The following is a 113794-nucleotide window of genomic DNA, read 5'->3' as shown; positions in this document are numbered from 1 at the left end:
ACCGTTGTGCTCAGATACATCGCATATCCGAAGCCGATCACGGCCATGGTCAGGCCCAGAATGCCGACGATCCGCCATGCCGCGGCCGCCTTCACGTAAGATCCGTAGCGTTCGGTCCATTCCTGCCGCGCGGCAAGATATGGATTCTCGGGGGCGCGGTTCGCTGCCATCGATCCATCACTTTCTGATTGCTGTTAGTCTTTGCGTTCGGGAGGTGGCTTGTGGCCGCTGTAGCCGCCGCGGCTCTCATCGAGCTTGGCGTTGGCAAGCCCGAGGATCGATCCTGCATAGGCGCCGGGAGAGCTGATCGCCTTCTCCTTAGCGGCGGATCCAGCAGCACTACTGGCGGATCCGATCCCCGCGCCGAAACCTCGAAGAGCCGCACCAGCGACCGACGAACCGGCTGCTCGTGCGGACTGACCGGCAGCAAAACCCGCCCTTGCTGCACCCGCGGCCAGAAACCCAGCGCCTGCGGCGAAGGACCCTGCCTGACCGCCGTGGCGGATCGTCTCCATTCCTCCGGAAACCGAGGCTCCCTGGACAACACCTTGGATGATGTTAGGCACATACATAGCAATGATGAACACGACGACAGAGATGCCGGCAATCGCCAAGGTCGTTACAAACTGCTCGGACGATGCGGTCGGAGCATTCGCGAGGCCCAAGAGCACTTGGGACCCAATCTTGGCGATCATCACCAATGCCATCAGCTTCATGCCAACGCCGAAGGCATAGACGAGATAGCGGACAGCGAAGTCTTTCGTGAAGGACGAGCCGCCCAGCCCGAGCATGATCATGCCGGCGAGCAGGCCGACATACATTTCAACCATGACCGACACAAAAATCGCCGCGACCAGAGAAAAGCAAATCACGACAACGCCCATTGCCAGCACGGCGGCGATCGCCAGAGCATTATCCTCGAAGACGCCGAACTGGGCCTGCTGCGACATTTGCGAGGCGACTCGAATGCCAGCGTCGAAGACTTCTGCGGGGGAGGCTGAACCGCCGCCGGCGCCGATCTGGAAAAGGCTATCGACCACGGCCCGCGCGAAGGTCGGACCCTGCGTGAGAACGGAAGCGAAAAAACCGATAAACATGATCCGCCGGACGAGCTCGGCAAACCAGCTGTCGAGCGATGCGGCCTGGAGCGCAAGCCAGGCGGCGGCTATGCCGATCTCGATGGTCGCCAGAATCCAAAACAGCGATTTAGCCGCGTCCATGATGGTGGTTTCCCATCCTTTCGCAGCCGTCGAGACTTGGTTCTCCAGTTCCGTGAGGACCTGTCCTTCCTGCGCGAAAGCGGGTGCCGCGAAGGCGACGCAAACAAGTCCCGCGGTGAGGAAAGAACGTGCAAGAGTGATCTTCACCATCTTGGCCTCATCTCCTGACCGTCCTTGATCGGCGGAAGTTCTTTGCCGGAGCCAAAGAGTTTCTCTCTGGTGGCACCCTCGGTGAGTGCAGGTTGATTGGTGTCTCTTGAGTTGACGATCAGCACTGTCGCTGCAGACGAAACAGCAGCAACGAGTACGAGCAGGGCAATGACGACGGCACGGCTCACCAGCGGGGCTCCATTTTCTGACCTTCCGGAATGGTCTTGACCTCGGCGTTGAAGAACTTCTCCCGCCGTGCCTGAGCGAGGTCCTGGTCGGTCTGCTCGGTCTGAAGCCAGGTTCCGATCATCGTCATCTGCTGTGAGACGAGGCCGCGGAGCTTCTGCATTTGCGCGACCTGCTGCGCGGCGATCTGATGGCCGACCTGCAGGGCCTTCATCTGCCCGTCGGCCGTCTCGGACATCGACCGCAGCGAGGACATTGTGGTTTCCTCGCTGTCGAACTGATCGGCCGTGAGGCTTGCCGCCTTCAGCGTGCTGGCAATCGTGTCTCGGTTGGTGTCCGACCAGGTTTGATAGGTCGAGGAGAATGTTTCGTTGCTTGGCAGGTTGGTCTTGAGGGATGAGTAGCTCTGGAATCGTTGCTGCAGCACGTCGTCGGCGTTGCCCATGGAGAACGCGATGCTCTGGCCCCGATCGACGATGCTGCGAAGCTGATTGAGATCGCTCTCGACCTGGCCCCACATGTGCGACGGGAGCGTGGCCGTGTTTTGCAGCAGGTTCTGGTAGATGTTCAGCTGCGTTTCGAGCTGTTGCGCGAGCTGGTTGATCTGGGTGAGCTGGTTCTGAATCTGCTCACCGGACTTCCCCACCAATGCGACCAGCTCGCCATTGTTGAGCACCTGCGTCCACTCGGTCGCAGCACCCGTGGCGGTGCCCGCTTCGGCCGGCGTGACAGCGCCGATCATCAAGTCGACGGCAGCCAGAGCGGCGAGCAATCTATTTGACGTTGAGCTGCAATGCGGCATCGTGAACCCCTCTCATCTGAAGCCAGTGGATCGGCCAATCGCGGCCGTGTTCTGAATGAAGTGTGCGGATGCGCTTCAAATCTTCCTTGCCGGATGCGCCGACGAAGCTGAGCGCCACGGGACCAAGCGCCATATCGAAGAGCCGCCGGCCTTCAGGTGTGACGACGTAGTATTCGCGCTTGGGAATCGCATTTGAAACGATCTCGATCTGTCGTTCGTTGAAACCGATCCTTTCGTAGAACTCGCGCGTCCCAGGTTCGCGTGCGGCGCCGTTCGGAAGGCAGATCTTCGTCCGGCAGGATTCCTTCAGCACGTCGATGATCCCCGAGCGCTCGGCGTCCGAGATCGACTGGGTAGCCAGCACGACCGCGCAGTTCGCCTTGCGGAGCACCTTCAGCCACTCGCGGATCTTGCTTCCGAACACCGGATGGCCGAGCATCAACCAGGCCTCGTCCAGTACGATCAGGCTCGGCGAGCCGTCGAGGCGTTTCTCGATTCGTCGGAACAGATAGGTAAGCACGGGTACGAGATTGCGCTCGCCCATGTTCATCAGTTGCTCGATCTCGAAGCACTGGAAGGCGCCGAGCGTCAAGCCGTCCTCTTCCGCGTCGAGAAGCTGACCCATAGGCCCGTCGACAGTATAGTGATGTAGCGCGTCCTTGATCTCGCGCATCTGAACGCCGCTCACGAAATCCGACAGCGATCGACCAGGTGCTCTCGCCATCAAACCGACCTGGCGCGAGATGGCGTTGCGATGATCGGGCGTGATGGTGACACCCTGCAGGGCGACCAGCATTTCGATCCATTCGGTCGCCCAGGCGCGATCGGCGTCACTTTCGAGTTCCGACAATGGGCAAAACGCCAGTGCCCTCCCCTCCTCCGCATTGTCGCCGCAGATCTCGTAATGATCACCGCCGGCGGCCAGCGTCAGCGGCAGGAGCGAGCTGCCTTTGTCGAAGGCGAAGATCTGGGCACCGTCATAGCGTCGGAACTGTGCCGCGATCAGTGCGAGGAGTGTCGACTTACCTGAGCCGGTTGGCCCGAAGATCAGCGTGTGGCCGACGTCGTCGACGTGCAAATTCAGCCGGAACGGCGTCGAGCCGCTCGCGACCTGCATTAACGGCGGAGAATTCGGAGGATAGAAGGGGCAAGGTGCGATCGGGTTCCCTGACCAGACCGAATTGAGCGGAACCAGATCCGCGAGATTGCTGGTGTTGATCAGCGGTTCGCGGATATTGCAGTACCAGTTGCCCGGGAGGCTCCCGAGATACGCATCGGTGGCGTTGAGCGTCTCGATCCGCGCCCCAAAACCTTCCGCCTGGATCAGCCGGCGGATCGTTTCTGCCTTCTCCTGTAGTGCCTCTCGATCGCTGTCGAAGAGGATGATCACCGGCGTGTAATAGCCGTAGGCGACAACCTGTGACGATGCTTGCGCGATCGCATCCTCGGTCTCGGCTACCATCGTCATCGCGTCCTGATCAACCGAGCGGCTTTGCGTCTGAAATAGCTGGTCGAAGAACGGCCGGACCTTCTGCTGCCACTTCTTGCGGGTCCGCTCCAGCTTTTGGCGAGCCTCTTCCGCGTCAAGGAAGATGAAGCGCGAGGACCAGCGATAGGTGAGCGGCATCAGGTCGAGGCTGTTCAGGATCCCCGGCCAGCTCTCGGCCGGGAGACCATCGATTGCCACGACTCCGAGAAATCGGTTCTCGACCTTCGGCGTCAGCCCATGCTCGAGTTCAGCCGTCGCGATCCAGTCGAGATACATGGGAGCGTCCGGCAGGCGGATAGGGTGGTTCTCGCCGGTAATGCAGAACCGGACGAACTGCAGCAGTTCATCGTAGCGAGCGACGCGCACCCCTCCCCTCTCGACTGCCCCGCGTGTTTCAATACGCCGGATCGAAAGCGTGTTCGCTAAATATTGCTCGATTTCGCGGATGGCGTTCTTGAAGATGAACAGTACCGTGTCGGCATAGGTCTTCTTTCGGCTCTCTTCGTCTGAATAGATGTATTTGCTGAGGGTCGTCTTCCTGGATTCCAGCGGCCGGTGGGTGAGGATCAGCGCGTGTTTGCTCTCGAAATGTCCCCGCTCACGCGCGAAATGCGCCCGCCGCTCCGCGTCGATCGCGCGCGTGACGGCGTCAGGGAAATGGCAACGATCTTCCGAGGGATAATCGAACGTCGGAATACGCACGGCCTCGACCTGGATCATCCAGCCGCTTCCGAGCCGCGACAGGATCGCGTTGATCTGGCGCGACAACTCGTTGCGTTCGAGGTCTGTGGCGCTTTCGGAATCTGGTCCGGCAAAATACCAACCAGCCATCAGACTTCCGTCTTTCAACAAAAGCACGCCGTTATCAACCAGTCCGGCATAGGGAACGAGATCGGCGAAGGATGGGCCGGTGGCCCGGAAGCGTTTGAGAGCAACCATGCCAGCCCCTCAAAACCGGCGCCACGGTGACGTGGTCGCTTTGTAGTAAGGCTTGTATGAGATGTGGCGGACATAGACCTGGCGCATTAGCGGATCCGACTTTGCCATCATCCGGAGCAGTCCAACGATCACGATCCAGACGGCGACCCCAAAAAGCGCCGAGTAGACAGTCAGCACCACGAAGATCAGGATGACGGCGGCGAGACCCGTGAGCAGCACCAGTTCCCGATCGGCACCCATCAAGAGGTTAGGACGCGAAAGAGCACGGTGAATGCGGCTGCGCTGGAGGGCGGACAGGGGCTCAGCCATGAGCCCCCTCCCCTTCTGCATTTTGCCCGGTCGATGTGATCTGCTCGTCCGGCAGTCCGATCGAGGCACCGGTCGCGCCGAACAGGCCGACGATGTTGGTGGCGCCCAGCAGGATGCCGGCGACGAGGACGATATACATGAGCCGCCGCGCGAAATCGTTGAGCTCACCCCCGAAGATCAGCATGCCGCCGGCGATAGCCACCGCGGCCAGCGCGATGGCGCCAGCGACCGGACCGGTGATCGACTCCTGAATCTGCTGCAGCGGTCCTTCCCATGGAAGGCCGCCGCCGGAGCTGGCGACAGCCGGCACGACAGAGGCAAAAACCAGGGGAGCTGCAAGCAGCGCAATGGCGACAACTGCATTCTTACGCGACATGGCGCGTCTCCTGTTCTTCGGTGAGCTGCTCGGATTCGACTTCGTATCGGCCGTTGACGTACCGCTCGACCTGGATGATGTCGCGGACGCGCCGTCCGCGCGGGGTCCGTTCAATCGAGATGACGAGATCGACCGCTTCGCCGATCACCTCGTGCATGGGCTGATGGCTGGCCTCGGCGGTAAGTTGCTCAAGGCGGCGGAATGCCGACATGGCGGTGTTCGAGTGGATAGTAGCGACGCCACCCGGATGGCCGGTGTTCCACGCTTTGAGCAGTGTCAGCGCAGCCCCGTCGCGGACCTCGCCCACGACGATCCGATCTGGGCGCAGGCGCATTGTGCTCTTGAGGAGCCGGGCCATATCGACCGTATCGCTGGTATGAAGAAGTACGGCATTTTCGGCCGCGCACTGGATTTCGGCGGTGTCTTCCAGAATGACGAGCCGGTCTTCTGGAGCGCTTTTCACGATCTCGTCGATCACAGCATTCGCGAGCGTCGTTTTGCCGGAACCCGTTCCCCCGGAAATGATGATGTTGAGCCTGGAGGAGATCGCGCTGCGTATCGTCGACGCCTCGTACTCCGTCATCACGCCTGAACGCACATACTCATCGAGCGGGATAAGACGCGACGCACGACGGCGAATGGTGAAAGCAGGTTTGGCGACCACTGGCGGCAAAAGACCTTCAAAGCGGTGGCCACCGATCGGCAGCTCTCCGGAGATGATCGGCTGTTCCGTGTCGACCTCCGACTGAAGCGCATGCGCAACGGTACCGATCACCATTTCGGCCGCGGCCGACGACATCTCGCCCGCCGGGGCTACCCCGTGCCCGAGACGCTCGATGAATAACCTTCCGTCCGGATTGAGCATGATCTCGACCACGGTCGCGTCGTCTAGGGCAACACAGAGCTGGTCGCCGAGCGCCTCCTGAAGTTTGCGCACAAGACGAGGGTGAGAGCGAAGCTGGTTCACGGATTTCTCCTTATGCTGCCTTGCTGACAGGGCTGAAATCAGAGCGGTAGGTGGAAGGGCGAAGCTTCTGGAAAGTGCCGGCGTCGGCGGACAGGATCCCCGCCACGGCCACAGTCACGCCGATCTTCTTGGGTTCGGCCAGCCGCTGAAGCGGCCAGCCGACACGCGCGAGGATCCGCTCGAAGCGGAGGTCAGTGACCGTCACGATTTCGGTTAAGCACTTCGACATGCACCATTCGATGATGCCCGCGAACATGGTCAGAGTTGCCTCGTGAATGGAACCGTCCCCCCTACCCTCGGAAAGGGAGGTATCCACGCAAAAGCGCGAGCTCTCGACCATGGATGAATGAGCGCTGAACTGCCCGGCAGAAAGGAGCGAGGGGAAAACGCTCGCCACCATCGTTGGGCCCAGTGCAGGAAGAAGGCGGGCACATCCAGCCAATCGGCCCATCTTGGCGACGGCTAAAATGTAAGTCGGTTGGATGTCGTCGAAAGCATCCGACTCACAGCCTCCTGCAACATTGACTTCCCAACCCAACCGATCGGAAAAGACGCGGGCGCGCAGCTGATGATGGCTGTGGAGAAGCCGAGCTTCCACGGTATTCCGGGGCTTTGAGATCGCGAGAACCTGCATGAATTTCTCCGTCGTTGAACATCGTCGCGGAGATGAGCACGGATCCGAATCGCTGGGCAGTTGTAGAATTCAACAGGGTTGTGCAGGCGGTGATTCGGGCGTTAGTTTGGGTGAAAGACGTGGCGTGGCCCTCCCAATTGCAGGATTCACAGGAGACCAGTTGGGAATGGATCCACAAAGGCTGAGTCGGGTGAGTCGCTGGGAGAATATGACCGCTATTTCGAAGTGGCGTTTCGTGGTCAGGGAAACGGCCGTGGTTCTCCCCTGGAAAACTCGCTGGCGCTTAGCGGAGCGCAAGCGGCCTTCTAAGTGCATAGGAATAAAGGAGAAACACGTGTGTATTGCCCCCGAGCGGGGCCCGCTCGGGACGGGGTATTAACCCTTTGTTAACTCTATATTCCTTGTCAGCCGGCTAGAATCGCACATAATAACGATTATGTTGGTTCTCGGACCGAAAAACCGTTATTCGAGAGTTCCCTTGCAATGAACGCTAATTCGCCGTCCATCGCTCCCGCACAGCCGATGCATTTCGAGGAGCTCATCCTCGAACAGGGCGATCTGATTTCTAAGAAGCTGCATCTCTTGAGCATGCAGCAGTTCCCGCCGAATGCTAAGAAACTGCTTCGCCAGTTCTCGCTTTCGGAAGTGGCGCAGTTCCTGGGCGTCTCGCAAAGCACGCTGAAGAAACTCCATCTTGAGGGAAAGGGCCCCCTCCCCCAGACATCGTCGTCGGGTCGCCGTTCTTATAGTGCCGAACAGATGGCGGAACTACGTAAGTATCTCGATCAGCATGGACGATCGGAAGCCAGGAACTACGTGCCGCACCGTCGGGCGGGCGAAAAGCTCCAGGTCATTGCCGTTGTCAATTTCAAGGGCGGTTCGGGCAAGACGACGACGGCCGCCCATCTCGCGCAGTACATGGCGTTGACCGGGCACCGTGTCTTGGCGGTGGATCTCGACCCGCAGGCATCACTTTCGTCACTTCACGGTTTTCAGCCCGAGCTCGACATGTCGCCCTCGCTCTATGAGGCGCTCAGATATGACGATCAACGCCGATCGATCAGCGAGATCATCCAGCCTACCAACTTCCCGGGCCTCGATATTGTGCCTGCGAACCTCGAACTTCAGGAGTACGAGTACGACACGCCGCTTGCGATGTCGAACAAGAGCTCGAATGATGGCAAGACCTTCTTCACGCGGATTTCGCGCGCGCTGGCGGAAGTCGACGACCGCTACGACATTGTCGTCATCGACTGCCCTCCCCAGCTCGGCTATCTCACGATCACGGCGCTGACTGCGGCGACGAGCGTCCTAATCACGATCCATCCGCAGATGCTCGACGTCATGTCGATGGGCCAGTTCCTTTTGATGCTGGGCGGGATCCTGAAGCCTATCCGGGACGCGGGTGCTGCGGTCAATCTCGAATGGTATCGCTACCTGATCACCCGGTACGAGCCAACGGACGGGCCGCAGGCGCAGATGGTGGGCTTCATGCAGACCTTGTTCCACCAGTTCGTGCTGAAGAACCAGATGCTGAAATCGACAGCGGTTTCAGACGCCGGCATCACCAAGCAGACACTTTACGAAGTCGACAAGAGCCAGATGACGCGGTCCACCTATGAGCGCGCGATGGACTCCTTGAACGCGGTCAACGCCGAGATCGCCGAACTCGTCCATGCCTCCTGGAGCAGGAAGGTTGTCAGTTGAGAAGCGTAAACTTCCCCGGGACGGTCCGGTAGATCGTAGGCAAACGGAGCAGGCAGATGGCGAGAAAGAACCTACTGGCGGGACTGGTAGATGCAGCGGAAATGCCGCACGCAGACGTTGCGACCACCTATCCGATGCGCGGCGCCTCGAAGAGCATGGTGCGCTCGCTCGACGAGTTGTCGCGCCAGGCCGATAAATTTCTCGAAGGAGAAACGGTCGTCGAGCTCGAACCTGAGACACTCGATAGTTCGTTCGTCTCTGATCGCATGGACGATAATCCCGAGCAGTTCGAGGAATTGAAGCAGGCGATCGCCGAGCGCGGGCAGGATACGCCTATCCTTGTGCGCCCTCACCCGTCGGCAGCCGGCCGTTACCAGATCGTCTTTGGACATCGCCGCGCGCGCGTTGCCCGTGAGCTCGGCCGCAAGGTCAAGGCGGTCGTAAAGGCGCTAGATGACCGTACGCACGTTATCGCCCAGGGACAAGAAAACTCGGCGCGCGCCAACCTCTCCTTCATCGAACGCGCGAACTTCGCCTCGCACCTCGAGAAGCTTGGCTATGACCGGGCAATCATAGGATTGGCGCTTGCTGCCAATGCGGCCGCCATCTCGAAAATGATCGCCGTAACAGATCGTATTCCTGAAGAGACAATCGCAAGGATCGGGCCCTGCCCGACAGTCGGCCGAGAACGCTGGGTCGAGCTGTCATTGCTTGTGGGCAAAACTGCCAACCAAGAGAAGGTGAAGGCGATCGTCTCCGATCCCTCCTTCGACGAACTGAGCACCGACGAACGCTTCAATGCCCTGTTTTCTAGTCTGAACAGCGCGGCGAAGCCTGTCCGAAAGGCAGCCCCCAAGATCATGGAGAACTGGCAACCGACGGACAAGACCGTCTCCGCTAAGTATTCGAACTCCGGCAAGGCTTTTGCCTTGTCCATGAAATCAAGGAATGCCGGCCCCTTTGGGCGGTATCTCGCAGACAACCTGGACCGGCTCTATGCCGAGTTCCTGGCGCAGGGTAATCGGAAGGAAGACTGAGCACGCAAAAGAAAAAGGCCCCCAGACGGTAACCATCGTGGAAGCCTCTCTCATCGTTTAGCAGCCTGAGAATCGCATTTCCACGAATCGCAGTCAAGAGTCTTTGGCACCGGAACGGGTGAGCGGACGTCTTTTGCCTGAAGATAGGTGAAAGAAGATGCAAGATGGAAGTGTGACGACGCCCTTCGGGCGGCGATCGATGACGCTTGGCATGTTGGCAAGCCAATACATGTCACGCGAAATCGAACCTGAGACATCGGCCGACAAGTGGAAGCTGTTTCGAGCGCTCTGCGCAGCTAAGCCGAAGCTCGGCATCAGCGAGCGAGCGCTCTCGGTTATGAGCGCACTTTTGAGCTTTTATCCCGAGACGACTTTGTCCGAGGAAAACGGGCTCATCGTGTTTCCCTCTAACATGCAGTTGTCGCTGCGCGCGCATGGCATGGCCGAAGCGACGTTGCGGCGCCACATCGCAGCGCTCGTCGACGCTGGCCTTCTGGCACGCCGCGATAGCCCAAATGGCAAGCGCTACGCCCGCAAGGACGGCGACGGCGCGATCGATGAGGCCTATGGCTTTTCGTTAGCTCCGTTGCTGTCACGCGCACGCGAGATCGAGCAAATAGCTGCCAATGTCGAGATGGAGCGACTGCAGTTGCGTAGACTTCGAGAGCGCCTGACGATCTGCCGGCGCGATATCGGCAAGCTGATTGAAGTCGCCCTCGGGGAGGGAGTGGACGGCAATTGGGACGCGATACACCAGCACTACCGCAGCCTGGTGGTGACCATTCCTCGAGTGGCAACCGCCGCGACTGTTACCCCTATCCTCGAAGAGATGGAGATGTTGCGCGAGGAAATCTCCAACCTTCTGGAAATTAGGGTAAAAATCGAAAATTTGAGCGCCAATCCTGATCAAACTGAGCGGCACAAACAGAATTCAACTCCAGAATCCATTAAAGAACTTGAACTTCGCTCTCGACAAGAGCAGGGGGAGAAGCCGAGCCAAGCCATCGAGCCGCAGCGCGAGCCGATGAAGGCGTTTCCGTTAGGGATGGTGTTGCAGGCTTGCCCAACCATTTCAGATTATGGCCCCGGAGGCGCTGTGGCGAACTGGCGCGACCTGATGCAGGCCGCGGTGGTCGTCCGCTCAACGCTCCGCGTCAGTCCGTCGGCCTACCAGGATGCCTGCGAGGTCATGGGGCCCCAAAATGCATCCGCCATCATGGCCTGCATTCTGGAGCGAGCAGGGCACATCAACTCGGCCGGCGGATATCTGCGGGATCTGACATCTCGGGCAAAGCGCGGCGAGTTTTCGCTGGGGCGGGTGTTGATGGCACTACTCAGGGCGCGTGGCGGACGTGATCGATTGGCCTCCTGATCCAAGAACCTAGTTTGATCGACGGGAATCGATGCCTTCAGTTCTTGGGCGACAGCTTGTTGTCGGCTGACAAAATCGACAGATCAGTACGTTGAATCAACCGACTAGCGGACCTTATGTCTGACGCTGTCGCTTGCGGTGGTCTCGGCAGGGGAGCAACTCAGGTGATGCAAGTCGGTACGAATAGGGACTTCACAATGCATGCAGGAACTTTCGTCGGCGACATGGAGGACCCCAAAGGCAGGGACAAGCCCGAACCAGTTCGCAGCTCCCTCAGCATGTGCTCCAGAGGTTGGCGGCGACATTCGAGCACCGAACCAGAGATGGTTCCGCATGAAGTGGCTTGATCATTGATGCGCAGCGATGATCCTTTCGCGAGTCTGAGGTGCCAGGACGCTGCTGTGAAAAGCCGAATGCTACACCAGATCTTGCTTTTTTGGCCGTTTGCGAAGAATGGGGGCGACGTATTGCGTCCTCAAAACAGACTGCAAAAGTTGTCAGCTGACAAAAACGGACTTTTTTACAAATGAATCAACGTGTTAGTCCTAAGTTCTTTCCGTTTGCGGTTGAAGGAAGGTTTTCGGTCTCGAGGCGGGATCGCCTGTTTGTCGGACGCGAGGCGTAAAGTTGTTGGTAATGCACTTTGCAGCCAGTCAGACGATCGCGATTCAGGGCTTGCGACGTGGGTGACCTCCGAGCCGAACCAGGAGGACGCGTTTCGTCATTCTGCCAGAAGACCGTCGAACACTTCCAAGCATTAGTGATCGCTTGGCCCAGCGCATTTCCTGCGGCGGCGATCACAGCGTCGTCCATGTCGCGTGTTGCAAGTGCAAGGTCACCACCCTGATCGACAACGATTGATCGAGCGCGCTCTATCGCCCATTGGGCAAAATCTGCTCGGGATCCGATTGTTACCGTTTCCATATGAAACCCATACTCCTGGACCGGTCGCCAGTTGAAAGTTGTGTACCGCTACAGTTGTGGCCGCGGACAATCAACAGTGCGGTTCGACAAAGTGTGGCGCTGGGCTGTCTACGCCGCGTTATCTCGTGACGCAGGACGCGATGGTCTGGCTCGTCCTTCTGAGAATCCGATTGACCGACTGCGGCGATAGTCGCCCGCCGACCGAACACCAGCGCTTCAACGCGGTCACCGCCGGCCGATCAAGAGCACAGGTTCGTCATCGTCGCTCCTCGTCTTGGCGCGGCCGAGGTGGATACTGAGACAGGGGAGGGGAGGGGAGTTCCTGTCGGCCGGATCGGCACGTACCGGCTCCTCGTCGACGAAATTCTCGACACGCAATGCCGCCACTTCGGAGCGGCGCCGGCCGCCGGAGGCAAACGCGGTCAAAAGCAGCGCCCTATCACGCACGTCCACGAGCCGATCGCTGGCGCATGCCTCGAGAAGCCGCGCGAGTACGTCGCCAGTGACTGCCTTCCTGCTCTTGCGCTGCCGCGGCCGATCGCTGGCGCGAACAGCAAGCCGCAGGGCGGATCTCAGCGACGGCGCGCCAAAAGCGCCGGTCAGGCCACGCCAACGGGTGAGGATCAACCGGCTCGTTAGCCGTCTTGCACCGTGCGGGGCGTGCGGTCCCGTAGCCTTGAGCAGGCGCTCGGCACGCAATCCGGCCTCGACGGCCGCCGGAATGCCATGGGCGCCGGATCCTCGGCGCGCTTGCCCGGATCCCAGAGGTGGTAGGCAAAGAATTTCAGTGCTTCCGGCGCCGGCCAGGGGAGGGGGAGCCGGTCGCGAGCCGACGCCAGGCCTCGAGATAGCCGAGGTCGGAGGCGAGCGCCCGCAGTGTATTCTCGCCCATGCCCTCCTGCGCCAGGTGTTTGAGTGTGGCGACGTCGTCGTCGGCCAGCAGCGCGGCGAGCTGGTCGCGCTCGTCGAACGGCAGGATGGCGTAGCGTGCATCAAGCTCTTGGCGCGCCGGGCCCTCGAGGCGGCAGGCGCAGGCACGAGAAGACGAATATTCATGACGACCGCCTCAAAAGGGGCGTGCCCTGAGCCACCCTACCACGGGGCAGACCCGGTGACGGCTTCCCGCGCGTTCCCGCGCCCATGACGATCATGAGAGCGTAGGATTCTCGCCCCTCAGCAACGCCATCGCCGTCGCCCGCGACTAATAATTCTATTAGTCGCGCACAACGGGCGAACAGGACATGTTGGGTCGGCAGGCCGAGACGGCAGTTTACCGCCTCCGGGAATTTCGACGATTCGCTGGCATGAGCACTCCCCATGAAATCCACCCTCGAGCATTTGCCGGAAGACAAGCAGCGGGAGCTCGCCCGCGTCGTCGAGATCATTCACGAGGAGTTTTCCGATGCGCTCGAGGGCAGCTCCACTGCTTTCAAGAAGCGCGGGCGGATCCTGAAGATCATTCTGTTCGGCTCCTATGCCCGCGACACCTTCGTCGACGATCCGCACACGATGAAGGGCTATACCTCGGACTTCGACATTCTCGTCCTCGTCAGCAACCGCAAGCTCGCCGAGCCGCAATACTGGAACAGGGCCAGCGACCGGTTGAAGTGGGACAAGGCCATATCGCCGCTGGTCGGGCTGATCGTGCACGGTGCGAGAGAGGTCAACAACTACCTCGCGGAGGGACGGTTTTTCTTCGTCGATATCCTGCGCGAGGGGATTGTGCTATACGAACTCGACGAGCGGCCGCTCGCGGAACCGAAGGCGCTTGGTCCGGGCGATGCTCTCAAGATGGCAAGGGAGCATTTCGACAGGCAACACAGCAGCGCCCAACGGTTCCTTGAGCTTAGCCGTGTGGCAATCTCCCGCAACTGGGATATTCACGCGGCGTTCCTGCTCCACCAAGCCGTTGAGGCCGCTTATCCCGCTCTGCTGCTGACCCTGACGAACCACAGCCCTCCCTCGCATAACCTGACGTTCCTGCGCGGTCTGGCCGAAGACCGAGACCGGCGGCTCGTGGAGGCTTGGCCGCGCGAACAGCACCTCCACACCGTCTGGTTCAAAGTTCTCAATGAGGCCTATGTAAAGGCTCGCTATTCCCACCATTTTGAGATCTCGGAGGAGGCGCTGTGCTGGCTGATGGAGCGCGCCAACGTCCTGCTTCGCCTTGTCGAAAGCATTTGCCGCCAGCGGCTAGCGATACTCGAACGGGCAGCGGGTCGGGCAGACTGATCTGTACGTGGGACAGATTAGAGCGTTTCATGTTTTGACGGAAGCGTAGCCTGCGTTGGCCAGATAGTTTGAGCATTCGTCTGGGTGGATTGTTTGGACGAGCGCTCCGATGTGTCGCCAGGTATCTTCAACGGTTCGCTTCTGGGCTTGCCGCATCCAGTGCTTGATCTTGGAGAAAGCCTGCTCGATCGGATTGAGATCCGGCGAATAGGGCGGCAGGAACCAGAGCCGTGCACCGGCCGCCTTTATGATCTGCCGGATAGCTGCCGATTTGTGGCTGCCGAGATTGTCCATGATGACGATATCGCCGGGTTTGAGCGCGGGCACGAGCTGTTGCTCGACATAGGCGCGGAAGCACTGGCCGTTGATCGGTCCGTCGAAGACACAGGGAGCAGTCAGCCGATCGCTGCGCAAGGCACCGAGGAAGGTCAGCGTCCGCCAGTGGCCGTGCGGAGCAAAGGCACGCAGGCGCTTGCCCTTTGGTCCCCAGCCTCGAAGCGGCGTCATGTTGGTCTTGATCCAGGTCTCGTCGATAAACACCAGCCGCTCAGGATCGAGATTGCGCTGAAAGGTCTTCCATCGCTCCCGCCTGCGAGCGATGTCGGCGCGGGCTTGCTCAAGGGCGAACAGCGTTTTTTTTGAAGCGCAGTCCCTCGCGCCGGATGAATTCCCAGATCGTATTGTGGGAGACCGTGACGTCGCGTCTTGCCAGTTCATCCTTCAAGCCATGCAGCGTCAGATGCGGGTTCTGATTGAGCCGCTCGGCAATGAAGGCGCGATGCGGTTCCAGAACACGCTTGCGATGGCCGCCCATCTTGCCCGGTGCGCCAGAACCGGTCGCGCGATAGCGCTGCGACCATTTCACCACGGAAGAGACGGCAACTCCGAAGCGCGCCGCCACCACACGGCTGGTCTCGCCGCTCAAAACCGCTGCCAAAACGCGGTCGCGAAGGTCGTTCGATAAGGGTCGCGTCATCCGATGCTGGCCTCCTTCCAGCCAGCATCTTGAATCACAGGAACGACGATTCGGGAATCGGCAACGATTCAATCAAACCCGGAAACGCTCTAGGTGGCGCGGTGAGCATGATCCTCGAACGAGTTCCTCGCCCAAGCGAGCACGTTCAGGACGAGCGCATCGAGGTCGGCCTGCGCGGGCGTGGGGGCGATCACCCATGCCTCGGGGAAGGCAGGCAGCGAGAGCATCGCCGTGTCGCGCGTCGGCTTCGAGAGCGACTCTGGCACGTAGCCCACGCCCTGCGACGACGAGTTCAGCCACCAGAGCGAACCCTTTGCGGCGCTCTGCGGAAAGCGCGCCTTTGCAAGCTCGGTCGCCTTATGAACCAGGCTCTCAGGAGCGAACCAGCCCGAGGCGGCGGGCCCCGTCCAGCAGTGACCTGACCGAAGAAGGTTGCCATTTGCGCCCACCGCGTGGCGGGCGCTCATGCATCTGGTCCAATTGGGCGGCAATGTCGCGGAGCGACAAATCGGGATCGGCGATGGCGATCCCCGCAACCAGCCGCATCAGGTGATCCTCAGGCGGCCGGCGCGGCGATCGGGCAACCAGTGCTGGTTCCGCGAGCTTTTCGCGCACCAATCGATGCACCGCCCGACGCAAGCGTTCGACCGTCCAATCGTGGCCCCTCCGATTGAGGATCCGCACAACATTGTCCCAACTGTGCTGCGGTCGGAGCCGACGTACGGTAGGCAGCCATGTCTGCGCCGACGAAATCAGCTCATCCAGGTAGGCCCGCTCGCGTGCTACAGAGACCGCACGGACCGCCTCTGGTCGGCGTTCCCGAAGCCCGGGATTGCCGGCAAGCCGGCCGCGCGCCTTGGCGGCTTTCATGCCGGCCTTCGTGCGCTCCGCGATCAGCGCGCGCTCAAGCTGGGCAACGGCGCCGAGCACCTGCAACGAAAACATTCCCTGCGGCGTGGAGGTATCGATCGGATCGCGCAGAGAGCGAAAATGCACGCCGCGCTTCTCCAAATCCTCGATGACGTCAAGCAGGTGGCTGACGGAGCGGGCGAGGCGGTCGAGGCGGACGACAACAAGGACGTCACCGGCGGTGAGATCCTTCAGCAGCTTTATTAGAACCGGCCTTGCGCGGGATGCGCCGGATCCGTGTTCCTGATGGATGCGATGGCAGCCGGCCGCGCGCAACTCATCGACCTGGGCGTCGTTGAGCTGATCGTCCGTCGAAACGCGGGCATATCCGATCAGCCTTTGCGGCAGGGGAGGGGGACTGAGGGTCGCAGCTTTCGCCATCGGATTTTATTGGCCGTCCAAAGTGTTTTGTACAGATAAGAAATGCGTCAGAAAACGTTCCTTTGCGAGCGTGTTTTAAGCTCAAAACAGAAGGCCGTACAGCACGAAATCGGGTCTGCAGCGAGCACCGGGCCGTCGAAGGTCGGAAAACTGCGCCAGCGGCCTTCTGTGGCCGAAACGCCGCAAAACCAGCCGTTTTGAAGGAGGCCGAGCTCCGCCCTGTCGCTTCAGGCGAGCTTTGACACTGAAAAACTGTCCGGTGGCGCGCCGCGTCGGCCGCTCGGGAGAGGTCCAGTCCACCCCATCAGGCAAATGAGTCCGCTGAACAAGGGCTGAGGAAGGGGCTGAAAATGCCCGGATTTCCAGGCGAATCCGCCGATCCAGGGCGACCGACACTAGGCGATTTGCGCCTCTGTGGCTTTTACTTCCCGATTTCAATTGAAGCGCTAGGCTGAAATCCCTGGACGCAGATTTGACCTAACGGTTTCATACCGGGGAGGGGAGGGGCCTTTACAGCCCCGAGGCCTTGGTGAGATTGACCCGAAAGCGGTCGCGGCGGCGCTGGTACTTGCGGGTCATTTCCGCGCTGGCATGGCCGAGCTGCTTCTGGACGTAACGCTCGTCGACTTCGGCCGAGGACGCGAGGCCGGCACGTAGCGAATGCCCCGAGAATTTCTCGGCCCGATCGCCCTCGCTCAGATCCCCGCGAACACCGGCGGCAAGTGCCGCCTTCTTGACGAGACGTGCCACCTCCCGGTCATTCAATCGGTCCGGCCCGACGTCCTTGCCCTGGCCCCGGACCCGGCGGAAGAGGGGACCTTTGGCGATCCGGGCGAACTTGATCCAGGTCTCGATGGCGACGACGGGGCAAGTCGTGTCCGACGAGCCGCGGCCGATCTCGACCTCGCGCCAACCGGTCTTGCCGCGCAGGATGACCAGCAGGCCCTTGTCGAGGATCTCGATCCAGCCCCGGCCGTCTTCCGTCTGATCGCGGCCGAGGTCAAGTCCGACGATCTCGGAGCGGCGCAGGCCGCCCGCAAAGCCGACGAGCAGCATCGCGCGGTCGCGCAGACCCCTCAATGTGCCGCGATCGAGAGTCTCGAGCATGGCGATCAAGTCTTCTGGAAGCACGGCTTCCTTCTGTCGGGGAGGGGCAGCGTGGGTGTTGCGGATGCCGGCGAGCACTGTGGCGACGTGCCGATCTTTGCGGTCCAGCGGCGTGCCGCGCTGCGCGTAGTTCCAGGATAGCGAAGAGAGACGGCGTTCGATTGTCGTGACCGAGTTGGGCTTGCGGTCGGCCGTTGCGGCGCCTGACGCGCAGGCGGTTATATAGAGGCCGACGACCTGGGGATCCGGGGGGAGGGGAGTGAGGTTCTGCCGGCGGCACCAGGCGGTAAAATGCTTCCAGTCGGAGGCGTAGGCCTTGCGGGTGTTGGCGGAGCTGGCAGCCTCGACATAACCGCGGGCCCGATCGGCGAGGCGATCGAGGTGCGCCGGCAGGGCGGCGTTCGCTTCCGGAACAGGGGAGGGGAGTGCAGTGCCACCAGGGTTCGTGTCGACCGTTACACCACCCGGCTGGGAGGGATCGACTTTTTGCGGTTCCGAGCTCGTCGCTGAGCCGCTCACGCCGGTGTCTCCCACGGATTGATCACAGATGCGTCCGTATCTTCAAAATCCTTGACGTTGCGCGTGACGAGGATCAGGTCGTGGACGATCGCAGTCGCAGCGAGGAGCCCGTCAATATCGCCACGCGGCCGGATCGCGGCGATGCGGCCCCATTCGACGGCGATCTGGTCGGTCACCGGCAGGATGCGGTCGCCGTGGTCGTGGCGCAGCTTGCGCAGCCATTCGGTGAGGTGAGCGGCGGCCTTCGGATCCGACTTCTGTTTCAGCGCAATGCCGCGCATGATTTCGCCGAGGGTCAGCGCGCTTAGATGGATGCTGAGCGGGTCGACCGAGCGCAGCCAGGCAACCGCCTGCGGCGTGCCGCGTCGCGCCTCCGAAACGATGTTGGTGTCAACCAGATACATCAGAAGGCCGCGTCGCGGCTTGGCGTCTTGGCGCGCGCCTCGACCGCATCGGCGAGCTCATCGTCCCAAGGGGGACCGCCGAGCAGATCGTCGACCAGCGTCGGTCGGCCGGCGCGCAGAGCGTCATAGTCGTGGGCGGACAGCACCACGGCCGTGCGCTCGCCACGCAGCGTGACAATCTGCGGCCCCTCGTGTCGCGCCTTCTGCACCACTTTCGAGAAGTGGTTCTTGGCGTCCTGCAGCTGCCATTCCATTGCTTTGTTCCAATCTAGCTAGACTGTCTAGCTATATACACCTGCTTCCCAACCGGTGAAAGCGCAAATTTCCACCGATCGAGGGCGATTTCGGCCTGATTCGGTGGACCTTTCTATAGAAGAAGAAAAACGTCCGATAAGGCAAGATTATCGGACATTATTGTTTGTTGACGGGCTGTGCGGTTTGCGTCGAAATCGATGGTGGAAACCGCACGACTTCGGTAAGCTTGTTGACATGGATTCGCTCGCGCTCCCGCCGATATCGTCGTCCGTACCACCCGCTCAGCTGCCGGGCTGGGCCATGCCGCGCGGCCGCGATCTCACGGAAGCGGACGCCGCCTTTGCCGCCGGCATCGCCTTGAAATCCCTCGATGATCTCGTTCGGACAGAACCGCACTGGGCCGGCTGCTGGCGATCCCGTCAGGCGCTGAAATGCGCCGCGGCCGCTGTTCGCCTGATGGGCCGAAACGAGCACGAACCGGCTTTGCGCGATGCCGTGCTGCTGACCGCTGCGGGCGACGATCCTGGCCCGGCCGGAAGGGTGTTTTTGGCCTACAGAAGGCTGAGCGGCCGAAAACCCGGCATTTCTTCGAAGGGCGTCGCCGAATTGGCTGATCTGCTCGGTCTGTCCTGGGATGACCGGCTGGCGGCGGCCGTCGATCATGCCGACAATGCCCGGCAGTCCGGTCGCGCCGCGCCCTTTGCCGCGGCGGACCTGGTGAGCGCCATCCACGCCGCCCGTCCGGATGCCGAGCCGCTCGCCTGGGCACTCGCCGATGCCCTGGTCGCCTCCATGCTGAAATGGCCGGCTCCCGTACCGCTGCTGATGGGAGAACGCTACGGGCCGGCCTTCCGAACGATCGGGGCCCGGGGACGTGTCCATCCCGGCGAGGTCGCTTTCCCGCGCACTGTCTGTCTGGCTCTGGTCGAAGGCACTGGTGCTGCGCTGCGGTCGGCCGGCGAGATTGCCCGGCGCGCGGAAAAGCTTCTTGTCGTCGCGCCGAAGGTCCGCACCAAGGGTGCCGAGAACGTCGTCCGCAAGTTGCTCGACGAGGATGCCGTGCCAGTCTCCGCGCCCGGCTCCAACCTCTCGCGCTGGGCGAGCACGCGTCTGTTTGAGCGGCTGGAGGGGGCTGGCGCCGTGTGTGAACTGTCCGGCCGGCCATCGTTCCGGATATACGGGTTGTGACGATGACCGGAGCGACTGCAGCAAAGTCATCGCGTAGCAAGACGAAGTCAGTGGGAGAGGTCCTGTTCGATCGCGAGCTGGAGGACCTGCCGCCGGAGCTTCGCTGGCGCGAATGGATGCTGCGCGTCGAGGCCGTGATCTTCGCCTCGGCCGAACCGGTCACCCGCGAGGCCTTGGTACGTGTGGTCGGCCGGGCCTGCAGCATCGATCTCGTGATCGACGACTTGCGGGAGGAACTGCGCACACGACCCTATGACATCGTCGCGGTTGCCGGCGGCTGGCAGCATCGCACCCGCGCGGCATATGGACCGGTAATCCGAGCTTCCGCCGCCCCGACCCGCTCTGGGGCGGCAAGCCTCTCCGAACACGAAGCGGCCGTGCTGATGGCAGTCGCCTATCTGCAGCCGGTCACGCGCGGGGAGTTGTCGAAAATCTTCGGTAAGGAAGTAAGCCGCGACACGATAGGGTCGCTTCGCGACGCCGGGTTCCTCGGCTCCGGACCACGTAGCCCCACACCTGGCGCGCCCTACACGTATGTGACGACCAAGCATTTTTTGTCGGTATTCGGCCTCGAGACGCTGCGCGACCTACCCGATCTCGAGCGGTTGGAGGACGCGGGGCTGCTCAGCCGGCAGGCGCTTGAGCAGGACGCGACCGCTGAGCCTGAGAGCCAAGCGTTGGAGGGTGAATGAGTTTCTAGTGGTGAAAACCTGACGCTTGATACCCGGGTCGATTCCGACCCGAAGTGGGCGTTCCCGACGGTCGGTCGGAAGATCCGGATTGCCCGCCATCACCCACCTTTCCGGGGTCAGAACAAGAACCGCACCGTTCCAGTTTGAGTCTGTAATCCTCGCCGATCATCTGCGTGAATGTCCTGATCTTGCCAACGACCTCCATTCGCGCCACTCTCGGCCGCGATTAGCCGGTCATCTTCTGGATGTCGGATGAAGGTCGAAACTCACAACCTTAACGAAGGCTAAGCGATGGGCAGCATAAAGGACCGGCAGGAAGGCTTCGAAAAGAAGTTTGCGATGGACGAGGAGCTGAAGTTCAAGGCGATGGCGCGGCGTAACAAGCTGCTTGGCCTGTGGGCCGCTGAAAAGCTCGGTAAAACCGGCGCGGACGCCGACGCCTATGCGAAGGAGGTGGTCCGCGCGGACTTCGAAGAAGCAGGGGACAACGATGTGCTCCGCAAGGTGCGCGCCGATTTCGACGCGGCTGGCGTCGCCCAGTCCGATCAACAGATACGCGTCATCATGGACGAACTGCTGGCGACCGCTGTCGACCAGATCAGGGACACCTGACTACCAGTGAGTTCTGACAGAAAAACCACCGACTGCGATCTCGGACTGGGATGTCCAATCCGCCGGCTTGGTGCTTCTAATAACCGCGGGCCGTGAAGAGGACGCTCGCGAGCGGGCTCGCAAGGGTATCACCAATCCCGGCAATTCCGGACCTTCGGTGGGATCGCCACGAAGATCGTCGAGCGTCGGTCCGCGTTCTCCGCGCAGGCTGTTGAAGCTTCTCCCAACCCTCTTGTCGATATCTCTAAGCGCCATACCTCTCAAAGAATACTCTAATATGAGAGGCAACGATGAAATACGAACCACGCGAACGATTGCAAACAGTTGCCGACGTCCACGCAGACATGCAGGGCCGGGCGATGACGCGACGTGAACGCCTTGCGCACTGGGCAGAGCTTTTGGAGAAAGCACCTGATCAGCGTCTCAGCACACTTTCGGAAACCGAGTATCAGCCGGCATGGGCGCGTGACGCGATGAGAAGCGCAGGTTCGCCGATCACGGTCGCATTTGAGGATCCGCTGCTTCGTGCGGAGGGCCTTCAGGATGATACCTATGCCGAGGCGAAGCGTTTCTTCGAATTGACCGATTGGGAGTTGCACCAGCTTGTTTGCAGCTGCCATTCCGGTGGGACGGTGCGGGCCGAGGCGGCTGCCCGATGTGTCCGCGAGATACTAGAACCCCGCCCCAGTCTGTTCGCCATGCTATTGAATGCGCTGCTGATTGTTGGATCCTCGAGATCCCATGCCGCTTGAGTCCGATCAGGGACTTTCTGGCAGGCGGTACCGGGCACCACGGTGACAGTCGAAAGCGGCATCGACCACTTTTCCGAGCATCCACGCATGACGGGAGCTGGCTCTGTGATCCCTGGCAGTCTCATCTGGAACGCACCGGTCCTTCGAAGAGCCCCAGATCATCGCGGCTGAAGGTCGCCAAGTGCCAGCAGACGACAGCGGTCGCTGCATCGAGCGTCTGATAAGTCAGCCTGTCCGGGCTGTCGATCCTGCGCAGAGCCTCATGATCGATGACGCCGGACCTGATAACTCGAGCTGCTCTGTCGCGGTCGCCACCGAATGCATCCTCGACGAGCTCGTGCGTGAGAATAATACCTTTGCGGGGGCCGCCACCGCCTTCGTTACGGGCCAATAGGATCATGGCGGCGCCGAGCTTATCGGTGGTTTCCTGGTCAGCCAGGATTTTCGAACGATGACATGGTATTTCTCCGACGAGGTGTACATACCCCCAGCAACCTTCTCGACGCATGGCAGGTGGATGACCTAACCCACCCTTTGGCCGGTCTATTGACGCTGGGTCGGGTCTGGCCAAAGTGCCCGTACATCCTGGGGCAGACTTTCACGGATCTTGCGGACTTCGCCGGGATCAAGGTGGTGCGACAGCACGTGAAATACCGTTTGCACCGCCTCCTTGGCATCGACCGGCCGGCTGAACGCGAGTTCCTCTTTCACCCGGCCAAGGAACTCGTCCAGGGTCCGCGACTGTACCGGCTGTTTGGAGGGCTCGTATTGATCGTAATAGGTCCCCCGCACGAGCAGCGGCAGTTGCGCGGAAAGATGAGCCGATAGGTCGGCGGACAAGCGATCGCGCAGGGTGTGAAGAACAGCGCTCAGGATATGCCATGCGCGCTGACGATCCGGCCCCTGGTGTTCCATGATTTCATCGAGCCAGATATGCGTGGTCTGGAGCGTCTTGTCGAAGACGGCGACACCGGAATCACTCATGATGCTCTCCTGAATTTGATGTGATGACGGCCGAACCGCAAGGAAGCGCCGATTTTCCAGTGTCCGGACCTTTCTCGAGGCCGTCGTGTTGGCCCGTCTAAAAGATCTAAGCGGCCTTCACCATTGAGCGCAGAGCGGCTGCACGTCGGACTTCTCGCAGCACTCCAGCAAAGTGGCCAATTCCGAACTTCGACTGGGCGACTACGCGGGACTGGCGAGCCAGCTATCGCCGGCGGCGATCGCCATGACCTGTGCCTTGGAGACCATCGGCACGGCGTCGAAGTCAAAGCTGTCGAGCGTCTTTCCCGGTGGCAATCACGCCTCGGCGAGATGGCGTTCGATGCGGCGGCGATCGCATTCGGCCAGTTCGTGCTCGGCGATCACCGACAGGAACCGGGCCGCTGGCCACCCTTCCTTGTCGGCCCGCTCGGCGAAGTCCGGCCAAAGGACCTTGATGGCCGGCAGGCGGAGTTCGTTGAGCAGCGTGCTGAGCGTGGCGGCGTCGATGGCAGGGGCGTTTCTCATGCGGCGTCCTCCAGATGACGAGCGTCGATCAGGGCCTCATAGCCCTGGAGGGAGGCGAGACGAACGTTGACGGTGGGCAACTGTGCCGGATCGGGCGCGAAGAAAGTCCTCAGCGCGACGATGTCCGGCAGTTCGCCCGCATCGAGTGTTTTAGCGAGCCGCTCTGCCAGTTCCCGCTCGCAGCCCCGATCGTGGGCCAAGGCCAGGAGCTCGACGGTGATCTTGCAGGCCTGCTTGTCGGAAAGCCGCTCGAGCAGGGTCTCGAAGGCCCTTCGGTATTCCTGCCGCGGAAACAGCTTGTCGCGATAGACAAGCTGAAGCAGCGCCATCGGCTTTTTGCGCAGCGAATGGAGACATGCCGATGATCGACCACCTGGTCGTGCTTGCCGCTGGCATGCGCACGCCCTCTTTGGAGAGTCATCAGATGCGTGCCGCCGATAAAGAGGTCAAGGCGCTCGTCGTAAAGGCGCACGCGCAGCCGGTGCCCGATGAGCCGTGACGGCACGGTGTAAAAGACCTTGCGCAAGGTGAAGCCGCCGCTGCGCGAGACCCGCACGACAACCTCCTCAAAATCGCTGGTGCGCGTTCCCGGCAACGGCTGCAGCGCCGCCCGCTCGGCGTCGATGCGCTTGCCATAGCGGGCATTACGACGGCTGACGATCTCATCGATGAAGCCGCGATAGGCAGCGAGATCGTCGAAGTCCCGGGTGCCGCGCAGCAACAGGGCATCGCGGATCGCATTCTTGAGGTAGCCATGCGGGCTCTCAATCGCACCGTTCTCGTGGGCAATGCCCTTGTTGTTGCGGGTCGGCGTCATCCGGTAGTGCGCGCAAAGCTCTGCGTAGCGCCGCGTCTGGTCCTCCTTGGCATCGGCATCGAGATTGCGGAAGGCCGCCGACAGGCTGTCGCTGCGATGGTAAAGCGGCGCGCCGCCAAGGAACCAGAGAGCGTTCTGTAGCCCTACGGCCAGCGCCACGAAGCTTTCGCCACCGAGGACGACGTGGGCGTGTTCGACGGAATAGGCGAGCCGGAAGTGATAAAGCAGGTGATCGAGCCGCTGGCCTGCCGATCGTGATCCCCAGTTCGTTCATGTTGGTGAAGTCGGAAAGCCCCAGTCGGCCGGGCTCATGAACCTGGCGAAAGATGACTTCCTGCTCGTCGCCATTGATGGCCCGCCAGGCACGGATCCGCCGTTCCATTGTCCGGCGAATGCCTTCGCTGAGGTCGGGATGGCGGCGCAACATCTCCTCGAAGACGGCGACCGGACGAATGCCATCCGCCTTCAGCAGCGGCACGACCTCGGCATCGAAGATGTCGGCGAGGGGGTCGGGACGCCGACGGCCGCGCGGCTTCTTCACTTGATGGCAGTTGCGCGTTCTTCTCGATGCGATAGGCCGTTGCTCTGCTGAGCGACGCCTTCGCGGCGGCGACCTCAACCCTGTGCTCTTGTCGTAACTTCATGAAAAGCCTCATCTGGTGATCGGTTATGTGACGACCTGGCACAAGGTGGTTCCCCGTTCTTCGAAGAACCCAACGTACCGGTCGAACCGCAATCACCAGATGAATCGGCGCGGCAGCAGCGGTAGAACTCCGTTCGGGCTACGCCCTCTCTGCGTTCCACCGCTGCTGCCGAGTCTCATCTTGATTGACGCTTCGTCTCATCTTGGTTGTCGCGCTGCAAAGGTCTTCGTTCGACCTCTGGATCGCCAATGCACAACCACGTACGTATACAACTCCCCCAGCCTTGCTCAACCAAGCTTTGGTCGGAGTCGTCCTTATCAGCGTCTTGGGCGACGGCTGGAGCTGGAGCGGTCATTACAATGGCCAACGCCGTGGCGGCAAGTATCGCTCGTGGCCAGTGAGACCGCAATTTTATCAGGAGCCTCGAGCGCCCCGCAGCGTCTTTTTCTGAGGTAGGCATTTTTCGTTTTCCCTTTGGATCATCACGGATTTGAAGAGGATCTGGTGTTATGTGCCATTGGGAGAGCCGGCGAATCGGCCGATATTCATGTGGTCGAGTCATAAGTTCTCCTGAATGTTTGTTTTACGAGAACCCTTATGGCGGCCTTAGCTGACCTGAAAGCTGCAGGCGGTCTGCAGGATGGCGATCCTGTCTGCCGATCGCAGCGAGATCCAACGGAGCTGGGGCGTCCCACGGGATGCGCAGCCTGTATTGCGTTCGGGCGAATGTCATGTGAACTCCTGGGCTAAAGACCGCGCGACGGGCCACGTCGGAACACGTATCATGGCTATGAATATGCAATTTGCATGCCACCAAACGGGTTGCGAGCAGCGACCGCAAATCGGCGGAGTCGCCCCCTGGCCGGCTTGATCCTAACCCCTAGGATGTCTGGATCTGAACACAGATTGTCGTCAATCGGACTCGGACAAAATGCTGTGACCAGCTTTGGCACCGGCTGACGCCAGAGTCCTCCAAGGCCGGCTCGGTAGCGCTTGCCATAGTTTACGATCGCACCGCGGTTCAGACGGACGTAGGTCAGGAGCTGCAACCCGAGATTATGAAGCCGTGCGATCGAGAACTCGCCTTTCAGTTCCCCTGTTTTGTATATTAAAGTTCCACTGTGGCGAGAGCGGCCTCGGCCTCCGCGAACAGCCGCGCCTCGTCGAGCCCGATGAATTCACCCCTGGCCCAGACAATGCGGCCGTTGATCATGGTCATGTCGGTCGGCATGCCGATGCCCACTTTGGCAATCAGGCTCAGCCGATCATGCCGTGTGCCGACGAAGTCCATCCGCCGTGTGTCGATTGCAAATAGGTCGGCGGCCATGCCGCGGGCGAGCCGACCGATGTCGCGGCGGCCTAGGAGGGCGGCACCACCGGCCGTGGCATAGTCGAGGAAATCGACCGGGGGCGGGACGGCATGCGCGCGCGTCGACGCTTTCAGGCACTGCAGCATGTAGGCGGAGTGCACGCAGTGCATCAGGTTTGAATTGTCGTTCGAGGCAGCTCCGTCACAGCCGAGACCCACCCGGAGACCGAAGGCCGACATGGCCGGAATATCCGTCACCTCGGCGCCGACCAGATAGACTGGCTCGGGGCAGTGAGCGACACCGGTTCCACTCGCAGCCATCGTTCGCAGTTCGTCATGGGTCAGTTCCCAGCAATGGGCATAGAAGGTATCGGGGCCGGCAAATCCGAGCTCCGCGCAGTAATCCACCGTCCGCATGCCGTGCCGGGCCTCGATGACCGGGCTCTCGCCTTCGCCCACATGCGTGTGCAGTTGCACGCCGATCGCGCGCCAGCGCCGCCGACTCCACGAAAGTCTCACGGTAGCAGTTGACCGGTTGGCACGGCGCGACGACGACCTGCCGCATGCTGAAGGGGTCGGCATCATGATAGGTGTCGATCAGGCGCGCGCAGTCGGCGATGAACTCGTCCGTCGTTTCCAGCATGGCGTCCGGAATGGTCGAGCCTTCGGATTTCGGCAGCGTGTTGCCGCCACGCCCCGCATGGAAGCGCATGCCCAAAAGGTCAGCGGCCTCGAACTGCCGGTCAATCAGCCGTTTGCCGGCGTGCTGCGGGAAGCAGTACTGGTGGTCGAACGCCGTGGTGCAGCCGTGCTTGACCAACTCGGCCATTGCCGTGAGCGAGGCATGGTAGAAGCAGTCCTCGGTCAGCCGCGAGAAGATCGGATAGATAAGCCTTTCCGGCCGCGCCACTGGACGAGCATTGCTGCCGGATAAAAGAATCGGGAGCGCAGGAACGGCCTGGGTCTGCTTCATGATCTCGGTTTCGCCGCGTCGCTTGGCGCGCTTCTGCAGGTCGATGTCTTCGAGACGGGCTTTGATCGTTCGGCGATGGGGCGGTTTGAGGCCGACCGACATAAAGTTCGTTTGCACATCCCGGACCAACTGCGAAAGTGCCGGACGGTTTCGCGTCAGGTAGTACCTGTTGATCGTCGTGCGGATGATCTCTTCCCGCCTGTCATCCAGCGCCCGGTGGCCCTCTGGTCCCCGCTTGCGGTCCACCAGCGACATGACCGTCCCACCGGTCCGAAACAGCTTGATAAGGCGGTACGCGGTTGCCCGACTGGTTTCGAGCTCGGTCGCAAGCAGTGTCACATCTGCGGTTGTCATTTTGCCAGGCCGATGCTTCAGGAATTCCCGAACCGCTTCTGCGCGCCGGCACGCTTCATCCCAAAGCGCTTCGTCGACCTCGTCAGGAAATGGGCCAGTCATCGCAGAAACACCGTCGATTATCTCGACCGCCTGATTCTCATGTGTGGAGCGGCCGTTTGTTGCAAGAGAGAAAATCTGTGATGCCGCTCTGGTCGGGTGCAAGCCATGTGTCCGGCCTTCGCAAGGCGGCGCATATGGCCGCAGGCCCTGATGAAGTCCGCGGATCGGGTTCCAAGCAAATTAGCGCGCTCGATGCGCCTTGAGAATCTCGGATTTATCCAATCCCCGGTTCGACCGGTTTGCCATCACATCTCATCAGCCCTCGCTACCTGCCGTCCAGCGTTCCTATTCGAGTTTGCTAAACGGAAGTTTCGATTATGCAGCACCAACGTGAGCGGTATAGGCTTGGTTGCGCGCCAGCAATGCCCAGGCAATACGCGCTGTCTTGTTGGCCAGGGCCACCGAGACCAACCGGGCCGGCTTGCGGGTGAGCAGCTTGGCCGCCCAATTTTTGCTGGCACTGTCCTGCCGTGCTCGACGGATCACCGCCGTGGCGCCGATAACAAGCAGGCGCCGAATATAGCTATCGCCCTGTTTGCTGATGCCGATAAGTTCTCGCGTGCCGACTTCAATTGGGATGGCGAGGGAGATCGCTACATCTGCCCGGCGGGCAAGGAGCTGGTTCAGTTCCGCCGCAACTACGCGACACCCCGATCCGGCATTACCAGTGCGGGCACCCGGCTCCATCGGGCCAGCAAGAAAGACTGCGACGGTTGCGACCTCAAACAGCGCTGCTGCCCGAATGCAGTTGCTCGCAAAGTCCCTCGTGATCTCAATGAGGATGCCCGTGACGTCGCCAGAGCCATTGCCGGCACGCCCGATTAAGAGCGTTCACGGCATCGTCGCAAGAAGGTCGAGATGCTCTTCGCTCACCTCAAGCGCATCCTGCGGATGGCCAGGTTGAGACTGCGCGGTCCATGTGGTGCACGCGACGAATTCCTGCTCGCCGCCACAGCCCAAAACCTCAGGAGGCTGGCAAAGCTGAGATCTCCACGCCTGCCAACCGCCGCCATGGCTACCTAATGGCCTGCGGCTTGGAGCCTCCGGCCGTATCCGGGGCAGAGCCTTCTTCCCACCCACCCTGAAAACCTCGCGCAGAGCGTCGCGGATGCTCAAACTCCGAGTTTTTCAACGATATCCGCCGTGATTGTTGCAAATATCGAGAGGAGCGTTCCGGCATTGTCCGAGGCGAGAGCTTTGCTCGACCGGTTCCAGACGATGACCCGTACGAGAAATGTGTCTGAGTTGGCCCCGTGGATCGGCGATGCCAGATCGAGTTTGGTCGCCTCATTCGGGAACGGCGTTGTCAAAGACATCGATGCCGTTCGCAACGCCATCGAATTGTCATGGTCAAGCGGCCAGGTCGAGGGTCAGATCAACAAGTTGAAGCTTGTGAAAAGGCAAATGTACGGACGGGCGAAAATTGATCTCCTCGAAGCCCGCCTTATCGGACTGTCGTGATCAAACGTCACCGAAAATACGTCTGACCCAAAGTTCGACGCCGATTAACAGCCAAACCGGCTCCAGCGCCGACGGTCAAGACATCAGCTTCCATCCCCGGCCTGTTGCCGAGCCAGCATGAGGAAGTTTCGGGCTGTTGCCGAGCGATTGTCCTTCCGGATCGCAAGGCTGATCGGCGCCCGCGGCGCCTCGCCCTCGATGGGAAGGTAGACGATGCCGTCGGCCCGAATCTGCTCAAGAGATTGTGGCACAACCGACACGCCGAAGCCCGCCGCGACGAGATGGACGATAGAGGAGATCTGCGGCGCCTCCTGTCCGAGCGTCGGGCTAAAGCCGGCACGCTGGCAACTCGCGATAATGTTGTCATAGAGACCGGGGCCGATGGTGCGGGGAAATAGGATGAATATCTCTTGTGCGAGCGTGACGAGCGATTGGGCGCCACTGCCAGCCTGGCGATGATCGGCGGGCAGCACTATTCGCATCGGCTCTTCGATAAGCGGCAGCAGCGTTATTCCTTCGCCATCGCTCAGGGGCGGCCGGACGAAGGCGATGTCAAGAGAGCCATTCCGCAATGCTTCGATGAGGTTCGGTGTGTTACTCTGCTCCGGCGTCAGCAGCACCTCCGGATAGAGTTTCCGATAAGCTTGGATAAGACCGGGAATGAGAGGTTGGAAATAGGTTGCGCCCGCAAAACCGACGCGTACGCGACCCGTTTCGCCGCGCGCCCGGCTTTGGACGTTCGCCTTCATCCGTTCGACTTGTTCCAGGATGCCGCGCGCTTCATCGAGCAATAGCGCCCCGGCCTCCGTGAGCTCCGCTCCGCGCGTCAGACGGCGAAAGAGCGGGATCCCCAGCTCCCGCTCGAGCTGGCGGATTTGCAGGCTCAGCGGCGGCTGCTTGATGCCCAGCCGGTCGGCCGCTCGGGTGAAATGCCGTTCCTCAGCGACGGCGACGAAATAGCGAAGGTGCCTCAGATCCATTTTCGCCTCATACCGGAAAAGTATCAAAGTTGACCAATCCATATATTGGACCAACGATCATCCAACGTCTAGATTCCTCTCATGGAAGAACAGCCACCCCGTCGTCACGGAAAAGGAGCAAACATCATGCGGACCGTTGCAGAACAATTCGCCGAGACCCTCGCGACATCAGGCGTGAAGCGGATTTACGGAATCGTCGGCGATAGCCTGAACGGCTTGACGGATGCCATCCGCCGGCAGGGCAAGATCGATTGGATCCACGTCCGGCATGAAGAAGTCGCCGCCTTCGCGGCGGGCGCCGAGGCTCACCTCACGGGCACTCTCGCCGTCTGCGCCGGAAGCTGCGGACCCGGAAACCTGCATCTCATCAATGGCCTTTTCGATTGCCATCGTTCGCGTGTGCCGGTGCTGGCGATCGCCGCACATATTCCCTCCGCGGAAATTGGATCGGGTTACTTCCAGGAGACGCATCCGGAAAACCTTTTCCGCGAATGCAGCCACTATTGCGAACTGGTCTCCAGCCCGCGCCAGATGCCCCGCACGCTCGAAACAGCAATTCGCGAGGCGGCGACCAAGCGCGGGGTGTCGGTCGTGGTGATCCCCGGCGACGTTGCCCTGCAGGCAGCGGAACCGGCTCCCCAACCGAAACCGGCGGCGCTGCTGCCGCCTCCGCCGGTCGTCACGCCTGCGCGCAGCACGATCGAAGACCTAGCCTCGTTGCTGAACTCCGTCCAGCGGGTGACGATCCTGTGCGGCTCCGGCTGCGAAGGGGCGCACGAGCCGCTGATTGCGCTCGGCGAACGTCTCAAGGCCCCCATGGTGCACAGCATGCGCGGCAAGGAACACGTCGAGTGGGACAACCCTTATGACGTCGGAATGACCGGGCTGATCGGCTTTTCGTCGGGCTACTACGCCATGCTGGATTGCGACGTCCTGCTGATGCTCGGCACGGATTTTCCATACCGTCAGTTCTATCCCAAGGATGCGGGCGTACGCATCGCGCAGATCGATATCCGGGGGGAACAGATCGGGAGGCGCTGCGCCGTGGACCTGGCCGTTGTTGGCGACGTCGGCGCAACGCTTAATGAACTGCTCCCGCTGCTAGATGAGAAGGATGACGGCGGCCGTCTTGCAAAGGCTCAGCGACACTATGCGCAGGCACGGGCAGAGCTTGACCGCCTGGCGGCGGAGGGCAAGCCGGGCAGGGGCCTTATCCACCCGCAGCAGATCACCAAGGCGATCAGCGACCAGGCGGCAAGTGACGCCGTCTTCACCTGCGATGTCGGCCTGCCCACGGTATGGGGCGCGCGCTATCTGGCGATGAATGGCCGGCGGCGGCTGCTCGGATCGTTCTGGCATGGCTCGATGGCCAACGCGATGGCGCAGGCAATCGGCGCCCAGGCGAGCCATCCCGGCCGGCAGATCGTTTCGCTGTCAGGCGATGGCGGTTTCACCATGCTGATGGGCGACCTTATTAGCCTCAAGCAGCTCGACTTGCCGGTGAAGGTGGTCGTCTTCAACAACGGTGCGCTCGGCTTCATCGAGTTGGAGCAAAAGTCCACAGGCTTCCTCGATTTCGGCACCGAACTGAAGAACCCGGATTTCGCGGCAATGGCCGAGGCAATCGGCATCCGCGGCATCCGGCTCGAGGATCCGGCCGAGGTAAACGACGGCATTGCCGCCGCCTTCGCCCATGACGGCCCCGTTCTCATCGACGCCGTCGTCAACCGGACAGAGCTCGCAATGCCGCCCTCCATCACGACGGAAATGGCCAAAGGCTTTTCGCTCTACATGGTGAAGGCGATCATGAATGGGCGCGCCGACGAGGTCATCGATCTCGCCCGCACCAATCTTTGGCGCTGAATGCAGCAGAAGCTGAACGATAAGGCATGACGTCATGGAACAAAAAATCGTACGCGCGCTCGCTTTTATCGCCCGCTGTTCCGCAGCCGCGACAGCCGCTTACGAACTGGCGTCGTTTCTGGGGCTGACCGAGTCGGTACGGGCGGCAATGTCGGCGGTGATCGTTTCCCAGGAGCGATTGCACGAAACGCATTCGTCTCTCAGGGGGGCGCATCTTCGGCACGCTGCTCGCGCGTGACTTCCCGGCACTTCGGGTCGCCATGTGGACCTGTCCGATTATCCTGCTTGCGGTCCAGCCGTCCGTCCCGATCGTCGTCGTCGCACTGCACCGTGGCAGCGAGGTCATACTCGGCGCCCTCGTGGGCTGGGTATTCCACTGGGTGGCCGAAACACTTGTCGATGCGGTCGTTGGCGACGAGCCCGGCCATCAGGAAGCCCGCCGCGCCTATGGCTGGCCCAAGAGACGCATTGGAACGCGCCGGATCGAAGGATGATCGTCATGACCGCTATAGTCGAAGCAGCATCACAACCCACCCTCCTGACGCGAGCCGCGGCGCTGGACACCGTCGCGTTGGCCGCCAAGCTTCTCTTCAAGAACGGGCAGACCAGCGAACGTGTTGTCCTCGCCGTCGAGCGGCTTGGCCACGCTCTCGGCCTGCCACTGACACTGCACCTCTACTGGGGTGAGCTCGTGCTCCAGGTCGAGGGCACGCCCTTTTCCGAAATGGTAGCGGCGATGCCGCTCGGCGTCGACATGGGCAAGGTCCTGGCCGTCATGACGGTCGTGGATGGGGTCTGCGACGGGACGCTGTCTGCCGAAGCTGCACATTCCGCGCTCGAAGCGGCTGGACGACGACCGCCCGCATCGACGTTGCGCTTCGCGCTGTTCGCGGCCGTTGGCGCCGCTTCGCTTGGCGTGATCTTCGGGGCGCTGAGCGCGGCGAGCTTGCTACTGATCGCGGCGAGCGCTGGCATCGGTGCGCTTGCCCGTCGAGAGCTTGCTGGCCTCGGTGACAACCCTCTTATCCAGCCGTTTTGCGCGGCAGTCATCGCCGGCGTCGGAGGCGCTGCTGCTGTGCAATTCCAGCTATCGGAGACGCAGGTGCTGGTCGCCTTTTGTCCCTGCATGGTGCTGGTGCCTGGCCCACATATCCTCAACGGTGCGATCGACCTCGCCCGCGTTCGCATCGCGCTTGGAATCGCACGCCTCGCTTATGCAGCGCTGATCGTCCTGATGATCAGCGCCGGCCTGCTGGCTGGGCTCGCAGCCTGCGACGCAACCCTTCCGGCTGCCGGGCCATCCGTGGCCGTACCGCTCGCCGCCGACGTGATCGCCGCCGGCGTGGCCGTCGCTGGCTTCGGGACCTTCTTGTCAATGCCGTGGCGCCTGCTGCCGTTCCCGATTGCGGTCGGCATGCTGGCGCACGCGGCGCGCTGGGCGCTGATTTCCCTCGCGGGCGCGCACGTCGCGAGCGGAACACTCGTCGCCTGCATACTGGTCGGCATCATCGTCACGCCCGTCGCCGATCGTCTGCACCTGCCCTTTGCCGCGCTCGCCTTCTCAGCGGTCGTCTCGATGATGCCGGGCTTCTTCCTGTTCAGCGCCGCAAGTTCCCTCGTCGAGTTGGTCTCGATCGGGCCGCACGCGCCGGTGGATCTGCTGATAGGGATCGTCACCAACGGGGCCACAGCCTTCCTGATCATTCTGGCAATGACCTTCGGCCTAATCCTGCCGCGCATGCTGTTCGCGCGCTTCCGGTCACTGGCGAGAGGCTCGTCCCACCCCTGACCCAATTCCCCTCCCAACTGACCCAAGGAGATTGCATGCCCACCCCTTCTGATACCGACGGCAAGTTGCTGCGCAATCCGCGAGTGAACAGGGGCTCCGCCTTCAGCAGTACCGAGCGCCGGAGAAGGCCCGCTGCCGCCGGCCTCGCACTCCCTTGAACTGCAATTTGCTCGCCTGCATCAAGAACTCGATGAAGTGGGCAGCGACCTCCAGCGCCACCTGTTGCTAACCGATCTGCAGGTGCAGGAACGAGACGGCCGATCATCGGCTTCAGCACGGTCCCGAAATCGTTCAACCACCCTGTGAAGCAATGACAGAGATTAACGAACGGCCGATCATCTTCCCGTACTCGGATCCAACGTCACGGTCGGAACGCACGGCGGAGGAAGCCTTGGAAATGGTCTGATTGCCCCGCGATCTTCGCAAGCGGCGGCCCGCCATTCCCCAGATCAGCAGAGGGTAGCGCGCCGAATCCGTGAGGTTCATGATCGCCTGCGAGATCAGTCAAGAGATCTGAACCCGGCGGCGGTAGCCCGAGCGCGTCAAGAAGTCTCGAGATATAGGGGCTTACCGTGGCTTAGTGCCCAGAGGCTATGTCACCTGCCGCCAATATCTCCTAGAGCGCTCAGTCTTGTTGGTGACGGCCGCCTGCGAGAACGTCGCCATTCCGGAATGGCAGGCCGCAGCCGCCTTCACGATGCCGGCCGCAAGTGCCGCACCCGTGCCTTCGCCAAGCCGCATGCCGAGCGCCAGAAGCGGCGTCTTGCCAAGCTTCTCGATCGCCTTGAGATGCCCCGGCTCGCCGGAGACATGGCCGATCAGGCAGTGGTCGAGCGCCGAAGGATTGGCCGCCTGCAGGATCGCGCCTGCGGCCGTCGCCACATAGCCGATCAAGACCGGGATCTTCTCGACGCGCGCGGCAAGGATGGCGCCCGCCATCGCGGCAATCTCGCGGCCGCCGAGACGGCGCATGATTGTCCAGATGATCGCGGTGCAGCTCCACGGCGCGCTCGACCGCAGCCACCTTGCGTTCCAGCATCTCGCCCTCGGAACCGGTTCCCGGCCCCACCCAGTCGCGCGCCGAGCCGCCGTAGAGCGCATAGTTGATCGCCGCCGCGATCGTCGTGTTGCCGATCCCCATCTCGCCGATGCACAGCAGGTCCGTACTACCGCCGGCAATCGCCTCCATGCCGAAGGCCATGGTCGCCGCGCAGTCGCGCTCGGAAAGGGCGGCCTCTTCTGTGATGTCGCCCGTCGGATAGTCGAGCGCCAGGTCGAAGACCTTCAAGCCGAGATCGTAGGCGACACAGATCTGGTTGATCGCCGCGCCGCCGGCGGCAAAGTTCTCGACCATCTGCTGGGTGACTGCTGGCGGAAAAGGCGTAACTCCCTGTTTCGCCACACCGTGATTGCCCGCGAAGATCGCGACCAACGGCCGATTGACAGCGGGCACCCTGCCCGTCCAGGCGGCCAGCCAGAAGGCGATTTCCTCGATGCGCCCGAGCGCGCCCGGCGGCTTCGTCAGCTGCGCGTCACGCTCGCGTGCGGCCACCAGCGCCCGGGCATCCGGCCCCGGCAGATCGCGCAGCAGCGCACGGAAATCGTCGAACGGCAGGCCTGAAACGCTCATGAATGCAGATTCCTTGTAATCCTGGGATAGTGCGGGCATTGCCCCTCACGAGCCGTGTCGGTGGCCGGTCGAGGCCGGTCCGCCGGGAGGGGCATCGGGCCGCAGGACGCCTTCGTAGTCACAGTCGCCCCCGCGGGACCGGACACAATACCGAGGAGCTGGCACTGCCCAATTTCTCGGTATGACTTCCGGGAACAAGCGAAATAGGCGAGATGCTTTCCCGCGGCTGGAGAGGGACGCGGGAATCTTTCAAAAGACCGATTTCAGTCTCAGCCTGTCTCAACTCCTGTTCCGCTTCCGCGAGATAATCGCGTGTGAGGGGTACGGCAGTTTGGTCCAGCGAAAGCTGTAACTGAAAGACCATCAGGCCCTGATACGAAACGCCGTTTCGGAAGCGGCGAGATAGAACTCCCACATGCGCGCGAACCGCTCGTCATAGATTTCTGACCGCGTCCTCACGGCGCTGCAGGAAACGCTGTCGCCAAGCCTTCAAAGTTTCTGCGTAGTGCAAGCGCAGTATTTCCACATCGCACACCACAAATCCCTGGCGCTCAAGCGCAGGGAAGACTTCCGACAGCGAGGGAATGTATCCGCCGGGGAAAATGTACTTCTGGATCCATGGATTGGTATGCGAAGGACCGTCGAACTGGCCGATCGAATGAAGGACAAAAGACCCCACCTGGCTTCAACAGGCGCCGCGCCTTGGCAAAAAACGCATCGAAATGACCAACGCCGACATGCTCGAACATGCCGACGGAAACGATGCGATCAAAGCTTTCATCGACTTCCCTGTAGTCCCTGAGCAAGAATTTTACATTATCGGCGCTGTTCGTCTCGGCTGCCCGCGCATTCGAGACGGCATGCTGCTCCTCGGAAAGCGTGACACCGGTCACATCGCTGCCAATGACTGAATTGAAGTAGAGACCAAGGCCGCCCCATCCTGAGCCGATATCCAGCACACGATGGTCGGGGGATAGCTGGAGCTTAGCGGCGATGTGGCGCTTCTTGGCGAGCTGCGCTTCCTCCAGGCTGGCAGCCGGATGTTCGAAATAGGCGCACGAATACTGGCTGTCTTCGTCGAGAAACAGGCGATACAGATCACCATTCAGGTTGTAGTGATGGGACACATTCTGGCGGGACTTTCTCAAAGTGTTGAGTTGATGGACGCGTCTCAAGGCGAAATTCAGTTTCCGCAGTGCGCCCGGCCAACCACCGAGATCGGAAACCCGCGTGTTTTTGAACAAGAGTTCCAGAAGTTCGTAAATAGACCCTTGGGTAACTTCCAGTTCGCCGTTCATGAATGTCTCACCAACGGCCAACTCCGGATTCAGGAATAGGGAGCGTTCGGCAGCACGCGTTTTGATATGAATGAACACGATGCTCTCGGCGCTGCCGTAGGTCCGCCTTCTACCGGATGCATAGACCACGTGCAGTTCGCCAATTCTGATGATCCGGCGCAGGACGGAATGCAGCAAGAGTTCCATTGTTGGCTCCAATGATTAAGGCTGAGACTGTTGAATGAGATGCAGCCTGCCTAACGTGGCTCCACGTTGAGTTGTGGTTACCTGTTGAAATGCCGAGCCTCGTCTCGAGAGGCAGCAGCAGGCAGTGCTAGTCCACTGTCCTCGGCGGCTCGGAAATCAGGCGCGAACTGCGTTGACCGGTGAAGTAGGACCAGAGCGATTGGAATTCGACCCGCAGTCGATTCTGCAGCTGGGGAAGCGAGGCCACGTGAATGAATGCCCATATCAGCCACGTCAGGAATCCACTCATGCGAAAAGGACCGGCCTCGAGGATCGCAAAATTCCTGCCCACGACGGCCATATTGCCCTTGTTGGAATATCGGAACGGACGCTTCGGCTCTCGCCCTTCAAGCCGGGCGCAGATCAACCGCCCCACGTAACGTCCTTGCTGGATCGCTGCCTGGGCGACGCCAGGCTCCGGCCGTCCGTTCTGCACGACGGATGCCGTATCTCCCACGAAGAAGACATCCGGCACACCCGGGACATCCAGACACGGACCAACGATGACGCGACCGGCTCGATCGGTGTCTGCGCCGAACATTTTCACGATCGGCGATGCAGCTACCCCGGCGGTCCATAGGACGGTCGCGCTCGGGATCCGTTTGCCGCCGGCGACCACGCCTTGCTCATCCTTGCTCATCGACCTTTTCGACCTTGACTCCCGTCATAACCTTGACGCCGAGCTTTTCGAGCCGTGCGGTTGTCTTCCTCGACAAGGTCTCGGCGAAGGTCGGAAGCACCCGGTTGCCGCCTTCAAGTAGAATGATGGTGCTGTCCGCCGGATCAATACGGCGGAAATTATTACGCAGCGTAACGGCAGCCATGCGCGCCATCGATGCCGCCAACTCCACTCCGGTAGGACCGGCGCCGACCAAGACGAAGGTCATCTGGCGTGCGCGCTCGCTTGCATCATCGGTCGTCTCGGCGAGTTCAAAGGCGCTAAGGATTTTTGTTCGGATCGCCTCTGCATCATTCAGGCTCTTGAGAGCTGGCGCATACCGAGCAAACTCGTCATGGCCGAAATAGCTCGGGGGCATCCCGGTAGCGACACTTAGATGGTCGAACGGGACCTTGCGAGCGCCGAGGCCAGGGCAGCTGGCATCGATCGTTCGCGAACTCAGGTCAACTCCGGTCACTTCCGCGAGCATCACGGTCAGATTTCTCTGCTTGACGGCGAGCGGCCGGATCGGCGCGGCGATTTCCCAGGGTGCAAGCACCGCGGTGGCCGCTTGATAGAGCAGCGGCTGAAAGATGTGGTGATTGCGCCGGTCGATCAGCACGACCTCGGCATCGGCGCGCTCTGAAGCGCGCGCCGCGGCGATCCCCGCGAAACCACCTCCAATAATCACGATACGCTTCTGCGCTCTCGTTTGCTCCGTTTGAATCGCGTCTGCGCCAGCAAGTTTGTTCGTGGGATCTGCCAATATGGCGTTCATGGGTCACCTTTTCGCAAATGCTGTGACGGAGGCGGCCAACGATCGCACGCCCGTGGATTTAAATTGCAGACGCAACCAGGCAAAGCGTCGGCTCGACAGCCGATGCCCGCCCGCGTCCCATGACCTCGACGGTCATCACAATCCCGCCTCAGACCGAATAACTGGGGGTGTAGAGGCGCGCCTGAATGAGTGCCGCAATGTCCTTGGGACGTTCGACCCCCGCCAGGCTCTTATCAAAGATGCACTCCGCGATGCGGGTCGCGACATGGAGCGAGGTGGCGAGGATCTTTCTCTGCGGCGGATAAATCAGGCCGGTAGCAAGGTTTTCCTCCGTCACCTGTTCGGCGACGGCTTTGGCGGCGACGATGAACATGTCGTCGGTTATCCGCTCGGCCTCGGTCGCAAACACAGCCATGCCCATGGGTGGGAAGATGTAGACGTTGTTGCCCTGGCCCGGCACGAAGGTCTTGCCATTCACCTCGAGCGGGGAAAACGGGCTGCCACTGGCGAAGATCGCCCGGCCCTGCGACCATTGATAGGCCTCCTCGGCTGTGCATTCGGACCGCGAGGTCGGGTTGGAATACGGGAAGATGATCGGCCGGTCGTTGATTTCCGCCATGGCTTCGATCACCTGCTGATTGAACAGTTTCGGGATGGTGCTGACGCCGATGATCGCCGTCGGCCGGAGCGTCTTCACCGCCTCCACGAAGCTTGTGATTTGCGCACGCTTGAGGGCAAAGGGCTTCTGGAATTCCTGAAGATCGGTGCGCGAAGCCACCAGCAGACCGTTGACGTCGAACAGCGCAGTGCGGGCGCGGGCCTCGGCCATGCTCGTGCCCTCGAGCGTCATCGCCCGGCTGATCAGTCCGGCAATGCCGGTCGCCGCCGACCCGCCGCCGAGAAACAGGAAACGCTGGTCGGCAAGCGGCTGCCCGGAGATGCGCAATGCGCCGTAGATGCCGGCCAATGCAACCGCCGCCGTGCCCTGGATGTCGTCGTTGAAGGTGCAGATCTTGTCGCGGTGATTGGCGAGGATCGGCACGGCGTTGAAGTTCGCGAAGTCTTCCCACTGGATGCAGCACTTCGGGTAGAGCGCCTGAACGGCCTCGACGAACTCATCGATGAAGGCCGTGTATGCCTCGCCGCGCACGCGCTCCTGGCGCAGGCCGAGATAAAGCGGGTCTTCGAGGAGTTGGTGATTGTTGGTCCCGACGTCGAGGGTCACCGGCAGGCAATACTGCGGCGGCACGCCAGCGCAGGCGGTGTAGAGGGCAAGCTTGCCAACCGGAATGCCCATGCCGCCAAGCCCGAGGTCGCCCAAGCCAAGGATGCGCTCGCCGTCGGTGACGACGATGAACCGCACGTCCTTTTGCGGCCAGTTGGCAAGCAGTTCGCGCAGCCGCCCGCGTGCGCTAATTGGCAGGTACATGCCGTGCGGATTGCGGTAGATCTGGTCGAATTTCTGGCAGGCTTCGCCGACCGTCGGCGTGTACACGATCGGCATGAAGCGGGCCGGATCCGACATCAGCAGGGCATAGAACAGCGTTTGGTTGCGCACCTGCAGGTCGGACAGCAGCAGGTAGCGTTGCAGGTCGCTGTCGAGCTCAGCGAGTTCGTTGTTTAGACGCGCCACCTGCAACTCGAGAGAAAGCGGCACCGGTGGCAGCAGGCCCTCGAGGGCAAATTCGCGGCGTTCGGAGACGGTGAATGCAGTGCCCTTGTTCAGCCGAGAGTCACGCAACAGCGCATGGCCGGTCGGGATGTGAGTGGACATGTGGCTTTCCTTCCTATTGATGTTCAATCTGATTGGTGGTGGATGGCTGCGGCAGTTCGAGGGTGCCAACCAGCGGGAGCAGGTCCGTCGGCGGGGGTTCGCCGTTCGCGACCAAAGCGACAGGGGAACTCGCCAGCCTGGGACGGTAGTGCGGGATCTGGTCGCCCACGGTCAGGTGGAGGCGACGTAGGGTTTCACCATCTTGGCCGGATCGACGACGTGATCGAAGGTCTGCTCGTCGACGAAGCCGAGCTCAAGCGCGGGCTGTTTCAGTGTCAGATCGTGGTCGGCAGCATGATGAGCGATTTTCGAAGCCTTATCATAGCCGATCACCGGCGTGAGCGCCGTGACCAGCATCAACGAACGCTCCACATATTCCGCGATCTTCTTCCGGTTGGGTTGCGTGCCCTCGACCAGGAAGACGCGGAAGTTTGTGCATCCGTCTGCGAGAATGGTGATCGACTGCGCGATGTTGGCAATCATCAGAGGCTTGTAGACATTCATTTCAAGATAACCGCCGGCTCCGCCGAAGCCGAAGCCGACGTCGTTCGCCATGACCCGCACAGCGATCATCGCCAGCGCCTCGACCTGCGTCGGATTGACTTTTCCGGGCATGATCGACGAGCCCGGCTCGTTTTCCGGGATCAGCAGTTCCGCAAAACCGGCGCGCGGGCCGCACGACAACAGCCGGATATCGTTGCCGATCTTATAGAGTGAGACAGCAAGGGTGCGCAGTGTGCCGGAGAGATGAACCAGCGCGTCATGGGCGCCCTGGACCGTGAACTTGTTCGGCGCACTGACAAAAGGCAGATCGGTGCGCCTGGCAATTTCGGCCACAACGGCTTCCGCAAATCCCGGGGCGGCATTGATTCCAGTACCGACAGCGGTGCCACCGAGGGCCAGCCGATAGACGCCCTTGAGGGCGTTCTCGATCCGCTCGAGATCGTCGGACAGCATGCCTGCATAGCCCGACCATTCCTGGCCGAGCGTCAGCGGTGTCGCGTCCTGCATGTGAGTCCGGCCGATCTTGACGATGTCGGCCCATTCTTCGGCCTTGCCAGCGATGGCGTCCCGAAGCGCGGTCACGGCCGGGAGCAAACGGATCGCGACTCCCGCGGCGGCGGCAATGTTCATCGCCGACGGGAAGCTGTCGTTGGATGATTGAGACATGTTGGCGTGGTCGTTCGGATGGACCGGTGTCTTGCTGGCGAGCGGGGTGTTCATAAGCTGGCAACAGCGGTTGGAGATGACTTCGTTGACGTTCATGTTGAACTGGGGGCCGCTGCCAGTCATCCAGACGTGCAGCGGGAACATATCATGGAGCTTTCCCTCCAGGATTTCCTCGCAAACACGCGTGATCAGTTCATAGGCGTGGACCTCGAGGCGACCGCCTTCGTAGTTCGCGGTGGCAGCGGCCAGCTTCAAGATCGAATAGGACGTGATCATTTCCCGCGGGATCAGGTCGTGGCCTATGCTGAAGTGCTTGAGCGAACGCTGAGTCTGGGCGCCCCAGAGCTTGTCGGCGGGAACGTTGACCGAGCCCAGGCCGTCGGCCTCGCTGCGAAAGCTTGCGCCGCCGGTTAGGTTTTCCACGTGCTGCTTGTTGCTGATGCTGTTCATGGAAGTCTCACTTCTTTGGATGACTTAAGAAAAGAGTCTATGACTCACCTCGGCTCAGTATGCGGCTTGTAAGGCCGGTTCTCGGGCCAGTTTCCGATGTCACCTGGCCCACACTTCGAAAATTGGGCTGTCTCAGCCGCGGCTACCAAACCGCTCTAGGAAGGCGTTCAGCGTGCTTGCGTGGCGGCCGCAAACCGTGGCCACGTGCTCACGTGGGGGAACAGGTTGGCTTGAGAGATGCGGAAGAGTTCTCGGCTCATGAGGCTGCCTCCTTTTCTTTGGCAAAGACTCTGACCAGTCCGCGACGTTGGGCTCGTGTGCATTCAAAATAGTCGCCCACCCGATGAGCGTCCAATATATGGATCGAGTGAGTGCGATACAGGAAAGATATGAGGCCCGGCGAATTGCGAAGCGATACGGCCAGGCTGTTCGGACGCGACAAACCTCGCGTGGCGGGCGGCTACATCCTTCAGCGGCGAGGAGGACCAAACGCAATGTAGGTCCCGATTCCCAACAGACAGATCGGCCGGTCAGGTTCTTTTCAGCCTGAAGTCTGACAGCTTCCGGATCGCGCTCGACGGCGCAAAGGCGCAGCTCGGCGCCAGCGCAACCAGATCGAAAACCTGAAGGGCAGCTATCAGCAGTCGCTCGCGGAAATCACCCAGGCGCGGCCGATATCCCGTATTTCCAGGCGCAGTTCGATCGTCAGCAGAGCCTTGTCAACAGGTCCGCCGCGACACGCTCCGCCTATGACCAAGCCAAGCATGACCTCGACGCCGCGCTACAGAAGGTTGCCGTCGCCAAGGCGCAGGCTGCGACCACGCTCGCTCAGCTCGGCGGCGACGCCAACCAGCCGGTCGACCAGAACCCGCTCTACCTTCAGGCCAAATCGAATGTCGATAACGCGTAGCGCGAACTCGACCACAGCGTCGTCAGGGCGCCGTTCGACGGCGTCGTGACCAATGTGAACGCGCTGCAGGTCGGCTCGTACCTGCAGGCCTCGCAGCAGGCTTTCTCGCTGGTCGCCACCAACGATCTCTGGATCGCAGCAAGCCCGAAGGAAACCGAGCTCACCTATGTGAAGCCCGGCCAGGAGGCGACCATCTCTGTCGATACCTATCCGGGCGTCACCTGGAAGGGCAAGGTAGAGAGCATCAGCCCGGCATCGGGCTCCAGCTTCTCGCTGCTGCCGGCTCAGAACACCACCGGCAACTGGGGTGAAGGTCGTCCAGCGCATCCCGATGCGCGTCAGCATCGATGACGCCCAAGGCAAGCCGCCGCTTCGCGTCGGCATGAGCGCGGTCGTCGAGATCGATACGGTTCATGCCCGTGGACTGCCCGACTTCATCAACAACCTGTTGGGCCGGCCCGTCGGTAATGACTATGAGTGATGTCCCAGCATCTCCCGCCGCGCCCGTTGCCAATCGCGGCGCAATCACGGCCTGCGTCATTCTTGCCGTCATCATGCAGGCGCTGGACACCACCATCGCCAACGTGGCGCTGCCCTATATGCAGGGCAGCGTTGCAGCGAGCGCCGACCAGATCAATTGGGTGCTGACCTCCTATATCGTCGCGGCTGCCATCATGACGCCGCCCTCGGGCTTCCTTGCCGCGCGGTTCGGCCGAAAGCGCGTTCTTTTGGTTGCCATCGCCGGATTCGTCATAGCTTCCATTCTTTGCGGCTTGTCGCAGTCGCTCGTTCAAATCGTCGCCTTCCGACTCCTGCAGGGACTGTTCGGCGCCTCACTGGTGCCGCTGTCGCAGGGCATTCTTCTTGATATCTACACGCCTGAGGAACGCGGTTCGGCTATGGCTCTGTACGGCATCTCCGTGATGGTCGTTCTCGGCCCGGTCATCGGCGGATGGCTGACGGACAATCTGAGTTGGCGTTGGGTTTTCTACATCAACATTCCGATCGGAGCCCCGGCGTTTGGCGGCATGGTCATGTTCGTGACTGACACGAAGATCGACGCCTTGGCGAAACTCGACTGGTTTGGTTTCGCGATGCTGAGCTTGACGATCGCCGCCCTGCAATTGTTCCTCGACCGCGGCGAGCAATTGAACTGGTTCGCCTCGGGCGAAATCCTCATTGAATCGGTGGTCTGCGCGGCGGCGTTCTACCTGCTTATGGTTCATACACTGACGGCCAAGAAGTCCTTTATAAATCCTAGCCTTTTCTCGATCTCAACTTCGCCGTGAGCTTCGTGTTCATCTTCGCCGTCGGGATCACCTATCTCGCTTCGCTGGCCCTCATGACTCCCTATCTCCAGACGCTGATGGGATTATCCCGTAATGACCGCTGGCATTGTCATGGGCCCGCGCGGAGTAGGCACCATGGTCTGCATGTTTGTCGTCGGCAGGCTTATCGGAAAGGTCGACACCCGCTGGCTGCTTCTTCTGGGCCTGGGCCTCACCGCGTTCGCAATGGACGAGATGGCAGGTTGGACGCCAAACGTATCCCAGTGGACGATCGTCTGGGTGGGATTCATCCAGGGCGTTGGTCTCGGTTCCTGTTTGTTCCTTTGACCACGGTCGCCTTCTCGACGCTGCCTGCTGAACTCCGGGGGGATGGCACGGGACTGTACAACCTGTCCCGCAATATCGGCTCCTGTGTCGGGATCTCCATAGTCTCGGCGTTGCTGGTCGAGAATGGCCAGATCAACCATGAAACGATTGCCGCCTATGTCACACCGTTCAACCATGCTTTCCACGCGACCGCTGCGGCTGGGCTCAGTCCCCTTACTGCGGCTGGTCGTGCGTCGCTGAACGAGGTGATTACGTTGCAGTCGACCATCATTGCCTACCTGGACGACTTCAAACTTCTGATGCTGATGTCACTGGCGGCAATGCCGCTCGTGTTGTTGCTCCGAAAGCCGAAAATCGCGCCGGTACTCGATCATAGCGCCGTCATGGAATAGCGAGCGAGCAGGTGGAGATCAGTGTTCCGGCGTGATGCTACCGCCGGAATTGAAGACGAGTGAGGGATCGGCGCGTCTGATCCGATCCGTCGGCAGCCTCGGAATAGATAGACCCTGGCCATCACATGCACCTATGACAAATTCTGCGCTTTCCCCTGCCCTGACCCTGATCAGTTCCGCCAACCACCATGCTTGCCCGACGCCTGGGGCGGGAAGCGGCTCTGACGGCAGGGCGGATACCCGCGGACGGCATTCGATGCCGATCGTCAGCTCGGACCTTCCAGCGTGGCAACTTGCCGCCAGGCGAACGTCGGCTCATGAGTCATCCGAGGTTTCTCAGCATTTGACTGCTTTCCTGAAGGTTTTTCGATGCGGGCCGCAGCGCGACATTTGCCGCTGGCGTTGGGCGGCCCGCGTTGACAAACCTTGGAAGGAGGAAGCCGCGGAGGCTGGGTGGGACCTATGGGGAAAGCGCGGGGCCACGGGCGTGTGTTGTGGACTTCGGCGCTGCCGACAGGAGCAAAAGCGCCGACCCGAGGGTGTGGGATGCGTTGATCGGAAGCAGGTTTGACGGTCTCGTCCCTGTCGAGTTTGACGGTTTTGCGGTGCTCAGTGTTATTGAGCGCAAAGGGGTCCATCCCGGAATGCAGGGTGTTTTCGGGTCGGCTTTTGCCAATGTGACGGGCGTATTGTCATGCGGCCTGCTTTCTCGGTGGCGCCCGGGCTCTGGGTTTCTGGCCGCGTCGGAAGATCTCGATGATGCGCATCGGGCCACCGCAGTCGGGGCATGGCTCTCTCAGAGTGAGCGGGATCGCCTCAGCGCTTGGCGGACCATCTTGTTTGGCCGTTTCCGCTCCAAGCAGAGCGCGGATCTTTGCGACCTTGGTCTTGCGGCCCCCACTGGCGAGCAGGCCGTAATGGCGGATGCGGTGGAAACCGTCGGGCAGCACATGGAGCAGGAAGCGGCGAATGAACTCGTCGGTGGCCAGCCGCATGACCTTTTGTCGGTCGCCGGTTTTGATCCGGTAGTCCTTCCAGCAGAAGGCGACCGTCTCGGCATCGGCGCTGATCAGGCGGCTGTTGGAGATCGCCACCCGGTGGGTGTAGCGGCTGAGGTAAGCCAAGACCGCTTCGGGGCCGCCGAACGGCGGCTTGGCATAGACGACCCATTCTGATTTGCGGACGGGGGCCAGCCAGGCGGCGAACACGTCAGCCTCTGCGAGAGCTGCCAGATCAGCGTAGAACCTCAGATCGCCGGCGCAATGGAGTGCCAGCAGCCCTGCGATAAACAATCGTCGGAACAGACGCGACAGAACCCGCACCGGCAGGAAGAACCCGGGGCGGCATGAGATCCAGCGCGTGCCATCCGGCGACAGCCCACCGCCGGGCACGCTGATGTGCACATGCGGGTGATGGGTCAGTGCTGATCCCCAGGTGTGCAGCACGCTGGTCAGGCCGATCCGTGCGCCGAGGCGCTTGGGATCGGCGGCGATCGTCGCCAGCGTGTCGGCCGATGCGCGAAAGAGCAGGTCATAGACGACCTTCTTGTTCCAGTAGGCGACCTGCGCGATCGCCGCGGGGACGGTGAAGACAACGTGGAAATACTCGACCGGCAGCAGGTCTTCGGCACCGGCGGCCATCCAGTCCCGCGCCGCGGGTCCCTGGCACTTCGGGCAGTGCCGGTTTTTGCAGGAATTATAGTGTGGTTATGCCGCACTTGGTGCAAGCCGCCACATGGCCGCCGAGCGCCTCGGTTCGGCAGGCTTCGATCGCCGCCATGACCTTGAGCTGGGTCAGGCTGACATGCCCGGCATTGGCTCGCCGCCACGCAGGACCATAGGCTCGGAAGATGTCAGCGACCTCCAGCTTCTGCCGGGACACCCCGGCGCGCGCTTCATTCCAGCCGACGCCTTAGATCCTCCAACTGCTTCAGGCGCTCGAACGGGCTGATGGTGTCGCGGATCAACTTGGTGGCGACGTGGGTGTAGCGGGCGGTGCTGCTCAGCTTGGCATGGCCGAGCAGAACCTGGATCACCCGCACGTCGGTGTTCGCCTCCAGCAGATGCGTGGCGAAGCTGTGGCGCAAGGTATGCAGCGTTGCGGGCTTGGCGATGCCCGCCATGTGCTTGGCCGAGGTGAAGGCCCGGTTGAGCTGGCGCGGCGAGATCGGGTTGTTCTTCGGCTTGCCGGGAAACAACCATCCCCGCGGACGCGCCTCCCGCCAGTAATCGCGCAGCAGATCCAGCAAGCCCGGCGATAGCATGGCCTTGCGATCCTTGCCGCCCTTGCCTTCTTCGACGTGGATCAGCATGCCCTCGCTGTCGATGTCAGTGACCTTCAGGTGGCACACCTCCGAAGCCCGCAGCCCGGCGCCACAGCTGAGCCCGGGCCCGGGAGCGGCGGCGAGCAGGTCGGCGACCTCCTCGACGCTCAAGACGACCGGCAGCTTCTGCGGCTTGCGTTGGAACTGCATGTACCGCTTCATCTCCTCGCGCCCGCAGGTGATCCCGAAAAAGAACCTGAGCGCGATGATCCGGACATTGAATGTCGAGGGCGTCACTCCGGCATTGGTCATGTGTAGCTGGTAGGCCCGCAACTCCTCCGGCGTTGCCGTGTCGGGTGAGCGCCCCAGAAAGGCCGCGAAATCCTTGATCGCCCGGATGTGCCCTTTCTGCGACTTGTCGCCCATCCCGCGGATGCGCATGTCCTCGATCATCCGCTCACGCAGCCGGGTGGTCTTCTCCTCTGTCATGGGACCCTCCTGTCCATCAGATTGAGAAGCCTCAATCGTCAGGCCAGGAACCCGAGACACAAAGAACCGCCGTCGAACAGGAAACGCACCGCGAGCCACAAGCGCCATTGCCGCGCGAGCGGCTTAGTCCTTCCACCGAAAGGCGACCAGAACATATGGGCGTCACAGCGCGACAGTCCTGACCAAACGGTACTTTCAACTCGCTTACCGTTCGCCTTGAACACTATCTCACGCTCCGGCGCAGTCTTGGCGCCGATTTGTCTTTCTCCGAACGCGTGCTGCGCCGCTTCAACGGTACCTGGGGCTGCCCGAATCGGGCATGGTGCGTGGCTTTGCAAGTTGGCTCCAAAGGCGTCGGTCCGCGCACCGAAGTTCCAGCCGCGGGCTTGATCTGCGGCAAGAAGTGTCGATCGCGGCCCTACATCTACACTCCTGATCAGATCGCCGCGATCGTGGCTGAAGCCGCGCGGCTTCCCTCCTCCTACGGATTGCGGGTGACCTCTTCGACGCTGTTTGCGTTGATCGCGGTCACGGGGTTACGCGTCAGCGAGGCGATCGGGCTCGACGAGGGACGTCGAGTCGATGCGGCGGTGCTCACCGTCCGCGGCGGAAAGAACGCCAAGTCACGCTTTTGTCCTGATAGCGAGATGCGCCGCCGGCCGGCTACGCACTTACAGCTTCGAGTGGGACCGCATCCTTGGCACCGGCTCCGCAGCATTCTTCCGCTTTGAAGCGGTGAACGGCCGTCCGATTGCGGCGTCCACTACAACTTCGCCCAGGTCTCGCAGCGTATTGGCGTTCGCGAGCCACAGGACTTTACCCGCCACGGGCGCGCGGTCCGCGCATTTACGATCTTCGGCACACCTTTGCTGTCCACTCGCTCATGGACTGGTACCGAAAGGATCTCGATCCCGACAGCGAGATGATCAAGCTCAGCACCCTTTGGGAGGAGCACACCTACTGGTACATTGAGGCAGTTGGTACATTGAGGCAGTGGGGGAGCTCCTACAACTGCCTGCCGACCGGGCAGGACAGTTCATTTTGGAGCGGGGTGGTGCACAATGAAGACCTAACCGCTCCTCATCTACGTGCAGCGCTTCCTCGCGGAACACCTTGCGACCAGCTTCACGCCAACCCGGACACGATCGCAAGCTACCATGACACATTCCGTCTGCTCCTCAAGTATGCCGCCAGCCAGCTCGGGCGGGAGCCGACGAACCTCCAGGTTTTGCGTCTGGAAGAGGAGCGATCCGTCTCTATCGGCCTCAGCACCCTCGACGTCTGGCTGCGCAAGCGCGGCTTCACATTCAAAAAAAGACCGCACATGCATTGTAGCAGGAGCGGTCAGACCTCCTGAAGCGGCGTCAGGACTGGTTCGATGCACAGCTTGATCTCGATCCAGCCCGCCTCGTCTTCATAGACGAGACGGGTCTTTCCACGAAGATGTCCCGGCTTCGCGGTCGCGCGCCGCGCGGAGAGCGTTGCCGATCGGGCGTTCCGCACGGTCATTGGAAAACTACGACGTTCACCGGGGCGCTCAGGCTCTCCGGCATGACCGCGCCGATGGTCCTTGGCGGGGCGATGAATGGAGTGGCTTTCCGGGCCTATGTCGAGCAGGTTCTCGTGCCGACCCTCACGCCCGGCGACATCGTCGTCATGGACAACCTGCCGGCCCACAAGGCAGATGGCATCCGACAGGCCATAGAAACCGCCGGCTGCACGCTGCTCTATCTCCCGCCCTACAGCCCCGACTTCAACCCGATCGAAAACGCCTTCTCAAAGCTCAAGGCGCTTCTGCGGGCAAGGGCCGAACGCTCCGTCGACGCCCTGTGGAACACCGTTGGCGACATCGTCAAACTCTTCGAGTCGCAAGAGTGTGCGAACTACTTCGCAGCAGCAGGATATGACCCGGTTTAAAGTGGACGTGCTCTAGCCGCACCGTGCGACCTTGCCTTGCGCTATGATGGATCCAGAAGCTTGCAAACCGCAATCTTTATGCCGATGCGCCCCTTGACGACAAACGTTAGGCACAAGGATAGTCATTACCGATTGCCGTTCAGCCTCAAAGAAAAGAAATGGTACTGCGACCTGAATGAGACTGCGCCTGTCAGGCTTAACATTCTGGATCTCGCCACACTGAGATCCGACGGCCAGGTCAAGGTGGAAGGAGCGCAGGAGAAGCCCCACGCGCTGATGGACGGTCAATCTTCGATCTAGGAACAGCGCACGCGCCTTTGGCAACAATTGGCGGCTCTGGATCGGGAGGCGAAAACCGACCTGTCCACGATCCATCAGGAAGGCCTGCGGCTTGTATTCGCGGCACCTGACGGGTTCAACGTAATCAAATCTGGAACGTTCGTGCACAATCGTAATGAGCAGTCGGTGGACTGGTCTTTGAAGCGGGTCGGACGAATCCGCATGCCCTATGCCTCGGCCCTCCTCAACAGCTCGAGATCGACTACATTGATGATTCCGACCATACGGCAGTAGGGGCATCAGCCGAGGCGGAAGAACCTGCGAAGCAGAATTCGGTCGTGCCGGCATAGTAAGTCATCGCAATGGACAATGATGTTGATGTGCTGAGGACCCCCCTTCCATCACGAGCCATCGCGGTGGGTTCAGCGAATATGTGAAGGCCGAGAGACAACCGGTTTCGACGCGCTTCGGTTGGAATAAGACCTCCTCGAAACCAATGCTGCCGAGGGCTCCGGTTTTGGCCGCCCCGGCGACATCGCTAGCCACATTTGCGGTCACTCACCCCGAATTTCGGACACAGAGCTCCGCTTCGGTAATGCTCGGCAGCGCGAACAACGATTGAAGTTGTGAGCTATGGCCACGGTGCCTGTATCAGGGCCTTTGCAAAGAACACGTCAGCGGATCAAACCTGGCTGTCGCAGGATCAAATCCCGCCCTCGCAACCGACCTGCCAGAGAAAATGGCGTCATTACAGTTGGTTAGGCGCATTGGATCTGACGTACAAGGCGGCGCCCAGTAAAACCAACCACTTACAGGCGTAGGAATCGGAAGTGTTTACTCCGCAACGAATGCGACAGAGTAGAAGAGTGTAGAGAGGCCGGCACCAGAGCATCCGCGCGAAGGAAAACGAACGAATGGTGCCTTCGATCTCGCTGACTTTGCGTCTGGGGGACGCGAGATACTGGCCGTTCAAACGCATGTGGATCCCGCTCGTGGCGCCTGATGATCGCGGTCAGGAATGTTTCAAAAGCCCATTGAGTGCAAGGTCGACATGGGCCTCGATGAAGCCGGTCCCATCGATCGGCTTTCGATCGGCAAACATAAGGCGCATCACGGCGATGTGCAGGACTGAACTGGTGACCACTTCGGGTACGCTTGCCGCCGCGCCGTCGCGGAATTCGCCGGACGACACGCCCTGATCGACGAGGGCACCAACGGCGCCGAGTAAGGGTGCGATGAATTCGTCGTAGTGTCGGTCGACGATGTGAGGAAAACGCGCTCCCTCGGCCAGGGTCAGTCGCAGCAGCTCTCTGGTCTTTCTGTCGTCGGCGATCTTCTCGTGGGCCAGCAGCAGCAAGACCCTCAGGCGCTCGGAATAGGAGCCTTGCAGAGTTTCGACGGAAGCCAGGATTTCCGTAAACGGCGTCGACATGTGGCGGATCATCGCCTCGAAGAGCGCGTCCTTGGTCGGGAAATAGAGATACACCGTGCCCTTGGTAATGCCGAGGCGCGCGGCCACGTCCTCGACGCGCGTCGCCGCATATCCGTTCGCGGTGAATTCTTCGAACGCCGATTCGAGAATCTCGCGAGGGCGCCTTGCCTTCTGTTCTGCTCTCGTCGGTTTTTTCGCGGTTTTTCCCATCATCGTGCTGCCTTTACCAGAGGCGCGAAGGTGCGCCAAGTTCCTGCACAGCCAATTGACTGACGCGTTAGTCAGTGATAATACCCCGGCACTTTCCTCATTGCAAATGGTGGCGGAGCAAATGCAGCCGTTTCGATTGATCCTATTTTGCCTTGCCTGTGCGTCTCTCGGCGGTTGCCAAGACAAGGCGGAAACCGCGGTGTCGCCGCAACAGGTCCGCGCCGTGCGCGTGACGCCGGCTGACTACCAGCCGGAAGCCGCCATCACCGGCGAGGTGAAGGCCCGTGTCCAGACGGACCTTTCCTTCCGCGTGAGCGGACGGGTCGTCGAGCGCCGCGCGGACATAGGGACGCATGTCCGCGCCGGCGATGTTCTCGCAAGCCTCGACGATACCGAACAGCGCGCCGATGTGGATGTCGCCGAGGCGGCCCTCCAGTCCGCGCAGGCAATGGTCAGGCAGAAGACGCTCACCTTCGAACGCTACAAAACGCTGCTGCAATCGCGAGCCATCGCGCAGGCGGCTTACGACCAGGCGCGACAGGAACTCGTAGCGGCCCAATCGGCGCTCGAGTCCGCGGAGGCAACGCTTGCGACAGCGCAGGATTCCTTGTCCTATACCGAACTCAAGGCCGATGCGGACGGGATCATCACGGCGCGCACAGTAGAGGTCGGCCAGGTCGTTTCGGTGGCCCAGTCCGCCTTTACACTCGCTCGCAACGGTCCGCGCGACGCCGTGTTCGACGTGTACGAGGCTTTCTTCCTGGAAGGTCGACCGCTTTCCACGGTGGATGTCGCTCTGGTCACCGATCCGGAGCGGAAAGCGAAGGCGAGCATCCGGGAAGTCTCTCCGGCGATAAACACGAAGGCGGGGACGATCCGCGTCAAGGTGGCGCTCCCGAAGGGCGCGTCATGGCCACTCGGCACGCCAGTCGTCGGTGAATTCCGCTCGTCCCCCCGAGGGGGGCTCATAATCCCCTCGAGCGCGATCGCTTCCGCCATGGGCGCACCGGCCGTGTGGGTCGTGGACACGGCAGCACGTTCGGTCTCGCTCCGCGAAGTCTCAGTCGCCCGTTATCGCACAAGCGATTTCATCGTCACCGGCGGGATCGCGCCGCAGGATCTGATCGTCACCGAGGGCGGAAAGTTTCTCAAGGAAGGCCAAGCGGTGGCCTGGGAGGTCAAGTGAGATGGCTCGTTCGATCCTGCATGTCTCGCTTCAACTCATTGTGGCGCTCACGCTGCTGACGGGCTGCGACGAAAGCTCGGCGGTCGAGGAGCCGAAGCTGCGGCCGGCCGAGACCATGGCTGCCAAGGCAGAGCAGTCTGCACGGATGAGCTTTCCCGGTGTGGTGCAGGCGAAGCTCGAAACCGATCTCGCATTCCGCACATTGGGGCGACTGGTGTCGCGCAAAGTCGATGTCGGCGACGTGGTCCGAAAGGGCGATGTCGTGGCCGAAATCGATCCGTTCGCTCTTGAGCTTGCCGTCCGTGGCGCGGAAGCGGACTTGCGCGACGCCGAGGCGCAGTTGGAGAACGCTGCCATCACAGAGAAGCGCAAGCGCAGCCTCTCCTCCACGAGTGCGGCGAGCATCGCCGACCTCGACCTTGCCGAACAGGGCTTGAAATCCGCCGAGGCGGGGGTCGCAAAAGCGCGCGCCAGCCTAGCCAAGCTGCGCCAGCAGCTTGGCTATGCGCATCTGCAGGCTGAGTTTGACGGCGTCGTCACCGCGACCTCGGTCGAAGTCGGACAGACCGTTACCGTAGGCCAGGCGGTCGTGACGCTGGCGCGCCTCGATCAGCGGGACGTCGTGGTCGACGTTCCGGAGACACAGCTTCGACTGTTGCGCCTCGGAGCCCGGTTCGATGTCGCACTCCAGCTCGACGACATGGTCCGGACCGCCGGTGTTCTGCGCGAGATCGGCCCCGAAGCGGACTCAAATACCCGGACACACAGGCTGAAGATCGCCATCGACGATGCGCCCGAGGTCTTTCGCCTGGGTTCGGTCGTCACCGCGACCATTCAGACCGAACCCTCAAGCGCGATCCGCCTGCCGAAAACCGCTGTCCTTGAGAAGGATGGCGCCGACAACGTCTGGGTCATCGATCCATCGACACGCGCGGTCTCCCTCAGATCGGTCCTGCTCGACGGCAAGGCCGACGGCGCCTCCCATGTCCGGGTCCTGGCGGGGCTGAAGGAAGGGGAAGAGGTTGCCGTCGCCGGCGTCAATGAACTTGCCGAGGGACAGAAGCTGAGAATCGAACAGGAGCCGCGCCCGTGAACAAATTCAACCTTTCGGACTGGGCGCTCGAGCACCGTTCGCTTGTCTGGTATTTCATGATCATCTTCGCGCTTGCGGGGCTCTACGCCTATGTCGGGCTTGGCCGCGAGGAAGATCCGTCCTTCACCATCAAGACGATGGTGATCCAGGCGCAGTGGCCCGGCGCGTCGGCCGAGGAAGTCACCGAGCAGGTGACCGATCGCATCGAAAAGAAGGTGCAGGAACTCGATAACCTGGACCGCACGCGCAGTCTCACGACGGCCGGCCAGGCCATCGTCTTCGTCGATCTGCGGCAGGAAACCAAGGCCAAGGACGTTCAGCCCACCTGGTCGCGCGTGCGCAACCTGATCGCCGACATCCAGCACGACTTCCCGTCGGGCGTCATCGGCCCGTTCTTCAACGACCAATTCGGCGACGTTTTCGGCAATATCTTCGCCTTCACGAGTGACGGCCTCAGCGAGCGGCAACTGCGGGATCTGGCTGAAGACGCCCGGACGAAAATTCTCACCGTTCCCGACGTCGGCAAGGTTGATATCGTCGGCGCGCAGGACGAGGCGATCTACCTCGAATTCTCGACCCGCAAGACTGCTGCCCTTGGCCTCGACCGCAACGCGATCATCTCCGCGTTGCAGGCGCAGAACGCCGTCACCCAGTCGGGCTTCATCGAGGCGGGTCCGGAACGTATTGCGCTGCGCGTCGGCGGCCGGTTCATTTCCGAGGAGAGCCTCCGCGCGATCAATCTGCGCGTGAACGATCGGTTCTTTCCGCTGACGGATGTCGCAACCATCACCCGCGGCTATGTCGATCCGCCGACCTCGCTGTTTCGCTTCAATGGCAAGCCGGCGATCGGCATCGCAGTCGGGATGAAAGCGGGCGGCAACCTGCTCGAATTCGGCGAAGCGCTCGAAACGACGATGGGGAAAATCGTCCAGGATCTTCCGGTCGGTGTGTCGGTCGAACGGGTTTCCGACCAGCCGGCGGTCGTCGACGAAGCCGTCTCGGGTTTCACGCGGGCCTTGTTCGAAGCGATCGCGATCGTGCTGGCGATCAGCTTCATCAGCCTCGGCTTGAGGGCCGGTCTGGTCGTGGCGATCTCGATCCCGCTCGTTCTCGCCATCACCTTTGTGGTGATGCTCTATTCCGGCATTTCGCTGCAGCGAATTTCGCTCGGCGCACTGATCATCGCGCTCGGCCTCCTCGTCGACGACGCCATGATCGCCATCGAGATGATGGTGGCCCGGCTCGAGGCGGGCGACAGCCTCAGGAAGGCGGCCACCTACGTTTATACCTCGACCGCTTTCCCGATGCTGACGGGTACGCTCGTCACCGTCGCGGGCTTCGTCCCGGTCGCGTTCAACAAGAGCGCCGCCGGCGAGTTCACCTTTACACTCTTCGTCGTGATCGCAGTCTCGCTGATCGTCTCCTGGGTGGTCGCCGTCCTCTTCACTCCCCTTCTCGGCGTTACCATTCTGCCGAAGTCAATGAAGAAACATGCCGACCACAAGGGCTGGTTCGCCAAGGCCTTTTCCCGCATGCTGCAATTCTGCCTGCGGTGGCGCTGGTTGACCATTGTCGCGACCGTTGTCGCTTTCGCCGCCTCCGTCGCCGGCATGTCGCTGGTGCAGCAGCAGTTCTTTCCGAACTCCGACCGCTTGGAACTGATCGTCGACTGGAACCTGCCGCAAAACAGCTCGATCAATGAAACGAACCGGCAGATGGCCCAGTTCGAGCGGGAGATGCTTGCGGGCAATCCGGACGTCGAAAATTGGTCCACCTATGTCGGAATGGGCGCGCCGCGCTTCATCCTGTCATACGACGTACAGCCGACCGACGTTTCCTTCGGCCAAACGGTTATTGTCACCAAGGGACTTGATATTCGCGACAAGCTTAAGCAGGAGCTTCAGGCCTACCTTCAGAAGACGTTTCCGGGCACCGACGCCTATGTGAAGCTCCTGGACATCGGGCCGCCGGTCGGCAAGCCGGTTCAATACCGCGTTTCCGGCCCAGACCTGCAGGTCGTCCGTGACCTGGCGCAAAAGCTCGGCGCCATCGTCGGCACACATCCGTCGCTGAAGAATCTCGCCTTCGACTGGAACGAACCGGCGCGCGTCGTTAAAATCGACGTGCTCCAGGACAAGGCGCGCCAGCTCGGTGTGTCCTCCCAGGATATCGCCACGGCGCTGAACGATGTCGTCGCGGGGAACACCGCGACCCAGGTCAGGGACGATATCTATCTCGTCAATGTGGTGGGCCGTGCCGGAGCGGAAGAACGCGGCTCGATCGACACGCTGCTCGACCTGCAACTGCAAAGCAGCAGTGGCCAGGCGGTCCCACTGTCCTCGGTCGCAAGGTTCCGCTACGAGCTCGAACAGCCGACGATCTGGCGGCGCGACAGGAGCCCGACCATCACCATCAAGGCCGGGATAACGGATCAGAACCAGCCGGCAACGATCGTGACGGCGCTCGCAGAAAAGGTCGAGGCATTCAAGACGACGCTTCCGGTCGGCTATTCGGTCGAGGTCGGTGGGGCGGTCGAGGAAAGCAGCAAAGCTCAAGGTCCCATTGCCGCCGTGGCGCCGATCATGCTCTTCGTCATGGCGACGCTGCTGATGATCCAGCTTCAGAGCTTCCATCGGCTGTTCCTGGTCTTTTCCGTCGCGCCCTTGGCGCTGATCGGCGTCGTCGCGGCGCTGCTGATGAGCAACGCGCCGCTCGGCTTCGTTGCGATCCTGGGGGTGCTCGCGCTCATCGGGATTCTGATCCGCAACTCCGTCATTCTGATCGTGCAGATCGAAGAATTGCGGGCCGCCGGGGTGCCAGCCTGGACGGCCGTGGTCGAGGCGACGGAACACCGCATGCGGCCGATCATGCTGACGGCGGCGGCAGCCACCCTGGCCCTCATTCCGATTTCCCGAGAGATATTCTGGGGACCGATGGCCTACGCCATGATGGGCGGCATCGTGGTCGGGACGGCGCTGACGCTGCTCTTCCTGCCAGCGCTCTACGTCACCTGGTTCCGGATTCCTCGAGGTTGAACAGCTTGGCGCAGTTCCTGTGCTTCAGGGCATGGGCAAGGATGAACCATGATGCATGGAAAGCAGCGGTCCAACAGCAGTCGGACGCAAGGTCTGATGCCGCGCGGCCTGCCAACCGATCAGGAGAACAGATTGCGGATACTGGAGGAAGCATAACGGTGTGCCGGAAGCACGGGGTCAAGGCAACGGTGTCCGCCATCGCGCGGCAACTGCACATGTCTCCGGCCAATGTTTACAGATTCTTCCTGTCACTTAGCAATTAAACGTGAGAATCCGGCTGCTTCAGCCGGGTTTGGCATTTAAAGATGAGAATCCGAGGGGCGGGATTCTCAAATTAACTGCAACTGCGAAGACGCCACCGAACGGCATGTATGGTTCATGATCTCGTCGATAGCGCTGCTGAATCGTGCTTGGTTCTGACCCATCATTTTCGCACGCAGCATTTTGAGCATCTCTGGTCCAGCCCGCTCGACGATGGCTACTCCGGCCAGCAGAGCAGGTCGCAGATGCAGCGGCAGGATGGGATTTGCTGGAGTAGGCAGGCTCCTTCGTTCCGTGGCGACGACATCATCGAGATCCGGAATGATTGCGCCGAGCACCCTGAATCGCCACGGTTCGTATCCTGGGGGGATGGGTCTCGGCACGCGTCGCATCAGCAGAAGGCGCGCGATTTCGGTCGGCGAAGTCCAGGTTCGGAAGCCGCGCTCGGCCTCATCGTCGAGGAGCCGTTCTCCTATGAGCGCAGTCCCATGGTAGCGGCCGAAAGGAGACGGGCGGTCATGCCTGCCTGGGTGCCGGAGCAGGCCACCACACAGCGGACAGGTGATGCGCCAGCCGAGAAGCTGGCTTCGAAGAGTGGGTCCCGGTTCATGGTCACTCGGATGGCAGGCTGAGCAGGACTGTAGCGGTCTGGCTGCAATCAGGCGTCGCGATGCTGGCGCCACATTCGAAAAGGTCATGCGGCGCAGGGTGGCCGGTTCGGTGGAGAAGATGCCGGCGAGGCGGGTGACCTGAGTAGCGGCCAGATTGCGATCGGCCGAGCGCAAAGACGACACCTCGGGAAGACAATGCCGCAGCATACCAAGTGGCGGGATTGCATAGAAGGAAGCATGCCGGGTGATCCACGACGACAAGAGCTCGTCGGCGTGGGGCGCCAAGATCACCGGCAATTGCCGCGAGGATGTTCCCACGTCATGCGTAGGCTGCCTCGGCATCAAACTCCGGCTCCCACTTCTCGATCGCTTCGTTGGTAATCTGCTCGCGTCCGCTTTCGATGGCCTCAATGGCGAGAGTGTTGATGGTGTGGAAAATGTTGGCGGTAATGCCCTCGGTGATCTGCAGCATCCGCCGCAGCGATTTTGCAGTTAACACCGAGGACTGCCGCAATGGAGTGTTGCGCAAGATTGACACGACCAGAGTCTCGAACTGTTCGTTTGCAGCCCAACGGCTCAACGTGAATTGCTCGAACCGGCGGGCCAGTTGCACGTCGCCGCTGATGGCTTCCCGCGCCTCGTTGACGCCGAAGCAAACGAGTGAGATCCGGAGACGATTGCTGAGAAAGCGCAGAGTGTTGAGGACGATGCGCTGCTCACGATAGGTTCCGGCAAGAATGTTGTGCACCTCGTCGATGACCAGCACCTGCACGCCGATCGCTTCCATGATCCGCAATGCAGCCTGCTCCATCTGGGCGATATCGGCCCGCGGCCGCTGGGGTGCGCCGAGCAGGGTCAGCAGTTCAGCGTAGAACCGCCGTTCGCCGGGCCGGCTGGTCATCTCCATCGCCAAAACCGGTGTCTTCAGTGTTCCCGTCAGCGAATTGAACGTTGGCGGATGCTGGTCGCGGAAGCGCTTCATGATCATCGTCTTGCCCATGCCGCTGTCGCCATAGATAGCGACGGAAGGCATCCGCGTTCCTCGCGGATGATCGAGGAGGCATTTCATGCCGATCTTGGCGGCGACCGCGGTCAGGTGGGAGATTTCGTTGTTCATGCCAGCTCACTCCGTGTCCTCGACAAAGGGCACAGGTTTGCTGGAGTCGATGCCGCGAAGCGAGCCCCATCCGCGGCCATCCACGTTCGTTTTTGGCTTTCCTACGCCGCCGCGTCGCACGGCTGCCGTCTTCCTGGTTGCTGCATCCACCAGTTCGCGCTGCGCGATTGCCGTGCCCACGATGGCGCGGGTATTGATTTCCTGTCGGCCTTTCGCGAGCAGTGCGCGTCGCGCCGCCACGGCCTCATGAAGTGTCACCGAAGGCAGAGTCAAATCAGCGTAGCGAGCTTCCACGAAGTTGCCCGAGGGTCGCCGTACAAAGATACGGGCCATGTCACGAGGGTCGTATTTGACGAGCAGGCGACGGTTGGACCGACCCACGTCGGCGCTAAGCGCAGGCGACCAATAGCGCAGACCAAAGAGATGAATTCCGGTTGGCCGCAATGTGCGCTCCTGTTCGGGCAGGAACGCCAGCCAGAAACGCATTCGATCCTGCGGCAGTCGCAGCGGAATCTCGCCCTCGTGCTCCCGCCAGACGGCAATTGGCGACCGGCCCAGGCTGCTGTGGATCGACTGATGGTAGGAACCGACAATGTCGAGGGCGATGTGGCGCTCGAGTTCGCGCAAAGAGAGCGCCGAATGCCGCTTGGAATCGTATTCGCCAAGCTCCTGCGCATTGCTGAAAGTCGTGCCGGGCAGCAGGTGGAGTTTTCCCATCTGGGTGCCGATCAGACGCTCGATATGGCCACCGAAGCGCGGCTCAGCCGGCGGTCGCCATTCGATCGCAATGCCGGCATCCTGGCACCCTCTCTTGAAAGCACGGCTCCTGAAGTCGGCGCCGTTATCGACGTGCAGTGTCTCCGGCAGACCGGCGACAGGCCACGGTTCGGTGATCTCGCGCTCCCGCAACCAGACCGATTTGTCGAAGACGGAGTGCAGCAGGCACAGACTGGTCGACAGCCGGGAGGGCGCGTTCATCGTCAGGTAAAATCCCGTCACCATGCGGCTGCAGACATCCATCGCCAGTGTCAGCCAGGGCCGGCCGATCGGCTGCCGGGTCTCCTCGTCGACGACAAAGATGTCCGCCTTCGTATGGTCCACCTGAACGACCTGCAAAGGCCGGGAGGCGGCAAACACCCCAGGAACGGCCTGTGTCTGCTTCACGATCTCGGTTTCGCCGCGTCGTTTGGCGCGCCTCTGCAGATCGATTTCCTCGAGACGAGCCTTGATCGTTCGGCGATGTGGCGGCTTGAGGCCGGCCGAAATGCAGTTTGTTTGCACATCCCGGACCAGCTGCGAAACTGTCGGCCGGTTTCGCGTCAGGTAGTATCGGTTGATCGTCGTGCGGATGATCTCTTCCCGTTTGTCATCCAGCACCCGGTGGCCCTCTGGTCGACCGCGCTTGCGGTCCACCAGCGACATGACCGTCCCACCGGCCCGAAACAGCTTGATAAGGCGGTACGCAGTTGCCCGACTGGTTTCGATCTCGGTCGCAAGCAGTGCCACATCTGCGGCTGTCATTTTGCCAGGCCGATGCTTCAGGAATTCTCGAACCGCTTCTGCGCGTCGGCACGCTTCATCCCAAAGCGCTTCGTCGACCTCGTCAGGTAATGGGTCACTCATTGCAGAAACACCGCCGATTACGTCAACCGCCTGATTCTCACATTAAGTGACAAAATCCAAGCTATATTCTCAAATTAACTGCCCGTTCTCAAATTAAGTGTCACGCCAACCAACTGAAATCATTGGTACAGCAATCTCAAAATTAAATGCCAAGCGACAAGATGTGCGGAGTGCCCGGGAAGAATCAATCTCACCTCGTCGGGTGTTTCCTGCATGGTCCAACCGGATTGCCGTAGGGCTGCACGCAATTGATGCGAGGTATTGCTCGTCGCATCCAGGCCCGCAGGCAAATATTCCCGGTTTTGCCGCAGCCAGTTCTTCAGTGGGTAAACTTCAATGCCGCCGTCCTCCTTCGGAATGACGACCATGTGACGCTGAACCATTTGTCCCCAATGCCTCGTTCTTTGAAATCTGAAATATTTGTATGCCACACGGCTTATCCGTCCGTTACTCTCGGCTCCCACTTTTGACAGATGGCTGACGTCATGTTCCCAGCCCAATGCAACGAAAAATTCCGATTATTTTTCAAAAAAGATGGACACCCTTTCAGGCAAGATGTGGCCTCCATTCGTCCGGCCCTAGCGTGTGTGGGGGAACAGATCGTGTTCCGAACCTTGAAGGCGCCGACCACCCTTCCGCCGATATTCTCGTTCTGTTCTTCGGAGCAAGCACCGATCCTTGTAAAGGGTTCGGCGACGGAGATTCGGATCGCGGTCACAAGGCCGGCTGGGGGGCGGTCAGACCCGCCCCTTCGCCGGCGAAAGTCTAGGCGATCAATGATCGCTGCCGCTGCGAACACGCTCGAGGATCGCGTCGATCCGAGTTCGCGTATCTTGGCTGTTGGTGTGAGTAATGTAAGGCTGGTCGATTGAGGCGGCCCAGGGAACAAGCACGTCGAATTCGAGCTGTTTGATGGACTCGAGCGTAGCAATGTAGGCGTCTCGATCGCTGGACTCGAGCACCGCCGCGCGCCAATTGCCGTCGTCCAAATAGACGGTATCGCCAGTAAAGAGGAATCGGTGTTTGCCGTTGTCCCAGAGGTAGGCTGTGGCGCCTTCGGTATGGCCGGGGGTAGGGATCACTTCAAAGTCACGATCCACAATGTGGCGATCGGAAAATGTCTCATCGACGCGGCACTTCTTGGAGACGTGATGTCGTTCCAGCTCATGGGACACGAGCGGCGCGCCGAACGTCTCGGCAATCGCATTGCAGCCCATGCCCGCTTCATGCCAATGGTTCAGGTAGCACCGTGATATGCCGCCCAACCGTCGAACGGATTCATGATCGGCGGCCAACGTACCCACGTTATAGATGAGCAGGTTTCCTGTTGCCCGCTGAAGCAAGAAAGCGCGAATTGTGGTTTCGGGTGCAAAGGACAGCGGCTCGGGTGCCGATGCATAAAGGCCGGGAACTACTATCTCCATGTTTCAGATCCTCCTTGTTTCGCTGCGAGGCAAAAGCGCGCGCCAACATTTCGGATCGTGGCACGCCGATTTCGGTGCGGGGTCTGCCTGTCGCGCAACTAGATCGTCGGTTATCGCGATCGGTGCTGTGCGCCATTGCTGTCAACGCGCAGCCACGATCGTTGTTTCGACATGCCTTAACTCGCATGGAGAGCGAGCAGCAGCGCATGCATCACCAAATGCCGAGCCCGTATCCAGATCGCCGTCGACGATCTGCGCCGCGCCGCGTCCCGCTAGCGCGGCCTTGAGGGCGCATGCGGGGTGTTGCAAGGACTTCCCGTCAGGCCCTGATCTTACGGGCGGATTGGCAGCGCCTTGGCGCCGCCCGGGGCTACGTTGGCGTAGTCGATGCGAATGCTCACGAAGGACGCTCCGGTCTTTTCGAGGTGGTGGTTCTTTGTCGTCGGTATCGACGACAAAGACGGCCAGTAGCTTCGCCGGCTCGGCCTCGGCAGCGCGGCAGAAAGCATCGATCACAGTCGCCTTTTTCGCCGCAGGCGTAAGTTGCCGCATCATCGACTCCCAGTATTGAGCCCGTCCAACGGGCGTCAGCCTCCCCGGAGTTTCGCCAGAATATCTGGACCACGCGGGACGATGCCCCGCGGATTAAGGTCGGGAAGGCTTTTGTAGTAGTGCGTCGTGATTTGATCGACGCGCAGGGTGTCAGCGACTCCGGGAAGCCCGTAGATCCGACGGGCGAGGTTCCACAGCTGCCGATAGTCGGATGCACGCTTCCAATTGCACTTGAACAGCGTGTGGTAGACCAGGTCGAACCGTATGAGAGACGTGAACATCTGGATGTCCACAACCGTCATAACGTCTCCGCACAGCCACAGCCGTGACTGGAGAAGTTCCTCCAACTGGTCCAATGCGGAAAACAACTTCGTGACAGCTTGATCGTAAGCCTCTTGGTTAGCGGCGAAGCCCGCCTCGTAAACGCCGCTGTTGATCGCGTCGGCCACGAATTTGCCTAGCCGGTCGAGCTCAGGCTCCAGTTGCGCCGGGAAGAGGCTTCCCTCCCGGCTGTTTCCAGGCAACCGGTCGATCCAACTCAGAATCTCCAGCGAGTCGTCGCTGAGGATCCGTTTCTCCGTCACGCTGTAGAGCATCGGCACGCTGGCGCGCCGGCTGAAGCCCGGACGCGCCCGCCTGTACACATCCAGCAGAGTCGAGACGCCCGGTTCGGTGTCGGACGGGTGGAGGACCCACCCGTCCGGGCCCATCACGGGTTGCACGACGCTGAGCCTCAAACGGCCCATCACGCCTCGCAACGCCATGCCGACCAGCACGCGGTGCGCGAAGGGGCACGCATAGGAGACGTAGAGGCGAAGGCTGTCGAGATCATCGCGCGAAGGAACCATCGAATATTCTCCAGGCCGGGTTCAGCCGGCGCTGACCAATCGTCCGGCGATCTCCGCCACGTGTCTGCCCTGGAACCGGGCCCCTTCGACCTCGACCGGGGACGGGAACCTGCTGTCGTCGCCACCGGAGAGCGTGGACGCACCATAAGGCGACCCGCCGCCGGGTTCGTCCATCTGGTTCAGACCCTGGAAGCTGTACGGCAAACCCACGACGATCATGCCAAGATGCAGCAGGACGGTGTGGAAGTTCAGGATCGTCGATTCCTGTCCGCCATGCTGCGACCCGGTCGAGGTGAACACGGCGCCGACCTTTCCGACCAGCCGATTCTCGAACCAGATCCCGCCGGTCTGATCGATGAAGTTCTTCATCTGCGCGGCCATCATCCCGTAGCGCGTGGGGCTACCGAAGATAATGGCATCGTAATCCGGCAGTTCCTCGACGGCGGCGATAGGCGCCGGCTGCTCCAGCTTGTAGCCGGCTTCCTGGGCGACAGAGAGCGGCACGAGTTCAGGGACGCGCTTGATCGTGACATTGGCGCCGGCCTGTCGAGCGCCGTCCGCCACTCCGGCCGCCATTGTCTCGATGTGGCCGTATGAGGAGTAGTAGAGTACGAGGATTTTTGCTGACATCGCTAGACCTTCCAATTGCTGTTGCGTCTGCGGTCTAGCTATTGTGTTGCTGATATCTTCTGTAGCCTCGGCGAAAGAACATCGTTGTTACGCAAACTGCAACAACGATGTTCGCCGTGGGGCGGGCCGGCTCACCAGAAATGATCAGAAGCCTGATTGCTGCAGATGAAGCCTGATGTGTTCCATCACAGCGCGCGCACGCCCTGGCAGCCGTGCACTCGAAGGAAAGAGCGCGAACACTCCTACCGAAGGCAGAGCGAAGTTCTCTAGCACGCGCACCAACCGACCCCGGTCCACGTCACGATCCGTGATGAACGTTGGTAACCCGACGAGCCCTCGTCCGGCCAAAGCAGCCGCCAGGAGAGCGTTCCCATCGTTGGTGCGCAGACGTCCGCGCGTGCGGACAGCCTTCCAGTTGCCGTCGACCAGGAAGCGCCATTGGTCAGCAGCACTCATGTTCGTGTACGTCAGGCAGTCGTGGTGAGCCAGATCATCTGGGGTTGACGGTTGCCCCATGCGGCCGATGTAATCCGGACTGCACACCACAGCGCGACGGATCGTGCCGAGCCGCCGAGACATCAGGGAGGAGTCTTTCAGATCTCCGATCCGGATGGCCAGGTCGAACCCACCGCCGACGACATCGACGTAGCGGTCGTTCAGGTCGACGTCGATCTCCAGCCCCGCGTGCTGCGCCATCAGGTCTGTCAGCGCAGGCAGCACATGAAGCACGCCGAGGTTCGTGGGTGCGCTCACGCGGACCAGGCCGCGCACCGCTGCGGCACTCGTGCCGACTGAGTCCACGGCGTCGTCCAGATCCTCGATCGCCTTCCTGGCCCGTGACTGAAAATCAATTCCGAGGTCTGTCAGCGATACGGCATGCGTAGTGCGGCTCACCAGAAGCACACCGAGACGGCGCTCGAGCGCCCTGACGCGCCGGCTCACGATTGACTTGGAGAGACCCAGGCGCTCGGCCGCCTTCGTAAAGCTCCCGAGGTCAGCCACCTGGAGAAAGGCTTCCAGTTCTTCTAGCCCCGGACGTCGGCTCTGATCGATCTTGTTGCTCATGCGGCAACACCGTGTGTCATGATCCGCCGGTACTCTCTTTGAACGCAACAGCTAGAATATGTGCCGCACAAAGAAGGTATTGTCCATGTCACCTGAAGCGACGTTCTGGCTTTTCCAACTCACTGCAGCGGCCTGCTTGGCCCTTTGGATGATCGTGGCTGTTGCAAATAACGTTCAAGGCTTCCAGGCCTCGGTGGGAGCCGTGGGCGTCACGATGAGCATGACACTCCTAAAGGAGGCACCGCTCGATAAGCCGCCGTTCCATAATCGTGCAGTGAATAGCGTCGCTGCTCATAGGGTGGCTCTGATCGGCGTCCTCGTCAGGTGGCTAGTGCGCTTGCTCTTTCGGTAGGAACAGGCCTGATTGCCGTCCAACCTTTCCAATATGCATCGGCGCAGGCTATCGGCGTGCTCAACATGGGCCTGAGCGCCTTCGTGCTATGCTGGTGCTTCATGTTCATCGCTGGACTTTGGTTCGGGTTCTGGATCAAGCAGGAGGGGCTTCTGCTTACCCAGCTTCTCCTTGCAAGTTGGGGGCTGCTCAGCTTTTTGGTCTTCAACATGGCGCGGTAGCGGTTCGTGACCACATCCTGCCCTCCGCCGTGCCTGATCTCTCCTTGCGGCGCGGCCGCTTTCGCGGCGCTGCTCTCAGGGAAGTACAATCCGATGCCAGGCGAGCGGGTCGCAGTCGTAGTCTGTGGGGCCAATACCACGGCTGTCCCTCTGGAATAGCGACAACGCGGACCTGCAGATGGAGGTCCACCGCCCGTGACCTCTCGACCACGCCGATCGTGTGAAAACTCGGGGCGTCGCCCAAACGGCCAGCTGACGTTCATTTATCTGCCACAGCGTCAGGAACTGCGCGCAGCCTAGGCTACTTGTCGTTGCGCTTAATCAGATCCGCCGCTTGGGCTTCCTTTCGGGCGTCCCTCATTCTCGCGGACAGGCGCCTGTCCTCGTCACGGCATTGAGGGGTTCTCCAATCCGTGACATCACCTGCGGAACACCGCGCGTCACTTGCGCGGAACAAATGGATGCTAAGATGTGCTCCGACTTGGAGCTGGTGCGAGATGTTGGAATTCCTCAGTGCACTTTATGCCTGGTTCGCAGAAGACTTTCGCTTTGCCCGCGTGCTCTTCCTGATGGTCGGAGTGGGCCTCACATTGGACACAGCACGAAGACTCCAGCGCGATTCGCTGCTTCGACGGTTTGGGACGTCAACCAAGGGCCGGATCGTCAGGGTGTCGCGGTGGGGAGGACTATGACACCGCAATCAAGGCTTCACAGACGCAACGGGGCGTACGCTTGGTCATCGCCTGGCCGCAGCCCGATGTCCGTTTTTGGCTGCTCGTCGGCCTCGTCAGCCATGCCGTGATGCGCCTGTGGTCGGCAGTCGACTTCATCCCGAAAGCGTTGGCTTTCGAGCGCGCCGATCCAACAGAGATCGACGAAACGGCGGCGCGGCGCTGGAGTCGCAGAAGCTTGCTGCGCTTGCCGCTCGACCTGCTGACTTCGTTCGCGATGCTCACCGCCTTCGCTGCGGCGATCGCGGTCGCGTAGCTGGGAGGGGACGATGGAACATGAAGACAGTGATACGCCCGAAAAGCGGGAACTCGTTGCGCGCGTCGGTCTGAACGTCCGCCGCATGGGCGCGCAGAGCGTCATGACGAGCCAGGCCGTCGCAGAGCGCTTCGGCCTGCACACGACCGACTTCGAATGCCTCGACCTGATCTATCTGCGCAAGCAGGCCTCGGCGGAGAGCTGGCCGAGGCCACCGGCCTCACATCGGGTGCGACGACGGCCCTGATCGACCGGCTCGAGCGCGCCGGCTATGTCGAGCGTATTGCCGATCCGGCCGATCGCCGCCGCTACAGGTTCGCATCCGCCCGGACGCGATAGCCCCGATCAAGGCTGTCTACGAGCCAATGCAGGAGCGGATGTTCGAATTGTGGTCGCGGTACGATCCTGGCGAGTTGGAGGTGATCGCCGACTTTCTGTCCCGCAGTACCGATCTGGCGAGGGAGTGCGCTGAGAAAATCCGCCGCGACGCACCGCCTGCCTCGGCGAAACGCCGCTCGCCGCGGACCAGCGGGCGCGTCGGGCCGGGTGGCTGACGGCAGTCCAGCGCCGTTCTTGCGTTTTCTATTTCCCGACAGGCTCATTGACACAGGTTCATGTTAATGAGGTGCCCAATTGCGCGACTAACAAATGTGACAGGGCTTGACCATGCCGACCGAAAAGCAATGGAAATCACCTTCGGTGCTCTTTGCCTATCTATCGGAAAAGTGGCCTGACGCCTTCAATACGAAGGCGCCGAAGCCGCTTAAGATCGGGATTCGTGAAGACATTCGCGCGCTTGACAGCGAATTGTCGGACGAGGACTTGAGCAGAGCCCTGCGCGCCTATACCAGAACGGGCAAATACCTGGCGCAACTGCTCCCCGGTGCGACACGCATTGATCTCGACGGCAAAGCCGCCGGTGAAGTGACAGAAGCGGATGCGGCGACAGCCCAGGCTTGGCTGCTTGCGCGTTTTGCGAAGGGAGGAGCCGAGCAATCGCCAGAGCCAAAACCGGAGCCGGAGTCATCAGCAAAGCCAGATCCTAAACGAGCAGAGAACAAGGCCAAGCTTTCGGCCGACCGGCCTGCGGGTCTTGTCGTTGAGACGAAGCGGCGTCGATCGCTCGGCCGCCGCGATAGATGAGGGGCTTTCCGGCGGATCAATTTACTGTCGAGTCGGAGACATTGGGCCCGGGCCTCCGGAACTCACTTTGTTTTCACTCTTTCATTGCAAGACCAGACGCCACAAAACTGTCATAAACGATGGCAAGCTTGTGGTCCCTTTCCAGCGAGGCCGTGAGAGATGGGAGAGCAATTCGCGCCGGCAAGCAATGCCGCCCGACAAGATGCTGTCGTTTGGACGCGTGCGCGCGTCGAACAGGCGGGCGCGATCTGCTTTCGAACGTCGGCGAAAGATCCTCCTGAAGTGTTGCTTGTCGCGAGCCGCCGAAACGGCCGCTGGGGAATCCCAAAAGGGCGTATCGAAACCGGTGAAACGTCCGGCATGGCGGCTGCGCGCGAAGCATTGGAAGAAGCTGGTGTCAAAGGCCGGGTATCGACCGACGCAATTGGTTCGTTCGTCTACACGAAGAACAGCAGTGAGCTTGCGTACCACATCAATGTGCATCTGCTTGAAGTCCAGGAGATGCTCGTAGATTTCCCGGAAAAGGAAAGTCGCACACTGCGATGGGCACCGATCGCGACCGCGGTCGAGGAAGTCTCGCGCGCGGAACTTCGCAATCTGCTTTTCTTCACTTGGGTGGCGGCGGCATTGTGAATCAATGGCACCCGTCTTCAATCTTTGAACGCCTCCAACAGGTCCGATAGCAACCGTACCTCCGCCAACCTCAAGACACACAGCGGGGAAGGTACCCGTTCGGTGCGCAAAAGAACGCATAATGTATCGACCGGAACTGTGCGCCCGAGTGCCGGGTCGGGAGACGCCGATCCGATAGGCACGCCGGTCTTTGCGGCGCTCGTCGACGTCCAATGCGGGATGAGCTCCGGTTGATTTTGGTTGCACTCCTATCACGATTTCGAGCACGGTTGCTGTGAGGCCGTAGATCGCGCCGGGGAGGGGTAACAGCAGCGCGACCTCCCGGCACGGCGCAACCGAGAATGTGCGCGGCCACCGCAAAGAATGCGGTCCGCGATACTCTGTTGATGCGCGGCATCTGTGACTTCAACGATTAGAGATGCCGCCTTTGAGCGGCCTTAGTTGCAGCGAACCGCGCCAAAAAACTCCCGGCAGGTCACATCCACCTGATTTGCGGCTGCCATGTCCTCGCGGACGCTTGCGCGACGGCGCCGGGCGATTTCGCCCTCGGTCTCCGCCTTAATGCACGGGACGAACTCAGGCGACTTCTCCGTATACCCCTGATCGACGCAGCGCTTGGCGATCTCGCCAGGGAGTTGCTTGCGCTGTGTGTAGCTCATTTCTTCAACGGTTTGGGTTTGGCAGCCCAGTTTCGTTTTCATGTGTTACTTGCAGCCCTTGCTCTTGATCGAAGACTCGATCGCGTTGACCTTGCCTTTCGAGACGGCGACTTGACCCTCCTTGTCGCCTCCAAAAGTGCTCGACATCGGTACGCCCACAAGGAACACGCCCACGGCGTCCCCGGTGGCGGCCTGGTTCTGTTGCTTTGAAACTGCGGCAAGATTGGCCTGCTCTTTCAATAGCTCTTGCGCCAATCCCTCGCAGCTCTGATTGGAATAGGCTGCCATCGGAATATCTACTGGCACGATAGCGTCAGGACGTTTGGCGCAGGAAGCCACTGCCAGCGTGGACGCCAGCAGAACATATCGGATTTTCATAGATGCCCCTCTGAGAAGAATTTTGCCCCTACCGCAACTAAGCATGGTCCTCTAGCTCAGGGAAGGGCAGCAGCAGTGGAATTCCACAGTTGGCTCAGCGTCTAGCCTTTAGGCCGCTGAGACGACGGCGACCATCCGCGTGCAACGGCGATGGAAACTCGCCTGCGGTTTGAAAGTGCATCACGTTGGGGGATGACTGAAAGAGCTGGATTGCGCAGTCTCGCTGCTCGAAGCAAGCCCTTGGGCAAGGAGAGGCCTTATGGTTGTTCCAGTCGGAACCTTCAACGATCACTCATCTCTAAGTGCCCGCCTCACGCCCGCCAACTTCCTCTCGGCGGTCAGCAGCTTTTCCTGCAACCAGTCAAGTCGATCGTCGCTCGGTCTCTCATGCGGGAAGTAGGCGCCGATGATTTCCATCGGGCTGATCTTCATCGCCTGGCATATTTTAACCAGCATCGCCGCGGATACACGGTTGATACCCTTCTCGTATTTCTGGATCTGTTGGAATGTGACGCCGACATCACTTGCCAGCAACTGTTGGGTCACGCCCAAAACCTCCCGTGTTGCTCGAATTCGGGCGCCGATTTCCTGATCTATGGTCCCGTCGTCTACGGGGGCTTCGTCGGCGGACATCACTTCCTCGGTCAGCAAGAAGGCTCATGATTGGCACGTTCAGCGCGCTTCGCAAGGCAGCTGGAAGCTGCCACGCCAAACACCCACACCAGCTGACTGCGCCGCCTCCTGAGCATCTGCATAGGCGCCCTTGCTGTACCTTCTCCAATCCACTGCATTGCCGCTCTCGACGAGCCATCGATTCACCTCGCGGCCATCGGCGCGAAAGCAAACGCTCACGAAGCGCTGATATCGATCGCGCTCAATGAACTCGCAGCGGGTAGGGCGCGAGGCAGCGAGGAAGCGATCGAGCGCGAATGCTGCCTCTTTGCCGCAGCGGTAGGTGCCGCCGTCGACATCCCCGCATTTCTGCCAACTCTCTGGCGCATCGACGCCGTTCAGGCGAATACGCTTGCCTCCAATCTCGATGGTGTCACCGTCGATAACCGACGCGCGACCGATTAGGGGCTCGCCAGCGTGCGCGAAACCGAATGGGGCAATTGCCAGCGCGGCGAGCGCAAGCAAAACATGGGGAGACTTCATAGGTGGGTTCCACCGGATCAAGAATGTCAGCCGTATCGTTCTTCGGTGATCCGACCCTTCTGTCAATCGCCCACTTTGTCATCGGCTCGGCCGGCAACGGTTTCATCAGGTCGTGAGGATCCGGCCCGGGCGACAGCCAGCGTTCGTAGCCGCCGCGGGGGCCCACGTTGGCGGTGACTAATCCATTTGTGCAGCTTTTGCTAATTCATGCCTTGAATTACCATCTTCGCGCGAATTCGCCGGGGAAGGGGCATGAGCTATCGCCCAAGGGGTAGGAGTCCACAGCAGCGTTCGGTGCTCCGCACGGCGCCTGGGCTAGTGATTGCGGCCGTCGCGGTGGGCGCCGCCGGCGGCATGACCGCAACCGACCTGATTGCCAAGTGGGATAGTCTGGGCAGCATTGGAATCTCCTGCAACATCAAGGGCAATGTCAGCATTGATACAGGCGAGTGGATATTTCATGTGCCAGGCCAGAAATATTACTCGCAGACCCGGATAAGACCGGAATATGTGGAGCGCTGGTTCTGCTCCGAGGACGAGGCGTGGGCCGAGGGATGGCGGAAGGCGCACAGATGACCGGCGCTGGAGATTTCTTCAATCAGGAAACAGTTCTCGCGCTGTTGGCTGGACTTTTTGTCGGACTGCTGGCTTACGTTGCCCTGGCCCAGCTCGTTGGGCGCGGTAGACTATCCAAGGACAAATCGGTAGCCGAGCGGCAATTCAGCAACGTCTTTTCCATCATGGATGAAGGTCGACGGCAGTCTCTGATCCACTACTACGCCGCCGCATCATAAGGCTGATCGCTCGTCACAAGATGAAAAAGGCGCTTCAGCACCATCGACTGCGTGACATCGAAAAGGATGCCTGCCTCGTCCCGCTTCGTGATCACGGACGCGCTCTGCTGCTTAGTCGCGATCAACTCTGCGCGAAGTTGATCAGGCTTTGGTCCGGCTAGGGTACGAGAAAGAAGTGACAGGAGGGCATCGCGGGGCTCCTTTCTAATTTGCTCTGGAGCGCACAGGTCCGAGTACCGAGCCGCTTTTCGCTGTGACCATTCTGTGCTCCAGCCCAAAGGTTCGACCATGGTTCATTTCGTAGACATGTGGCGATTTCAGAGCATTTAAAACCAGCCCAACGCAGATTGCCCGAACAAAGTTGTGACCGCGTCGCCTGTCACGCTGTTGTTGTTTTTCGAGCTATAATCTCTCGTCATAGTTGGGGGGCTGGCAATGGAAATATCCAAATTCGCCGACGAGCAACTTGTCGACCAAATCGCAGCTGGACGTGCGACCACGCCACAGGTCGATCCCATGCGGCTGATCGAACAGGTCGTCCACCGCGCGAGAGCCGGGGCAGGGGTCGATTTCGACGTGTTCGAATCCCTCATCGGCGAAAATGACCTCGTTGAAATCAACTACCTCGAGCGCGGCCTGATGGCAGCTAGAGCCGTGTGCAGGATCAATGTTCCTGCGCCGGTGGGTGACGGCAGCGACTGGGGGACGGGTTTTCTAATCGGCCCGCGGCTGCTGTTGACCAACAATCATGTCATTCGCTCCACCGAAGACGCTCTCAAAGCAACAGTCGAGTTCGGTTACGAGCTTGATGCTGAAGGGCGCCTTAAGCGCGCCACGCGCTTCCGGCTGTCCCCCCAAGACGGTTTTGTGACTAGCCCGAAGGAAGCGCTCGATTACACGATCGTTGCGATTGCCGAAAGCAGCGAAGATGGTGCCTCGCCGATCTCTGACTTTGGATTTCTCCGCCTCGATGCTCGGACCGGCAAGACGGAGGTCGGTCAATACGCAACGATCATTCAACATCCTGATGCGAAGACCAAGCGGATTTCCCTCCGCGAGAACAAGTTCGTCAAGTACGGAGACGACGCGGATCCGGAGCGCGACAATTTTCTCTGGTACTCATCGGATACCGCAAATGGTTCTTCCGGTGCGGCGGTAGTTACCGATGCCTGGCAGGTGGTGTGCTTGCATCATGCCGGCGTTCCCGATCGCCAGATCATCGATGGCGAGGAGCACTGGATGCTGACCGACAAGACGACTGTGCCGGCCCGCGTTGCCATCAATCTCCCGCCCGAAAAGGTGCATTGGCTCGCCAATGAGGGCGTGCGGATCTCCAAGCTCATCGCCGATGTCGAGCAACGCACCGCGGTCCCAGGCTTCGCGCGCTCAGCGCTGATCGACGATCTCGTCGCTGACGCAACCGGCGTGAAACCGTTTGCCGGAACGACGCCGGGAGAGAGCATCATTGGCCCGCCCCTCATTGCCGCGCCGGCGCTGCGGCTTGTGGCCACCGAAGCACGACGCCGGCCGACACGGCACACGCATCCGGCCACATATTTCGATGGACGCGAAGGATATCGGCCAAATTTCCTGCCGATTGAAATTCCGCTGCCGACACTTGGGCCGAATGCTTTGCGACATGGTTCGCCGGCAAAGGTTGCCGGCGCAAGTGACGACATTCTCCGCTATCAGCATTTTTCCGTGGTCCTAAACGCCAATCCCAAACGCAAGATGGCGTTTTACACGGCTGTGAACATTGATGGCGCCCGCTGGACCAATCTGGAGCGGGGAAATGACGTGTGGTTCTACGACCCGCGTGTGCCCGAAGAGCTGCAAAACGGTGACGAGCTCTATGGTGACGAACCTGTTCCTTCGAAGAACTATTTCGACCGAGGTCATCTCGTTCGTCGTCTCGATCCCGTTTGGGGGGACATCCGCGTTGCCAAGCAAGCAAATGACGACACGTTCCAATGGACCAACTGCTCGCCGCAATATTGGGGTTTCAATCAAGGCGCCGATCTGTGGCAGGGCCTGGAGAATTTCTTGCTTTACAACACGGATGAGGAAGATGTTCAGGCGTCCGTCTTCTCAGGGCCGCTGTTTCGCTCGGACGATGAAGAGCACCGGGGGATCCTAATTCCGCAGTTTTTCTGGAAAGTCATTGCCGTCACCGATAAGAGCAACAAACTCTATACCAGCGCCTACATGGTCAGCCAGCAGGACTATGCGCTTGATATCCCATTCGAACGCCTACCCGTCGGTCCGAACAGCGCGAAGCCGGGTCAGAATTTCCAGGTGCCAGTGACGAAGATTATCGAAGACACAGGTATCATGTTTGCCGACGTCGTACGGAACGCCGATGTGTATTCCGGGCCGTCAACTGGTCGAACATTGCGCACCGTGGCGGATATTCAGCATCCGCGGCGTTGAGTATTTCGGGCCACGAACGCTGGCAGTGTTGCCCATTTCGACTTAACGCGCGACGCTGGCAGGAAGTCATTCTCGCGCAGAAGCTCGCAATCGGAACGGGTCGTCAGCGATCAATCGAATGCGGCCGGCGGGCGCCCAGATCAACAAACGTCCCAAGACAGGGTCATTTTCCGGGTGGGTGAACCGTTGGAAACTCCGCGACGACGGGTGTTCGCGACATCGGTCAGCCTGTACCGCGACTTCGCTTGATACTTGCAGCTGCTTCTGGCGCCAAGGACCTTCCTTTGCATGCCCGCGGAACGGGAATAATTTTGCGATCTTTGTAGACTCGTGGTAAGTATCAGCGGCTAGTAATATTCCTTTTCGATTGAGTTTTTCTTCACAAACACTACGGCGGCTCACCGCAACACGTTCTGAGGGCAATTCATGCGGGCAGAGATAGACTTTTCCAACACGCCGGAATTTGCCGACTTTATGGCCGGTCTACCGGGACTCGAGTCTGCTCAAGAGCTTATCCATGGCATTTATATCTATCCACATCCGTTTTGGGTTCGCTTAGCCGGACACGCTGCTCGAGCCGGTGTCCCCGACCCTCAATTGATCTTTGGGTGGTGGTGGTGGAACAGCGACGACTGGGAGGGTCTGTTCGATATGTCGCAGAAGTTCTCGCTCTGGGAACATTACTGCATGGACGTCGGCAAGAAAAAAGATCCCTTCCTTGTGTGTATCTACATTGTGCCAACAACTAATCGGACGATCGGCTTGCGTAGACAAATCCAGAATTATGCAGCGCAACAGCCGTTTTTCGCCACCGTTGAAGAGGAAGAAGTGGGATGGCTTGCAACCTCAATCGGGGGAGGGCTAGAGGTCAATGCCCCGAACACAGGCACTCTTGGTGGATTTCTCAAGGATCAGCACGGCGATATTTACGGTGTCACTTGCGGGCACGTCGCAACAGCTGCCGGGGCGTCCTTCGCACTTCCTGACGTTGCAGGCGTGAGTATTTCCAATGCCGGCTCTGTCTTGCACAGTAACTTCCCAGCCTTTCAACTTAATCCGAAAGGCGCCGTCTGCAATCAGTACACGACGCCCGCCCATCCAGAGGTGGACTTGGCCCTGCTAACGCTAGACCCGGCGCATGTCGGCACCTCGCAAATCGCCAAACACGGGACTGTCGTTGACATTTACGATCGCACGGTCCTTGGCTCTGGCTCCCAGGTCAGCATGCGCGGCGCGGTATCAGGCAAGAAGGACTACATCATCGGCGGATATGGCGTCACCAGCCGATTGAAAGACAGGGGGACCGGCAATTCGTATTGTTTTTCGCACTTGTTCGATTTCGCCGCGCCGCGGTCCCTTAAAGGCGGAAGGGTCAGCCAAGCCATCGCTGCTCGGCCGCTGAGTGGGGACTCCGGTGCTTTCGTTTGTGATACGCTCTCCTCGGGAGATCTGGCGCTCTTCGGCATGTTGATTGCGACCAGAGGCGCAGCCGGGGTGGCGTGTTTTGCCGACTCGATAACAAACTGGGCTAGCCACAATCATGGACTGATGTTGACCCATCTTTGAACGCAAGCGGGGGTAGGTATGGCACCGTTCAGAGCAAGACTTGGAAAATTGCTTCAGAATATCACAGGCGGGTCCGGTGAGACGGGGCTTGCGAGTGGGGATCAACTTGCCCACAAGGGGGATATTTTCTTCATCGCTATCTTGATACTTGTTGTTCTGGGTTCGATTGCTCTCCTGATATGGGTTCCAGGCACCGTAGTGCAGTACGTCCTTGCGGCGCTTTGGGGTCTCACGGTCGGCGGCGCGCTCCTGCTATATTTGCCAGCAAAGCTTTTGATTACCGTAATTGGTGGTCTTCTCGGTGTCGGGGCCTCGGATCTCGCCGGCCTGGCGCAGGTGGTCGAGAAGATGTCAACCACAGTCGTGGCAATAGCGAAGACGATAAGCTCAACAGGACCGGTCCAATTTCAGCAACAGGCGATCTGGCTTTTTTTGGCTCTTGTTGCCCTATGCTGCCTGCCGGCTTACCGAACCGAGAAGAGTGCATGAACGACAAGACTGAACTGAAGGTTTTCATGGATCTTCGTTCGATTCCCTTCGCCATGCCGAGTTTCTGCTCGGCACAAGCGGGATCAGAAGTTCAGCCGCGCGATCATCGGGCAGTGATCTGAGATTGCAGTACCTGGTCTTTCCCGTTCGGGGTGCCTGCTTTGTTGCCACCAAGGTTTCCAATGCTCAGATGCCCGGCCGGACCGTTGCTGTTGATGCCGGGGCCGACGAGGATGTGGTCAAGCCCTGCCGGGTTGCGGCATCCGAGATAAGTGTCCGACGCGAGCAGCTGCGTTTCCGGCGTGGTCAGGTCGCGGATCTCGGCCTGGGTGCAGCGCGCCTGCCCGACATCGCTGATCTGCCAGTGCTCGTCGAGAATCTTGAGGTTGGCGGCCGCTGGCTGACCTTTCGCGATTTCTTCTATGAGAGACCGAGTTAGCACCCCCGCCGGCCGCGGCGTTGAAGTGCCACTGGCGTCGGTCCTGGCCGGTCGCTGTTCGCGCAGCTCATGCCAGAAGTTGCGGTTGAAATCGCCTATGAGAACGATCTTGGCTCCGTCGGCCGACGCGCTCTCGATCCAGCTTTCGAGTGGGTCGACCTGCTGCTGCAGGATCATGCAGGTCCTTGCCTGTTCCCTCCAGATTAGCTCCGGCCTTATCTCGATCTTCGGAGACAATGCCTCGACTTTCCTCTCGACCCTCTTCACCATCGTACTGATGTGGTTCGGAACGACGCTTGCCCTCGATCAGACCGTCACGTGGAGTGCGCCCTTTGGGGCGGACAAGGATCAGGCTGCTGATTTGCCAGTCTGCCGGATGTGGTGATCCTCGAACTGTTGGGGGCTCAAGTAACCGAGCGCTGAATGGAGCCGTCGTTTGTTGTAGACCTCCTCGATGAAGTGGGGAAGGTGCTCGGTGATCTCTTCGAAGGTTTCGAAGGCCATCGGATAGACCGCCTCGACCTTCAGCGTTTTCATGAAGCTTTCGGCCTTGGCGTTGTCGTAGGGATTGCCGCGACGGCCCATCGAACCGATCACGGCGTTGGCGGCCAGTGTGTCGCGGTAGAGCTCGGCGGCATACTGCGAGCCGCGGTCGGAATGGTGGATCACGCCCGGCGGCGGCTTTCTCCTGTCAATGGCCGCCTTCAAGGCTGCCACCGTCAGCCGCGCGTCGATCGACCGACCGATGGCGTAACCGACGATCAGCCGCGACCAGGCATCGAGGATGATGGCGACGTAGATGAAACGGGTCGGCAAGGAGACATAGGTGATGTCGCTGACCCAAAGCTGGTTGGGACCGGTCGGGATGATGTCCTTCGCCAGGTTCGGGAAGATCGGGCCGTCGTGGTCACTGTCGGTCGTGGCAATGAACCGTCGTCTGATCTTCGGCTGCAGATCGTGTTCGCGCATGAGGCGGCGAATCTTCTTGTGGTTCACGACAAGACCTTGCTGCCGCAGGGCCGCACCGACGCGGCGGTAGCCGTAGCACTCGAACTCGTCGCAGATCGCGAACATCGCTTCGACGATTGCGGTGTCGTCGGCCGGGCGTTCCGGGCGGTCATAATAGGTGGAGCGCGCGATTCCCATCAGCCGGCATCCTTCCGCGACGGAGATGCCGCGGGGCCGGTGATGACGGATGTAGTCCCGTTTTTCGGCCGCGGTGCGCTTTTCAGAGCCCCCTTTAGAAACTCCAGTTCCAGAGCCTGCTTGCCAACCCGCCGCTCGAGGGCGGCGATCCGGGCCTCGTATTCCTGGATGAGATCGGCCGCCTGCGCATCGTCGTCGAATTCGCCTTGCTCGTACTTCTGAACCCAGATGCGGATAAGATTGCGCGACACGTCGTGGCGTTTTGCCAGACCATGCAGCGTTTCGCCGGCCAGGAATTCCTACGCGACCTGACGTTTGAATTCGACGCTGTGACTGCGGTGTTTTGCCATGGGTCTTCTTTCCGAAAACCCGGTAGGCCGGTCAATTCGTCATCCCGGTCTGTCCACCCCAAGGGGCGCACTCCAATAGGGGGTCAAAGTTCAGTGCCGATTGACAGGACGAGCATTGCTGCCGGACAAAATCATCGGGAGCGCGCAAGTCGATCTGATTCAGGATGATCCGCACGTTGACGCAACGCATCGGCGCCGGGTGCGGCACGCTCATCGACAATCACGGCAGGTGGTGTTCGATACTGTGCACGCCTTGCGCAAGGAAGGTCTGTCCTGTTCGGAGATCGCACGTCGCACCGGCTACGGCCGGCGCAGCATCGCGAAATGGTTGACTTTCGAGACGCCACCCGACCGGCGAAGGTCGGCGTTGAAGCCGACATTACCCTTATATTTCGAGGCGTTCCTCGCTGAGTGCTGGAAAGATGGATCGCTGCGGACGGCATCTGTTCCACGATATCAAACAGCGCGGCTACACGGGCAGTTTCTCGAATCTCGAGCGGCTTCTCGCAAGCTGGCGCCGCGCCGAAAGATCGATCAAGGACAGCGCGTCGCCGGCTCCAGTCATTCCGCATCAACCGGATCGCGATGCAGTCATCCCGATAAGGGATCCGGAGATCGGCCATGTGATCTCGCCGGTGGTCGCGGCTGCCCTTTGCATCAAACCGCGGGGCATGCTGACGATCAATCAGGCTAGCAAGGTCGACGCCCTGAAGCAGGCATCATATGAGTTTCCCCTGATGCGCAGCCTTGCCATGCGACTTCGCGGCATTCTCCGGAGCGGTGAATCGAGCAAGCTCAACATTTGGATCGATGACGCCGTCGGCTCCGGCTCTCCCCGATGGTGCGGTTCGCGCGGGTCTTGCAGCGTGACATCGGCGCCGTTCGCAACGCCATCGAATTGCCCTGGAGCAACGGCCAAGCGGAAGGCCAGATCAACCGCCTAAAGACGATCAAACGTGCGATGTATGGCAGAGCAGGCACGGAGCTCCTTAGAGCACGCATGCTACCGCTCATCAATAATCATCACCACACAATTGAGGAAGACCCCAATTGAATGCCAAGCGACACGAAGGCAACAGACAGTATCTCGCGCAGGCGGATCTCGGCCGGGCTATCGCCAGGGTGCCCGGCAGCGCTGCCGCCGCCCTTCCTCACCCGCTTCTCGATCGGCAATTCATGCCGGCCGGCCTGAAGGCATCCCTCCCTGCTTCTTTCGCCATGCTGACGGATCAGGGCGTTCGCCACGCTTATAACGAAGGTTCCTTGCCACGGAGCTGCGCAAATTCCAGCCATTTTTCGACGACCTTGACGGGCGCTCCCTTTCCGATCAGCAACGTGAGGCCTGTAACCGAGGCGCCGCGAAATGATCTGAGCAGCCGTTCCGAGGCACCGTTGACGAGTTGGTTTCAATGGTTGCCCACCCGCGCTAGGCGTCTCATCCTGATGTCGCATTATACGTCAGCCGTCTTGAGGGTTGTGGATGAGATAAATTTGCTTGCGCTGGCCAAACAGCACGTCCGGATTCGGTGCTGGCCTGACCTCGGCCGTGTAGTGCTCACCGTTGATGTCGAAGTGTGACCGCAACTCTTGATTGCGCTGGCCCGGTAGGATCCCGCGGTTCCCCAATTCACGAATGATTTCACGCGGCATTAGTTGACCGCCATTGTCCCAGCGGTGGTGATCCCAAAGCGGGCCAACCAGGTGTCCGATGTCTCGATGTGAGAGAGCCGACGAGGACGCCTTGCCAAGCGCCTGCGCCGATCCGCTAGATGACTTTTGGACGCAACATTCTCCAAACGCTTTCCTAACTGCTGACTTTACGCGCGACCACAGCGATCCGTCTTTGCTATGCAGGCCGGACCGCGGCAGCATCCGCATCGACCCGCCGAAGTCAGCGTACCGGATCCCTCCACGGTCATCTGCGGGCGTCGCATCAGGGGGAATGAGTTGTAAGTTGCCTGGGTGCTGTTCGTGCACGGCAATGTACTCCTGCATCGAAGCTGCCATGCTGAATTGGTCGATCGACTTGAGTTTCACTTTTCGTATCCTCCGAAGCTGGTGCGAAAGCGCGAATTGGAATGAGCGGACGCCATTCAACGCTTAGACCGGGCTGGCGCCTTGATTGCGCATCTCATATCCTTCGCCTTCCCCGGGCGGTCCTAAGCCGTTGGTTGCTGGTGAAGCCCTTTCTCCCAGGATGTAGTCGGGTGGCGGGACGGGAAAGTCGTTGGATCGTGTCGTAGGCGCAGCCCGCGCCCGCGAGGAACAAGCCGTAGTTCACCGCCCGCGCGAAACGGTTTGATCTGGCGCCCGTTCGGCCTGGCGCGCCCTCACCATCCTGTCCCTCACCACGTTTCGGCCGTGTCGGATTGGTCGCAGGTGAGGGTGCCGCATTCCGGGAATGAAACACAGTAAGTGGGTGCGCTTCGTGGAACGCAGTCACGGCGCTCGGAGCCTCTACCAGTCCGTCAACGAGGGGCCGGTCTAACGCCGAAAAGCCTTTAATTGGTTATTCCCAATTCGCATCTCACGGCTCCTCCATCAAGTCTATGATGCAGCCTCAATAGTTGCGGGCATGGCATCGAACGGATAGTCAGAGGAGGCATTGATCATCACGTGGACATCCTCGATAATGTTGCGGCCTTCAAGCGCGACAGACTCGTTTCTCCTGCGATCGGCCTCAGCTTGTTCGACAGGGCTTGAAGGCCATCCGTAAGCCGTGACCCCTTCTTCCGCCTAGGGCAATAGCGCTGCCAGGGCGCGAGCCCGATACTCCGGCTCGTCAGGTCCGCGGGCAAGGGCAGCGATGCGGCGTTGTAGGTCGGGGGCAAGCCCTGCCAAGCCTGGCCGAAGGCCTTCGAGAGCCCTTACGAGATACTCGGGGTCGTCGATGCTCTCGGCCAAGACAACGAGACGCTGCTGCAGTTCGGACGCAAGCTTTGGTAGGCCTGCTCCGAAGCCGCGTAGGGCCCAGGCGCGATCCTCGGGTTCACCGAGTCCCTCCGCGAGGCGGACGAGACGGCGCTGGAGATCCCGCGCAAGCCCCGCCAGGCCGGCTCCAAGGCCAATTAAAGCCGTGCCGCGATGCTCTTGGTCCTCAAGACCCTCGGCGAGCTTGACAAGACGCTCCTGGAGCTCCCGCGCAAGCCCTCCTACGCCTGTGCCGAGGTCTCGGAGGGCGAAGGCGCCATGCACTTGGTCAAGCCCTTCGGCGAGCCTGACAAGACGCTCCTGGAGATCCAGCGCAAGCCCTCCCACGCCTGTGCCGAAGCCTTGGAGGGCGAAGGCGCCATGCACTTGGTCAAGCCCTTCGGCGAGCCTGACAAGACGCTGCTGGAGCTCCCGATCAAGCCCCGCCACGCCCGCTCCGAGACCCTGCACGGCCAAGGCGCGATCCTCTTGGTCCCCGAGCCCCTCGGCGAGGCTAACGAGACGCTGCTGGAGCTCGCGATCAAGCCCCGCCACGCCCGCTCCGAAACCGTCCACGGCCGCGGCGCGATGCTCCTGGTCCTCAAGACCCTCGGCGAGCCTGACAAGACGCTGCTGGAGCTCCCGATCAAGCCCCGCCACGCCCGCTCCGAGACCCTGCACGGCCAAGGCGCGATCCTCTTGGTCCCCGAGCCCCTCGGCGAGGCTAACGAGACGCTGCTGGAGCTCGCGATCAAGCCCCGCCACGCCCGCTCCGAAACCGTCCACGGCCGCGGCGCGATGCTCCTGGTCCTCAAGACCCTCGGCGAGTCTGACAAGACGCTGCTGGAGCTCGCGATCAAGCCCCGCCACGCCCGCTCCGAGACCCTGCACGGCCAAGGCGCGATGCTCTTGGTCCCCGAGCCCCTCGGCGAGGCTAACGAGACGCTCCTGGAGGTTGGGGGCAAGCCCTGCCACGCCTGTTCCGAGGGCTCGGACGGCGGAGGCGCATTCCCAGGGCTGGTCAAGTCCCTCGGCGAAGAGGACGAGATCCTCCTGGAGATCTGGCTCGAGTCCTGCCAAACCCGGTCCGATATCCATCAAGATCGAGTTGCGCTCATCGGGGTCGCCAAGCCCCTGGACTAGCGCGACGAGATCCTCCTGGTCCGCCCGGGTGAGGTAATTGAAGTTGGGCGCGAGTGATTGGATCATGTTGGGCACCATGCTGCGCGCGGCAAAGCGATCCGCACCGGGCTCGTGACCCCGCAACCTCGCCCAGATGGCCTGAACCCGAATAGCCCTTTGGCGCCTTTCTCGAGACGCCGGCGATAGCCAGGTGTCGAAACGCAGCCGGCGATTTGTCTGCAACATGCTCGGCATATCGGTCGGGCTGACCCGCTCAGCAATCTGACCGAGTAGCTCCGGCGGCAGACGATGGAAACTGGTGTGCTGCATGCTGAGAGAGGAGGAAACGCGTGGGGCTTGAGACTCAGAGCGCGTCTGCTCCACCACAGAGCTGGATGCTTCGCCGGCCTCCTCAACGCGAACAAGCGGCCCGGCGGGAGGATCGTCCGTGGTATTTCGGTCCATGGCGCTAAAGAACGGCATCGGCGCCTTGCCACGCAAGTCAATGTTCCTCATGGTTCACCTCTTACGGATCGACAACTATTATGCCCATCGGGAACCATGACCCCATCGGGTGCGTGGTTTGTGGCAGGCACATCCTGATGTGCAAATGATGTGCCACTTGAACGACCGACATTGATCTCAGCCCTTCCGCGCCGAGAGGGTTGAACTTGCCAGCCAGCGGCGCGCGTGTCGCGGCGGTCTGGGAGAGACCTAAGTGTTGATAGACGACTGTTGCCGCGCAATTCTGCTTTTGCCGCCAGGATCTACCGTGGTCATTGCGCGCAAGGTCGCTGCTGATGAAGTTGTGCCGAAAACCATCCGGTGAGCTCCCTGATGGCATCTCTCTTCTTTGTCCGAAGCAGACATGCCGAATGTCATGAATCCGCCAATTTGTTGCGAAGGCAACCGCGTGCAGCAAAACGGACGCGCATGGTTCCCGCTGCGCAAACTGGCCCGGATCTTGCTGTGTGCTTCGCAGCACGAAAAAGGGTTGCAAGGATCCCCCGAGTGAATGCTCCTCCTACGACGTTCCGCTCGGCTTCCCTGCGGCAACTGCAGAATCTGGCAAACCGGTGGTCGCAAATCACGCCGCCGCAATCATTGGGCCTCACGATCACGATGCTCCGTATCGACGTATATCCACAGCGCGACGAGCGCAGAGACAAATGCCACAGGCGCAGTTTTCTTGAGCCGACTGCCTTGCACCTGACAACGTCCTCTCGGACGCGCTCGCCAGGGCATCGGCGGAATTCGAGGGAACGTACGAGCACGTTGTTCTCGTCGAGGACGAAGAGCGCCGGCTGCTCGTTGTCGCTGCGGGATCGACCTTTCCGAAGCTTTTTTCTGGGCGGAGGGCCGGGCGGCGAGACGAGCCGGCGGAGAAAAAGGGCTCATTCAATGAGAATTTCACTCTTCATGCCCGCACTGAGCGCGGCATCCGTTCCCTCTTGCGAAGCTGCTAGGCCCTCAATCGCGGAACACGCAGCCGCTTTGGAATCAGGGTGGCAAGGTAAGACCAGAGCGGAATGGTACTCTCGGCCTATTTGAAAACACGGATGGTGCGCTAGTGCTCCAAGCGGCATCAGGCGCAATCTAACTCACTTCAACTTGTCAAGGCTATGCCATGAAACTACGCCACCTCCGCTATTTCGTCAGCATCGTCGATGCAGGGAGCTTCTGCCGGGCAGCGGCCACCATCAATGTGGCCCAGCCGGCCCTCAGCCAACAGATCGCTGAACTTGAAACCATGCTCGGCGCCACCCTGTTGCAGCGTAGCGCACGCGGTGTGTGCCCGACCCAAGTGGGCAAGGTTTTCTATCGGGAGGCGTTCTCGATCTTGCAGCGGGTAGAGCAACTGCGCGGCATCGTTCGCTCCACGGAGGGAGAGCCAGAAGGTTCGGTGCGGCTCGGCATGTCTCCGACGCTCGCCGTCTCCCTCGCAGGCTCCTTGGTGGGCGCCTGCAGGACGGCACTCCCCAAGGTGACCCTGCGCTTGTTCACTGGTGACCTTCTTCGGATCAGGTCGCTCATCGAATCGCACGCCCTCGACGTTTGCATGGTCTTCGAGGACACACCCACCCGTGGTGTTTCCCGCAAGCCGCTGTTCCGCGAGCGCCTCTATCTGATCCGGGCTGCCAATGCAGAAAATGCCAAAACCTCCGTGTCTCTCGATGAGCTGGCTTCACTTCCTCTCGTGCTGCCCGTGCGGCCGCACACGATGCGCAACGCACTGGACCGAGCCTTTGGAATGGCCGGAGGGATACCGAACTGCGTGGCAGAGGTCGACACGTTCTGCAGCGTGCTCTCCATAGTCAAAGCCGGCGTAGCAAATGCGATAGTTCCAAAAGGGGATTTCTCGGATGTTCCAGGCTACGAAGGTCTGAGGCCCGTAGTCATCGATCCGCCGATTTATCTGACGGGATGCCTCATCTCATCCGCCCATATCCCTCTCACCTCCGCCGCCGAGGCGGCAAGTGCTCTGCTCGAGGCGCAGGTAGAACAGCACTTTAGGGAACGCTGCAATAGGTGTGTGGCACCGGAATGAGATGGTGCGCGTTGATCTTGAAAGATCAACGAGTCCTATGTCCAGGCGTCTCAGAGCTAGGGGGTTCGCATCGCAATGCCTTGAGGTGCTTGGCGGACTTGTAAGCAGCAACGAAGGCCCTGATATGGGCCTCAACGCTTCCCAGATCATCGTGGTAGTGGTGGACCTCAACCGTGGCGTACTTGATGGTGCGGTTCATTCGTTCGGCCGTGCCGTTAGCCGGGTCTTCTGCCGGACGCCACCAGGATGGCTTCCTCGGTCGGCGTCAGCACTATGCTCTTCGGCGCCCTGGGTCCTATATCGGCCGTTGTGGTCCGGCTGCGCCATTTCTTCACCGTCTTCCGATTCAGGCCTAGCCGCGGCAAGGGACCGGTGCTCTCTTGCGACGCATGGAACCCGGATCACAGCCTAGTGCGCCCGCTGCCGGGAAGAAGGACGCATGCCATAGCAAATCCTCCTCCTGACGTCTCATAATAAACCATCACAGTTCGCGGCTGCCCACTAAACACTTGGATCCGTGGTCAGGTATTTCCATCACAGGCAGATCAGATCCCAACGTCGCGCAGTAAAAGTTCAAAGCGCCTCACGAGACCCATGGGCCTACCGAGTGGGCCTATTCGCATGCGCCCGGAAAGACGTCCAAGGCGCTCGTTCGCGAAGAAACGGCGCCGCTCTCTGTGGACGCGGCATCTGGCGCCAGAGGGACCCTATGTTGGAGCTCATCATAAGGAGGGCAGATGATCCAATATCGACATGATATTTGCTTCTGGCCCGCGTTGGAGATTGGAATGTAAACGACAGCTCGGCGATTGAGCGGCGCCCTTTCCTCGGCGAGTGGAATGATTTCGGGTATTCGTCGCCGTGATGGGGATGATTTCAATTAGGAGCCGAATGATTTGCGTCAACAGCCTGTCCGAACCGGCCAGTCCCTGGGCTTGCCGACCTCAGAGGTCCCGAAGGGATTCTTCAGCTATGTATTTTGGGTTGACCTACTCCAAGAAGACGGCCGTCCGCATCGTTGAACATCGACCTGATGGGAGGATGCACTCCAGTACGTATGCCGCCATGGAGAATGGCGGTTTTGCCCCACCTCCGGGTCGGGCTACCGCGCCGTCGTGCGCGCATCTTGGAAACGTGGAGCGTTTCTCGCAAATGCTTAATGAGCCGAGTTTTAAAGGGTGCGTGTCATTCGAGGACGCACCCGGCAAAACTCTCGGCAGCCGCGAGCTTGAGTCGAAACAACGCTGCAGCGAAGCGCCGACTCGTCAAAACATGCTCCATTTCCTTGGTGCCACTTGGCTCGGCGTCACCGTCCTGAAGACCGACACGGATATTCGAGATACGGCCGAGCCGGGGGCGAGGCCACGATCCGCCATTGTCGCCGAATTGGCGGAAACAATATGCATTTTGGTAGGCCGAGGCAACGACGACAGCACGGTGCAAATCATCGTGCTTCAGGAGAAGTTGCTCGGCGATGCGAAAGTGACCATCAGTTATCGGCATGATACCTTACGTGTACTCATCGAGCCCGAGCGCCTTCGGGCTTTCCTGCAACGTCAGGGCTATGCGTTTGCTCGCGACCTATCGGATCGGCTCGGTGTGCGGATTCTGGTTGCGGCAGTTACCCACAGCTCATCTCCTGAGGAACAGGACAACACCCCAAGGTCACGCGGGTTTGAGGCAGTTCTTCACTATGTAGCCGAGAGGCGGACGTGATTGATCTGCCCTGCTGCAGTTCACGAGAGGCCGCCGCCATCTCGCTTCTTGCAACCCGCTTGCCGGCCACCCTCAGCCTCGCTGGCATTCAAGTCGCAGCCGTCATGCCCGATTCGACTCCACCACGTGTTCCGGGGGATTGCCGCAGGTTTTGGCTACGCCTACACGGCCACAATATCCGAATCGCCATCGACTCGACTCTGCTTCCGCCCCTTGCAGTGACACATTGGCCGGACATCACGATGCTGCCATCAGATGATGGCTTGCGGGAAATCCTGTTTAACATCGTCCTACACGATGTAGCGATTCAGGTGGAACAATGGTGCGGTCAGAGGCCCATCTGGTCTTTGTCCGAGATCACCACCGGAGTGCTTCCCCACGCAATTGAGCTCGTTCGCCTGGACGGTCCAGACAAACTCCTCGGGCTAATAGAATTCGACGGCGGCGGCCTCGAATGGATCACCGACTGCTGCCGCGATGCGCTGCCGGCCGTGTGCGCAGACCTCGACCATGTGGCTTTCTCTCTCGATCTGAGAGTCGCTCGCGTCAGCCTCACATTGGCGGAAATAGAGGCGCTCGCGCCGGGCGACGTCATCCTGCTCGACACCTCACCGGTCGCTCGTGACGGTGCGATGACCGTTCTACTGTGCCTCTTTGGCGATTCACGATTTCGCGCTTCGATCATGGATGGCCGCCTTTCAGTCCTTTCAGCAGTGGACCACATGATGGACAATCCTGACTCTCTCCCTCCCGAAACCTTCGACAACATCGACCTCCCAGTCGACGTGGATGTCGGACGCCTGACCATGTCGCTCAAGCAGCTTCGTGAGCTTGCTGTGGGCCAGATACTAGATCTTGGTTTCGACGCTACGACCAATGTCAGTTTGCGAGTCAATGGCCGGGTGGTCGCTGCGGGCGAGTTGGTGCGCATAGTCGATCGGACAGGTGTACGTGTCTTAGACATACGCCTACCGCGCGCCTCGTCATGAACACCGGTTTGCCCGATCCCGTTGCGATGATCGCTTTGATCGGCGCGATAGCGGTCATCCCCTTCTTTGCGATCATCGTCACGTCGTACGTCAAGCTCGTTGTCGTGTTCGGGCTGATCCGCAATGCCCTCGGCATTCAGAATATTCCACCGAACATGGCACTGAATGCGGTCGCCATCCTGCTGTCCGTATACATCATGCAGCCGGTAGCCAAGAACGCATATGAAGCTGTGAGCCACAAGGAGATCGCGTTCGATGATCTCCGTGGGCTCGGCGACACGATTTCGCTTGCTATTGAGCCCCTCCGCGATTTCATCCTGAAGAACACGTCGCGAGAGGAACGACAATTCTTCGCCAATGCGGCCCGTGACTTATGGAGCGAAGGGGACGCCCAAGCGGTAACTGACAGCGATTTTATCATTTCTATCCCAGCATTCATCACATCCGAGTTGGCAGACGCGTTCAAGATAGGTTTCCTTCTTTTCCTGCCTTTCCTCGTCATCGACCTCCTCGTTTCAAATATCCTTCTGGCGATGGGTATGATGATGGTTTCGCCGATGACGATCTCCCTGCCCTTGAAGCTGTTCTTGTTCGTCGCTGTGAACGGGTGGCAGCGCCTGATTCACGGTCTGGTCTTGTCCTATGCGGGGCCATCGTGATTAGCACCGACACTCTCGCCAACATCGCCGTGGACGCGCTGAAACTTGCTCTGGTTCTGTCGATGCCCACGATCCTCGTTGCTACGGCGGTTGGGCTGGTCGTCAGCGTGGTGCAGGCCCTAACCCAAGTTCATGAGCAGACCCTTCCGTTCGCGGTGAAACTGTTATGCGTGAGCCTGACGTTGCTGGCGACTGGGAGCTGGTTCAGTGGGGAGCTGTATCAGTATACGTTAAACATCTTCGACAAGATCGGAGTGATGTGAGTGAAAGGTGCGAGAAGATGCTTGATCGGTCTGATATCTCGTGCGGCAACTGCGCGGGCGATCTCAGCGAAGTGCACTCGATGAACTTATCTGTTCCGCCCTATGTCGCTATTTGATCCGCCTCTCTTGCATACTGCCCTTATCGTTTTTGCGCTCGCGACGACGCGTACGACGGGGTTGTTGCTGATTTTACCATTTCTGAGGCGCGGCACCGTCACCGGACTTGCGCGGAACGGTGTGATCATGGCACTGAGCCTACCGGTGATGGCGCATGCTTGGGCAACCAGGCCCGCGAACCTCAATATCTGGGATCTGAAGCTGATCCTGGGCCTAGGGCTGAAGGAGCTGTTGCTCGGGTTCATCCTCGGCATGCCAATTGCCGCCACCATCTGGGGTGTCGAGGCAGCGGGCACCTTCATTGACAACCAGAGGGGCGCCGCGATGGCAAGCCACTTGAATCCTATGAGCGGCAATCAGGTCTCGCCACTTGGAACGCTGCTCGCTCAGCTCTTCGTCACGGGGCTGTTTGCAACTGGTGGCTTCTCCGCATTGATCGAAGTGCTCTATCGTTCCCATGACGTCTGGCCTCTGTGGAGCTTGCAACCTGCATTTGGCCTGGCATTCGTTACGGGGGTTCTGCATCTCGCGGATGTTGTCATGCTAATGGCTTTAGTCCTCGCCGGTCCAGCCATCGTTACTATGTTTCTCGGCGAGATGGGTCTGGCACTGATAAGCCGCTTCGCACCACAACTGCAGGTCTTCTTTATCGCCATGCCTGTTAAAAGTGCGCTGGCCCTCCTGCTCTTAATTCTTTCGATCTCGATCGCCCTGACCAAGGCCGACCAATACGTGCCGTCACAGGTCATGATGCTCAATCTCATATCCCAGTGGTCGCGATGAGCGGAGAAAAGACCGAAAAGCCTACTCCCAAAAGGCTGCGCGACCTGCGCAGGAAGGGGCAGGTCGCACGGAGCAGTGAAGTCGTATCCGCGGCACTGATCATCGGATTCTTCGCTCTGTTCTTTGCCTCCCTGCCTGGCATGATAAACCGCCTCGAGGCAATTATCCTGTTGCCTATCCCGCTTCTCGAAGGTGACCTCCTGAGCGTAACTGAAAAGCTCCTGCAATCCTATGTTGCCGAATTGCAACGTATGCTCGCACCCTTCATTGGCATCGTTCTGGTGATCGGCATAGGCGCCAACGTGATACAGAATGGCCCGATGTTCACGCCCGAGGCGGTCGCGCCGACGCTAAAGAAGCTCAGTCCCAGTGAGAACGCCAAGAGAATCGTTTCCGTGGGGAATTTCATCGATTTGGGCCAGTCGATCGGAAAGATTCTGCTTGTCGGCTCGGTTCTGCTGTTCGTGTTGCGCGAAGGTATGCACGCGCTCGTCTGGACACCGAGTTGCGGGGTCCCCTGCCTGAGGGCGTTAACAGGTAACTTGCTGCTCGGTGTCGCCATCTATACGGCACTGAGTTTTGTGACGGTGGCAATAGCGGACTTCGCATTCCGGCGTTGGCAATTCACGAAGAAAAACATGATGTCTAAAGATGAGTTGAAGCGAGAACACAAGCAAAGCGAGGGTGCCCCCTTGGTCATAGCAACACGCAGGAGACTCCATATGGAGTTGCTCGCCAAGGGGATGATCAACCGGTCGCGCAACGCAACCGTCTTGATCACCAACCCGACGCATGTTGCCGTGGCGATTTACTTCGATCGGCAGCACACTCCCTTGCCTCTGGTCAGTGCGATCGGTACCGATCTTTTAGCGCAGGAAATGATTGACGCCGCGGTGGCTAACGCTGTGCCGGTGGTACGAAACATCCCACTGGCGCGCGCGCTGTTGAAGGATTGCCTAGTTGACGAGTATATTCCGTCACATCTACTCGAATCCCTCGCGGAGGTTCTGCGAGCGCTTCGTAAGCTGGCGACCGAGGCCGGTGATCGCTAGCGTTAAGCACGGTTCAACTGCCGAAGGTGGCGTGAGTTCCAAGCGCGCCGATTCCTCGTGGCCCCATATCCATTTTATATGTACTCGTAATGGTTTAATATTTGTTTTGCGCGCAGCGAAACTATAATTCCTATCCATGGGTTGATATCCGTTCGGTGCGTCGGAAAGCGAATGAAACGCAGCCCACCGGGGACCGCTCAGTGCTGCGCCGCCCGGATCTGCCTTCGCTGAAGCAAGCACTGAACCTTAGATCGTGAAATAATGTGGATCTACCCGGTTTTGGACCCAGACACGCAATGGCAAGTCGGCCCGCGAGGACGCACATACCTCGTAAGTCCGCAGTACACCGCGCTGGGATGCAGGAGGGTAGCGGTTGGGGAGCGCTCAAGCGATCCGGCATCAGACCGAGGGGCCGAGGTAATGTCTGATGGCACAGTATTCGAGACGGTCTCTTTGCGTCTTTGCTGTGATTGGGTAGCGATCCAGCCCGTCCCGGTGCCCGTGGCCTCATGGCGCGGTGAAACTGTTTTACGGACGAACTCATCGCCAAGCAGGGGGTCGGTGTCCGTGCCGGCCGTAGGACTTCCATGCTAGCGTCTGAAGAACCGGCGGATGATCAAAGGCTCGCTGCAGAGCTGCGTGATTTCTATCGGACCACGGTCTCGACCGATCCGGGACCGCTCCAGCTTTATAGGGGGATTCTCAATAAGTTTGAAGTCGAGGACTTTGCCCGTCATATCGCCTTTCTTACGCGTGCGCTCGGCGAGGACATCGCTTCGGCTGGTCCGTCGGTCGAGCCTGCTCGACTACGTGAGATCCTCGGCGGACAATCGGCGCTGCGAGTGCTGGATACAGTGTACGAGCAATGCGAAAAGATGGTCGAACGAATGCGGCGACTAAACGTCATCGACATCACCGCTAGTGGCGTGATGCAGCAGCTGTTACCGCTCGTGGACGATACCGTTCGCGCTCCGTCGAAAATTATTCTGATTCCGGATCGATTTGGAATCCCTCCCCTTCAACCGGATTTGCACATCGCCGTACTGCGCGAATCTCGAGATGTTCTCGCGATGATTCCGGTCGGGGTCTATCGCGACGTAGAGGCGCGAAAAACGACGCTGCGGGCGATAGAGGAAGCGATGGCCATTCGCATTGAACAGGAAGAGAGTGCATGAGGGTTCAAGCTTTTTGCTCGGCGATGGGATTTCCACAGCAACTGCCCCCATTAACGTTGCGTGTTGAATACTCGGGCTATCTCACGCAAAGTCGCGATGGCTCTAACCTAATGTGCTCAACGCGCCATGCCGCTTCGCTGCAAAGTCTTGCTGCGGCAGCTCTCAGGGCGATTAATCCGAATCGCATGCTGCAGCACGTGGTGAACGTGGCTGTTTTTGGCGAGACGCTGCTCGTCCTGCTCATTAGCAGGGCTGATGACCTCGTCGATTGCCAGCGTTGGAAACCGCGGCGCAGCTCCTCGTACGCCTGGTCGATGAATTGATGCCGCAGCAGGGACTATGATTACTATAGATTCTGACAGCTTGAATTATTCTGCTCCAATCGCCTCGGGATCGGCGGAACTGCGGCGGACAGGCTCCGACGTTGATGGCCTGATCCGCGCCGAATCTGGGGTGCCGCTGCTCGGCGCTATTCGGGTGTCGATTGTCGACACCAGGCCCGCTTTGCAATTCGATCTGCTATATGATGCCCCCACCGTCGACGACCTGATGATGGCCGCCTTCGCTCCCCCGATCGCAAATCCTGGAATCCTGGAAGCGCCGACATACGCCGCGACGGTCGAGGCGGCACATGCATCGCTGGCCGATCTCGTTGCGCAAGCGACCGACTCAGATCACGCCTTGCTCCGCGACGCGCTGTCTGTGCTCGATCAGGCGCGCTGCAACCGGTTTCTTTTCGACAATGCCCGCCGCGCTCTGATGCGAGGATAATCTAATGACCGAACCGCTCATCAGTCCCGACAAGCGCGATGCGCTATCGGTACTTGCGTATCTCTACATTAAATGTGGTCCTGACAGCGCGGCCAAGCTTCTGCTCGCGCTTGACCATCTCGACTCCGGATCAGGCTGGGCACGACATGCACGCTGTCTGGCATTGCTGCGAGCGGGCAACTGCGCGGAGGCCGCTGCCGAGGCGGGCCGGCTGCTTGTGCACGCGCTGGATAATGAGGACAGGTTCCGGATGTTGCGGGTGCGGGCCAAGGCCTGTTGGAAACTCGGTCTCAAGTCCGAGGCGAGGGCCTGTCAGCGAATGGTCGCGATACTGCTGACACAGGCAGCCGTGCCGAGTGCGGCGCGGGAGAGGGCAGTGTGAATTTTCTCGACAGAGTCCTGGTGGTTGCGACTGGTCGGAACGACGTCATTCTGGCGGGGGCGTTGATTGCGATCATCTTTATGATGATTATTCCGCTGCCATTGGTCCTAATGGATGTGCTGCAGGCTGTTAATCTTGGGATGTCCGCGCTCCTGCTGATGGTCGCGCTCTATATCAAGTCACCCCTAGCGTTCGTCTCCTTCCCGTCGCTGCTTTTGCTGACCACTCTCTTTCGGTTGTCGCTCGGCATCGCTGCAACACGCATGATCTTATTGCACTCAGACGCTGGCCAGATCATCAAGACTTTCGGCACTTTTGTGGTCGGTGGGAATCTCGTGGTGGGCGCGGTCACTTTCCTAATTATCACCATCGTGCAGTTCATGGTCATCACGAAAGGGTCCGAGCGGGCGGCTGAAGTCGCCGCACGCTTCTCGCTGGATGCAATGCCCGGCAAGCAAATGAGCATCGACGGCGACCTGCGGGCGGGCGGTATCGACATCCAAGAAGCACGTCGCCGCCGCAGCGCCATTGAGCGCGAGAGCCAATTGTACGCCGCCATGGACGGTGCCATGAAGTTCATAAAAGGTGACGCAATCGCAGGCCTGATAAGCATCGTCTTGAACATCATCGGCGGCATCGCGATTGGTACCCTGCAAAAGGACATGGGATTGCACAAAGCCCTCGAGGTTTACGCCATCCTGACTATCGGGGACGGGCTCGTCGGTCAGATCCCGGCCCTCTTCACCTCAATCACGGCTGGCTTCATCGTCACGAGGACAAGCGACCATGATAAGGGTACAGATCTCGGCAGTGAGATTGGAGACGAGATCGCGGCCCACCCACGTGCACTGATCGTAGGATCCTTCATCCTACTTCTATTCGCTCTGGTGCCGGGCTTTCCTTCGGTGATTTTCGTGCTGTTTGCAGTATTGGTTGGAGGCGGTGGCTGGCTATTGCAGCGCAGCCGACCGCCTTCAGCCCCGCCCGTGAGTTCCTACTCGGTCGCCGGCATGACGGCGCTCGCGACACCGTCGGATGGGCCGATTGAACAAAGTGGCGAAGGCGGCGATGCCATCATGCTCACGGTTCCTTTGATGGTCGATATCAGTCGTGACGTTCAAGGCATCATTCGGCCAGACTGGCTGATCAAGGAGTTAGCCGCTGTGCGGCAGGCGCTCCTTCTCGATCTCGGCGTTCCCTTTCCAGCCATCAATCTGCGTGTCAACGACAGCAACAAGGATGGCGCATACACCTTCTTGGTAAATGAGATTCCATGTGGTCAAGGATCATTTCGGGCGGAGCACCTTCTGGCGCGCGATATCCCCGAGAATCTCGACATCGTGGGCATTCCGTATGTTCTCGACAAGCCATTCCTGCCTCAGATTGAGACCGTCTGGGTGGACGTCGCACATCGCCAGTCGTTGCAAGCCGCCAGCATTCCTTTTTTGGAACCGGTTCAGATCCTCAGCTATCACCTTGGCCACGTGCTGCGCCGGCAAGCAGATGAGTTTATCGGAATCCAGGAAACAAGAATTCTGCTGAATCAGGTGGAAAGATCTTTCCCGGAACTGGTAAACGAGGTGCTGCGAGCCCTTCCTCTGCAGACGGTTTCTGAGATTTTGAAACGACTGGTCTCCGAGGAGGTCTCGCTGCGCAACATGCGCAGCATCCTCACCGCTCTGGTCGAGTGGGGACACAAGGAAAAAGACACCGTTCTGCTTACTGAACATGTGCGCTGTGCACTCAAAAGGCAAATCTGTTTCCGGCATTCTTCCGGCAGTCGCCTGATACCAGCCTACATTGTTGCGCCGGAAATAGAAGACACAGTGCGTAATGCCATTCGGCAGACTTCTGCTGGCAGCTATCTTGCCCTTGACCCTGACACCACACGGCAAATCATAGATAAGATGCGGGAGGCGGTAGGCAATGTCGGCCAGCAGCCGCACCAGCCCGTGCTGCTGACTTCCATCGATGTCCGCCGTTACTTGCGCAAGATCATTGAAGCCGATTTCTACGGATTGCCTGTGCTCTCCTATCAGGAGCTTACCCCCGATATCTCCGTACTGCCGTTGGCAAGGATATCGCTGTCGTGAAGGACACGACCATGGAAGACGTTACTTTGGCTGGCGATGATGCCAAGCTGACCCTACGTGTGATGTCCGGTCCCAAGCGGGGTGCAGAGACCTCGCTGGAGGAAGGAGTCTGGTTGATCGGTGCCAGCGACACCGATGATCTCACCTTCGCTGACCCGGAACTGGCTGCCACACATCTTCGCATTTCCGTCGAGGCGGGCCGCATAAATATTATTGCTTTCGCACCGGGAGTCCGCGTCGGCGGCAAAGATCTACCAATGGGCACCTGGACGGTTCTCGATCGGCTGACACCGGTAAAGGTTGGGCGGACGATTTTCACGATTGGTCCGGCCGGGAGCAGCTTTCCCGACGTCGATTCCGAAGTCAGGGAGCCGGACACTTCCGCGCATGGTTCGGGCCGTTCCGAATTAGCGTCAGCTTTGATCGGCCGACAGATTCCGCTCGTGGTAGGCTCGACACCGCGGCGATTGCAGCTCAGCGCGGTAGCTTGCGCTCTCCTGATCACGCCGCTCGTCTGGTTTTGGGCGGCAATAGGGCCAGTTCCCTCCTCCCTCTCGGAAGCCACGCCCGCTGCTGACCGAGTGAGGATAGCGGCGCATGTCGTCCGCGAATTAAATGTCGCGCGCAACGTCAACATACGCGCCGTTGATGATAAACTGGTGGTCGAAGGAGATTTGCGACCCGCAGAAGATGGTGCCTTTAGAGCCGCCCCGAGCAATACCGGTCTTGAAGCGGAAGTGTCATCCAAAGCGTCGACCACCATAACCGATTCGCAGCTCATCAACCTCGTAACGACGGTCATGACTGGCTTCGGAATTGAGGGCAACGTTCGGGTGATCGGCGCCCGAGAGATCACGATAACGGGATATGGACCAAGCGATGCGAAGGTCCAAGCGGCGCTTCATCGCCTGCAGCAGGATGTTCCAAGGCTACGCGAAGTCGAAAACGCGATCGTGACACCCGACCGTGCTCGCGTTTTTCTGGAGACCGCGATGACGGCCCAACTGCGTCGCCACATTCGCGTTTCGGCGAAGGCAGATGGTGTGCTCGTTTCGGGGGCCCTGCCTCCAACTGATTTTCAAGCGTGGCAGAACGTCGCTTCGCGCTTCCAAAAGAAGTTCGCGCCCTACATCTCGCTTGAGACGCAATTCACGCCGGTCATATTGCCGGCGCCGAGAGGTGTACACCTCGGCCGAACGCCATTCATCATCCTTGAGAATCGAACGCGCCTGAAGCTCGGCGACAGTCTCGAAAGCTTGGGGCAGATTGTTAACATCGATCGAGGCGGAATTTCTGTACGTATGGGCGCGGACGAGGTGCACGTTCCTTATCCGAGCCAGCCGAGATGGATAGCGGAGGAGGAAAAAGGGTGAACGAAGTCATGGCCGTTTTTGAGCCGCGAAGGCAACTGCTAACCGATCTGGACCGCGCAGGGAGAACTGCCATAGAGAGGGAACTTGATAGCTGCCGGCAATCGTTGAAGCGTGAAATGAGTGCTGGTGTTTCGAGGCAAGAATTTGCAAATTTGGCGGCTGTTGTCGACGCGATAGATGCGGCGACAGAGGTTCTCAACATGATATAGATGCAGCAGTATTAAAGGAATACGGCGAAAACGGAGTTGAACATGCAGATTACTGGCCCTACAATCAGCGTTAGAGGTATCGACAACAGCCTTGGCAGTGCCACTGTTGCGGCAGAAACAAACCTTAACAACTTCATGGCTTCCATGGACCCGAACAACGCGTCCGATCTCGTCAGGTTCCAATCGCTCACCGAGCAATGGAGCCTGGCCCTGAATTTGGAGTCCGGCATGATCAAAGTAATTTACGACGCCCTGAAGGGAGTGTGCCAGAAAATCAACTGATCATTTGGTAAAATTCCAGCAAATTCCCAGCACTCTGCGGGCCGACAGGCCGCATGCTGTGGCACCTGCGTCCGATGGAGCTTGATTGAAGAAGGTGCATGTTTGCTTCGGCACTCCGGAGCGGTAGTGATGTGCTCTTGCACTTGTCGACGGCTCTCAAGTCCAGGTGCTTGTCCGGGTGGCCCGTTGGTCAGCAGGTCAGCAGGTACTATCGCTTACGAAGGCCGGGTCCCGTGTTTCCTCGGGGGCTGCCCTTCTCCCTAATGGCTCGACCGGATGCGGTGCTGGCATCGGTGCATCAGTCCGAGGGTGCCCGAAGCGCTTTTTGGCCGCGTCCGGCATCATAGCATCCCACTGTGACGCGGGCCGAATGGTCTGCAACATATCGCGCACACCGATCCGGTGGACGCCAGTTGCCGGCGCCGCAGGTTGGGGCGCATGGCGCACAACGATCTGACCTCGACGAATTCGTGCTGCTGGTCACTACCAGAGCACTCCCTATGTGGAGAGAGCGATCCATTCATAGTCTCGCGCAATCCGGCAGCCGAGCCGGTTCAGGTCAGCTGCCCCCATTTCGCTTTCGACTGTGCGGCTGAGCTGACGGCGACAGCCGGCGGCCCAAGTCGGGGGCCAGGGACTCGAACTTTTCGCGCAGCTCCTCGGTCAGGGCTCTTGCGTCGGCGTCGCTGTCAACCACCCGGGGGTTAAGCAATATCAAGAGTTCGGTCCGTTGCTTGGCGTGTTCCGTGTTGCGGAACAGCGCCCCCAAAAGCGGAATGTCCTTCAGCATAGGAAGGCCCAGATTGGAGCGGTTGGTGCTATCTTGCATCAATCCCCCAATAACGATCGTGTCGCCGCTTCGTGTCGATACGGTACTCCGCAATCGGCGCACCGAAATCACTGGAGATTGGACATCGGTGAGCGTGTTCCTGTTGCCTGTGCTGACCTCCTGAAACGTGTCTAGCGTTATACTGCCGCCAGCGCCGATTCTGGGCGTAACAGCCAATATCACTCCTGTGTCGCGCATCTCGACTTCGCTGACGATCGATGAGTTCTCGCTTACGGTAGATTGCGATGATCGGACCAGGATCGGGACCTGATCCCCCACCTGAATCGTGGCGGTTTGATTGTCGACTGCCAGGATGCGCGGCGCAGATACAACCTTGACATCGCCAAGCCCGCTTAGCGCATGTAACACAATGTTGGCCCCTTCGCCGGGAAAGGCATACGACAAGCCATTTGGAACTGCGCCCAAGCCCCTGGTCGACAGGAGATAGTCCACGCCATAGCGTAGATCATTACTCAGCCTCACCTCGGCAACGATGGCTTGGATGAGAACCTGTCTAGGCTTGATGTCGAGTTGACGGATCGCGGCTTCCACGAGCTTGTAGTCGTGGGGTGCTGCGAATACTATGAGCGCGTTCTGTCCGGGGTCCGCCTGGATCCGCACCGGCGCCGAGAGGCCGAGAGGCTTCGCCGCAATTGATATTTCGTTCACCGGATGTGTGATCGAGCTCGTCGCATCTGGCGTTTCGATCGGCAAATCTGGCACATTGACCGGCAGACTGGTTTGATTGGATGCGCCACTGCCCACCGATAACCTGCCGAACGTCCCCGCAGGCTGTGCACGCGCAACAGCACTGGGCGCCTCAGCGCCGAACGTTTGCGCCAGCACATGCGCCAGTTCCGATGCTCGCCGGTACAGCAGTGGACGCACGTGAATTCCTGCCGTAGCCCCGGCCGCACTATCCAGTTTGATGATCGCCCGGTGGACTTGCTTAAGAGCTGCAGGATCTTTAGCCACAACAAGGATACCATTCAATCGCTCTAGCGCCGCAAATTGGACAGGCCCTCTCTCTCGGCCGCTTTGCGTAAACAACAAACTGAGTTCTCGCTCGACGTCGGCCGGGCTCGCTTGCAACAGCGTGTACAGCGCGAATGATTTGTGAAGCATGTCGTCGGTGTCAAAGAGGTCGACCAGTTGCCGCACAGAACTCACAGATTCAGGTGGCCCACTGACAACAATGCTTCCCCCTCCGGGCGCTGGAGTGAGGCGCACACCCTCTTCCAAGTTGGGTCGGATTACTTCGACCACCTCAGTCGGATCGACATACCTCACAGGAATAACTTGGACGCTATTCTGCGTCCCGCCGGCGAGGTCGGCCAAACGCCCCACCCGCACTCCTTGACCACCCGCAGCTAACCCATAGCCGTGCGGCGCCAGCGCTTTGTCGAGCAGCCGAGGCACGTCATTCGCGGGCACCTGGCGCAATGTATGAAGGCTCATTTTCCCTCCAACGCCAGGATCTATAACAACGGGCATGCTCATAATATCACCAACGATGTCCTGCACCACTTCGCGAATGTCGACATTGGTATAGTCGAGGCTCACCGGCCTTCTATCCGACACCACCGGCAGCTTCCGTTCACCTGTGGCTGCGACTGGCTGCGCTTGCCTCTGCGCCAGCACTTCAAAGCCGTTAGTCTGCGGTCCGCGAGCCTCTTGCGCAGACACAGATCCAGAGGGGACGAAGGACGGCGAGTTTAATAAAATCGCGCGCTCTGCAATCGTACCACTGCTGGCGCATCCACCAAGAGGTAACAGTAAACAGGGGAGAAAAAGCAATACAGTATTCCTGCTGGAAACGGTCATCCGCTCACGCCTACTTGACAAACTACAAACGCCACAATATTCGCGGGCCGGGTGCGCGGGCACGAACGCTCTTTACCTGATATTGCCAAGGATGATCTCCTTAGCTTTGGTATCCTTGGCCAACAAGTTGGTCGCCAGCTCAACGGACTGATTTACTTTGTCCATCAGGGATTGCAGGCGAATTAACGCCATCTGCGAGTCGCTATTCACAGTATCGATGCGCGATTTGAGATTGGAGATGGCGGCATCGAACTCCGACTGAACACCGGCGGTATCGCCCTTGTTCTGCTCGATAGGGATGCCGTTCGCGAGCATCCACTGATGGACATTCTGGGTCTTGCCCTGTGCGTCCACAAACGTGCCATAATCTTTAACGTCCTTGTCGTTACCGGGCCGGTTGACGCGCAGCGCGGCCAGAGCGGCGTTCGCGGTCTTCAGCCAATCATTCCGCTTCTGCATGTCTTCGAATTCGTCTTTAGCTTGAGCATCGAGAATATTATACCGCTCTATCTGGAGTAGCAGTGCCATCGCGGCCAAGCTGCCCCCACTCCCGGAAGTGTTGGACACATCGCGATAAAATGCATTTCCGAAGTCCGTCTTTGAGATCATCATCGACCTTTTCCTGTGTAGATTTAACTTGTTCCTGCTCTCATCCCATGTTGGCGATCTTGCTCCTCGTGTCAGCGTCCGCGCGTCTCACTTCGGAAAGCTTTTCCAGAACATCCTGGATCATCTTTTCATATGCCGATTTGAATTCACTCTCGTCGTCAGCGCGAGAGCGCATCTTGGTGCTCTCCGCTTCCAGCTTTGCCTTTTTCTCCTGCTCAACCGTCGCCCCCATGTTGAGGGCGGCACCACCGAGCTTGCCGAGCTCGGTTATGCCCGTAGCGACACCACCCCAGCTCATCGTGGTCCGCTGTGCGACTTGCTGGGCTCTGTAGACCCTGTCTGGGTCAAAGCCGGCAGGCCGACTACCCAAGCGGGCGCGGGGGGCTTGAGGCCCTCGTGCAGCGCGTCTCAGCAGATAATAGGCAATATTACAGAGGGCTTCATTTAGCTGTCTTCTGCCGCCGTGCTTGAATAGGCCGGCCTGAAATAGTTGTCTTATGCCGCCGTGCTTGAATAGGCCGGCCTTAAAACTCGTCTTGTTGCGGGCCGTCGAACTGCCGATCTCCACATCGAAACGCGCCTGTGCCTTACTCGCGCCTTTAAGGCTGACACCCGCACCGGCTATCGCGAAGGCGGAGGTTAGGAACGTGCCGACCAGCTGACATAGCCCTGAATCGCGAAGCGCCTTGGCAGCAGCTCCCTGCGCCGCGATGTCGCAGTCACGCGCAATTTGCCGGTCCAATCTCGCAGAGTCACGGAACTCCAGATTGAGGCTGTGCAGCAACGCGCTAATTTTATATATGTCAACTGAGGCTAGCCGTGCTCCCAGACTAGCTTCGGCACTATTGTTGTGGGCGGCGACGTCTCCGAGTGTTGGCCCGCCGGCCGATCTCTGCAATTGGACATCGGCCGGCGTTGACACGACTTCGGCGTCCCTCATACTCATGCCATTGGTGGGCATGAACATCGGCAATATAGACCGATGTTCATGCACAGCAGCGTCCGACAGATGATGGCGGTCAGTGCAGTTTGTTTGTACGACAGTATGTCGCATGCATGCTCTCCTAACGTTCTCATAGCATGGACAGTTATGGGCGCTCGTCAGGCGATGTGTCGTATGACAATTGATGCGGATCGAGTCTGCTCCTCCAACGCATCGACAACTCTCTGCGTCATAGTCTTCATACCGAGGGACAACTCCTGGATGCGCGCGATCTCGTCCTCTTGAAGCTGCGCCAGCTTGGCGAGGAATTTCCTGATGTCCAACGTCTCCGCCTGGGCGTCGACTGCTTGCTTCTGCTGGACGCCGCTCGCAATCCCCGCCGAGGCCCCAGCTGCCGAAGCAATGCCTTCGCCCGCCCGAGCGGCGGTCGCAACGCGCTGACTTCCCATAACAATCTTCGCTACCTTATCGCTCTGGCCCGTGATCTTCGTTGCAATGCTCGTCACCGCATTCCACCCGCCAGACCCGGCACCGGCGCCTAACGTGGCGAGTGAGCAAGCAAGGACGACGGCAACCGTAATGAACGTGGCCCACCACTTGGCCTGATTCTGCGCCACCCCTTGGTCTTCCATGAGACCCGTCGCAATGGCCCGCGTCATCTTATCGATGACGCCTGCCTCGGTCGCGGCTACCATGGCGACACTCACCGCTGCGGCCGTGAACGCGAGAACCCCGCCGGTGGCCACTGCCGCCACGACCGTCAGTGCGGCCGCAATCCATCCAAATATCCTCATGAGCCCCGAAGTTTTCTTAGCTTGCCTCAACTTCTCAGCAGCGGCCGCAATGTTTCGGGCAATCCTATCATTCTGCTGCTTCTGTAGTTCACTTCGGTGGCGTACATCCTTCATACCCGCTGCAACGTCGTTGTCGGCCATCTTCGTCGTGAGGCTCAGAAACTTGGCGGCCAGTTCCATCGCACTAAAGGCCCGTGGTGGGGGTAACTGTGGGACCGCATCTGACGCCGGAGAACCGCCAGAGACTGGTGGCAGCGCAAGTTCAGCGCCCGATTTGCTAAAACCAGTTGAAGAATTGCTGGTGGAAGCGTCGATCTTCGTTAGCATCCCAGCTTCAAGTAGCGTTCCACCGACCGCTTTCATTTTGCTGACGTTATGCATCGCAGCCTCCTTTTCAACCTGCTTCGGGCCTGAGTCTACGCAGCATAAGCGACGCCTGCTGAGCGAAAGCTCTATGCTCAGGCTTCCCACTGCTAAGCTCCAATACGCTCTCAAGGGCGCTCAAGGCTGCCGCTGGCTCATCGAGCTTGATGAGACATTTTGCGGCGCGTAACGGGATCTGCGGATCCTCGTCGTCCAGCAGCGCAGCCAATGCATAGGCACGCACGGCATTTGCTGAATCACCCAACATCTGACTGGCAGCACCGAATCCGAACCAAAATCTCGGGTCGATGTACCGGTGCATGCATAGAAAACGAAAGAAGCTCAGCGCCTCGCCGTATCTACCGGCGGAATAAAAACGATGGCCGAGCACGTAGACCGCCTCGAGTTCGTCATCCGTGATCCCGATGACAGCCGCCAAATCCGTACGACCCGCGATGATCTCTTCGGTAAGCCGTGCCAGCCGTCCAGCCTCAGTGTCCGCTTCGCCACCGTCCGTTACTAGCTCCTCTACCTTCTGCGTCACAGCCTCAGACCCTCAGTCGCATCGGCTTGACGCGCGGCCCACATACCGGCAGCTGAATGGAAGTGAGATTGTTGATCTCGCTCAGAGCCGCCTGCCGCTCGCACGTGTAAGCTTGCCGAAAACTGTCGTCTTGAGCCTCAACGAATCTGGAGATGACATCCCCGGTGATGGCACACTCGCCCAACAGCTTAGCTTGTTGACCAAGCTGCTCCCGACCTTGTCTCAAGAAGCTCTCCACCTGCGCGATCGTTTGCCGCGCGCTCGCCATCGTCTTATCTAGATCTTTGCTATCCAAGCCGCGCGAAGTTTTGATCGCTGGAGAGCAGCGACTGCTTGACGGCGTGATGCCGATGGCAGGTTCCATCCTGTTGAATGGCCACATTTCAGAATGACACCTCGCTTTACAGCCGCCCTATGCCATTGGCAGTCGAGCAGCAGAGCACCACCCCGGTCGGCACACAGCGCCACCTGACGGGAACACAGACAGCTAGCTGCAACGAGACAGAATCAAAAATATTATTCCGATATGTGCACATCAGGAGACCCGATGGTATCGAAGCGTCCTAGCCTAAAGGATTGGGGATATGCGATACCTTTCAGCGCGCCATATCCGGTAAGTATGGATGTATATCACCTTTGTATTTGCGGTTGGCATGCTATCGGACAACATTGGCGGTGAGACGTCTTGCTGGCTGCTTACGACTAGGCAAAATCGAAGAGGCTGCCGGCGCGTGGATTAGCGGCCCCCGGATGCAAGTTAAGGATGAAACGAATGCCGTCGTTGTGGGAGCGATTCGAAGAAGTTGCCGGCCGGTTACAATCGCAGGTTACGGGCAACTCGGCCAGAGAGAAGATATAAAGATGTCTCCTTCGTGCACATCAATGTCAGCCGGGGGTCGCACTGACATTGGGGCCGGCTTACGACGGAACCTTGCCGAAGCGGCATTCCTGGCTTGCATTTCGAACGACATAGTGCGGGCCAGACGAATTGCGAAAGGACTTAGCGCCATTGCGCCGGGTAGTAGGGAGTCCGTCATAGCTTACGCCGTCGCGGATCTGACGGTGGGAGATATCGAGGCGGCAGTGGAACAGCTCCGTCCGCTTTCGGACGCCAATGACGCATATGGGTTGGCCTTCGAGGCGCTGGCTCTCCATCTTGCCGGACGGTTCAGCCAGCGCGATACCTTACTCAGGCGGGTTCCGGGTGGAGATCCCGATGTCGATGGACTCGTCGCCGCGTTTGGCAAGAGCTCCGTCGGACATGCTGTAGAGAGGGACATCTAGTGAGCGTCAACAGCATCAGTCCACCCACAGTTTTGCCAAGCGGCAGTGCAATCGTATCGAACATATCAACTGAATCCATTGACGCCTTTCGTGCCACAATGGATCAGCCCGACTTGTCGGCGCTGCACGATAGGTCAGCGACCGCTTCAATCGACCCGTTGACCGAGGCGGCGCGCGGATCTGGCGTCGTCGGCACGCCGGGAGACGCCATCCTGAGCAGCATGGAGAAGCTAAGCGTCGGCTTTACACACGCCATGGAAGCCGCTCGAAGCACTGCGGCGAGTATGAAACCGGGGGAAATGCACGCAGGTGATTGGCTGAGAGCGCAGATCGCCATATCAGCTTTGTCGCTCGAGTGCGACATGCTGGCCAAGGTGGTCGGCAAGGCCACGCAGAGCCTGGATGCTTTCTTAAAAAATCAATGATCCTACGCCGGTGGACCTGTGATCTTTGTATTGAAGCGGCTCGCGACATTTCTTTTGTTGTTCACACTGGTGAGCTGCGAATCGAAGCTCGAGCTCTACCGCAATATTTCGGCGCACGAAGCGAACGAAATGCTTGCACTGCTCACGGGTCAAGGCATCGATGCCGAAAAAACGACGGACAACGACGGCACTGCCTCCTTGCTAGTCGATACGAAGGATGTTCCCCTCGCCATGGAGGTATTGAAAGGCGCCGGACTGCCACGCGACCACCATGCCGATATAGGCAGTCTTTTCGCGAACGAAGGTTTGATCTCATCGCCGACAGCGGAGCGCATTCGCTACATTTATGGCATTACACAGGAGCTGTCGCGGACCCTTTCAAGCATCGATGGCGTGCTCAATGCTCGCGTCCATGCGGTCTTGCCCCAAGAGACGAGTGACAATCGAGACCGATCCTTCCCCTCGAGCGCTGCTGTGCTTATCCGTTATGCGCCCGGAACTATCGTCGATCAGATCGTACCGAAAGTCAAAGAGCTCGTCGCAAACAGTTTGGAGGGCGTGTCCTACGAAAGAGTCTCCGTCGTTCTCGTGCAGGCAAGTCAGGCCAGCGCCTTATTACGTTCCGTTGATAGAACAGCCGTCCTCACGACAGAAGACAGCGGCACAGGCCATCTGGTGATCGCGCTTGCATGCGGCATTACCGGATCGCTTATCGGCAATGGTGTTCTCGCCTTCCTGCTATGGCGTCGCCCGTCGGACACCGGAATAGCGCCTCAATGAGATCAACAATTCAGAAGTGATAGCCGGGGAGATCAGCAGGAATGTCGGATGAATGGCTTGATGCACCTTGGGCGAGGGCGGTCATGTGCTGCATTGCCGATCCTGCCGCTGATCTCGATTCCACAAAGGCACATGGTTGGCCCGAATGGATGCCGCTGGATAGCGCTCAGAGCGACCCGTTCACTCGTGTCAGGCTTGGGCGCTGGCTCCTTCGTGGCCAAAATGATGAACCGTCCGCCATCATCGATGCTGGCGCCGCGCCACGAAGCAGGCTCGCGTTTCTCCCGTCGCAGGACGCCGTGCGCCTCATGCGCCTTGCGGGCGCCTGGGTGGGGGCAGCCGGCCTTACGAGACTTCTTCGGACAACTGATATCGCGGCGGTTCGCGCGGACCTCGGGGAAGAAGCCGTCGCATTCGCCCACGAAGCCGCGCTTTTGCCGCGACCGCCTGCCGAACTGATGTCGGCGATTCGTGCTTCTGACAATCCGTTCGCGACCAGCGAATTGCTTCACTGCGGCGCGGCGATGTTCGGCCTTGCGATTGGCGACATTCCGCAAATGCTGCGGACTCGGCTAGGCGTGCGCTGTCCCGCGCCAATCTGGGCGGCAGTGGTAGAGACTTGTCGTGACCACAATGCTGGCGAGGGCGCATTTTATGCGATCCGGCGACTGGTCCGCAAGAGGATGCCCGCATGGTCGCATTGGTTCAGCTAACGGCTGCATCGGCCGGGATCCTCGGCCCTGGGCGGATCTTGCCGGCCGCGAGCGCACAGGCCCTGTTGGACGCCGAGCAACTACTCATGCAGGCAAGGCGCGACGCTGATGCGCTGATCGACATGGCGCGGGGAGCCGCCCAAGCGATCGAGGCGCAGGCCAAAGAGGCTGGCTTTGCTGCAGCACAAAAGGCAATCGAGGCCCGTCTGACCGCGGTCGCCACGGATTCTCTGCGGATCATGGCGCAAAATGAGGCGCATATCATCGCCATGGGCCTGCAGATCGCGCGTCGGATCATCGACACTGTCGAGCCGGTGGATGCGGCGGTGCAGATCGCCTTGCGCGGTCTGAAATTTGCCGGCCACAACTCCGTCGTCCGGCTACGCGTGGCACCGCCGCTCCTCGAGGCGGTCCGCAGTCGGTTAGACGAGATCCTCCCGACAGCGACATCGCGTGCCGTCATCGACCTGATTGCCGACGCACGCGTAAATGATGCCGGATGCATTCTCGAGACCGATGCTGGACTGGTGGACGCCACGATCGACAGCCAGCTTGCGGCGATCGAAAGCGGCTTGCGTAGCTGCCTAACACCTCTGAAGGGCCAAAGCATAGTAATGTCCGAAGGACAAAGTGATGTTCGAACCAGCCGAGCCGACCAAAGCCGTTATTCCCTGTGAGCACGAGAACATCCGTTTTTTCTTCCAGCTCGCAAAAAAAACAATCGCGCAGGTGTCGACAATGCACGTCCGCGGCCGTGTCCTCCAGATTGTTGGAACGGTTATCCATGCAATGGCGCCGGGCGCCCGCATCGGTGACCTTTGCACTCTCCGCAGTCCGGAGCACAACTTGGAATTGTCGGCGGAAGTCGTCGGCGTGCAGTGCGATGTCGCCATCCTGACGCCCCTCGGGGAAATGCACGGCCTCTCGACGCTCACTGAAGTGATCCCAACGGGAAAGCCCCTCATGGTGCCGACCGGCTGGCACCTGCTCGGCCGCGTACTCGACGGTTTCGGCCGACCTTTGGACGAATCCACCAATGGACCCTTGCTTTCGGAAGCCCACGTGCCTGTCTACAGGGAAGCGCCGGATCCCCTGACCCGGCGTAGTATCGACAAAGTTCTTCCTGTCGGCGTAAGGGCAATCGACGGTCTTCTGACGTGCGGCGAGGGGCAGCGCATAGGCATCTTTGCCTCTGCGGGCGGGGGCAAGAGTACCCTGATGTCGATGCTGGTGCGTGGCGCAGCGGTTGACGTGATCGTGATAGCGCTAATCGGCGAGCGTGGCCGGGAGGTACAGGAGCTGATCGAACACAGTGTCGGCGCAGAAGCGCGATCGAGAGTGGTTCTTGTCGTTGCTACTTCTGACCGCTCCGCAACGGAGCGGGCGAAAGCGGCCTATGTCGCTACGGCGATCGCCGAATGGTACCGAGACCAAGGACAGCGTGTGCTACTTCTCATGGATTCAGTAACCCGTTTCGCGCGTGCACTGAGGGAGATTGGTCTCGCGGCCGGTGAGCCGCCGACACGGCGTGGTTTCCCGCCGTCGGTTTTCGCTTCACTGCCGCGGCTTTTGGAACGCGCTGGGAACAACCACTGCGGATCTATAACCGCATTCTACACAGTGCTCGTGGAGGGCGATGATATGGCCGAACCGGTGGCCGATGAAACCCGATCCGTTCTCGATGGTCACATCGTACTCTCACGCGCCTTGGCGATGTCGAACCACTATCCGGCTATCGACATTCTGGCGAGTATCAGCCGCGTCATGAGCGCTATTGTATCGTCGGACCATGAGCGGTTGGCGGGCAGCCTACGGCAGCTGATGGCCAAATTCCACGAGGTGGAACTCCTGGTACGTATCGGCGAGTACAAGGAAGGAGCCGATCCGATCGCCGATGCAGCGATCGCTAAAATAGACCACATAAGAAGCTTCTTGCGGCAGTCCACACAGGAGCAGGTCGGCTTCGAAGCAATGCTCGATGCGCTTGCTGGGTGTTTGGCATGACTCCCGAAGCGGTACATCGCCTTTTCGAACTTAAGGAACTGCGGCGCCGCCGCGCCGAACATGCGCTGCGCGTGAGGCACACGACTCTCGACAATGCTGTGAGGGCTATTGGTATCGCCTCGACAAATCTTCGGAGATGGCGCCAAGACCTTCCCCGTCGCGAACTCGCGCTATACGAACCATTAATCGGGAAAACCGCCGCTCTCACTGATCTTGAAGCGGTGAACGCGCAGATGGTCTCGCTGCGTCAATACGAACAGCTACTCGGAAAACGCATTGAAAAAGCTCAGGCAGAAGCCGACCTGGCTCGGCAGGAACGTGAGGAAGCGTACAGCGTAGTACGTGAGGCGTGGCGAGAGGTTAGCAAATTCGAGGATCTCATTAGGACCTTGCATATCAACGCCACACAGGAGGAGGAGCGCTCAGCAAATTTGGAATCGGAGGATTTCGCCCAGGGGCGGAACAGTATCGGCAGGGAGCAAGATGATGATCTGTCGGTGGATCTGCAGCGGATGCGGGCCTACCGTTCGTTTTCAATAATTCGCGGACCGCACTCCGCTAAATCCCGGGTGGCGATGTGGTGGTCGGCTCTCGGCCGCAGCCGTGGCTATGGCCCTAAATGGTGATCGTGCAGCAGCGGAAACGCGCGAATATGAGGCGGATGGCCTTTCGCGGGCGAATGTCGATGGCATCCTCAAAGGCCAATCGAGTAGCTCATGCCCTGGAACTTCCGCAAAGCTCAAGCCAAGTCGCACGGGGGATCGGCAAGGCGCTTACCACGGATATGGAATGGATAGAATCAATAACACTGTTCACTCGGCAGCCTCAGGAATGCAACACGCAGCCTTTGACCAGCATCGGCGCGAGGAGGCAGCGCAGCATTGCACGCAACGATCCAGTGCAGATCCTTCCCCTTGCCCCGGCTCCGCCGAGCGAAAGGACCATATCGGTGAGGCAACCCAGCAGCCGAGACTTGTCCTCATTTCGAACCGCGTTGCAACTTTTGACCCCGATCAACCCAAGACGGGCGGGCTAGCCGCGGCCCTCGAGCCTGTGGTGGAACGCTCTGGCGCGGTCTGGATGGGGTCCTCGGGCAAGTTGGGCGACGGCACGAAGGCCATGGACATCGGGCAGCACGGCGAGGGCCAAGTCGCGAAGCTCGATCTGCCGCGCGAGCACTATTCTGGGTATTACGAAGGTTTCGCGAATTCGATATTGTGGCCGGCGTTGCACTCGCTGCCTGACCGAATGGCTGGCTCCGCAGAAAACTATCAAAGCTATCAAGAGATCAACAAGTTCGTGGCGGGAGCCGCTTTCCAATTCCGGGATCGCGATGCAATCTGGGTGCATGACTATCACTTTCTTCCACTCGGCGCTGGTCTGCACAATCTCGGCGTCGACAAGCCGATCGGCTTTTTCCTGCATACGCCATGGCCAGCACCCGATATGATGGAGCGAGCGCCCAACCATCGTGAACTCATGAAATCGATGCTCGCCTACGATTTGCTCGGCTTTCAGACCAACTGGGACCTGAACAACTTCTGTGACTGCGTGCGCACCCATCTCGAACTGGAAGTCGAGCACGGTGTGGTGATTTCGGACGGCCGGCAGACGCGTTGTCAGAAATTTCCGATCGGTATCGATCCCAAACAGTTCGCACAGCATGCTTCGGAGTCGCTTACGAAACAGGACCGCTATATCTCGTCCTTGCAGAAGAAACTCAACGGCGCGAAGCTTGCCATCGGGGTCGACCGGCTCGACTACACCAAGGGTATCGACGCCCGGATCGAAGCCTTCGATCAGGTCCTGGCAGCCGAGCCGCGCAGCATAGTGCTCCTGCAGATCGCCAACCCCTCGCGCACGGAAATCGAAGCCTATAAAAGTTATAAGCGCGACGTTGAGCGCCTGGTCAAACGTGTCAATGACGAGCATGGCACGGACGAGTGGAGGCCGATCCTCTACGAGAATGATCCTTTTACGCAGGCTCAACTGGCAGGTCTCTATCGCGCCGCGCATGTTTGCGTGGTAACACCCCTGCGTGACGGCATGAATCTGGTCGCGAAAGAATATGTCGCTGCGCAAGATCCGGAAAATCCCGGCGTTTTGGTGCTGTCGAAGTTTGCGGGTGCGGCCGAAGACTTCGACAGAAATGGAGCGCTGCTGGTGGATCCGACCAGCCCTGCCGAGATCGCGGCCGCAATTTCCAGAGCGGCCAATATGCAGCGCGACGAGCGCATCGAGCGCTGGCGGCTGATGATGGATAAAATTGAATCATACACGATCCATGATTGGTCGGCGGACTTCGTACGGGAACTGGACAAAAGCCGGGTCACGGTGCCGGCGGACCAGTTCCGACATCTCGGCTTCGGCTGGATCAACGAGGCGCAAATGCCCTCGTACCGGACAGCCGAGTTGGACGCCGCGCTAAAGCGCGCAATGGATAGACGTTGGGTCCTGCCGCCGACGAGCCGTGCAGACCGTGCGGGAAGCGCCTCAGAACAATCGACCAGGCAGTTGAACTTTCGCGACTATGTTTGAAGCCCCTGCTGCAGTGAAGGTCTTGCATGAAGCCTTTGTGGGGGATTTGAAGCCGGCCAGTCTTCGGTGTGATCCCTGGGTCTCGTTGATGTTTGGGTTGGGTTTTTTCAGGTCAAGCTTCGGTGTTTTCGGGTGCGATTGGCCACCCCTCGCTACCTACCGTCCAGCGTTCCTATTCGAGTTTGCTAAACGGAAGATTCGACAGCACCAACGTGAGCGGAATAGGCTCCATCGCCATCTGGCAGAGCCAGCTCCAGCAGAAGAATTTCATAGCTCGCGCAACAAAATGCACTCGAGGCCTATTCCAGTGTACCAACTACATCAACGGCGAAACCGCTATCCCCGAGCGTAACTCGCACGGCGCGGGTAAGATCCGCATGATGGTCAACGAGCAGAGTCGGCACTTCATCTCCTAGGTGGACAGGTCACGGTGGCTATGACGCACCGGGGCGCCAGCAGAAGTGCGCAACTCGTCGCATTATCGTACCCTCTTTCCGACCGGTCATCGCTGTCAGGCCAGCGTCGTCCTCCAGAGCCTCATGATTCCATGACTGGGATGGTTAGCTTTCGAGAAGCGAACAGAACAAATCTATTGTTGGGATGATAGGCCCCAAATGATGGCTGGCCAGGCATTGAAGATTTCGGGTGAGAGCTGGACCCTTTCACTGTCGATCGCCAGGCTCCACGCACAAGCCAAACATCAACGATCGTTAAAGCATGGTTGTGTTGACTCTGTGGAGCACTCAGCCGAAAACAGGCGATGGCTAAAGGAGGGAATCACTGATGGCTGACGAGAGTAATGCGGGACCAGTTGCTGCGACAACTGCAGCGACTGACGCAGAAGTGAAAGTACCAACGGCTAAGAAGCGGAGGTCGCCAAGGCCGCAGAAGGCGGCTTCCGAACCAGCTCAATCAAAGACACCGGCGGCTAAACGCAGGGCGTATACCGAGCAAGAAAAGAGCGAGAAGCTGAAGCTGATCGAGACGCAAGTCATCGAAGGCAACACCCTCAAGGATGCTATCAAGAGCGCCGGCATATCAGAGCAAGCCTACTATCATTGGAAAGATGCCGCGAAGGCTGTCGAGCAAAAGGACACTAAGGGCGCCAAGCCCCACCCGGCCGGCGATGAGTTGGCAGATCTTGTCCAGCTCGAAGAGGAAAACCAGCGGCTCCGCAAACTACTGGCGGAGAAACTGCGAGCGGAAAATGCTGAACTGCGCAAGAGGCTCGGTCTCGACTAACCAATGACCGGGAATACGCCGGGCGTTCTTCGGCGGCCTCCGTGTTACGCCAGAAAGCTATATTGGCTCCCCAATGGCATCGTCGCGGCAAACGAAGCCCTGCTGTTCTCCGCTCTTGCCGGGTGAAGGCGTGCAGACGCGACGTTGGCGAGCAGTTGAAGCGCGCGAGGAGGGGCTGTATTGGTGCGCCAGCAGGAATGCAGCGGCGCCGCTCGGTGTTGCTTTTTTTCGGTTGCTTGGGATCGCAAGTAGATGAAGACGCCACAACGGAGGTTCGTTGTCGAATTCAAGTCGGGGCGACAAAAAGCCAAAACCCAAACGAACTCATCTGGGGAAGACACAGATCTCAAGGCTTTCCGATCAATGCAGACACTGTCGACGGACGAATCGACGACGTCGACGTTGCACCAGCAACGATACCACTTGTGAACGGCGCAGAGGTCGAAATTTGGAACCACCATAAGGCCGATCATGCGGCCGAAGCGGCAGTGTAAGTACTGGAGAGCGACACGGCATGGCAGCGTCAAACGAAATCAATCGGCACTCCTCGAAAGCGCGCCAAGCACGCCCAAACGATCGTGCATGTCCCTAAGCTTGCGAACGAGGATCGAAAGGCGCAGACCGGGACTGTTGACAATCCGATCTCCCACGACGAGCTTGCCGCCTTGACGCAGACAACAAGCGTCTCAAGAGGTTGTTGGCGAACAGCTTCGTGCACAGAACCTTCGGCTCGAGAAGATACTCGAACGATTTGGTGTCGAATAGCGAGGTGGCACCACTGGCGTCGGGGCAGAGAAAGCCGCTGAGGCGCGAGTTCCGCGGATAGCCGCGCGGGCTGCGCTACCTCGATGTCAGCTGCCGGTTTTTCGCGCGACCCGCTGAGGCGACGTTAGAGAAAGCCCGCTAATTGTCGAAGTTTTTTTGCGTCATTTGTCCCTCAGTCCTGACGTCCTTGCAAAATTGGGACCACAGAGTCTCTCCATTTGATTGGCGATTCGCAATCTCTCAAGTGCATCGTCACGCGATCCTCGCAGGTCCCGGTTGTCCCCAAGGCCGCTTCCTACTACAGGGCTTGCATCAGGCGGATTTCCTTGCAACAGGTCCGGCAGATTCCTGCCGCCATAATACTCTTCCGCCGCTTTTTGGCAGACATCGCGGTAGAACGCATCCGCATCCTCGATCGTATATCCAGCGCCCACAAAACAGCCACGCGCTACCTCATGGAGTGTATGCCGAATTGAGCTCGTGTCGTCGTACACAGCGTTGAGGCACGCTACGATCACTATGACCTCCTTCTTTGAGAGACGTGGCTGACCACTCATCAAACGCGCGTGGTTGATGCAGGCGACGCCATTTGCGCATGTGAATGAGTCACCAAGTCCAGAACAATCTTCGAATCCGTCGCCCTTCTCATTCAATTTGAAGTGAGCGATGGGCAGGTTCTTCAGGCCTGCGATCTCCCGGTGGTTCAGATCCTCAAGTACCTCGGGATCATAACCTGATCGCATTTCCTGAAGCCGGGTGTCGAGGCTGTGCAGCCACGGCCCCACCAAACTGGCATTGCGCTTCAGCTTGTTCTTTTGTGGATCCTCGAACATTAGCGTCGCATCGAGCTTTTCGGTTTCCGCCTTAGAGAGCAAACCATGCTCGATCAGGGTCTTCATCACAACGTTCTCAGCATGTCCCCAGTGCGCCTCAGCAGCATATACCTGTCTGAAATTTAGAATGGTCTGGCCGGCCGCAAACTGCGCCTCTTCGCTGAGACCGAAGGTCTTATCGTCGAGGAGCGGTTCGAGCTTCTCGACGCATCCTTTGAACGTTAAGCCCTTCTCGCTCCGCAAGTTCCTGAAGTGCTGCACGCCTTTGTTAATGAAGGGGTGAGTAATCGACCTTGACGTGCAGCTGTAGGCGCCGGTCTGCTCGTCGAAGACCCCCGTCAGCGCGTACTTGTTCTTCTCATCATACATTGGGCTCTTCGTTAGGTCGAAATCTTTCGGGACCTGAGGCGGTCTATACTTGGCCACGCACTCGTTCTTCACGAGATGACCCTTCATGCAACTCAGATTCAGAATGAGCGACCGGCGCGCCTCAGCACAGTCCACCAGCCGTGCAACGTGAACACGCGTCGCTGCCCGGTAGTCAATCATGGTGACAAATTGGTTATCGCCGCAGGTACGAATTGGATTGAGCGGCCGCTTATTTAGACGCTGGGTTTCAGCGTCGGCCGCATGATACCGCGTGTGAAATTCCCGTGCGCTGCCCTGAGCCCTCCTGAGCCGCTCACTCGAGGTGAATCCTTTTTTTCCGTCATGCAGCGATGTGGTGGACAGGGGAAAGTCGTTGGCGATCTTATCGTAGGCGTAGCCCGCAGCGGCTAGGGACAAGCCGTACTTCAACACGCGCGCGGAAAGGCTTGACTCGCCTCCCGTTCTGCTATTCGTTGCCCCTTCGCCTCCTTGCTCTGCACCCCCAGTCTTTAGTTGTGCAGGGTTCCTCGCAGGTGGGGTTGCCGTACTCAGGGTACGAAGTGCAGCAGGTGAGTTAACCGCTTCGTGGCGCGCAGTCATTGTCCTCAAGGCCCCTCCCGGTCTGTCAACGATCCGTAGTGCCGAAAAGCTTTCAAGGTGCCTATTCCCAATTCGCATCTCACTGGTCCCCAATTAATGCCCATGATTTCGAAGAAAAATATCATTCGGGCATCAGGTTCTAGTTCGAACAGGACCGCTTTGATCTCGATCAAAGTTCAAAAGCTTGAAGGGTTCTTTCTCCCGCGAAGATCGCGCCGGCGACAAGCAGCTTGTCGCCTATGTGATGTATTGGGCCGAGGCGGGTTCGGACGC

104 protein-coding genes and 20 pseudogenes (1 of these 124 cut by a window edge) are annotated in these 113794 nt (G+C 60.0%); 61 read left to right on the top strand and 63 right to left on the bottom strand.

The features are described from left to right. The 9 genes in view from PZN02_RS30870 to traI are tightly spaced (at most 24 nt apart) and all read right to left on the bottom strand, a layout consistent with a single transcriptional unit that may run on beyond the window. Positions 1 to 170: the 5' portion of a conjugal transfer protein TrbF gene (locus PZN02_RS30870; RefSeq protein ID WP_280663365.1), read on the bottom strand. The gene continues 493 nt to the left of window position 1, outside the view; 170 of the gene's 663 nt are visible here — the first part of the coding sequence; it begins with the start codon at positions 168 to 170; its stop codon lies beyond the left edge, outside the window. A 24-nt stretch (positions 171 to 194) separates the two neighbouring features. Then, the gene (trbL, locus tag PZN02_RS30865) at positions 195 to 1370 is read right to left on the bottom strand and encodes a P-type conjugative transfer protein TrbL (RefSeq protein WP_280663364.1); all 1176 of its coding nucleotides are present in this window, start codon (positions 1368 to 1370) and stop codon (positions 195 to 197) included. Continuing rightward, the gene (gene trbK / locus PZN02_RS30860) at positions 1364 to 1558 is read right to left on the bottom strand and encodes an entry exclusion protein TrbK (RefSeq protein WP_280663363.1); all 195 of its coding nucleotides are present in this window, start codon (positions 1556 to 1558) and stop codon (positions 1364 to 1366) included. Before trbK ends, trbL begins: the two co-directional genes overlap by 7 nt. Next, positions 1555 to 2358, bottom strand: coding sequence for a P-type conjugative transfer protein TrbJ (trbJ, locus tag PZN02_RS30855; RefSeq protein ID WP_280663362.1), 804 nt, complete (start codon positions 2356 to 2358; stop codon positions 1555 to 1557). The genes trbK and trbJ overlap by 4 nt, the downstream gene beginning before the upstream one ends. Continuing rightward, complete coding sequence (locus PZN02_RS30850) at positions 2330 to 4786, bottom strand: conjugal transfer protein TrbE (protein ID WP_280663361.1); 2457 nt, start codon at positions 4784 to 4786, stop codon at positions 2330 to 2332. Before PZN02_RS30850 ends, trbJ begins: the two co-directional genes overlap by 29 nt. Positions 4787 to 4795: 9 nt before the next feature. Then, on the bottom strand, positions 4796 to 5095 hold the full coding sequence (locus PZN02_RS30845) for a conjugal transfer protein TrbD (protein WP_280663360.1): 300 nt from the start codon (positions 5093 to 5095) through the stop codon (positions 4796 to 4798). Next, on the bottom strand, positions 5088 to 5471 hold the full coding sequence (locus PZN02_RS30840; protein ID WP_280663359.1) for a TrbC/VirB2 family protein: 384 nt from the start codon (positions 5469 to 5471) through the stop codon (positions 5088 to 5090). Before PZN02_RS30840 ends, PZN02_RS30845 begins: the two co-directional genes overlap by 8 nt. After that, positions 5461 to 6438 carry a P-type conjugative transfer ATPase TrbB gene (trbB, locus tag PZN02_RS30835; RefSeq protein WP_280663358.1) on the bottom strand — a complete coding sequence of 326 codons (978 nt, stop codon included), beginning with the start codon at positions 6436 to 6438 and terminating at the stop codon, positions 5461 to 5463. The genes PZN02_RS30840 and trbB overlap by 11 nt, the downstream gene beginning before the upstream one ends. A 10-nt stretch (positions 6439 to 6448) precedes the next feature. Continuing rightward, the gene (gene traI / locus PZN02_RS30830) at positions 6449 to 7072 is read right to left on the bottom strand and encodes an acyl-homoserine-lactone synthase (RefSeq protein WP_280663357.1); all 624 of its coding nucleotides are present in this window, start codon (positions 7070 to 7072) and stop codon (positions 6449 to 6451) included. 483 nt (positions 7073 to 7555) lie between these two features. Here traI and repA point away from each other — a divergent pair, with 483 nt between their 5' ends. From repA to repC, 3 genes are all read left to right on the top strand, one after another. Next, positions 7556 to 8779 (top strand): plasmid partitioning protein RepA, encoded by a 1224-nt coding sequence (repA, locus tag PZN02_RS30825; protein ID WP_280663356.1) that lies wholly within the window; start codon positions 7556 to 7558, stop codon positions 8777 to 8779. Positions 8780 to 8835: 56 nt separating this feature from the next. Beyond that, positions 8836 to 9816 carry a plasmid partitioning protein RepB gene (repB, locus tag PZN02_RS30820; RefSeq protein WP_280663355.1) on the top strand — a complete coding sequence of 327 codons (981 nt, stop codon included), beginning with the start codon at positions 8836 to 8838 and terminating at the stop codon, positions 9814 to 9816. Positions 9817 to 9973: 157 nt separating this feature from the next. Continuing rightward, positions 9974 to 11188 carry a plasmid replication protein RepC gene (gene repC, locus PZN02_RS30815; protein ID WP_280663354.1) on the top strand — a complete coding sequence of 405 codons (1215 nt, stop codon included), beginning with the start codon at positions 9974 to 9976 and terminating at the stop codon, positions 11186 to 11188. Positions 11189 to 12314: 1126 nt separating this feature from the next. Here the strand turns inward: repC and PZN02_RS30805 are convergent. Then, positions 12315 to 13091: pseudogene (locus PZN02_RS30805) on the bottom strand (site-specific integrase); the annotation flags it as partial. 338 nt (positions 13092 to 13429) lie between these two features. On the opposite strand from PZN02_RS30805, the gene PZN02_RS30800 reads away from it, so the two are divergent. Further along, on the top strand, positions 13430 to 14344 hold the full coding sequence (locus PZN02_RS30800) for a nucleotidyltransferase and HEPN domain-containing protein (protein ID WP_280663352.1): 915 nt from the start codon (positions 13430 to 13432) through the stop codon (positions 14342 to 14344). A 27-nt stretch (positions 14345 to 14371) separates the two neighbouring features. On the opposite strand, the gene PZN02_RS30795 is transcribed toward PZN02_RS30800, so the two are convergent. From PZN02_RS30795 to PZN02_RS30770, 6 genes are all read right to left on the bottom strand, one after another. Then, positions 14372 to 15320 (bottom strand): IS630 family transposase gene (locus PZN02_RS30795; protein ID WP_280663351.1). Its coding sequence is split into 2 segments (ribosomal slippage): positions 14372 to 14983 and positions 14985 to 15320, totalling 948 coding nucleotides; the frame shifts between segments, so codons are not numbered across the junction. A gap of 89 nt (positions 15321 to 15409) precedes the next feature. Then, a complete protein-coding gene (locus PZN02_RS30790; RefSeq protein ID WP_280663350.1) occupies positions 15410 to 15586 on the bottom strand; it encodes a hypothetical protein in 177 nt (58 codons plus the stop codon). Between the two features lie 106 nt (positions 15587 to 15692). Then, positions 15693 to 16610 (bottom strand): recombinase family protein, encoded by a 918-nt coding sequence (locus tag PZN02_RS30785; protein WP_280663349.1) that lies wholly within the window; start codon positions 16608 to 16610, stop codon positions 15693 to 15695. Positions 16611 to 17120: 510 nt separating this feature from the next. After that, positions 17121 to 18236: a site-specific integrase gene (locus PZN02_RS30780; protein ID WP_280663348.1), complete on the bottom strand. Its 1116-nt coding sequence runs from the start codon at positions 18234 to 18236 to the stop codon at positions 17121 to 17123. Further along, positions 18233 to 18640, bottom strand: coding sequence for a type II toxin-antitoxin system VapC family toxin (locus tag PZN02_RS30775; RefSeq protein WP_280663347.1), 408 nt, complete (start codon positions 18638 to 18640; stop codon positions 18233 to 18235). The genes PZN02_RS30780 and PZN02_RS30775 overlap by 4 nt, the downstream gene beginning before the upstream one ends. Beyond that, the gene (locus PZN02_RS30770) at positions 18640 to 18894 is read right to left on the bottom strand and encodes a type II toxin-antitoxin system Phd/YefM family antitoxin (RefSeq protein WP_280663346.1); all 255 of its coding nucleotides are present in this window, start codon (positions 18892 to 18894) and stop codon (positions 18640 to 18642) included. The genes PZN02_RS30775 and PZN02_RS30770 overlap by 1 nt, the downstream gene beginning before the upstream one ends. A 235-nt stretch (positions 18895 to 19129) precedes the next feature. Here PZN02_RS30770 and PZN02_RS30765 point away from each other — a divergent pair, with 235 nt between their 5' ends. From PZN02_RS30765 to PZN02_RS30750, 4 genes are all read left to right on the top strand, one after another. Further along, positions 19130 to 20083, top strand: coding sequence for a DUF1403 family protein (locus PZN02_RS30765; protein WP_280663345.1), 954 nt, complete (start codon positions 19130 to 19132; stop codon positions 20081 to 20083). A gap of 2 nt (positions 20084 to 20085) precedes the next feature. Continuing rightward, the gene (gene scpB, locus PZN02_RS30760) at positions 20086 to 20775 is read left to right on the top strand and encodes an SMC-Scp complex subunit ScpB (RefSeq protein WP_280663344.1); all 690 of its coding nucleotides are present in this window, start codon (positions 20086 to 20088) and stop codon (positions 20773 to 20775) included. 291 nt (positions 20776 to 21066) lie between these two features. Then, positions 21067 to 21387 carry a DUF1476 domain-containing protein gene (locus PZN02_RS30755; RefSeq protein WP_280663343.1) on the top strand — a complete coding sequence of 107 codons (321 nt, stop codon included), beginning with the start codon at positions 21067 to 21069 and terminating at the stop codon, positions 21385 to 21387. Between the two features lie 290 nt (positions 21388 to 21677). After that, positions 21678 to 22139: a hypothetical protein gene (locus PZN02_RS30750; protein WP_280663342.1), complete on the top strand. Its 462-nt coding sequence runs from the start codon at positions 21678 to 21680 to the stop codon at positions 22137 to 22139. A gap of 121 nt (positions 22140 to 22260) precedes the next feature. Here the strand turns inward: PZN02_RS30750 and PZN02_RS30745 are convergent, their stop codons facing one another. From PZN02_RS30745 to PZN02_RS30715, 7 genes and pseudogenes are all read right to left on the bottom strand, one after another. Next, on the bottom strand, positions 22261 to 22539 hold the full coding sequence (locus PZN02_RS30745) for a hypothetical protein (RefSeq protein WP_280663341.1): 279 nt from the start codon (positions 22537 to 22539) through the stop codon (positions 22261 to 22263). A gap of 143 nt (positions 22540 to 22682) precedes the next feature. Further along, positions 22683 to 23123 (bottom strand): DUF2267 domain-containing protein, encoded by a 441-nt coding sequence (locus PZN02_RS30740; protein ID WP_280663340.1) that lies wholly within the window; start codon positions 23121 to 23123, stop codon positions 22683 to 22685. Between the two features lie 204 nt (positions 23124 to 23327). Beyond that, positions 23328 to 23648: pseudogene (locus PZN02_RS30735) on the bottom strand (ATP-binding protein); the annotation flags it as partial. Beyond that, positions 23645 to 25151: pseudogene (gene istA, locus PZN02_RS30730) on the bottom strand (IS21 family transposase). The pseudogenes istA and PZN02_RS30735, both read right to left, overlap by 4 nt. Positions 25152 to 26217: 1066 nt before the next feature. After that, positions 26218 to 27307: pseudogene (locus PZN02_RS30725) on the bottom strand (amidohydrolase); the annotation flags it as partial. A 369-nt stretch (positions 27308 to 27676) separates the two neighbouring features. Next, positions 27677 to 27745: pseudogene (locus PZN02_RS30720) on the bottom strand (hypothetical protein); the annotation flags it as partial. 417 nt (positions 27746 to 28162) lie between these two features. Next, positions 28163 to 28411, bottom strand: a pseudogene (locus PZN02_RS30715) (IS110 family transposase); the annotation flags it as partial. Between PZN02_RS30715 and PZN02_RS30710 the strand changes: the two are divergent. Both PZN02_RS30710 and PZN02_RS30705 read left to right on the top strand, forming a co-directional pair. Continuing rightward, positions 28400 to 28870, top strand: a pseudogene (locus PZN02_RS30710) (transposase); the annotation flags it as partial. The pseudogenes PZN02_RS30715 and PZN02_RS30710 overlap by 12 nt on opposite strands. Positions 28871 to 28999: 129 nt before the next feature. After that, positions 29000 to 29308 (top strand): annotated as a pseudogene (locus PZN02_RS30705) (transposase); the annotation flags it as partial. 83 nt (positions 29309 to 29391) lie between these two features. On the opposite strand, the gene PZN02_RS30700 reads toward PZN02_RS30705, so the two are convergent. Next, on the bottom strand, positions 29392 to 30288 hold the full coding sequence (locus PZN02_RS30700) for a LysR family transcriptional regulator (RefSeq protein ID WP_280663339.1): 897 nt from the start codon (positions 30286 to 30288) through the stop codon (positions 29392 to 29394). 126 nt (positions 30289 to 30414) lie between these two features. On the opposite strand from PZN02_RS30700, the gene poxB reads away from it, so the two are divergent. The 4 genes from poxB (at position 30415) to PZN02_RS30680 (ending at position 34346) form a co-directional block, all read left to right on the top strand. After that, positions 30415 to 32151 (top strand): ubiquinone-dependent pyruvate dehydrogenase, encoded by a 1737-nt coding sequence (gene poxB / locus PZN02_RS30695; protein ID WP_280663338.1) that lies wholly within the window; start codon positions 30415 to 30417, stop codon positions 32149 to 32151. A 260-nt stretch (positions 32152 to 32411) separates the two neighbouring features. Continuing rightward, complete coding sequence (locus PZN02_RS30690; protein ID WP_280663337.1) at positions 32412 to 32645, top strand: hypothetical protein; 234 nt, start codon at positions 32412 to 32414, stop codon at positions 32643 to 32645. Between the two features lie 5 nt (positions 32646 to 32650). Next, on the top strand, positions 32651 to 33940 hold the full coding sequence (locus PZN02_RS30685) for a threonine/serine exporter family protein (protein ID WP_280663760.1): 1290 nt from the start codon (positions 32651 to 32653) through the stop codon (positions 33938 to 33940). Positions 33941 to 34250: 310 nt separating this feature from the next. Further along, positions 34251 to 34346 carry a malic enzyme-like NAD(P)-binding protein gene (locus PZN02_RS30680; RefSeq protein WP_280663759.1) on the top strand — a complete coding sequence of 32 codons (96 nt, stop codon included), beginning with the start codon at positions 34251 to 34253 and terminating at the stop codon, positions 34344 to 34346. 185 nt (positions 34347 to 34531) lie between these two features. On the opposite strand, the pseudogene cobT reads toward PZN02_RS30680, so the two are convergent. The 8 genes and pseudogenes from cobT to PZN02_RS32355 all read right to left on the bottom strand — a co-directional run bounded on the left by cobT (position 34532) and on the right by PZN02_RS32355 (position 42952). Then, a pseudogene (cobT, locus tag PZN02_RS30675) lies at positions 34532 to 35570 on the bottom strand (nicotinate-nucleotide--dimethylbenzimidazole phosphoribosyltransferase). Between the two features lie 118 nt (positions 35571 to 35688). Continuing rightward, positions 35689 to 37054, bottom strand: a pseudogene (locus PZN02_RS30670) (cyclopropane fatty acid synthase). A 127-nt stretch (positions 37055 to 37181) separates the two neighbouring features. Next, a complete protein-coding gene (locus PZN02_RS30665; protein ID WP_280663758.1) occupies positions 37182 to 37733 on the bottom strand; it encodes an NAD(P)/FAD-dependent oxidoreductase in 552 nt (183 codons plus the stop codon). Beyond that, positions 37720 to 38529, bottom strand: a complete 810-nt coding sequence (locus tag PZN02_RS30660; RefSeq protein ID WP_280663757.1) for an NAD(P)/FAD-dependent oxidoreductase — start codon at positions 38527 to 38529, stop codon at positions 37720 to 37722. The genes PZN02_RS30665 and PZN02_RS30660 overlap by 14 nt, the downstream gene beginning before the upstream one ends. A gap of 148 nt (positions 38530 to 38677) precedes the next feature. Then, positions 38678 to 40303 carry an NAD-dependent malic enzyme gene (locus PZN02_RS30655; protein ID WP_280663756.1) on the bottom strand — a complete coding sequence of 542 codons (1626 nt, stop codon included), beginning with the start codon at positions 40301 to 40303 and terminating at the stop codon, positions 38678 to 38680. A 171-nt stretch (positions 40304 to 40474) separates the two neighbouring features. After that, positions 40475 to 41923 (bottom strand): class II fumarate hydratase, encoded by a 1449-nt coding sequence (locus tag PZN02_RS30650; RefSeq protein ID WP_280663755.1) that lies wholly within the window; start codon positions 41921 to 41923, stop codon positions 40475 to 40477. A 781-nt stretch (positions 41924 to 42704) separates the two neighbouring features. Continuing rightward, positions 42705 to 42848 carry a hypothetical protein gene (locus PZN02_RS32360; RefSeq protein ID WP_425336392.1) on the bottom strand — a complete coding sequence of 48 codons (144 nt, stop codon included), beginning with the start codon at positions 42846 to 42848 and terminating at the stop codon, positions 42705 to 42707. Then, positions 42803 to 42952, bottom strand: a complete 150-nt coding sequence (locus tag PZN02_RS32355) for a hypothetical protein (protein ID WP_425336387.1) — start codon at positions 42950 to 42952, stop codon at positions 42803 to 42805. Before PZN02_RS32355 ends, PZN02_RS32360 begins: the two co-directional genes overlap by 46 nt. Here PZN02_RS32355 and PZN02_RS32350 point away from each other — a divergent pair. The 3 genes and pseudogenes from PZN02_RS32350 (at position 42888) to PZN02_RS30640 (ending at position 44841) form a co-directional block, all read left to right on the top strand. Then, positions 42888 to 43184: an HlyD family secretion protein gene (locus PZN02_RS32350; RefSeq protein ID WP_425336386.1), complete on the top strand. Its 297-nt coding sequence runs from the start codon at positions 42888 to 42890 to the stop codon at positions 43182 to 43184. The two genes, PZN02_RS32355 and PZN02_RS32350, sit on opposite strands and share 65 nt — an antisense overlap. Then, positions 43165 to 43314 (top strand): hypothetical protein, encoded by a 150-nt coding sequence (locus tag PZN02_RS32345; RefSeq protein ID WP_425336385.1) that lies wholly within the window; start codon positions 43165 to 43167, stop codon positions 43312 to 43314. The genes PZN02_RS32350 and PZN02_RS32345 overlap by 20 nt, the downstream gene beginning before the upstream one ends. Continuing rightward, a pseudogene (locus tag PZN02_RS30640) lies at positions 43307 to 44841 on the top strand (DHA2 family efflux MFS transporter permease subunit). Before PZN02_RS32345 ends, PZN02_RS30640 begins: the two are co-directional and overlap by 8 nt. Positions 44842 to 44878: 37 nt before the next feature. On the opposite strand, the pseudogene PZN02_RS30635 reads toward PZN02_RS30640, so the two are convergent. The 3 genes and pseudogenes from PZN02_RS30635 to PZN02_RS30625 all read right to left on the bottom strand — a co-directional run. Next, a pseudogene (locus PZN02_RS30635) lies at positions 44879 to 45090 on the bottom strand (hypothetical protein); the annotation flags it as partial. Between the two features lie 443 nt (positions 45091 to 45533). Continuing rightward, positions 45534 to 46722: pseudogene (locus PZN02_RS30630) on the bottom strand (IS91 family transposase). Between the two features lie 13 nt (positions 46723 to 46735). Next, a complete protein-coding gene (locus PZN02_RS30625) occupies positions 46736 to 47593 on the bottom strand; it encodes a tyrosine-type recombinase/integrase (protein WP_280663754.1) in 858 nt (285 codons plus the stop codon). 257 nt (positions 47594 to 47850) lie between these two features. Here PZN02_RS30625 and PZN02_RS30620 point away from each other — a divergent pair, with 257 nt between their 5' ends. After that, entirely contained in the window at positions 47851 to 48324 is a 474-nt protein-coding gene (locus PZN02_RS30620; protein WP_280663753.1) for a site-specific integrase, read from the top strand. A 494-nt stretch (positions 48325 to 48818) separates the two neighbouring features. Beyond that, positions 48819 to 49510, top strand: a pseudogene (locus PZN02_RS30615) (IS630 family transposase); the annotation flags it as partial. Positions 49511 to 50801: 1291 nt separating this feature from the next. On the opposite strand, the gene PZN02_RS30610 reads toward PZN02_RS30615, so the two are convergent. Continuing rightward, complete coding sequence (locus PZN02_RS30610; RefSeq protein WP_280663778.1) at positions 50802 to 51431, bottom strand: TetR/AcrR family transcriptional regulator; 630 nt, start codon at positions 51429 to 51431, stop codon at positions 50802 to 50804. Between the two features lie 121 nt (positions 51432 to 51552). Here PZN02_RS30610 and PZN02_RS30605 point away from each other — a divergent pair, with 121 nt between their 5' ends. From PZN02_RS30605 to PZN02_RS30595, 3 genes are read left to right on the top strand one after another with little or no spacing between them, the layout of a single operon-like run. Continuing rightward, on the top strand, positions 51553 to 52617 hold the full coding sequence (locus tag PZN02_RS30605) for an efflux RND transporter periplasmic adaptor subunit (protein WP_280663752.1): 1065 nt from the start codon (positions 51553 to 51555) through the stop codon (positions 52615 to 52617). A 1-nt stretch (position 52618) separates the two neighbouring features. Further along, a complete protein-coding gene (locus PZN02_RS30600) occupies positions 52619 to 53710 on the top strand; it encodes an efflux RND transporter periplasmic adaptor subunit (protein WP_280663751.1) in 1092 nt (363 codons plus the stop codon). Then, positions 53707 to 56745, top strand: coding sequence for an efflux RND transporter permease subunit (locus PZN02_RS30595; protein ID WP_280663750.1), 3039 nt, complete (start codon positions 53707 to 53709; stop codon positions 56743 to 56745). Before PZN02_RS30600 ends, PZN02_RS30595 begins: the two co-directional genes overlap by 4 nt. Positions 56746 to 57074: 329 nt before the next feature. Here the strand turns inward: PZN02_RS30595 and PZN02_RS30590 are convergent, their stop codons facing one another. The 9 genes from PZN02_RS30590 to PZN02_RS30550 form a co-directional block, all read right to left on the bottom strand. Next, positions 57075 to 57878, bottom strand: a complete 804-nt coding sequence (locus tag PZN02_RS30590; RefSeq protein WP_280663749.1) for a hypothetical protein — start codon at positions 57876 to 57878, stop codon at positions 57075 to 57077. Positions 57879 to 57936: 58 nt separating this feature from the next. After that, a complete protein-coding gene (locus tag PZN02_RS30585) occupies positions 57937 to 58734 on the bottom strand; it encodes a TniB family NTP-binding protein (protein WP_280663748.1) in 798 nt (265 codons plus the stop codon). 6 nt (positions 58735 to 58740) lie between these two features. Beyond that, on the bottom strand, positions 58741 to 60255 hold the full coding sequence (locus tag PZN02_RS30580; protein WP_280663747.1) for a Mu transposase C-terminal domain-containing protein: 1515 nt from the start codon (positions 60253 to 60255) through the stop codon (positions 58741 to 58743). Between the two features lie 221 nt (positions 60256 to 60476). Beyond that, the gene (locus tag PZN02_RS30575; protein WP_280663746.1) at positions 60477 to 60740 is read right to left on the bottom strand and encodes a hypothetical protein; all 264 of its coding nucleotides are present in this window, start codon (positions 60738 to 60740) and stop codon (positions 60477 to 60479) included. Between the two features lie 390 nt (positions 60741 to 61130). Continuing rightward, complete coding sequence (locus PZN02_RS30570) at positions 61131 to 61781, bottom strand: MBL fold metallo-hydrolase (RefSeq protein ID WP_280663745.1); 651 nt, start codon at positions 61779 to 61781, stop codon at positions 61131 to 61133. A 332-nt stretch (positions 61782 to 62113) separates the two neighbouring features. Further along, on the bottom strand, positions 62114 to 62290 hold the full coding sequence (locus PZN02_RS30565; protein WP_280663744.1) for a hypothetical protein: 177 nt from the start codon (positions 62288 to 62290) through the stop codon (positions 62114 to 62116). 78 nt (positions 62291 to 62368) lie between these two features. Next, positions 62369 to 63181, bottom strand: coding sequence for a glutathione S-transferase C-terminal domain-containing protein (locus PZN02_RS30560; RefSeq protein WP_280663743.1), 813 nt, complete (start codon positions 63179 to 63181; stop codon positions 62369 to 62371). Between the two features lie 21 nt (positions 63182 to 63202). Beyond that, positions 63203 to 63811 (bottom strand): NAD(P)H:quinone oxidoreductase, encoded by a 609-nt coding sequence (wrbA, locus tag PZN02_RS30555; protein ID WP_280661994.1) that lies wholly within the window; start codon positions 63809 to 63811, stop codon positions 63203 to 63205. A 144-nt stretch (positions 63812 to 63955) separates the two neighbouring features. Beyond that, on the bottom strand, positions 63956 to 64876 hold the full coding sequence (locus tag PZN02_RS30550; RefSeq protein ID WP_280661995.1) for a LysR family transcriptional regulator: 921 nt from the start codon (positions 64874 to 64876) through the stop codon (positions 63956 to 63958). A 58-nt stretch (positions 64877 to 64934) separates the two neighbouring features. Here PZN02_RS30550 and PZN02_RS30545 point away from each other — a divergent pair, with 58 nt between their 5' ends. The 8 genes and pseudogenes from PZN02_RS30545 (at position 64935) to PZN02_RS30510 (ending at position 68212) form a co-directional block, all read left to right on the top strand. Further along, a complete protein-coding gene (locus PZN02_RS30545) occupies positions 64935 to 65228 on the top strand; it encodes a DUF2165 family protein (RefSeq protein WP_342394750.1) in 294 nt (97 codons plus the stop codon). Continuing rightward, positions 65201 to 65449 (top strand): DUF2165 family protein, encoded by a 249-nt coding sequence (locus tag PZN02_RS30540; RefSeq protein ID WP_280663742.1) that lies wholly within the window; start codon positions 65201 to 65203, stop codon positions 65447 to 65449. Before PZN02_RS30545 ends, PZN02_RS30540 begins: the two co-directional genes overlap by 28 nt. A gap of 42 nt (positions 65450 to 65491) precedes the next feature. Next, positions 65492 to 65608: pseudogene (locus PZN02_RS30535) on the top strand (threonine/serine dehydratase); the annotation flags it as partial. 573 nt (positions 65609 to 66181) lie between these two features. Further along, a complete protein-coding gene (locus PZN02_RS30530; protein ID WP_342394749.1) occupies positions 66182 to 66436 on the top strand; it encodes a hypothetical protein in 255 nt (84 codons plus the stop codon). Positions 66437 to 66449: 13 nt separating this feature from the next. Further along, complete coding sequence (locus tag PZN02_RS30525; protein ID WP_280663799.1) at positions 66450 to 66683, top strand: hypothetical protein; 234 nt, start codon at positions 66450 to 66452, stop codon at positions 66681 to 66683. Further along, the gene (locus PZN02_RS30520) at positions 66638 to 66775 is read left to right on the top strand and encodes a MarR family transcriptional regulator (RefSeq protein ID WP_280663776.1); all 138 of its coding nucleotides are present in this window, start codon (positions 66638 to 66640) and stop codon (positions 66773 to 66775) included. Before PZN02_RS30525 ends, PZN02_RS30520 begins: the two co-directional genes overlap by 46 nt. Positions 66776 to 67102: 327 nt before the next feature. Next, complete coding sequence (locus PZN02_RS30515) at positions 67103 to 67579, top strand: ProQ/FINO family protein (RefSeq protein ID WP_280663741.1); 477 nt, start codon at positions 67103 to 67105, stop codon at positions 67577 to 67579. 159 nt (positions 67580 to 67738) lie between these two features. Further along, complete coding sequence (locus PZN02_RS30510) at positions 67739 to 68212, top strand: NUDIX hydrolase (protein ID WP_280663740.1); 474 nt, start codon at positions 67739 to 67741, stop codon at positions 68210 to 68212. Positions 68213 to 68649: 437 nt separating this feature from the next. Here the strand turns inward: PZN02_RS30510 and PZN02_RS30505 are convergent, their stop codons facing one another. The 5 genes and pseudogenes from PZN02_RS30505 to PZN02_RS30485 form a co-directional block, all read right to left on the bottom strand. Continuing rightward, entirely contained in the window at positions 68650 to 68913 is a 264-nt protein-coding gene (locus PZN02_RS30505) for a hypothetical protein (RefSeq protein WP_280663739.1), read from the bottom strand. Between the two features lie 3 nt (positions 68914 to 68916). Beyond that, on the bottom strand, positions 68917 to 69249 hold the full coding sequence (locus PZN02_RS30500; protein WP_280663738.1) for a hypothetical protein: 333 nt from the start codon (positions 69247 to 69249) through the stop codon (positions 68917 to 68919). A 288-nt stretch (positions 69250 to 69537) separates the two neighbouring features. Then, on the bottom strand, positions 69538 to 69900 hold the full coding sequence (locus PZN02_RS30495) for a helix-turn-helix domain-containing protein (protein ID WP_280663737.1): 363 nt from the start codon (positions 69898 to 69900) through the stop codon (positions 69538 to 69540). Further along, positions 69894 to 70404 (bottom strand): annotated as a pseudogene (locus PZN02_RS30490) (thermonuclease family protein). The gene PZN02_RS30495 and the pseudogene PZN02_RS30490 overlap by 7 nt, the downstream one beginning before the upstream one ends. After that, positions 70400 to 70561: pseudogene (locus PZN02_RS30485) on the bottom strand (SOS response-associated peptidase); the annotation flags it as partial. The pseudogenes PZN02_RS30485 and PZN02_RS30490, both read right to left, overlap by 5 nt. A 95-nt stretch (positions 70562 to 70656) precedes the next feature. Between PZN02_RS30485 and PZN02_RS30480 the strand changes: the two are divergent. The 5 genes from PZN02_RS30480 to PZN02_RS30460 all read left to right on the top strand — a co-directional run bounded on the left by PZN02_RS30480 (position 70657) and on the right by PZN02_RS30460 (position 75683). Then, entirely contained in the window at positions 70657 to 70980 is a 324-nt protein-coding gene (locus PZN02_RS30480) for a sunset domain-containing protein (protein WP_280663735.1), read from the top strand. Continuing rightward, a complete protein-coding gene (locus tag PZN02_RS30475) occupies positions 70977 to 71198 on the top strand; it encodes a hypothetical protein (protein WP_280663734.1) in 222 nt (73 codons plus the stop codon). The genes PZN02_RS30480 and PZN02_RS30475 overlap by 4 nt, the downstream gene beginning before the upstream one ends. A gap of 516 nt (positions 71199 to 71714) precedes the next feature. Further along, entirely contained in the window at positions 71715 to 73628 is a 1914-nt protein-coding gene (locus PZN02_RS30470; protein WP_280663733.1) for a DNA/RNA non-specific endonuclease, read from the top strand. Between the two features lie 426 nt (positions 73629 to 74054). Then, positions 74055 to 75194 (top strand): hypothetical protein, encoded by a 1140-nt coding sequence (locus PZN02_RS30465; protein WP_280663732.1) that lies wholly within the window; start codon positions 74055 to 74057, stop codon positions 75192 to 75194. Positions 75195 to 75212: 18 nt separating this feature from the next. Beyond that, positions 75213 to 75683 (top strand): hypothetical protein, encoded by a 471-nt coding sequence (locus PZN02_RS30460; RefSeq protein ID WP_280663731.1) that lies wholly within the window; start codon positions 75213 to 75215, stop codon positions 75681 to 75683. Positions 75684 to 75786: 103 nt separating this feature from the next. Here the strand turns inward: PZN02_RS30460 and PZN02_RS30455 are convergent, their stop codons facing one another. The 3 genes from PZN02_RS30455 to PZN02_RS30445 all read right to left on the bottom strand — a co-directional run bounded on the left by PZN02_RS30455 (position 75787) and on the right by PZN02_RS30445 (position 77561). Further along, entirely contained in the window at positions 75787 to 76299 is a 513-nt protein-coding gene (locus PZN02_RS30455) for a hypothetical protein (RefSeq protein ID WP_280663730.1), read from the bottom strand. Between the two features lie 171 nt (positions 76300 to 76470). Beyond that, positions 76471 to 77295: an IS3 family transposase gene (locus PZN02_RS30450; protein ID WP_280663775.1), complete on the bottom strand. Its 825-nt coding sequence runs from the start codon at positions 77293 to 77295 to the stop codon at positions 76471 to 76473. After that, positions 77268 to 77561 carry a transposase gene (locus PZN02_RS30445; protein WP_280663774.1) on the bottom strand — a complete coding sequence of 98 codons (294 nt, stop codon included), beginning with the start codon at positions 77559 to 77561 and terminating at the stop codon, positions 77268 to 77270. Before PZN02_RS30445 ends, PZN02_RS30450 begins: the two co-directional genes overlap by 28 nt. A 172-nt stretch (positions 77562 to 77733) precedes the next feature. Here PZN02_RS30445 and PZN02_RS30440 point away from each other — a divergent pair, with 172 nt between their 5' ends. Further along, on the top strand, positions 77734 to 78312 hold the full coding sequence (locus PZN02_RS30440) for a hypothetical protein (RefSeq protein WP_280663729.1): 579 nt from the start codon (positions 77734 to 77736) through the stop codon (positions 78310 to 78312). Between the two features lie 153 nt (positions 78313 to 78465). Further along, a pseudogene (locus PZN02_RS30435) lies at positions 78466 to 78672 on the top strand (transposase); the annotation flags it as partial. Positions 78673 to 79076: 404 nt separating this feature from the next. Here the strand turns inward: PZN02_RS30435 and PZN02_RS30430 are convergent. Beyond that, the gene (locus PZN02_RS30430; protein ID WP_280663728.1) at positions 79077 to 79655 is read right to left on the bottom strand and encodes a hypothetical protein; all 579 of its coding nucleotides are present in this window, start codon (positions 79653 to 79655) and stop codon (positions 79077 to 79079) included. Positions 79656 to 80354: 699 nt separating this feature from the next. Beyond that, positions 80355 to 81737, bottom strand: coding sequence for a hypothetical protein (locus PZN02_RS30425; protein ID WP_280663727.1), 1383 nt, complete (start codon positions 81735 to 81737; stop codon positions 80355 to 80357). 1540 nt (positions 81738 to 83277) lie between these two features. On the opposite strand from PZN02_RS30425, the gene PZN02_RS30420 reads away from it, so the two are divergent. From PZN02_RS30420 to PZN02_RS30355, 15 genes are all read left to right on the top strand, one after another. Then, complete coding sequence (locus PZN02_RS30420) at positions 83278 to 84198, top strand: LysR substrate-binding domain-containing protein (RefSeq protein ID WP_280663726.1); 921 nt, start codon at positions 83278 to 83280, stop codon at positions 84196 to 84198. 972 nt (positions 84199 to 85170) lie between these two features. Beyond that, the gene (locus PZN02_RS30415; RefSeq protein WP_280663724.1) at positions 85171 to 85914 is read left to right on the top strand and encodes a hypothetical protein; all 744 of its coding nucleotides are present in this window, start codon (positions 85171 to 85173) and stop codon (positions 85912 to 85914) included. A gap of 242 nt (positions 85915 to 86156) precedes the next feature. After that, positions 86157 to 86903 carry a type III secretion system cytoplasmic ring protein SctQ gene (sctQ, locus tag PZN02_RS30410; RefSeq protein WP_280663723.1) on the top strand — a complete coding sequence of 249 codons (747 nt, stop codon included), beginning with the start codon at positions 86157 to 86159 and terminating at the stop codon, positions 86901 to 86903. Further along, a complete protein-coding gene (sctR, locus tag PZN02_RS30405) occupies positions 86900 to 87562 on the top strand; it encodes a type III secretion system export apparatus subunit SctR (RefSeq protein ID WP_280663722.1) in 663 nt (220 codons plus the stop codon). Before sctQ ends, sctR begins: the two co-directional genes overlap by 4 nt. Next, positions 87559 to 87825 carry a type III secretion system export apparatus subunit SctS gene (sctS, locus tag PZN02_RS30400; RefSeq protein ID WP_342394748.1) on the top strand — a complete coding sequence of 89 codons (267 nt, stop codon included), beginning with the start codon at positions 87559 to 87561 and terminating at the stop codon, positions 87823 to 87825. The genes sctR and sctS overlap by 4 nt, the downstream gene beginning before the upstream one ends. 102 nt (positions 87826 to 87927) lie before the next feature. Then, positions 87928 to 88725 (top strand): type III secretion system export apparatus subunit SctT, encoded by a 798-nt coding sequence (sctT, locus tag PZN02_RS30395; RefSeq protein ID WP_280663721.1) that lies wholly within the window; start codon positions 87928 to 87930, stop codon positions 88723 to 88725. After that, complete coding sequence (locus tag PZN02_RS30390; RefSeq protein ID WP_280663720.1) at positions 88722 to 89777, top strand: EscU/YscU/HrcU family type III secretion system export apparatus switch protein; 1056 nt, start codon at positions 88722 to 88724, stop codon at positions 89775 to 89777. The genes sctT and PZN02_RS30390 overlap by 4 nt, the downstream gene beginning before the upstream one ends. A gap of 542 nt (positions 89778 to 90319) precedes the next feature. Beyond that, positions 90320 to 90952 carry a TyeA family type III secretion system gatekeeper subunit gene (locus PZN02_RS30385; RefSeq protein WP_280663772.1) on the top strand — a complete coding sequence of 211 codons (633 nt, stop codon included), beginning with the start codon at positions 90320 to 90322 and terminating at the stop codon, positions 90950 to 90952. Continuing rightward, positions 90949 to 91275, top strand: coding sequence for a hypothetical protein (locus PZN02_RS30380; protein ID WP_280663719.1), 327 nt, complete (start codon positions 90949 to 90951; stop codon positions 91273 to 91275). The genes PZN02_RS30385 and PZN02_RS30380 overlap by 4 nt, the downstream gene beginning before the upstream one ends. A 130-nt stretch (positions 91276 to 91405) precedes the next feature. After that, positions 91406 to 91723: a type III secretion apparatus assembly protein SctX gene (gene sctX, locus PZN02_RS30375; protein ID WP_280663718.1), complete on the top strand. Its 318-nt coding sequence runs from the start codon at positions 91406 to 91408 to the stop codon at positions 91721 to 91723. Positions 91724 to 91727: 4 nt separating this feature from the next. Continuing rightward, complete coding sequence (locus tag PZN02_RS30370) at positions 91728 to 92105, top strand: hypothetical protein (RefSeq protein WP_280663717.1); 378 nt, start codon at positions 91728 to 91730, stop codon at positions 92103 to 92105. Continuing rightward, positions 92102 to 94198, top strand: coding sequence for a type III secretion system export apparatus subunit SctV (sctV, locus tag PZN02_RS30365; protein WP_280663716.1), 2097 nt, complete (start codon positions 92102 to 92104; stop codon positions 94196 to 94198). Before PZN02_RS30370 ends, sctV begins: the two co-directional genes overlap by 4 nt. After that, positions 94195 to 95571 carry a type III secretion system inner membrane ring subunit SctD gene (gene sctD, locus PZN02_RS30360; protein ID WP_280663715.1) on the top strand — a complete coding sequence of 459 codons (1377 nt, stop codon included), beginning with the start codon at positions 94195 to 94197 and terminating at the stop codon, positions 95569 to 95571. Before sctV ends, sctD begins: the two co-directional genes overlap by 4 nt. Next, positions 95544 to 95780, top strand: a complete 237-nt coding sequence (locus tag PZN02_RS32340) for an EscE/YscE/SsaE family type III secretion system needle protein co-chaperone (RefSeq protein WP_425336384.1) — start codon at positions 95544 to 95546, stop codon at positions 95778 to 95780. Before sctD ends, PZN02_RS32340 begins: the two co-directional genes overlap by 28 nt. Positions 95781 to 95822: 42 nt before the next feature. Next, complete coding sequence (locus PZN02_RS30355; RefSeq protein WP_280663714.1) at positions 95823 to 96062, top strand: EscF/YscF/HrpA family type III secretion system needle major subunit; 240 nt, start codon at positions 95823 to 95825, stop codon at positions 96060 to 96062. Positions 96063 to 96621: 559 nt separating this feature from the next. Here PZN02_RS30355 and PZN02_RS30350 read toward each other — a convergent pair. The 6 genes from PZN02_RS30350 to PZN02_RS30325 all read right to left on the bottom strand — a co-directional run bounded on the left by PZN02_RS30350 (position 96622) and on the right by PZN02_RS30325 (position 102332). Further along, positions 96622 to 98715 (bottom strand): secretin N-terminal domain-containing protein, encoded by a 2094-nt coding sequence (locus PZN02_RS30350; protein WP_280663713.1) that lies wholly within the window; start codon positions 98713 to 98715, stop codon positions 96622 to 96624. Positions 98716 to 98787: 72 nt separating this feature from the next. Then, a complete protein-coding gene (locus PZN02_RS30345; RefSeq protein ID WP_280663712.1) occupies positions 98788 to 99327 on the bottom strand; it encodes a hypothetical protein in 540 nt (179 codons plus the stop codon). 37 nt (positions 99328 to 99364) lie between these two features. Further along, positions 99365 to 100378, bottom strand: a complete 1014-nt coding sequence (locus PZN02_RS30340) for a hypothetical protein (RefSeq protein ID WP_280663711.1) — start codon at positions 100376 to 100378, stop codon at positions 99365 to 99367. A gap of 47 nt (positions 100379 to 100425) precedes the next feature. Further along, positions 100426 to 101442: a type III secretion system translocon subunit SseC family protein gene (gene sctE / locus PZN02_RS30335; RefSeq protein WP_280663710.1), complete on the bottom strand. Its 1017-nt coding sequence runs from the start codon at positions 101440 to 101442 to the stop codon at positions 100426 to 100428. A 13-nt stretch (positions 101443 to 101455) separates the two neighbouring features. Then, a complete protein-coding gene (locus tag PZN02_RS30330; RefSeq protein WP_280663709.1) occupies positions 101456 to 101968 on the bottom strand; it encodes a SycD/LcrH family type III secretion system chaperone in 513 nt (170 codons plus the stop codon). A 4-nt stretch (positions 101969 to 101972) separates the two neighbouring features. Next, complete coding sequence (locus PZN02_RS30325; RefSeq protein ID WP_280663708.1) at positions 101973 to 102332, bottom strand: hypothetical protein; 360 nt, start codon at positions 102330 to 102332, stop codon at positions 101973 to 101975. Between the two features lie 698 nt (positions 102333 to 103030). On the opposite strand from PZN02_RS30325, the gene PZN02_RS30320 reads away from it, so the two are divergent. The 7 genes from PZN02_RS30320 to PZN02_RS30290 all read left to right on the top strand — a co-directional run bounded on the left by PZN02_RS30320 (position 103031) and on the right by PZN02_RS30290 (position 109712). Beyond that, entirely contained in the window at positions 103031 to 103252 is a 222-nt protein-coding gene (locus tag PZN02_RS30320; protein ID WP_280663707.1) for a hypothetical protein, read from the top strand. After that, a complete protein-coding gene (locus PZN02_RS30315) occupies positions 103252 to 103677 on the top strand; it encodes an EscI/YscI/HrpB family type III secretion system inner rod protein (protein ID WP_280663706.1) in 426 nt (141 codons plus the stop codon). Before PZN02_RS30320 ends, PZN02_RS30315 begins: the two co-directional genes overlap by 1 nt. An 18-nt stretch (positions 103678 to 103695) precedes the next feature. After that, positions 103696 to 104457 carry a type III secretion system inner membrane ring lipoprotein SctJ gene (sctJ, locus tag PZN02_RS30310; RefSeq protein WP_280663705.1) on the top strand — a complete coding sequence of 254 codons (762 nt, stop codon included), beginning with the start codon at positions 103696 to 103698 and terminating at the stop codon, positions 104455 to 104457. Between the two features lie 691 nt (positions 104458 to 105148). Next, positions 105149 to 105847 carry a FliH/SctL family protein gene (locus tag PZN02_RS30305; RefSeq protein ID WP_280663704.1) on the top strand — a complete coding sequence of 233 codons (699 nt, stop codon included), beginning with the start codon at positions 105149 to 105151 and terminating at the stop codon, positions 105845 to 105847. After that, positions 105804 to 107174, top strand: a complete 1371-nt coding sequence (sctN, locus tag PZN02_RS30300; protein ID WP_280663703.1) for a type III secretion system ATPase SctN — start codon at positions 105804 to 105806, stop codon at positions 107172 to 107174. Before PZN02_RS30305 ends, sctN begins: the two co-directional genes overlap by 44 nt. Then, positions 107171 to 107800, top strand: coding sequence for a type III secretion system stalk subunit SctO (sctO, locus tag PZN02_RS30295; RefSeq protein ID WP_280663702.1), 630 nt, complete (start codon positions 107171 to 107173; stop codon positions 107798 to 107800). The genes sctN and sctO overlap by 4 nt, the downstream gene beginning before the upstream one ends. Further along, complete coding sequence (locus PZN02_RS30290) at positions 107784 to 109712, top strand: alpha,alpha-trehalose-phosphate synthase (UDP-forming) (protein WP_280663701.1); 1929 nt, start codon at positions 107784 to 107786, stop codon at positions 109710 to 109712. The genes sctO and PZN02_RS30290 overlap by 17 nt, the downstream gene beginning before the upstream one ends. A gap of 227 nt (positions 109713 to 109939) precedes the next feature. On the opposite strand, the pseudogene PZN02_RS30285 reads toward PZN02_RS30290, so the two are convergent. Beyond that, a pseudogene (locus tag PZN02_RS30285) lies at positions 109940 to 110116 on the bottom strand (response regulator); the annotation flags it as partial. Positions 110117 to 110495: 379 nt separating this feature from the next. Between PZN02_RS30285 and PZN02_RS30280 the strand changes: the two are divergent. Beyond that, entirely contained in the window at positions 110496 to 110954 is a 459-nt protein-coding gene (locus PZN02_RS30280) for a transposase (protein WP_280663700.1), read from the top strand. A 252-nt stretch (positions 110955 to 111206) separates the two neighbouring features. After that, positions 111207 to 111719: pseudogene (locus PZN02_RS30275) on the top strand (hypothetical protein). 161 nt (positions 111720 to 111880) lie between these two features. Here PZN02_RS30275 and xopAG read toward each other — a convergent pair. Next, the gene (gene xopAG / locus PZN02_RS30270; RefSeq protein ID WP_425336383.1) at positions 111881 to 113521 is read right to left on the bottom strand and encodes a XopAG/AvrGf1 family type III secretion system effector; all 1641 of its coding nucleotides are present in this window, start codon (positions 113519 to 113521) and stop codon (positions 111881 to 111883) included. Positions 113522 to 113794: the final 273 nt, after the last annotated feature.

Source organism: Sinorhizobium garamanticum, from assembly GCF_029892065.1.
In the GTDB taxonomy this organism is placed as follows: Bacteria; Pseudomonadota; Alphaproteobacteria; order Rhizobiales; family Rhizobiaceae; genus Sinorhizobium; species Sinorhizobium garamanticum.
Note: the sequence above shows the minus strand (reverse complement) of the source record. Positions and strands in the feature narration are given on the sequence as shown.

Excerpts from the sequence above, each read along its gene's own strand:
- trbL (WP_280663364.1), bottom strand. The coding sequence starts at position 1,370 with ATGGTGAAGATCACTCTTGCACGTTCTTTCCTCACCGCGGGACTTGTT.
- trbJ (WP_280663362.1), bottom strand. The coding sequence starts at position 2,358 with ATGCCGCATTGCAGCTCAACGTCAAATAGATTGCTCGCCGCTCTGGCT.
- PZN02_RS30850 (WP_280663361.1), bottom strand. The coding sequence starts at position 4,786 with ATGGTTGCTCTCAAACGCTTCCGGGCCACCGGCCCATCCTTCGCCGAT.
- PZN02_RS30845 (WP_280663360.1), bottom strand. The coding sequence starts at position 5,095 with ATGGCTGAGCCCCTGTCCGCCCTCCAGCGCAGCCGCATTCACCGTGCT.
- PZN02_RS30840 (WP_280663359.1), bottom strand. The coding sequence starts at position 5,471 with ATGTCGCGTAAGAATGCAGTTGTCGCCATTGCGCTGCTTGCAGCTCCC.
- traI (WP_280663357.1), bottom strand. The coding sequence starts at position 7,072 with ATGCAGGTTCTCGCGATCTCAAAGCCCCGGAATACCGTGGAAGCTCGG.
- repA (WP_280663356.1), top strand. The coding sequence starts at position 7,556 with ATGAACGCTAATTCGCCGTCCATCGCTCCCGCACAGCCGATGCATTTC.
- repB (WP_280663355.1), top strand. The coding sequence starts at position 8,836 with ATGGCGAGAAAGAACCTACTGGCGGGACTGGTAGATGCAGCGGAAATG.
- repC (WP_280663354.1), top strand. The coding sequence starts at position 9,974 with ATGCAAGATGGAAGTGTGACGACGCCCTTCGGGCGGCGATCGATGACG.
- PZN02_RS30800 (WP_280663352.1), top strand. The coding sequence starts at position 13,430 with ATGAAATCCACCCTCGAGCATTTGCCGGAAGACAAGCAGCGGGAGCTC.
- PZN02_RS30785 (WP_280663349.1), bottom strand. The coding sequence starts at position 16,610 with ATGGCGAAAGCTGCGACCCTCAGTCCCCCTCCCCTGCCGCAAAGGCTG.
- PZN02_RS30775 (WP_280663347.1), bottom strand. The coding sequence starts at position 18,640 with ATGTATCTGGTTGACACCAACATCGTTTCGGAGGCGCGACGCGGCACG.
- PZN02_RS30770 (WP_280663346.1), bottom strand. The coding sequence starts at position 18,894 with ATGGAATGGCAGCTGCAGGACGCCAAGAACCACTTCTCGAAAGTGGTG.
- PZN02_RS30765 (WP_280663345.1), top strand. The coding sequence starts at position 19,130 with ATGGATTCGCTCGCGCTCCCGCCGATATCGTCGTCCGTACCACCCGCT.
- scpB (WP_280663344.1), top strand. The coding sequence starts at position 20,086 with ATGACCGGAGCGACTGCAGCAAAGTCATCGCGTAGCAAGACGAAGTCA.
- PZN02_RS30755 (WP_280663343.1), top strand. The coding sequence starts at position 21,067 with ATGGGCAGCATAAAGGACCGGCAGGAAGGCTTCGAAAAGAAGTTTGCG.
- PZN02_RS30750 (WP_280663342.1), top strand. The coding sequence starts at position 21,678 with ATGAAATACGAACCACGCGAACGATTGCAAACAGTTGCCGACGTCCAC.
- PZN02_RS30745 (WP_280663341.1), bottom strand. The coding sequence starts at position 22,539 with ATGATCCTATTGGCCCGTAACGAAGGCGGTGGCGGCCCCCGCAAAGGT.
- PZN02_RS30740 (WP_280663340.1), bottom strand. The coding sequence starts at position 23,123 with ATGAGTGATTCCGGTGTCGCCGTCTTCGACAAGACGCTCCAGACCACG.
- PZN02_RS30700 (WP_280663339.1), bottom strand. The coding sequence starts at position 30,288 with ATGGATCTGAGGCACCTTCGCTATTTCGTCGCCGTCGCTGAGGAACGG.
- poxB (WP_280663338.1), top strand. The coding sequence starts at position 30,415 with ATGCGGACCGTTGCAGAACAATTCGCCGAGACCCTCGCGACATCAGGC.
- PZN02_RS30690 (WP_280663337.1), top strand. The coding sequence starts at position 32,412 with ATGTGGACCTGTCCGATTATCCTGCTTGCGGTCCAGCCGTCCGTCCCG.
- PZN02_RS30685 (WP_280663760.1), top strand. The coding sequence starts at position 32,651 with ATGACCGCTATAGTCGAAGCAGCATCACAACCCACCCTCCTGACGCGA.
- PZN02_RS30680 (WP_280663759.1), top strand. The coding sequence starts at position 34,251 with ATGACAGAGATTAACGAACGGCCGATCATCTTCCCGTACTCGGATCCA.
- PZN02_RS30665 (WP_280663758.1), bottom strand. The coding sequence starts at position 37,733 with ATGAGCAAGGATGAGCAAGGCGTGGTCGCCGGCGGCAAACGGATCCCG.
- PZN02_RS30660 (WP_280663757.1), bottom strand. The coding sequence starts at position 38,529 with ATGAACGCCATATTGGCAGATCCCACGAACAAACTTGCTGGCGCAGAC.
- PZN02_RS30655 (WP_280663756.1), bottom strand. The coding sequence starts at position 40,303 with ATGTCCACTCACATCCCGACCGGCCATGCGCTGTTGCGTGACTCTCGG.
- PZN02_RS30650 (WP_280663755.1), bottom strand. The coding sequence starts at position 41,923 with ATGAACAGCATCAGCAACAAGCAGCACGTGGAAAACCTAACCGGCGGC.
- PZN02_RS32345 (WP_425336385.1), top strand. The coding sequence starts at position 43,165 with ATGCGCGTCAGCATCGATGACGCCCAAGGCAAGCCGCCGCTTCGCGTC.
- PZN02_RS30625 (WP_280663754.1), bottom strand. The coding sequence starts at position 47,593 with ATGACAGAGGAGAAGACCACCCGGCTGCGTGAGCGGATGATCGAGGAC.
- PZN02_RS30610 (WP_280663778.1), bottom strand. The coding sequence starts at position 51,431 with ATGGGAAAAACCGCGAAAAAACCGACGAGAGCAGAACAGAAGGCAAGG.
- PZN02_RS30605 (WP_280663752.1), top strand. The coding sequence starts at position 51,553 with ATGCAGCCGTTTCGATTGATCCTATTTTGCCTTGCCTGTGCGTCTCTC.
- PZN02_RS30600 (WP_280663751.1), top strand. The coding sequence starts at position 52,619 with ATGGCTCGTTCGATCCTGCATGTCTCGCTTCAACTCATTGTGGCGCTC.
- PZN02_RS30585 (WP_280663748.1), bottom strand. The coding sequence starts at position 58,734 with ATGAACAACGAAATCTCCCACCTGACCGCGGTCGCCGCCAAGATCGGC.
- PZN02_RS30580 (WP_280663747.1), bottom strand. The coding sequence starts at position 60,255 with ATGACAGCCGCAGATGTGGCACTGCTTGCGACCGAGATCGAAACCAGT.
- PZN02_RS30575 (WP_280663746.1), bottom strand. The coding sequence starts at position 60,740 with ATGGTTCAGCGTCACATGGTCGTCATTCCGAAGGAGGACGGCGGCATT.
- PZN02_RS30570 (WP_280663745.1), bottom strand. The coding sequence starts at position 61,781 with ATGGAGATAGTAGTTCCCGGCCTTTATGCATCGGCACCCGAGCCGCTG.
- PZN02_RS30565 (WP_280663744.1), bottom strand. The coding sequence starts at position 62,290 with ATGCTTTCTGCCGCGCTGCCGAGGCCGAGCCGGCGAAGCTACTGGCCG.
- PZN02_RS30560 (WP_280663743.1), bottom strand. The coding sequence starts at position 63,181 with ATGGTTCCTTCGCGCGATGATCTCGACAGCCTTCGCCTCTACGTCTCC.
- wrbA (WP_280661994.1), bottom strand. The coding sequence starts at position 63,811 with ATGTCAGCAAAAATCCTCGTACTCTACTACTCCTCATACGGCCACATC.
- PZN02_RS30550 (WP_280661995.1), bottom strand. The coding sequence starts at position 64,876 with ATGAGCAACAAGATCGATCAGAGCCGACGTCCGGGGCTAGAAGAACTG.
- PZN02_RS30545 (WP_342394750.1), top strand. The coding sequence starts at position 64,935 with ATGTGCCGCACAAAGAAGGTATTGTCCATGTCACCTGAAGCGACGTTC.
- PZN02_RS30525 (WP_280663799.1), top strand. The coding sequence starts at position 66,450 with ATGGAACATGAAGACAGTGATACGCCCGAAAAGCGGGAACTCGTTGCG.
- PZN02_RS30515 (WP_280663741.1), top strand. The coding sequence starts at position 67,103 with ATGCCGACCGAAAAGCAATGGAAATCACCTTCGGTGCTCTTTGCCTAT.
- PZN02_RS30510 (WP_280663740.1), top strand. The coding sequence starts at position 67,739 with ATGGGAGAGCAATTCGCGCCGGCAAGCAATGCCGCCCGACAAGATGCT.
- PZN02_RS30505 (WP_280663739.1), bottom strand. The coding sequence starts at position 68,913 with ATGAAAACGAAACTGGGCTGCCAAACCCAAACCGTTGAAGAAATGAGC.
- PZN02_RS30500 (WP_280663738.1), bottom strand. The coding sequence starts at position 69,249 with ATGAAAATCCGATATGTTCTGCTGGCGTCCACGCTGGCAGTGGCTTCC.
- PZN02_RS30480 (WP_280663735.1), top strand. The coding sequence starts at position 70,657 with ATGAGCTATCGCCCAAGGGGTAGGAGTCCACAGCAGCGTTCGGTGCTC.
- PZN02_RS30475 (WP_280663734.1), top strand. The coding sequence starts at position 70,977 with ATGACCGGCGCTGGAGATTTCTTCAATCAGGAAACAGTTCTCGCGCTG.
- PZN02_RS30470 (WP_280663733.1), top strand. The coding sequence starts at position 71,715 with ATGCGGCTGATCGAACAGGTCGTCCACCGCGCGAGAGCCGGGGCAGGG.
- PZN02_RS30465 (WP_280663732.1), top strand. The coding sequence starts at position 74,055 with ATGCGGGCAGAGATAGACTTTTCCAACACGCCGGAATTTGCCGACTTT.
- PZN02_RS30460 (WP_280663731.1), top strand. The coding sequence starts at position 75,213 with ATGGCACCGTTCAGAGCAAGACTTGGAAAATTGCTTCAGAATATCACA.
- PZN02_RS30455 (WP_280663730.1), bottom strand. The coding sequence starts at position 76,299 with ATGATCCTGCAGCAGCAGGTCGACCCACTCGAAAGCTGGATCGAGAGC.
- PZN02_RS30425 (WP_280663727.1), bottom strand. The coding sequence starts at position 81,737 with ATGATCCAATCACTCGCGCCCAACTTCAATTACCTCACCCGGGCGGAC.
- PZN02_RS30420 (WP_280663726.1), top strand. The coding sequence starts at position 83,278 with ATGAAACTACGCCACCTCCGCTATTTCGTCAGCATCGTCGATGCAGGG.
- PZN02_RS30415 (WP_280663724.1), top strand. The coding sequence starts at position 85,171 with ATGTATTTTGGGTTGACCTACTCCAAGAAGACGGCCGTCCGCATCGTT.
- sctQ (WP_280663723.1), top strand. The coding sequence starts at position 86,157 with ATGCTGCCATCAGATGATGGCTTGCGGGAAATCCTGTTTAACATCGTC.
- sctR (WP_280663722.1), top strand. The coding sequence starts at position 86,900 with ATGAACACCGGTTTGCCCGATCCCGTTGCGATGATCGCTTTGATCGGC.
- sctT (WP_280663721.1), top strand. The coding sequence starts at position 87,928 with ATGTCGCTATTTGATCCGCCTCTCTTGCATACTGCCCTTATCGTTTTT.
- PZN02_RS30390 (WP_280663720.1), top strand. The coding sequence starts at position 88,722 with ATGAGCGGAGAAAAGACCGAAAAGCCTACTCCCAAAAGGCTGCGCGAC.
- PZN02_RS30380 (WP_280663719.1), top strand. The coding sequence starts at position 90,949 with ATGAGGGTTCAAGCTTTTTGCTCGGCGATGGGATTTCCACAGCAACTG.
- PZN02_RS30370 (WP_280663717.1), top strand. The coding sequence starts at position 91,728 with ATGACCGAACCGCTCATCAGTCCCGACAAGCGCGATGCGCTATCGGTA.
- PZN02_RS32340 (WP_425336384.1), top strand. The coding sequence starts at position 95,544 with ATGGATAGCGGAGGAGGAAAAAGGGTGAACGAAGTCATGGCCGTTTTT.
- PZN02_RS30355 (WP_280663714.1), top strand. The coding sequence starts at position 95,823 with ATGCAGATTACTGGCCCTACAATCAGCGTTAGAGGTATCGACAACAGC.
- PZN02_RS30350 (WP_280663713.1), bottom strand. The coding sequence starts at position 98,715 with ATGACCGTTTCCAGCAGGAATACTGTATTGCTTTTTCTCCCCTGTTTA.
- PZN02_RS30345 (WP_280663712.1), bottom strand. The coding sequence starts at position 99,327 with ATGATGATCTCAAAGACGGACTTCGGAAATGCATTTTATCGCGATGTG.
- PZN02_RS30340 (WP_280663711.1), bottom strand. The coding sequence starts at position 100,378 with ATGCGACATACTGTCGTACAAACAAACTGCACTGACCGCCATCATCTG.
- sctE (WP_280663710.1), bottom strand. The coding sequence starts at position 101,442 with ATGCATAACGTCAGCAAAATGAAAGCGGTCGGTGGAACGCTACTTGAA.
- PZN02_RS30325 (WP_280663708.1), bottom strand. The coding sequence starts at position 102,332 with ATGGAACCTGCCATCGGCATCACGCCGTCAAGCAGTCGCTGCTCTCCA.
- PZN02_RS30305 (WP_280663704.1), top strand. The coding sequence starts at position 105,149 with ATGGTCGCATTGGTTCAGCTAACGGCTGCATCGGCCGGGATCCTCGGC.
- sctN (WP_280663703.1), top strand. The coding sequence starts at position 105,804 with ATGTTCGAACCAGCCGAGCCGACCAAAGCCGTTATTCCCTGTGAGCAC.
- sctO (WP_280663702.1), top strand. The coding sequence starts at position 107,171 with ATGACTCCCGAAGCGGTACATCGCCTTTTCGAACTTAAGGAACTGCGG.
- PZN02_RS30290 (WP_280663701.1), top strand. The coding sequence starts at position 107,784 with ATGGCCCTAAATGGTGATCGTGCAGCAGCGGAAACGCGCGAATATGAG.
- PZN02_RS30280 (WP_280663700.1), top strand. The coding sequence starts at position 110,496 with ATGGCTGACGAGAGTAATGCGGGACCAGTTGCTGCGACAACTGCAGCG.
- xopAG (WP_425336383.1), bottom strand. The coding sequence starts at position 113,521 with ATGACTGCGCGCCACGAAGCGGTTAACTCACCTGCTGCACTTCGTACC.